We start from the raw sequence: 113,054 nt of genomic DNA, 5'->3' as shown, positions 1-113,054 counted from the left end.
GGCACTCGAGCGGCGCCACAACGCGGCGACGAGCTCGCCCGCTGCCGCCTGCAGATCGGCCGGCAAATCCGGATGCTCGATGCGCACCCGGCTCTTTTCCCGCAACTCGGCCCAGAACTCGCCGAGCACCGCCGTCGGCGTGCTCATGCTGCCCTTGCGCACGAGCTGGTAAAGGCGGTTCGCGGTGGGCGTGACGCCGAAACGGAAGAACATCAACGCGCAGACCTCGCGATAGAGCTCGCGGGTCTTCGGGAAATCGGCTCTCAGGCGGTCGATTTCGGCGATCAGGCGGGATTCGTCGGCAACGAGGTCGGACATGACGGTTTGAGTCGGTAGTTTCGTTAATAATATAACGTAAACCGTTAAATATCCAATTTTCACGCCCCTGTTGTTTGACATTATTTCTATAATGTTGAAATGAGCGAGGCGTGTGGCGTGTGGAATCGAAGCAGATCGTTTGCACGATTTGGTAATCGCCGGACCAAAGAGCCGCCAATTACCGTTAGTGGGGAGAGATACAAAACCCTGCGACCAAACGGCTAGTACGGTGCTCGCCCGGTGGCGTCACGCGCGCTGCTTCATCAGCCCTGCCAGAAGGGTCAGTGCTTCTGTCAGATCGTCGAACGACGGGCCGCCGAGGCAAAGTCGAATTCCGCTCGCCCGATCCTCCGGGTTCACCATCATGGATTCCGGAGGGGTCACCTTGATACGCATCGCTGCTGCGACGGATGCGACACGATTGGCAGCGTCACGCTCCATCGGCAGCCACGCGTTGTAGGCGCCGGGATGCGAGACCACTTCGCTCGCGCCGAGCAGAGAGATGGCCAGATTGGATCGACGCCGCGCCTCGTGGTGGAGGTCCCGCTGGATCGAGGAGATGACGTCGGTGGCCAGCCACTCCTCAACCACTGCGCAAGAGAGCGCCGACGGCGCCATTGGCAGGTCCCGCAGCGCGTCTTCCGCTGCGTCGTTGAGTCCGGCCGGCAGCGCGAGCACGCCGATCTGCAAACCGGGGCCGAGCGATTTGGACAGCCCGTTCACATGCAAGGTGATCTCGGGCGCCAACGCCGCAAGCGGTGGCGAAGCCGGCTCTGCCGACGCATAGACGCCGTCCTCGATGATCCACGCGCCCGCCCGGCGGCAAATATCCACGATGGCCTGCCTTCGTTCCGTGCCCATCGTTGCGGTGGTCGGGTTGTGCAGCGTCGGCGTGAGATAGACCGCCTTGCTGCCGGTCGACGCGATGCCGTCGAGTGCGTCCGCCAGTGCCCCCGGCGCCATCCCCTGCGCGTCGGTCTCGACGCCCTGCATCCGATATCCGCTACGCCGAGCCAGCGCGATCGCGCCAGGATAGGTGATCCGCTCGGTCAGAAGCAGCCCCTGCGAGCCACAGGCAAGATCGAAGGCCAACGATAGCGCCTGACGGGCGCCGCTCGTTAGCACCAGATGCGTCGGTTCCACCATCAGGCCCAGCGTTTCGAGCCAGCGAGCCAGCACACGTCGGTGCTCCATATGTCCGGCGGGCGGGGCATAGAGATTGAGATGGTCCGCATCGATCTTGCGTGCGATCCCCGTCAACGTTCGCGCCAGCAAGCGCGCGTCGAGCATGGCTGGCGGCACATTGGACGAAAGGTCGATCTGGCGATCGTGATGCGCCTGGCGGATCGCCACGAAAGTTCCTCGGCCCTTGATGCTGCGCGTCAGGCCTCGCCGTTCAAGCGAGGCATAGGCTTTCGTCACCGTGCCAAGGCCAATCCCCAGTTTCAACGCGAGATCGCGATGAGCGGGCAGACGGTCGCCTCCCGTCAGCCGCCCCTCGATGATGTCGTCGGCGAGGGCGAGGACCAACCGCTCGGCGGTATTCGCGTCGATGTCGGCAAGTCGTGGTGACCAAGGGGATTGCAGAAGCATGTTCGCCGCCCAAATATTAGTGTCACGTGACACTATTTATGAAAGCAACAAGCGTAACATGCGCGATGTGATTGGATGAGGTCATGCATTTCTGGAGGCGCCTGATCGCCATGACAGGCGTGTGGAGAGTCGAATGTTGAGCCATGTAACTGTTGGGGCGCGTGATCTTGGGCGGGCAGGCCGTTTCTATGACGCGCTGCTCGCTCCGCTCGGACTGAAGCGTCGCGTCGTCACGTCCGATGGCGGGCCTCCGGCGCTTTGCTGGGTAACCGGTCAATCGCCGCTGCCGCGCTTCTATGTCTACATCCCGTACGACGGTGAGCCGGCGACCATCGGCAACGGCAGCATGGTCGCCTTTCTGGCCCCCTCGCAAGAAGCCGTGAACACGGCCTACGCGAACGGTCTCGCGCACGGCGGGACGGACGACGGCGCACCCGGGTTACGCCCCCACTACGGTGACGGCTACTTCGGCGCGTATCTGCGCGACCCCGACGGGAACAAGGTCCATATCGTTCATCGCGGAGACCTCCAGCCGTAACGCTGGAGACGCCCCGCATCTTTGGAGAAACTCGAATGATCGCCAGTCAGATCGCACTCGCCTACGGCACCTACCTCATCGCCACCGCCAGCCCCGGACCGAGCAACATGGCGATCATGGGAACAGCGATGCGCGACGGCCGTCTGCCGGCCCTCGTTCTGGCTGCCGGCGTCATCACGGGCTCACTCTTCTGGGCGATCCTGGCGGCGACCGGCGTTTCCGCCGTGCTGGCCGCCTATGCCGAGGCGCTTTTCGTCATCAAGATGGTTGGGGGTGTCTATCTGCTCTACCTGGCGTTCCGCACGGGCAGATCGGCGCTGAAACTGGGCTCCGGCTTCGCGAAGATGGAACCAGGACGCTCGACACCTCGCTATCGGCGGCTCTACCGCCAGGGCATTCTCATGCATATCGGGAACCCGAAGGCGGTTCTGGCCTGGATGGCAATCATGTCCCTTGGGCTTCAGGAGCACGCCCCCGGCGGCACCTTGCCGGCGATCATCGGTGGTTGCGCGTTCCTCGGCGTCATCGTGTTCGGTGGTTATGCGGTCCTCTTCTCGACCGCTCGGATGATCGCCCTGTATACCCGTCTTCGGCGCTGGATCGAAGGCACGCTATCCGCGGTGTTCGCCGTTGCGGGAGTCAATCTGCTTGCCTGGCAACGTTGATATCCCGGCTTGTCGGCGCCATCACGAACTGACCTGAATTGAAAGAGCGATGTCATGACCTTTGCGATCCATATGATCGATGTCTTCGGCGCCGGGCCGCTTTCGGGCAATCCGCTGGCGGTCGTCATCGGTGCCGATGCCCCGGCAACGGATGACATGCAGCGGCTGACGCGGTGGTTCAACCTGTCCGAGACCGCTTTTCTCTTGCCACCCACGCATCCTGAGGCGGACTACCGGGTCAGGATCTTCACGCTGGACAGGGAGATGCCTTTTGCCGGGCACCCGACGCTCGGCAGCTGTCATGCGTGGCTCTCGACGGGCCGCGTGCCGAAGAGCGAAGCGGAAATCGTCCAGGAATGCGGAGCCGGGCTGGTTCCGATCCGACGCAATCACGAGCGGCTTTCCTTCGCCGCCCCGCCGCTGATCCGCTCCGGCGCGCCGACACAGGATGAATTGGACCAGGCCCGGCGACTGCTGGGGATCGAATCCGGCGATGTCCTTGATGCCGCCTGGATCGACAACGGTCCCGGATGGCTGGGCATCAGGCTGGTATCGGCGGAAACGGTGCTCGCCCTCAATCCGCTCCGCGGTTGGCCCGGCCGGATCGATGTCGGCGTTATCGGCCCTCATGCAACAGGCGGCAACGCGGCCTTCGAGGTTCGCGCCTTCTTCAGCGACCATCTGGGCACCGTCGTCGAAGACCCGGTCACTGGAAGCCTCAATGCTTCAATGGCGCAGTGGCTGTTCGCGACAGGTGTGGTTGACGACGACTATGTCGCCGCCCAGGGGACACGCCTCGGCCGCCATGGCCGCATTCATTTGACCCGCGACGAGGCTGGTCAAATCTGGGTCGGCGGCAAGACCCGCACGCATGTCGAAGGCCGGCTCCGCGGCCTTTGAAAGGGCAAACGAGAAAGCGGCAACCGGATGTACGGGCGAGCCTCTTTTGCATGATGCCTCCATCGCCGAGCGTCACGTGCCCCGTCGACCGTTGTCGCTGGCTCGCCAGAGGAATGCGGCCGACTCCGACGGATCGACATCGGCCTCTACTTATCCCAGCGGCACCACGCTCCCGAGCAGGATTCGCACGAGTGTCGCCTGGCGCGTCACGCCCGTCTTCGAGAAGATCGCGCGCAGGTGCGTACGCGCCGTGTTCTTGCTGATCCCCGACTCCTCCGCCGCCTCCTCGAGCGTCAGCCCGTTCGTCAGCAGCAGCGCGAGCGACGTCTCGGCGGGTGTCAGGTCGAACAGCTTGCGGATGATTTCCTGCGCGCCTTGCGGCTTGCGGTCGGGGTCGCGCAGGAACAGCGTGACGGCCGGCCGGCGCTTGTTGTCCTCCGACCAGTCGGACAGCAGCACGGTGCGCACCAGCAGCCCGAGGCGCGGCTTGTCGAAGCCGCGCGTGATCGGCATCGCCTCGACGATCGCCGCGGCCGTGCCGTGATGCCCCATCACCGCGTGGCGGATCAGCCGCTTGAGCGTGCGGTTCTCCTGCGCATCGGTCGCCTCGATCGTGCCGCGCGCAATCGTCAGACCGTTGTTCTGCTTCAGGATCTCGTCGGCGACGCCGTTCATGTCGATGATCGTGCCGTTCTCGTCGAGCGTGATCGTGCCGATCTGCATCCGGTTGATCGCGTTGGCATAGATCGACCGCTCGACCTCGGCCGTGTCGAGCCGCGAATGCAGTTCGACCGCCCGCTTCAGGTGCGGCAGCAGCAGCGCGCAGATCGCCTTGTCGCGCGCGGAGAACTGCTTCGACGCATGATTGCGGCACACGCGGAACCGGCACTCGACGCCCGACGGCGTGCGCAGGTCCGCGCCGAGAATGTAGCGCACGTCCTGCGGCTTCAGGAACTGCTTGTACAGTTCGCTCGACAGCCAGCCCGTATCGCCGAACACGTCGTCGACCGTGACCACGCGATCGGCCGGCAGGCCGACGAACGGGTCGAGCGAATAGTAGTAATTGTTGTACGACGCCTCGCCGTCCCCCGGCACGACCGGGCCGAACTCCGATGCATGCACGGACAGCGGCGCGCGACGGTCGCTCGCGGCCGCGCGCAGGATCAGCGTCACGTAGCTGGCCTGCAGCAGCCGGCGAACCATCTCGAGCGCGCCGGCCCACGGCGGCGTTTCCATCGGCCCCTGGTAGATGCGCGCCATCAGCTCGCTGAAATCAGCGACGCCGATGTCGGCCTCCTCGCTCGTTGACTGGCTCTCTTGCGGGGCCCATCTCGTCTCCATCAGCACGCTCCATCCTCCATGCAACTTGTGTTCGGTGCGATTCATCCGCGCCGCCATGATTAAGACGTGTCTTAATTCCGGCGTCATCGGGACATTCACTGAATGGTGAGCTTTGGCCATCCGGACGCGCGAACCATCGTCCAATCGGATGATGTGGCACCCTGCCCGCTGCGCTGGAATGCCCGTCAGGCCGTGCCGGCAAGCATCCGGCGCGGGCTCAGGGAAAACCGCGATGCGGGTTTACCTGATTCAGACCGCATCCGATTCAGACAGGAGTTCCAATGCCGCTCGACCCTCAGGCGCAGGCGCTGCTCGCCGCGCTCGCCCAAGTGCCCCCGATCGATTTCGATCCACTGACCGTGCCCGCGTACCGTGCGAGCCTCGCCGGAGGCAGCGCGTTCGCGCCCGGCGACGCGATTGCCGCCGAAGAGGACTGGCAGATCCCGGCGCCGGGTCGTCAGTTATCCGCACGACTGTATCGGCCCGATGCCGACGGGCCGTTGCCGCTGACCGTGTTTTTCCACGGCGGCGGCTTCGTCGCGTGCGGGATCGATTCGCACGCGAACCTGTGCCGCAGTCTTGCCAGGCGGGCGCGCACGCTCGTGCTGTCGGTCGATTACCGGCTCGCGCCCGAAGCGCGCTTCCCGGCAGCCGCGCAGGACGCTTGCGACGCGGTGCGCTGGGCCGCCGCCGGTGCGCGTGATCTCGGTGCGCGCGCCGGGGCGATCGCCGTGGCCGGCGACAGCGCGGGCGGCAACCTGGCCGCGGTCGCCGCGCTGCAGTTGCGCGGCTCGGGCATCGCGATCGCGCACCAGTTGCTGCTGTATCCGGTCGTCGATTGCGCGAACGAGCATCCGTCGTACGAATCGCTCGGCGAAGGCTATTTCCTGACGGCGGACGCGATGCGCTGGTTCAAGCGCCAGTATTTCGACGACGGCGCCGACCGCGCATCGCCGCTCGCGAGCCCGCTCGCCGTGGCGGACCTGTCGGGCGCGGCGCCGGCCACCATCGTCAGCGCGGAATTCGATCCGTTGCGCGACGAGGCCGAAGCGTACGCACTGCGCCTCGCGCAGGCCGGCACGCCGGTCTCGCTCGTGCGTTGGCCGGGGCAGCTGCACGGCTTCGCGAGCATGCTCGGCGCAATCGACGCGGCCGATCGCGTGCTGACCTTCGGCGCCGACGCGCTGCGCCGCGCCTTCGACGCGACGGAGGCGCAATGACGCTCGCCGGTACGCGGGAAATCGTCGACGAGCTGCGTGCGGGACGGATGGTCCTGCTCGTCGACGAGGAGGACCGCGAAAACGAAGGCGACCTCGTGATCGCGGCCGATCACGTGACGCCCGACGCGATCAACTTCATGGCGCGCTTCGGGCGCGGGCTGATCTGCCTGACGCTGACCGCGGAGCGCTGCGAGCAACTGCGTCTGCCGCCGATGGCCGATCGCAACGGCACGCCATTCGGTACCGCGTTCACCGTCAGCATCGAGGCGGCCGAAGGCGTGACGACCGGCATTTCGGCAGCCGATCGCGCGCGAACGATCCGCGCGGCGGTGCGCGCGGGCGCGCGTCCCGACGATCTCGTGCGGCCCGGCCACGTGTTTCCGATCGCCGCGCGCCCGGGCGGCGTGCTGGTGCGCGCGGGACACACGGAGGCCGGCTGCGATCTCGCGGCGCTCGCCGGGCTCACGCCCGCGTCGGTAATCTGCGAGGTGATGAACGACGACGGCACGATGGCGCGGCTGCCCGAGCTGCGGACGTTCGCCGCGCATCACGGGCTGAAGATCGGCACGATCGCGGACCTGATCCATTACCGCCGCGAGCACGAGTCGCTCGTCGAACGTGTCGGCGAACGGCCGCTGCATACGCCGTGGGGCCGGTTCCGCGCGATCGAGTATCGCGACACCGTGCACGGTGCGCCACATCTTGCGCTGGTGCGCGGCGAGCCCGATCCGTCGACACCCGTGCTGACGCGCGTGCACGAATGCCATTCGCTGCTCGACCTGCTCGACGCGGAACCGTCCGCGCATTCGTGGCCGCTGCACGCGGCGCTGCAGCGGATCGACGCGGCCGGTTGCGGCGTCGCGGTGCTGCTCGACTGCGACATGCGCGGCGACGCGATGCGAACGCCGGCCGGCCACGCACGCCGTGACGGCCGCGTGACGGGAATCGGCTCGCAGATCCTGCGTGAGCTCGGCGTGCGGCGGCTGAACGTGCTGTCGAGTCCGTTCCGGCTGCCGGCGCTGTCGGGGCACGACCTGGAAATCATGGCGTTCATCCCGCTCGGCGACGACGATCCGGAAAGCGCGGGCGCCGCCGATGCGAGCCCGCTGCGGGCGGCGTGATGATGCCGGGCTGACGGGCTGACGGGCTGACGGGCGACAGGCTGACAGGCGCGTGCCGCGCGTCCTGGCGCCGCCCCACGGGTTTCCGCTTGACGGGCTATCGTTTGTTTTTATGAAATACAGTCTGAGGTTTGTATTTTGACGATACATACCATAGACTGTATTTTTCGATTACAAACGATCGCCTGTCATTGCGCGGAGAGCCCATGGCATTCCCTGTCCAGACCTTGAGCCAGTTGCGCCCGATCCTCGTCGGCTTCCGGAAGTCGGCGGGGTTCACGCAGGCGCAGCTCGCTGCCCGCCTCGGCGTGACGCAACAGTCGTACGCGCAGCTCGAAGCCAATCCGTCCACGGTCAGTATCGAACGTCTTTTCAAGGTGCTGAACGTGCTCGGCGTTCGCCTGGCGCTCGAGCCGGGCACGCCGGACGACGCAGCGGCGCCAGCTGGCACCGCGCCGGCGCCCAAGCGCACGCCGGCCGCGCGCGGTCGCTCGTCCGGTTCGCCCGGTTCGTCCGAGCTGCCGGCTCGCCCGCCGGCCGCTGCGAAGGCCCCATCCGCCGCCACGCGGAAACGGCCCGCCGCCGCCACGCCCGGCAAGCCTCGGGGCACCACGCGGGAGGACTGGTGACGATGGCCCGCCGCCCCCGCCACGACCGCCTCGACCTGTGGATGAACGGCATCCCGGTCGGCTACTGGGAAGTCCGGCGCGGCGTCGAGCGCCTCGTCTACCTGCCGGCGTGGGTCGACGATCCGCAAGGCCGTCCGCTGTCGCTGTCGCTGCCGTTCACGCCGGGCAATCAGCCGCACCAGGGCGCGATCGTCGCCGACTACTTCGACAACCTGCTGCCGGACAGCCAGCCGATCCGCCGCCGCATCGCGCAGCGCTACCGGCTCGGGTCGACGGCGCCGTTCGAACTGCTCGCGTCGATCGGCCGCGATTGCGTCGGGGCGCTGCAGTTGTTGCCCCCGGACGAAGCACCGGTCGACCTCGAATCGATCGACGGCACCGCGCTCGACGATACGGCCGTGGCCGACGTGCTGCGCCACGCGACCGCCGCGCCGCTGCCCGGCCACGCGGAGCCGGACGGCGAGCTGCGCCTGTCGATCGCCGGCGCGCAGGAAAAAACCGCGTTATTGCGCGACGGCGATCGCTGGCTGCTGCCGGCGGGCAGCACGCCGACCACGCATATCTTCAAGCTGCCGCTGGGGCGCGTCGGGAACATGCAGGCCGACATGCGCACGTCGGTCGAGAACGAATGGCTGTGTTCGAAGATCGTCGCCGCGTACGGCCTGCCGGTCGCCGCGTGCGACATCGGCCGGTTCGACGACCAGAAGGCGCTGATCGTCGAGCGTTTCGACCGCCGTCCGTCCCGCGACGGCACCTGGATCCTGCGGCTGCCGCAGGAGGACATGTGCCAGGCGACCGGCACGCCGTCGGGCGCCAAATACGAATCCGACGGCGGCCCCGGCATCGCGACGATCATGGGCATCCTCGCGAATTCCGCCGAGGCCGCGCGGGACCGGACGAACTTCTTCGTCACGCAGCTCGTGTTCTGGGTGCTCGCGGCCATCGACGGCCACGCGAAGAATTTCAGCATCGCGCACCTGCCCGGCAACACGTATCGCAGCACGCCGCTGTACGACGTGCTGTCCGCGCATCCGATCATCGGCACGCGCCGCAACCAACTGCCGCCGCGGCGCGCCCGGCTCGCGATGGCCGTGTGCGGGAAGAATCGCCATTACGTGATCGGCGACATCCAGCCGCGTCACTGGATCGCGCAAGGCGCGCGTGTCGGTCTGACCGAAGACGTCGTACGCGCGGCCATGGCCGATGTGGCGGCACGCACCGAACCGGTAATCGCCGGCGTCGCGTCGCGCATTCCGGCGGATTTCCCGTCAGACGTGGCCGATGCGATCTTCGACGGGATGCGCCGCCAGGCGCGCAAGCTGGGCGCGGCCGACTAGGCGGTGCGGGCGCCCGGGCGGCGGGCGGCGGATCATCCACGTGGACGATGCGATCCGGCGTCGGCTCCGCACAATGGTCGCCATCCCCATTCCGACGCACGCCCGACATGGAACCTGCCGCCCTCGATACTGCATTCAGCCCGCTGCAGATCGGCCCGCTGACGCTGCGCAACCGCTTGATCAAATCCGCGACCAACGAAGGGATGACGCCGAACGGCGTGCCGTCGCGTGCGCTCGTCGGGTTTCATGAACGCATCGCCGCGGGCGGCGCCGCGCTGACGACGGTCGCGTACTGCGCGGTCAGCGACGACGGCCGCACGTTCGTCGACCAGGCGCGGCTCGATGCGCCCACGGTCCGGCAATTCCGCGCGCTGACCGACGCGGTGCATCGCCACGGCGCGGCGGCGTCCGCGCAGATCACCCACGGCGGCTGCTTCACGTTCCTGCCGTCGCTGTCGACGAAACGTCCGTTGAGTGCGTCGGGCGGGTTCAACAAGGTCGGCGTGATGAGCGGCCGCTTCCTGAAGCAGGCGATGACGCGCGATCAGATGACCGTCATCGCCGACGAATTCGCACGCGCGGCGCGCCACGCGCGCGACGCGGGCTTCGACGCGGTCGAGATCCATATGGGTCACGGTTATCTGCTGAGCCAGTTCCTGTCGCCGCTGTACAACCGCCGCCGCGACGCATACGGCGGCGATGCGGCGCGTCGCGCGACGTTCCCCGTCGAGGTGCTGCGCCGCGTGCTCGATGCGGTCGGCCGCGATCTCGCCGTGGTCTGCAAGATCGGCGTGACCGAAGGGGTGCGTGGCGGCGGAACGCCCGACGACGCATCCGAGATCGCACGGCGGCTCGAGGCCGAGGGCGCGCACTTGCTGGTGCTGAGCGGCGGGATGAACGTCGAGTCGGTGTGGCAGCTGTTCGGCAGCCCGCTGCCCGGCGAGGCGCGCGCGAACGCCGACAACGCGATCGTGCGCACCGCGATGGCGCTGCAGAAGCTCACCGAGCCGAAGATGGGCGCGTTTCGGGAGATGTATTTCCTCGAGCATTCGCGGCAGGTGCGAGCGGCCGTCCGGATGCCGCTCGCCTATCTCGGCGGCGTGCGCTCGCGCGAGAACGTCGCGCTGGCGATGCGCGAAGGATTCGACGCGGTGGCGCTCGCCCGCGCGCTCGTGTTCGAGCCGGGTTTCGTGAACGAACTGCGCGACGGCCGCATCGCGCAATCGGGCTGCACGTCATGCAATCGCTGCGTCGTGTCGATGTACACGCCGGGCGGTACCGCATGCGCGCTCAAGGCGCCGAACGATCCGGCGCCGAACCGTGTGCCGGCCGCGGGCGGGTGACGTTACGCGGTCGCTGATTTCTCAGTCGCACTCGCAGCCGTCGCCACTACCGCGACCACGCCCTCTGCCGCTCACCCGGCGTCGCGGGCGCGGGCCAGCGCTGCGAGGTTCCCTTCCCCGAATCCGTGGTGCCCCTGCCGCTGCACGATCTCGAAGAAGATCTCGCCGGGCCGGCGCTTGACGAAGGTCTGGAAGAACAGGCGCGGCACGCCGTCGCTGCCGATTTCGCCGTCGACCAGCACCGCGCGGCGGCGCAGCGCGTCGAGATCGACGCCGTGCCCCGGCAGCCGCGCATCGACTTCGTCGTAATAGCGCGCCGGCGGTTCGATGAATTCGACGCCGTTCGCGCGCAGCGCATCGACGCTCGCCAGGATGTCGTCGGTCGCCAGCGCAACGTGCTGGACGCCTTCGCCCGGATGGTCCGGCAAATACGCGTGCATCAGCTCGGTGCGGCGCGTGCCTTCCTCGTAGACCGGAATCCGCACCGCGCCGCACGGCGACACCATCACGCGCGACTCTTCCGACACATGCCAGTGCGCGTCGATTTCATGGATTTCGCGGAAGTGCAGCAGGTCGTGATAGAAGTCGAGCCACTCGCGCATGCGCCCCGCGCCGACCGTCTGCGTGAAATGGTCGACCTGCTGCAGGCCCGTGCCCGCGCAATCGAGATCGGTATGCGCGGTCGCGATGTCGATCGGCCGGAAATCGATGTCGAAGATCGAGATGTCGCCGACGCCGCCGCGCTGGCCGTCCCGCCCACGCCAGCGATCGACGAAATAAAGGTGCGAATCGCCGATCCCCTGGATCGCCGGAATCTTCAGCTCGCCGACCCCGATCCGCTCGCCCTCGAACGCCCACGCGCCGAGCTCGATCGCACGCTCGAACGCGCGCCGTGCGCTGGCCACCCGCAGCCCGATCGCGCACACGCCCATCCCGTATTCCTCTGCATAGCGCGCAGCGAACGAATCGGGCTCGGCGTTGATCAGGAACTGCATCTGCCCTTGCCGGTACAGCGTGACGTTCTTGCTGACATGGCGCGCGATCGCCTTGAATCCGAGCTGCTCGAAGCGTTGCGCGAGCGCGTCCGGCACCGGCGCCGCGAACTCGACGAATTCGAGTCCGGCCATCCCGAGCGGATTGGCGGCCGGATCGGCAACGGGCGGCGTATCGCTGGACAGGGGGTGGGAATTGCCGGGCATTACAGTCTCCGGGGGTATGCGGTCGATGGGGATGACGCCCGCGCGTGCGGCATCCCCGGCCGATGGGGTGGCCGGGTGTCCGCCCGATTCGGGCAAGGTTTTGATGGTCCCGATTTTAACCAGATCGTTCACGCCGGCACACCCTGGCCGAACGGGATACGAATGCCTCGCCTAGTGCAAACCCGGGATTCGTTCGATAATCGCACATAAAAGAGCGATAATCGCGCATTTTGTCCGATCGGCCAATTGCCGTCGCGCGGCGCGCGCCCTATTCTCCGTCCACCCATCGACTTCAATGCAGCATCGGACGCGGCGCCGCCACGATTCCACGATGCGCCATGCCAGGAGACTTCGCCATGACCCCAACCTTCGACACCCTCGACGCCGCCGCCGGCGCCCGCGCGCGCAGCCAGGCCCGCAAGGCCGCGATCGGCAGCTTCGTCGGTGCCGTCGTCGACTGGTACGACTTCCTGCTGTACGGGATCGTCGCCGCACTCGTCTTCAATTCCGAATTCTTTCCGAAGGTCAGCCCGACCATGGGCACGCTCGCGGCGTTCGCGACCTTCGGCGTCGGCTTCCTGTTCCGGCCGCTCGGCGGCGTCGTGTTCGGCCATTACGGCGACCGGCTCGGCCGCAAGCGGATGCTCGTGCTGACCGTGATGCTGATGGGGCTGTCGACCGTCGCGATCGGCCTGCTGCCGAGCTTCGCGACGATCGGCTGGTGGGCGCCCGTGCTGCTGGTGCTGATGCGTGCGATCCAGGGCTTCGCGGTCGGTGGCGAATGGGGCGGCGCGGCGCTGATGGCCGTCGAGAGCGCACCGAAGCAGAAAAAGGCGTTCTACAGCAGCGGCGTGCAGGTCGGCTACGGCGTCGGGCTCGTGCTGGCCACGGGGATCGTGTCGATCCTGAGCCATACGCTCGGAGAGGCCGCGTTCAAGTCGTGGGGCTGGCGCCTGCCGTTCGTGTTCAGCATCGTGCTGGTGCTGATCGGGCTGTGGGTCCGCAAGAGCATGGACGAGTCGCAGGAATTCGTCGAGAAGGTCGAGCACGGCAATCGCAAGCTGCGCCTGCCGGTGCTGGAGGCGCTGACGCGCCATCCGAAGGCGTTCCTGCTGATCGTCGCGCTGCGGCTCGCCGAACTGTTCACGATGTATATCGTCACCGCGTTCGCGCTCAGCTATTCGACGTCGAACCTCGGCATGTCGCGCGACCTGTTCCTGAACATCGGCCTGCTGGTCGGCGCGGTCAGCTGCGTGACGATCCCGTGTTTCGCGTGGCTGGCGGACCGCTTCGGCCTGCGCCGCATCTACCTGATCGGCGCGCTGATCGGCCTCGCGTCGGCGGTGCCGTTCTTCGTCGCGCTGGAATCGCGCTCGATCGCGTGGATCGTGGTCTTCTCGATCCTGCTGGCCAATGCCGCGCACGACATGATCGTGAGCGTCCAGCAGCCGCTCTTCACCGAGTTGTTCGGTGCGGAATACCGCTACAGCGGCGCGGGCGTCGGTTATCAGTTCGCGAGCGTCGTCGGCGGCGGGTTCACGCCGTTCATCGCGGTGGCGCTGGTCAGCCTGGCCGGCGGTTCATGGCACCTGGTCGCCGGCTATCTCGCGGTGGGTTGCCTGATCTCGCTGGTGGTCGCCGCGCGGATGCGGGCGGCGGAGTGAGGAGATGACCGGAGGGCCGGCCGCAATACGCGCCGGCCATTTTCACACCGGCTACTATCCCCGGCGAGCCGGACGGGCCCGGCCCTCGCCCAACGTCAAACACGGTCAATCCCGCGCGCAGAAGCCCTTTTTGCCCTCTGAACATTCCACGTCACCCGCCGACCAATGGCATCATATGGGCCTACGTCAGTCACAGATACGCCCCCATATCATGTCGAATCTCATCGTCCACGGCGGCACTCCGCTGCGCGGGGACATCAAGCCGTCCGCGAACAAGAACGCCGTCCTGCCGATCCTGTGCGCCACCCTGTTGACCGATCAGCCGCTGCGCCTCGTCGGCGTGCCGGACATCACCGACGTGCGCAAGATCCTCGACATCTTCCGCACGCTCGGCAGCGACGTGTCGGTCGACTTCACGACCGGCATTCTCGAACTCCACCATCGCAACACGACGTTCGACCCGGCCGTTCACCGCCTGCCCGAGGCGATGCGTTCGTCGATCATGCTGATTCCGCCGCTGCTCGCGCGCTTCGGCGTCGCGCGCCTCGAGAACGACGTGAAGGGCTGCACGCTCGGCGTGCGCGAAATCGATCCGCACGTCGAAGTGTTCGAGCGCTTCGGCGCGCACATCGAGCGCACGCCCGATTCGCTGATCGTCCGTGCCGACGGCCCGCTGACGGCCAACGATCACTGGCTCGACTACGCATCGGTGACGACCACCGAAAACTTCGCGCTGTGCGCGACGGCCGCCGGCGGCACCTCCACGCTGATGAATGCGGCGTCCGAGCCCCACGTGCAGGAGTTCTGCCAGTTCCTCGCGATGATCGGCGTCGCGATCGAAGGCATCGGCACGTCGCGCCTGTGCGTGACGGGCGGCGGCAAGCTCGGCGGCGGCGAATTCCGCTTTGCCGAGGATTTCCACGAAATCGCGACGTTCCTCGCGCTGGGCGCGATCACCGGCGGCGACATCACGGTGCGCAACTCGTCGCCGGAGCATTTCCCGCTGATCGACCGCACGTTCGCGAAGTTCGGCGTGACCGTCACGCACCGCGACGGCTGGTCCCGTGCGGAACGCGACGGCCCGCTGCGCGTGCGCCGGCCGTTCACGCAGAACATCCTGACCAAGGTCGAAGCCGCGCCGTGGCCGTACCTGCCGGTCGACCTGCTGCCGATCTTCATCGCGCTCGGCGTGCGTGCGGAAGGCAGCGCGATGTTCTGGAACAAGGTCTACGACGGCGCGCTCGGCTGGTCCGGCGAACTGTCGAAATTCGGCGCGCACGTGCTGCTGTCCGATCCGCACCGGCTGATCACGTTCGGCGGCCTGCAACTGACGCCGGCGCGCGTCGAGAGCCCGTACATCATCCGTGTCGCGATCGCGCTGCTGATGGTGGCCGCGAGCATCGAAGGCCGCTCGGAAATCATGAACGCGCTGCCGATCCGCCGCGCGCACCCGCATTTCGTCGAAAACCTGCGTTCGGTCGGTGCGAACGTCGAGTGGACGAGCAGCGAGTAATGGCAATCGGGATGCGGCGGGCGTAACAGGCGCGCCGCATCCGCCGCTTTTTGCATTCGACCGGCGGCGCCGACGCGCCGCTGCCCCCTCTTCAGCCATCGGCCGCCGTCGGGTGCGTATCGGCCACGCCCCCGCCTCACTTCCCGTCCCGGCATCGACGTCGTTCGCGTCGACGTGGCAGCATCGATCACACCATTACGGTCACGGCCCCTCGGCCGGGATTGCTCGAGCGCATGAGCTGGATGTCGCCGGCGCCAATGCATTGCATCGCTCGCCGAACGCCAGATTCAGACCTGTCCGATTGCCCAAACACCTGTCGAAGCCATAGGCTGCGTTCCTTCCCAAGCGAATAGCCGCACACACGGCAACTCGCACTTCAACCGGAATGCAAGCGACATGGAACCTCGATTCACACTGATGCAGATGCGCGAAGTCTGGATCGATGCGTATCGCCACGCCGACGTCGAGCAACTCGATTTCGTGGCAAGCCCGCACTTCTTTATCCAGCACGAAAATCGCTTTCGTCCGAAAGCGCAGTTTCTCGCTCGAATGCGCGCCCTGTCGGCCGAACGGGCGACGGTCACACGTCGTGTTGCATACCGGGATGACGCGATACAGATCGCCGAGCACGCGCAATGGGCGACGATATCCGGAACTGGATTCGTCTGGCACGACGGAACGATGGATTCTCGCTTCGATTTTCTGGAGCTGTGGTGCGTGAGCGACACCCGATGGCGGATTGCCGCGCTTTGTCACGAACACACGTGAGCCCGAGAACCTCGCGCTGCCTGACCGCCCGTCGCGACCAGAACGCCGGACGAGCGCGTGCCCGAAACCGCCGGCGCTCAGACAAACGGATTCCGCAATACTGGATCACCCTCCACCCGCAAGCCGTCATGCATATCTTCGGTGTACAGGTACTCGCAGCCCTCGATCGAGGCCGTTGCCACGATGCACGGGCTGCAAGGCCGAACGGATAGCGCCGGCTGGCCGCATGTCGCATTGTCCGCCGCGCCGCGCGATAATCGCCCACTCCCGCACGAACACCGCGCACGACGCGCCCCCGACCATGAAAAAGCCCGACCTCGACCGACGCGACTGGATTGCCGGCCTCGAAAAGGGCCTGATGATCCTCGAGGCATTCGACAGCCAGCACGCGCGGATGACGCCGACCCAGGCCGCCGCCCGCACCGGCCTCACGCGCACGGCCGCGCGGCGCTACCTGCTGACGCTCGAATCGCTCGGCTACGTGTACACCGACGGCAAGCTGTACGGCCTCACGCCTCGCGTGCTGCGGGTCGGCTGGTCGTACTTCGATTCGGCGCGCCTGCCGCGCACGGTCCAGCCCTATCTGCAGCAACTGAGCGCGTCGCTGAACGAATCGGCGTACGTGAGCGTGCTCGACGGCTGGGAACTCGTGTTCATCGCCCGCAACGGCGTGTCGCGCGTGATGACGACCGGCTTCGTGCTCGGCGCGCGCGTGCCCGCCCCGCTGACGTCGCCGGGCGTCGTGCTGCTCGCGCATCAACCGGATCGCGAGGCCGTCCGCACGTGGCTCGACGACACCGAACTCGCGCCGTTCACGCCGCACACGATCACCAACAAGGCACGCCTGCTCGAACAGGTCGACCACGCGCGCGACGCGGGCTTCGCGGTGATCGAGCAGCAATTGCAGGTCGGCGTGCGCGGCATCGCGGTGCCGCTGAAGAACCGTCACGGCGAAGTCGTCGCCGCGCTGAGCACGAACATGCCGATCGGCGCGGAGACGACCGACGCGGCCGTGCGGCGCGTGCTGCCGCATCTGCAGGAAACCGCGCTCGCGATGCTCAACGTGCTTTAGGGATTCACGCGAGCCGCGCGCACGACATCCCGCGCACGACATCCGTCACGCCCGTCACCCGATCCGCCACCACCGCGGCAACAGATCGCGCACCTCCCGCCGCCGGTAACGATCGTCGATCAGATGCACGACGCCCTCGTCGTGTTCGGTGCGGATCACGCGCCCGGCCGCCTGCACGACCTTCTGCAGGCCCGGGTACAGATACATGTAGTCGTACCCGTTGCCGAAGCGCGCCTCCATCGCGCGCCGCATCTGTTCGTTGACATCGTTGACCTGCGGCAGCCCGAGCGTCGCGATGAACGCGCCGATCAGCCGCTCGCCGACGAGATCCACGCCTTCCGAGAACGCACCGCCCAGCACCGCGAAGCCGACTCCGCGCCCGCCCGCGTCGAAGCGCGCGAGAAACGCGTCGCGCTCGCTTTCGGCCATGCCGGGCGCCTGGGCCCACACGGGCACGTCCGGATGACGCGTCTGCATCAGCGCGACGACGCGCCCGAGATAGTCGAAGCTGCTGAGGAAACCGAGGTAGTTGCCGGGCCGTGTCGCATACTGCGCGGCGATCAGGTCCACGATCGGTTCGAGCGAACGGTCGCGGTCGCGCCAGCGCGTCGATACGTGGCTCGCGACGCGCACGATCAGTTGCTCGGCGCGGAACGGCCCGTCGACGTCGAGCCAGCCGGTGTCGGCCGGCAACCCGAGCGTGTCGCGATAGAAATGAAACGGGCTCAACGTGCCGGAAAACAGCACGGTCGCGCGCGCGGCGTCGTAACGCGGCGCGAGAAAGCCGGCCGGAATCACGTTGCGCACGCACAGCGTCGACTGGATGCGGCGCCGGCGCCCGGCCGGTGCGACGCCGTCGAGCCCGGCCTGGCGCGGCAGCGGCTCGCCGTGCAGCGTCGCGTCGAAGATCGACGCGCCGTCGAACGCATCGGCGAGCACGCCGAACTGGATCGCCTCGAAATGAAAGCGCAGCAGCGCGTCGCCGTTCGCGCGCGGCGCATCGGTCAGGTGTTCGCCGATCGCCGCGACGAGGTTCTGCACGGCCGACACGATCGGCCCCGGAATCTCGGGGTATGCCGCATAGCGCGCGGCCTGTGCGCGATTGAGCGTGCCCCACGCGCGCGCGAGCCGGTCGAACGCCTTGCGCAGTGCCGCGGGCGCCGCCTCGCGCGCGGCCGCGAATGCGAACGGGTCGAGCGATGCGCTATACATCTTGCGGGCTCGATCGAGCAGGTTGTGCGCCTCGTCGACGAGCACGCCGACGCGCCACTGGTTCTGCTGCGCGAGCGTATGCAGCATCGCGCTGCCGTCGTAGTAGTAGTTGTAGTCGCCGATCACCATGTCCGACCAGCGCGCCAGCTCCTGCGCGAGATAGTACGGACAGACGTCGTGCGCGAGCGCCGCCTCGCGCACGGTATCGCGATCGAGCAGCCCCGCGCCGATCGCCGCGTCGCGCGCCGCCGGCAGGCGGTCGTAGAAGCCTTGCGCAAGCGGGCACGATTCACCGTGACACGCGCGGTCGGGATGCTCGCACGCCTTGTCGCGCGCGACGAACTCCAGCACGCGCAGCGGCAGCGCCGGCGTGCCGGCGCCGAGCGTGGTCGCCGCTTCCAGCGCGAGCGCGCGACCGGGCGTCTTCGCGGTCAGGAAGAACACGTGATCGAGCTCGCCCTCGCCGCACGCCTTCAGCAGCGGAAACACCGTGCCGAGCGTCTTGCCGATGCCGGTCGGCGCCTGCGCCATCAGGCAGCGCTCGTCGCGCGCCGCGCGATAGACGGACACGGCCAGCTCGCGCTGGCCGCTGCGGAATCGGCCGTGCGGAAACGTCAGCGCGCGCAGCGCCGCATCGCGGGCCGAGCGGTGCGCGGTCTCGCGCTCGGCCCAGCCGACGAAGCACGCGCACTGCTCGGCGAAGAACGCGGCGAGCGCGCTTGCGCCGAGCGTCTCGGTCAGCACGGTCTCGCGCTCCGACACGATGTCGAAATACACGAGCGCGACGTCGATTTCCGCGAGTCCGCGTGCGTCGCACATCAGGTGCGCATAGACCTTCGCCTGCGCCCAGTGCAGCGCGCGATGATTGGCCGGCATCGCGTCGAGGCTGCCGCGGTAGGTCTTGATCTCCTCGAGCCGGTTCGCGACCGGGTCGTAGCCGTCCGCGCGCCCGCGCACGGTGAGCGTGCCCCACGTGCCGGTCAACGCGATCTCGGTTTCGTAGCGCGCGCCGCGCTTCGACGTGACGGCGCCATGACCGGCAATGCCTTCGAGCGCGGTCGGCGCGGGCGTGAAGCGCAGGTCGAGATCGCCGCGCCGCGCGGTGAATTCGCACATCGCCCGCACCGCGACGACGTAGCTCATGCGGACAATCCCGCCGCTTCGGCCTGCTCGACACCGGCTCCGGCCCATTCGACATCGACGACACGCACCGGCATGCCGTGCGCGAGGCAGTACGCGAGCCAGCGCGTCTGGTTGTCCTGCAGCCGGTCGCCGGGGCCCTTCACCTCGATCAATTCATAGCGCCGCTCGCCGGGCCAGAAACGGACGAGATCGGGCAGCCCCGAGCGGTTGCCGCGGATATCCGCGAGCAGGCGCGTGAACCACAGCCGCAGGTGCTCGGGCGGCAGGCAGGCCAGCGCCTCGTCGAGCAGTTCGCCGGTCAGCACGCCCCAGAACACGAACGGCGATTGCAGCCCCGTCTTCGTCGCGAAGTGCCGGCGGATCGTGTCGCGGTACGCGCTCGAGTCGAGTTGCGCGAAACAGGCGGCGAACGCGTCCGTGCGGCGCACGGCGAAATCGGGCGCGTGCAGGTCGGCCGGGCCGCGCTGGAACGGGTGAAAGAACGCGCCGGGCACGGCCGCGAACACGGGCTCCCAGCACAGCAGGCCGAACAGCGAATTGATCAGCGTGTTCTCGACGTAGTGAACCGGCGCATCGGGCTGCGCAAGATGGTCGCGCACCGCGTATTCGACGCTGACGAACGCTTCAGGGCGCATCAGCACGAGCGTCTCGCGCGGCACGTCGGGCGTGCTGCCCGCGCGTTCGACCCGCTGCCCGAGACGGCGCTGCAGGCGCGGCAGCATCCGCTCGACGCGCTGGCGCTCCTCGTCGCTTTCGAAGCCGCCGCGCGCATCGAGCGCCAGCGCGAGCGCATCGGTGTCGCGGCCGCAGCGTTCGAGCACGCGAATGCGCCGGTGCCGGCTGCCCGGCCACGCGCTGCGCGCATACGCGTCGAGCGCGGCAGCCCAGTCGGCGCGGCGCTCGCAGGTCTGCCCGAGCGTGAACAGCAGCTTCGCGCGGCGCGTCGCGAGCCACGGCTGCGCGCAGCCGACCGCGTCGATCGCCTGCAGCAGATCGTCGAACGGCTGGTCGTCGGGCCATGCGTCGAGTGCTTCTCGGCAGGTCTGCAGCGCGAGATACGCGTCGACGTCGTCGCGCTGCTGGAACGCGCGCGACGACGGCGCGAACGGCACGCTTTCGTACTGGAACACGCCGAGATCGGCGAGCACGAATTCGCTCCAGTCCTGATGAAGATTGCCGAAGAACATCAGCCGCAGGCGGTCGCACAGCGCGCCGACCGTCACGCGCAGCACGCAATCGTCGGCCTGCGCGCACCATGCGTCGAGCGGTTGCGCCACGTCGTGCGCGGGCCGCAGCCGCTCGAGCCACTCGGGCTTGCGCTCGCCCGCGTGCGCCGCGAGCGACGGGAACATCTTCAGCAGGTCGGCCTTGGTCGACAGCAGGAACAACTCGTCGAGCGTGAGCGCGGGTGCCGGATCGACCCAGCCGAGCTCGACGAGCGGCGCGGCCGCGTCGAGCGTGCTGCCGATTTCGTCGTACGCGAGCTTGCTCGCGCGGAAGTCGGTGCCGCTGCGCATCAGCATCCGCACGAGCAACGCACGCGACGCTTTCGGCAGTTGCGCGAAATGCGCGAGAAACGCATGTTCGCTCGCATCGAGCAGGTCGTCGTAGCGCTCGCCGAGCCAGGCCAGCGCGCGTTCGAAATTGGTCAGGTAGTAAAACGCCGGGGGCGTCGGCGATGCAGGCGTCACGGGGATCGATCACTGTACGTTTGTACAGGTCGGAATCATATCAAATGTGACGAAAAATGCCGCATGCCGCGCACCGCCATGCGGCTGCCCCGCCGGCGCCGACCCGGTCAGAACTGGTAATTCACCGACATGTCGAACACGCCGTTCGTCGACTGCTGCGTGATCGGGCTGCGCCGTGCGCGGCCGACGAGTTGTTCGATCGCGCCGTCCATCGTCACGAACCAGTGCTTGTTGACGAACCACACCATCGTCACGCCCGCGCCGAACGACTTCATCCCCGCGCCCGACGAATAGGCCGGCAGCCCCGAGCGCGCGGACGCCCCCGCGGGCACGCCGAACCAGCTGTTCATGTAGCGCGAATCGGCGAACGACACGGTCGGCCCGGCGAACCAGAAGAAGTGTTCGTTGCTGCCCGGCATCGGCATGTACGCGGAGAAATCGCCGACCCAGCCGTTCGAGCCGCCGATGCTGCGCCGCACATCCGCGCGCAGCACGAGCGGAAAATCCTTCGAGATCACGTAGTCGGCCGCGAGCTTCATCACCGGCGCCGCGTTGATGTTGTCGAGCCCGTTCAGGTGGTCGAGGTCGTCGGCCGAGCGGCGCCCGAGGTCATAGCCGACCGACAGGCTCACGCGCCAGTTGGGCCCGCGCAACACGTTCGCGCCGAGCCCGTCGCCCGTCGACAGGAAGAACAGGTCGCGATAGCGCACGTCGAGATTCGGGCCGCCCATCACGCGATAGCGATCGGAACCCGCGTAGCGCGGCTGCAGCGTCATCGCCGCGCCGACGCTGACCTGCCACGTGGGGACGGTCGGGCTGAACAGTTTCTGCAGCGGGACGCCCGCCGAGTATTGCCATTCGCCGAGCGGCGACGGCGTCTGGGCCGACGCGTCGCGGGCACCGGCCGCCGCGAGCGCGGCGAAGGCCGACAGGCCGGACACGAACCGGCGGGTGCCGGGCGACAACAACGGGCGGGCAACTGTCATCAAGGCGGTCTCCGTCGGTTGCACGAAACGAACCTGAGGGAAAGCGCGTCGCAGCCTGGCCGGCTGCAACGGCGAGCAGCCGACGGCGCGAACGTAGCGTGCGCTGAATTGTGAACATCCTACGCTGGCGCGCGCGAAGCCGCAAAGCGCCCGTTGAACGCGGGCACTTTGCCGTATTCCGGCATGAACCGGCGCAGGGTTGCGGAATCAGAAACGCTCGACGTGATAGTCGCCGGCGAGCGCGGCCGGGCTGCGCTTCGCCATCATGCGCGAGAAGCCGTCCGCGAGACGCCCGAGCGCGAGCTGCTTCTGGCTCGCGTCCCAGTGCGTGTAGGTGTCGTAGGCGGTGTCGTCGAACGACACGGTGACGGCGACCGGGCGCCCGCTCGCGCGAAAGCCGATATGCAGCACGCCGCCCGGCAACTCCTCGATGTGGTAACGCAATGAACGCGACTCGAAATAGCGGCCCAGCACCTGGGCGATCGCGCGCTTGTCGGGCGATTGCACGTGAATGTCCATGATGGTCCTCCTTTTGATCATCGCGCGGCCGGCCGCGGTTCGCTGCCCTCGCCCGGCATCCGCATCGGCGGCGGCTGCGACGGCGGATCGCCTTGCGGCAGGCCCGGGAGCACGGGCGGATCGAACGGATCGTCGTGCTCGGGCAGCGCCGGATCGGGATCGAAGTCGGGCGTCGGCTCCGGACGGTGCAGCATGGATCGTGTACTCATGTCGCTCCTGCGCGGCGGCTCGCGCGTGTCGATGGGTGCGGCGAGCGCGCGCAAGCGGCGTGCCTGCCCGGTGGGCAGCCGCGCACCGGTCATGCATCGTAGGCCGCCATCACCAGCCACAGCGTGCGCCCTTCGGCGGCGAGGCGCGCCGCGAGTGCGAATCGATCGGACGGCGCGCATCGCGCGGCGAGCGCCCGCCGTGCGCTTTCCGGCCCCGCGTAGACGGTAGGGTTCAGCTCGCGAACCTCGTCCTTCCCGTCGAACATGCGCCGCTCGGGCCGGTGGATCTGCGATTCGCGCTTCCATGTGTCGAAACGCTCGCGCACTTGACTGAAATCGCCGCCGCACACGTTCGCGTCGTAACGTATTCTTTCCCTGGGTTCATTCATCACGATGTCCTCTCGTCCACGCCGGCGGCGGGCCGGCCACGTCTCAGCCCGCTCGGCCGGTTCGACGGCTGCAAGCGTCATGCCGCCCGCGCTGCGCGGGTACGGTGCTTGCACCCCTCGTACCCATAAGGAGGTTCGATCATGACCGCATCCGCCCCCGGTAGCCGAGACGCCGTGTCACCGGCTGCCAGCCCGCTCTCCCTAGCCACGTCGCGCAAGCCGTCCGACGACAAGACGGAAGAGCGCATCGACGAAGGGCTCGAGGAGACGTTCCCGGCCAGCGATCCGCCCGCCGTCGGCGGTGCGACCCGCATCGACCCCGCCAGGCCGTCCGGCGAACGCGAACGTCGCGCGCCCGACGCCCCGCCACCGCCCCGCGATCACGGCTGACGGCGGCACCCCGGCCCGCGATGCGCGGCAGCGTAGCGTCGCCCGGCCGGCCCAACCGGAGTGAAGTGATGAAACGCATCGAACGTGCATGGCACGAAGTCAGCGGCGCCGCAGGCGTCGCGGCGCTCGCCGCGATCGAGAGTGCGCTGGTCCTCGCAATCGTCGTGATGACGGGCGTCGGCCACTGAGCGTCGCTCGCGGCCCGGCCGCGGCTGGCGCCGTGGAAGATGTACAAGCCGGCTGGCAAATTTCTCCGTGGCCCGGCCGCGCAGGCCCGGCCTGTGCCGATTGAACGCGGCACGCGTTCTGCTTCCATGTCGTCTCGTTCACGAAGGAGGCGTTCATGTATCGCGTCAATGAAATCATGTCGCGCGACGTGGTCTGCGTCGCGCCGACCGACACGATTCGCCATGCGGCCGAATTGATGCAGCGCTTCGACATCGGCGTGCTGCCGGTCTGCGACGACACCGGGCTCGTCGCGATCGTGACGGACCGCGACCTCGCAGTGCGAGCGCTGTCGCACGGGCATTCGTCCGATACCCCGGTGAAGGTGGTCGCATCCGCGCCGGTGCAGTGGTGCGTGGAAGATGACGGCGTCGGCGACGTCCAGCAGCGGATGGCCGACGTGCAGTTGCACCGGATGCCGGTGCTCGACGCCAATCACCAGATCGTCGGCATCGTGTCGCTGGGCGACATCGCGACACGCGCGGGCGGCCCGGCGCGCGACGAGCTGGCGAACACGCTCGAGGACGTGTCCCTGCCGCGCCGCCGCTGACCGCGGCACCTCACCCGGCCCGCGCGCCGTGTGCGCCGCGCCGCTTCGACCAGGAGAACAGCGATGACAACGGACAGACCGTCGCGCACGCAGGCGCGCATCGTCGGCGACCGCGGCCGTTCGGCCGGCGGGCCGGGGCCGGACGTGATGGCCGCCAGCACGCTGGAAGACGATCGCGTGCTGACGCTGGACGGCGACGACATCGGCAAGATCACGAACATCATGCTCGATATCCGCTCGGGCCGGATCGCGTATGCGGTCGTGTCGTCGGGCGGGTTGCTCGGGATCGGCGACAAGCTGCTCGCGGTGCCGTGGAACGTGCTGACGCTCGACGCCGGGCGCCGCTGCTTCGTGCTGCCCGTTTCGACCGAGCGCGTGCGCGACGCGCCCGGCTTCGAGAAAGACCGCTGGCCGACGATGGCCGATCCCGCCTGGGCCGAGGGGCTGCACGCGTACTACGGCGCATCGCCGTACTGGCTGATCGAGGAAGGCGAAACGGTACTCGATGCGCCGCCCTTCGAGGCGTCGCCGGAGGGCCCGGAAAGCGACACGCGGCCGCACTGACGGACGCGCCGGGGCGCGCGGATCGCCGTGCGGATCAGTGCGCGGCCGCGATCGCACGCTCGAGTGCGCGCGCGGCGCTCAGGTGCGCCTTCAGCGTCGGCAGCGCATTGACCGCGAACGCGCGAAGCTGCGGGTCGTGGCCGTCGCGCGCCTCGGCTGAGTAGAGCCGGATCGCCGCGTCGTGCGCGTTCGTTCCCGCCAGCTCGATGTACCCCTTTTCGAACGCATGGCCACTCTTGCTTCGCAGCGCATTCACCGCCGGATCGACCAGCATCCGCGTCTGCACGGGCAAGCCCTTTTGCGTGCCGAGCCGGCGCAATTCCGCGGTCATGCGAACGTGATCGTCGATCATCCGGCGCGCGAAGGTCTTCACGCGCGGATTCGACGACCGGTCGAGCGCGAGCTTGCTCGCCTGCAGCTCCGTCTTGCCGACGATGCCCGCCTTGTCGATGAATTCGGCGTCGATGCCGCTCGGCCGCCGCGTCATGTCCGCCTCGTCGGCGGTCGCGCCGGGACTGACGACGCCCGGCGCGACCTGAACGGACGATGCCGGCGGCGCCTGCGCATGCGCCGGCGCGAACGCCGGCACGCGCAACACCGCGAGCGCACCCGATCCCACCAGGCACACGATGGCGGCAACCGCGGCGGATCGGCGGAGATTCCTGTCGCTCGTTTTCATCCGGACCTCCGTATCGGTCGACGGATCGGCCCTGCCGAACGCGGCAACCGGCCCGTCATGCGGGACGATGCGCGGACGCGGGAAATCGGTCCACGCGCCTTTGCTCCATGCCCCCTCGACATACTCGATCGACAATGCGGCGGTTACCCGCAGCGTGCGCTCCGCGAACGTCGTGTCATACGTGACTTCCCGCGGATCCGCAGCCTGTCGCACACACCGCGCGAACCGTCGATGTTGGGCACGACCCGAATCGCCGTCGCGCGTCGCCGCTCGTCGGGTACGCCGCCCGTCGACTCGGCCTGCCGCCGGGAGCCGATGCGCCGGGCAAGGTTCGATCCCTTCATCGTGCCGCCTGGCGCGGGATGCGGAGGCCCCGCGCGTCAGCGATGCCGCTCGGCGCTCGACACGTCGACGATGACGCTGGCCAGCGTCGGCATGTCGACCGGCTTGCACAGATACGCGTCGAAGCCGGCGGCCATCACGCGGTTCCGGTCCGCCGCACCCGCATGCGCGGTCACCGCGACGACGGGCAGGCGCCCGCTGCCGTTCGGCAAATGGCGGATGTGGTCGAGCAGCCAGAAGCCGTCGCCGTCCGGCATCGCGAGATCCGACAGCACGACGCTCGGGTGCTGCCGCGCGACCACGTCGAGCGCGTCGCGCCCCGATTGCGCGGTCGACACCTGCGCACCGAGCGTTTCGAGCGCCGCCGCGAGGCTCGCGCGCGACGTCACATCGTCATCGACCACCAGCACGCGCCGGCCGTCGAGCGCGACCGCCGTCGACGCACCGCTCGGCCGTAACGGCTGGCCGTTCGGCATGTCGGCGCCCCAGTCCACCGGCAGCATCACGGTCACGGTCGTGCCGCACCCGGCGCCATCGCTCGCAGCCGTCACCTCGCCGCCGTGGAGCCGTGCGATGTTGCGCACGATCGACAGGCCGAGTCCGAGCCCACGCTTGGGCGAGGCCGACGCGCCTTCCGGCCGGTTGAACGTATCGAACAGATGCGGCAGGCGTTCCGCCGAAATGCCTTGGCCGGTATCGGCGACCGACAGCCGCACGCGCGCGCCGGCCCGGGTCAGGGACACCTTGATGCTGCCGCCCGGCGGCGTGAACTTGATCGCGTTCGACAGCAGGTTCGACAGCATCTGGCGCACCCGCTCGCCGTCCGCGGAGATCACGCAGTTGGACATCTCGCACGCGATCGACAGTTCGAGACCGTTCGCCTCCGCCGTCGCGCCGAGTTCGCGCACCGCCTCCCGCACGACGCGCACGAGATCGACGGGCGCGCGCTCGAGCCGCATCCGCCCCGTTGCGAGCGACGAGGCGTCGAGCAGGTCGCCGACCATCCGCGACAGCGAGCGTGCACTGCGGTCGATCGCATCGATCGCCTGGTGAGCGAAGCTCTGGCCGTCGGCGCTGCGCATCACCTCGACCCAGCCGTAGATCACGTTCAGCGGCGTGCGCAGTTCATGCGATACGGTGGCGAGCAGTTCATCCTTCAGCCGGTTCGACTCGTCGGCCTGCACGCGCGCGTCGCGCGCACCGCGTAACGAACGCAGGTTGCGCCGCTCGCTTCGGCGGCGTTCGCGCGCTTCGCGCAGCGTCATCGACATGCCGGTGCAGTTGCCTTGCGCGTCGACGATCGGCGCCGCCACGAAGGTCGCGCGAAAGCGGCCGCCGTCGTGGCGCAGGCACAGAATGTCGAGCGGGCCTGCAGGCGGGCGCGCGTTCGCGAACGTCGTGGGAACCGGATGCAACCGCAGCCAGCGCGGCGCGATCAGCGTCGTGACGTCGTGGCCGATCACCGCCGCGGCATCGATGCCGAACAGGCGCCGCGCGGCCGGGTTCCAGCTCGTGATCCGCCGGACCGCATCGACGCCGACGATCGCGTCGGGCGACGCATCGACCACGCGGCGCAGCAGGATGTCGTCGAGCGAGCGCGCCGCGGGTGCCGGTTCGCGACGCGGCATGCGTGCGTCGTTTTCCTCCGCATCCTCGGCGCCGTGCAGCCGATCGTTTGCGAGCAGCGGCTTGACGACCATCACGAGCACGCATTCGACGAAACCGATCGCGACGAAGGCGCCGGCCTGCGCGAGCAGCGCGGGCAGCGTCACCTCGCGCCAGCCCAACGCGCCGATCACGACCGCGCTCGCGGCGATCGCGGCCAGGCCGCCGCCGAACGACGTCAGCCAGGCCGCAGCCGCAACACCGGCGTAGAAAGGCAGCTGTGCAAACGGTGCATGTACGCCGACGACGTGCATCGCCCACGCCTGCAGCGCGGACGCCACCCCGACGGCCAGCACGACCCATGCGCCCTGCCGGAACAGTTCACGGGTAAGGATCCTCATCGTGTCCCTGCATCGCCCCGGCGACCGTCGCTCGACGGCTCCCGCCTCGGCGGCCGGCATGTGCCGTCGAGCGTTCGGGGGCGAGCCCAAGGGCCGGCGCAACGCGCGTACCCGCGGCACGGCCGCGCGGCGGCTTCGCGGCGCGGCGCGCTGCGCGTGCCGCCGCGCCGCGTCGCTCGGCCGCCCTGCCGCATTTGCGCGGAACGCGGGCGCTGCCGACTTGCGATTTTTCATCGGTCGGCTGCAAAAAAGCATCGACACGCGGTGTCGGCTGCCGCCTGTCGGCATCGTGCCCCCGTGATCGCGTATTTCTTCGATCCCCGCACCGGACATTGTAAATTTCTAAATCGCGGCACCTTCCGTGCGGTTTCGCTGTCGATGATAGATATTGCAATGAAGGGAACGTGCGGTGCCGATTTTCAAAACGGGCCGCCGACGCTTATGGCTGAATCCGCAAACCGTCCGAAGCAAGGCGCCGACGCGCGCCGGCTGTCCGGCCGCTCCGCGGCGATGCGCACGCTGCTCGGCCGTATCGAGAAAATCGCTCCGACCCGCGCGAGCGTGATGATTGCCGGCGAAAGCGGGGTCGGCAAGGATATCGTCGCGCGCCGGCTGCACGACCTCAGCGGGCGACGCGACGGGCCGTTCGTGCCCGTCAACTGCGGCGCGATTCCGGCGGACATCGCCGAAGCGCAATTGTTCGGTCACGAAAAAGGCAGCTTCACCGGCGCGATCGCGCAACGGGAGGGGTTTTTCGAAGCCGCGTGCGGCGGCACGCTGCTGCTCGACGAGATCGCGGAGATGCCCGCGGCGCTGCAGGTGAAGCTGCTGCGGGCGCTCGAATCGAACACGATCATTCGGGTCGGCGGCACCGATTCGATTCCGCTCGACGTGCGCATCCTGTCGGCGACCCGCCACAATCCGGCCGATGCCGTGCGCGACGGCCGGCTGCGCGAGGACCTGTTCTACCGTCTCGCCGCGTTCGCGCTGTATGTGCCGCCGCTGCGCCAGCGCAGCGGCGACGTCGAGGCGATCGCGCATGAGTTCGTCGATGCGCTCAACGCGCGGCACCGCTCGCACAAGCGGCTGACCGACGCGGCGATCGCCGCGCTGCGCGCCTATTCGTGGCCGGGCAACGTGCGCGAGCTGCACAACACGATCGAGCGCGCGTACATCCTCGCGGACGACGGCATCGACGTCGCGTTGCCGAGGCCGGCAGCGCCGCCCGCCCACACGTCGGACGACGCGATGGCGCTGCCACTCGGCGCGACGCTGCACCATGCGCAGCAACGTTTCATCGCGGCGACGCTTCAGCACTTCGACGGCAACAAGCCGCAAGCCGCGAAAGCGCTCGGCATCAGCCTGAAGACGCTCTACAACCGGCTCGCGCTGATGCGCGACGACGGCCGCGCCTGAGCGCCGCCGCGCGCCGCGGCGCGCCCTGCGTCAACCGGCGCAGGTCATGCGACCTTGAACTGCCCGACCGTCGTCGCGAGCGCGTTCGCCTGCGTCTGCAGCGCGGTCGCGGCCGCGGTCGACTGTTCGACGAGCGCCGCGTTCTGCTGCACCATTTCGTCGAGCTGGGTGACCGCGCGGTTCACTTCCTGGATGCCGCGCGTCTGCTCGTTCGCCGCGTGCGTGATCTCGGAGATGATCGTCGTCACGTTGGCGACGTTCGACACGATCTCGCGCATCGTCTCGCCGGCCTGGCGCACCTGCCCCGACCCGGCCGACACGCTCGCCACCGTCGATTCGACCAGCACCTTCACCTCGCGCGCGGCCTGCGCGCTGCGTTGCGCGAGACTGCGCACTTCCTGCGCGACGACCGCGAAACCGCGGCCCTGCTCGCCGGCACGCGCCGCTTCGACGGCCGCGTTCAGCGCGAGGATGTTGGTCTGGAACGCGATCCCGTCGATCACGCCGATGATGTCGCCGATCCGGCCCGACGCTTCCTCGATCTTCTCCATCGTCGACACGACGTCCGATACGACCACGCCGCCGTGCGACGCGATCCGCGACGCCGCGGCCGCGCGTTCATCGGCCTGGCCGGCAGCGGCCGCCGACTGGCCGACCGTCGCGGTGATTTCTTCCATCGACGCGGCCGTTTCCTCGAGGCTCGCCGCCGCCGATTCGGTGCGCGACGACAGGTCCTGGTTGCCCGCGGCGATTTCGTTCGCGGCCGTGCGCACCGATTCGCTCGCGTCGCGGATCTGTCGCATCACGTCGTTCAGCTTGTCGACGAAGCTGTTGAACGAGCGCGCGATATCGGCCACCTCGTCGCGGCCGTCGGCCGGCAGGCGCTGCGTCAGGTCGCCCGTGCCCGAGCCGATCGACGCCATCGCCTGACGCACCTGAGACAGGCGGCGGAACGCGGTCGTCGTGATCGCGCCGACGATCAGCGACGCGACGCCGACGATCACCACCAGCGTGATCAGCGACGCGGTCAGCAGCGAGCGCATCCCGGCCGTCGCTTCCGATTTGTCGAGCAGGACCAGCGCGTACCAGTCGGTGCCCGGCACGGCTTGCGCGCGCACCAGCTTCGCGTCGCCGCCGACGTGCACTTCGACCGGCGCGCTCGACGCCGCCAGCGTCGCGGCGCCGATGCCGCCGAGGTCGGGCGACACGTCGGCGACCGGCTTCAGCGTGAGCTTCGCGTCAGGATGCGCGACGACGTGGCCGCTGCTGTCGATCAACATCCCGAAACTCGCGGGCGTCGGGTGGATCGACTTCACGTTCGCGATCACGCTGTCCATCGCGACGTCGGCGGCGACGACGCCCTTCAGCGCACCGTCGCGCAGGATCGGCACCGCGAACGTGACGACCAGGTTGCCGGTGCCCGCATCGACGTACGGCGGCGTGACGACCGGCTTGCCGGCCTGGGCGGCCTGCTTGTACCACGGACGGCCGGTCGGGTCGTAGTCGGGCGGGATGCCGGTCGGGTCGGAGAAATGGAACACCTTGTCGGCATAGCCCGCGTAGACGTTCGTGAAGCCGCCCGCCGCGGCCATCTGCTTGAACACCGGCAGCGGATCGGGCGACAGCGCGGCGTCCTGCAACGACGCGATCATCCGGCTTTTCGTCGCGACCCAGTCGCCGATGCCGACCACGTGGCCGCTCGCGACGGAGGTCAGGTTGCGGTCTATCGCGTCGTTGTTGTACGCGCGTGCGATGAAGTAATTGATCAGCGTGGTGGCGACGAGCGCGAACACGACGATGGCGACGCACGCGGCAAGGATGCGGGTGCGGATGGACGAGAACATGGCAACGACTCGGTAAGGGAGCGCGAACGCCCGGTGGACGAATTCACCGGGTAAACGGCATCCGCGCCGCTTACTTGAGGCCGTTGTGTCGATTCGGTCAAATATATGAAGAAAGGCGCGACCGGCAGGCAGGCGCGTTGTCGGTATGCAGGCGTGCAGCGGTGCCGGAGGCGCGCGCGGCGCTCAGGGGCCTTCCGCTGTCATGAGGCACCGCGGCGCCGGTCGCGCCGATCGTCCCTTACAGACGGCGGCCGGTACGCGTATCCGGCTCGTCGCGCGGCGTACTGGCCGGCGTGTCGCGCTCGAGTTCGTCCTGCCTGCGCATCCGTTCGCGCAGGTGGCGGATCGCGAACACGTGGATGTAATCGTGCACGCGGGCATCGGACGACAACGCTCGCACTTCATCGTCGAGCATCGTGCGCAACTGATCGGCGCCGATCGCGCGCTCTGCGGCGACGGCCTTCAAGGCATCAAGCAAATTGTCCTGTGACATCGACGGGCTCCTGACGGTCGAGGAACGAAAGGAAAACATGACGCTATCGGAAGATTAAAGGCTGGACAGCCGCCCGGCGTACGATGCGCCGAAGCGTGGTTGCGCGCGATCAACGGCACCTTGCGTGCCGCCGCGCCGATCCGTCGCCGGACCGGCTCGCGCGCAGGATTCGCGGCGCCCAGGGCCCGCGAACGACTGGAAGGATTGCCACGCCACCCCGAGGCGCGGCACCGCGCGATCGCTCGGACGATGAACCGTCGCGCGATGCCGATGCAGTGTGGGACCTTAGACCCGCGAAAGTCCTGCGTCAAGCGACGCGCGACGGCCGCGATTCGTCTGTTCGAATGCACCGGATCGGGGCGCCGCACATCGGGGGCGCCGCACATCGCGCCTGCCCGCCTGCCCGCCTCGCGCCGCAGCGGCCGCTCGCCGGTCCGACGTGTCAGCGGATTCCGATACCTCGCACGCAACGTCTGACAGCGACTTCAGCACGCACCGATTGGCAGCGCGGTCTCCGCGGCGGATACTGATGTCATGAACGATGCGTTCATACCCGGTCATCGCTCAGCCGGCCCTCGAGCCGGCACGCGGGGTCGGGCGCAGGGAGACCCATCATGATTCATCGCAACTTCCCGGCGCGGGACGGACAGCGGCGCACGCGCATGCTGGCCGCGACCGCCGTGCCGGCAGCAATCCGGCCGCCCGAAGATCTCGACGCGTTGCTCGCACTCGCGCGCGAATCGGGCTTGCTCATCACGCTCGACGGGCAGATCGGCCGCGAAAAGTACCAGAGCGTCGCGGGATCGGTGCTCGCGCTGCAGCGGTTCGCCGCGGCTCTCCGCGCGCGGGCCGGTGCCGGCGCAACGGTCGTCGTGAGGCCGCGCCGCAAGACGCGCCCCGGCTGGCCGCGGCTGCGCGATCGCACGCCGGGCGGACGAGGCCGACTGCATGGCGTGCGTCGCGGTGCACGCGTATGCCGCGACGCGCACCGCCCGCGCGACCTGCGAGCGCCTCGCTCCGCGTAAAGGCCTGGACGCGGGGCCTGAACGCAGCGCCTTTACGCAGCCGACGCCGCACGCGGCCGCGTGAAGGCCGCGGCACCGCGCCGGGCGCGCAGCGCATGCCGCGATCCACACCGAATCCGCGATCGCGCGATCGCGTGGCATCACGCGCCGTTCCACACGGCGACATCGACGAAAACAATACCTGCGAGGAAAAGAGTCAGCACGGGGCCAGGAAAGCGGACGGGGTGCAATGCACCCCGTCCGTTATCCAAGGCAGCCGCCGGCTGCCTACCCTCGTGCCAGAGAGTTCGTGATCGGCCGATGCGCGATGCGCTGCGCGGCACGGCTCCGGAAATCGGCTGAATCGCAACGGCGTCGGACATGCGCCGGTTCGCGCGGTTCCGGACCGACGTGTCGAATCGCGGCGTCGGGTACGGACGACGGACCATCCGCCGCATGCACACGCACCTCGTGCGACTATCTCATGCAAAACGCGCGACGTTTCTGATGCAGGTCAATGAAAGTCCGCTTCGCATTCGTCGCAGCGCAATCCTCACGCGGCCTCGCGCACGAGCAGCACCGGCACCTGCGCGAGATGCGCGACCCGGCGCGCCACGCTGCCGATCAGCCAGGCCGCGATGCCGCGCCGGCCGTGCGTGCCGACCACCAGCAGTTCCGCATGCCAGTGCACCGCGTCGCGCATCAGCGCATGGGCGACGTCGTCGCTGGTCGGACGGGTTTCGACGATGCCGCGCTTGGTCGGGTTCCCCGTTGCATGGAACAGCGGACCGATCCGCGCCAGCGCATCCTCGCCCTCCGCGCGATACGCATCCTCGAGCGCGCGCACCGGCACGAGATCCGTCAGACGCACCGCGCGATCGACGACATAGGCCGCGTACAGCAGCGTCGTCGGCACCGCGAAGCCGAGCCCGACGCGCACCGCGTGCAGCGACGGCTCGCTGCCGTCAACGGCGAACATCAGGCGCTGCAGCGGCCCGTCCGACGGCCGCACATAGTCGGCGGGCACGATCAGCAGCGCGCAGCGCGCGCGCGCGGCCAGCGTGTCGGACACCGCCCCCTCGACGAGCCGCAGCAGCCCATGGTGCGGATTGGCGCCGACCACGAGCACGTCGGCGTGCCATGCCGACGTGTCGTTCGCGAGCGCATCGGCCACCGTGCCGCCCGTGAGCGACGTATCGATGATCATCTGCTCGATCCCCACGCCGCTGCCGGCGAACAGTTCCGCGATGCGTTCGAGCGTCGCCTGAGCTTCACGCGTCATCTCCTCGCGCGCGGAGGTCAGCAGCGCGTCGACGCGCGGGATGTCGGGCAGCACGAGACGCGGATTGTCGATCGCGCAGACGATGCGCACCTGCATGCCGGGACGCAGCAGCGTGCGCGTGTAGCGCGCGGCGGACAGCGACTCCGGCGTCAGATCGACGGCCAGCGAGATCCGCGCGAGCGGCGGGATGGTCGGGGTGGACTGCATGGCGAAAGCCTCCTTGCGGACGCGTCGTCGCGAACGACGACCGGAGCTTCGCGCGGGCAGCGGCGAACGACGAACGGCGGACGGACGGCCGACGCGGTCGCGCGGATCGGCGGACGGCCACGCGAAGCGCGGACAAGCGATTCAGACAGCATATGTCGTCCGGCCCGCACGTGCATGATCGCGATCAATACCCGTGCGGGCCGCGATGCGCCGCGCACGCCTGTGCGGCGCGCGGCGCGGCGACTTTCGGCCGCTTGGCTTACGACTTCGTCGACGCGGGCGCGCTCGCCCGGTTCGCATGGAACACCGCGTATGCGATGCCGAGCAGCACGATCCAGACCGGGCCGATCACGAGCGCGACGCGCGTATCCGGCGAGAACGCCATCAGCACGACGACCAGCGCGAGAAACCCGAGTGCGACGAACGAGCCGAGCGGATAGAACGGCACGCGGATCGGCAGGCGCGCGATCCTGTCGGCCGACAGCGTGCGGCGAAAGCGCATCTGCGCGATCAGGATCACGCACCACGTCCAGATCGCACCGAACGTCGACACCGACGTCAGCCACGTGAACACGTGCTGCGGCGCGAGATAGTTGAGCAGCACGCCGATCAGCAGCAGCGCGACCGACACGGCTACGCCGTACACCGGCACGCCGTTGCGATTCACGCGGCCGAGCATGGCCGGCGCCTGGCCCTGCTGCGCGAGGTTGTAGAGCATCCGCGCCGTGCTGAACAGGCCGCTGTTGCACGACGACAGCGCCGCGGTCAACACGACGAAGTTGATGATGCCGGCGGCGGCCGGGATCCCGAGCCGCGAGAACGTCATCACGAACGGGCTGCCCTGCGTGCCGATCTGGTCCCACGGATAGAGCGACATGATCACGAACAGCGCGCCGATGTAGAAGATCAGCACGCGCCAGAACACCGAGTTCACCGCCTTCGTCAGCGACTTCTCCGGATTGCGCGCCTCGCCGGCCGTGAGGCCGAGCATCTCGACGCCGAGATACGCGAACATCACGATCGGCAGCGCGCCGATCACGCCGTCGATGCCGTTCGGCATGAAGCCGCCGTGGGCCCACAGGTTCGAGATGCCCGTCGCGACGCCGCCGTTACCGATGCCGAACGCGATCATGAGGCCGCCGCCGACGATCATCAGCACGATCGTGACGATCTTGATCAGCGCGAACCAGAACTCGAATTCGCCGTACAGCTTGACCGCGATGAAGTTCACCGCGCCCATCGCCGTGAGCGCCGCGAGCGCCCAGATCCAGTTCGGCACGCCGGGGAACCACATGTGCATGTAGACGCCCACCGCGGTGATTTCCGCCATGCAGGTGACGATCCACACGAACCAGTAGGTCCAGCCGGTCAGGTAGCCCGCGAGCGGGCCGAGGTAGTCGCGCGCATAGCGGCTGAAGGCGCCGGCGACCGGATTGGTGATCGCCATTTCGCCGAGCGCGCGCATGATCAGGAAAATCGCGATGCCGCCCAGCAGGTAGGTCAGCAGGATGGCCGGGCCGGCCGTGCGGATCGCGGCGGCCGAGCCGAGGAACAGGCCGACGCCGATCGTCGCGCCGAGCGCCATCAGGTTGATGTGCCGCTCTTCCAGCCCGCGGTGCAGCTGGTCTTCTGGTTGTTTCAAGTCCGTCTCCTGGCAGCCGCGAACGGGCCGCCGTCATTGTCGATGTCAATGCGCGACCGTTCATGCCGATACCGGCAAACCGAAAACGAAAAATCCCCGCCGCCGTTTTCCGGATGAAAAACGCTGCGGATACTGCGTCACTCCGATTGGAATTACCGTTGATTATCGGTATTTTCCGGAACAATCCGGAAAAACGGATCTGGCCTTTCACGGAATACGCCCGTGCGGCCCGCGCGACAAGGCTGTGCGCGTGGCGGGCGGCAATGGGATCAATCGCTTTCGGCGCGAACGAACGCGCGTCGAATGTGCGCAATCAAGCGCACGCAATATGCAGGCGGGATTATAAGAATAATCGGATGTTTCGCGCCAGCCGATTTTCCCGGAAACGGGAAGCGTGAGATCGGAGGCGAAATCGGCACGTGCGCGGCATCCCGCGCACGATTTACTTCGATAACGGCCGGACTGTCGACCCTGTCGATACCCGTCAGGCTCGATCCGGTCGATGCAGCGAGATTACGATCGCCCCGCATCCGGGTTCGAGCGCCTGCCCCGCCCCGGTCACGATCACGTCCGGGAATGCAGCGACTTCATCTCGCACCACGCCGAACACCGGTTTCGCGTCGCCAGCGCCGTATTCCTTGCGGTACCGCCGCGTCAGTCCGAAACGCGCGCAGTCGCTCGCGGCCGGCCGGCGCCAACGGCAATGACCACGCCACCCAGTATCGCCATGCCGATCGAGGTCAGCGTCACGACGAGCGCAACGCGCCCGTGACCGGAAAAGAGCCCCACAAGCAGCCCGGCAAGCGGCTGCGTCGCGTTATTCAGCAGGACGATGACGCCCGTCGTCTTGCCATAGTCCCGAGGGGGAATGATGGCCTGCCGGGCGCTGCGTATGTACACGTTGAACATCTTGTCGAAACCGATGACCAAAAGGAAACCGGCGACGTACATCGCAATCGAACCGGCCATGCCCATCGCGAGGCCGCCAGCCGCGATCGCGACGAATGCGACGATGCCGAGCCGCTCGCGCGCCACCTCGATACGCGCGACGAACAGCAGGACCGCGACTGTCGCGACGGCACCCGTGACCTGCAGTCCGGCATAGAAACCGCCGGACTGCCGAAACGCACCGGTGACCATCGCAGCCGACGTCGCAAGTGTCGTCCCGATCACGAGGTTTTCCGCCGCTGCGAGCAGGATCAGCCGCAACAGCCCCGGCAGCGTGACGACATGCTTCAGCGCCACACCGAACGGTGCATACCACGGCCCCACCGGGTGTTCCGGAGGCGCAACGCGTGCCGTGCTGGTCCGTTGCCAGACGAATGCCAGCAAATCCGCCGAGACAAACAGCAGCGCCGCGGAAGCGACAGCCCACTCCCAGTCGCGATACCCAAGCAGCGCCGCCGCGACGATCGGTCCAAGCACGACGCCCAACTGATCGGCGAGCTGCGTATAGGACAACACTTTTTCGAAGCGCTGCTGCGGAAAGATCTGCGGCAGCAACACCTCACGAGCGACGAGACCTTGGCTCGTGAGTGCGCCGCATACGGCGGACAATGCGATCAGCCATCCGATTCCGCTCCAGGCGACATAGCCGGCGATGCCGATCACGCAAGCGACGGCCCGGCTGGTCTGGCTCGCTCGCAGCACGCGGATCGGTGACACACGGTCGCTCAGTGCGCCACAGACCGGAAAGGCGATGAATCGCGGGAACGCCTCGACGAAAAAGGCGAGCCCGGACCACGTCGCTTTCCGAGTGACCTGAAAGACGACGAGCGGCACCAGAAAGAGCAGCATCTGGTCTGCGAGCCGCGACAAAAAGAAAGAACCCAGAAAGGCCGGCTGATCGACGCGCATCCCGCGTATGCCCCTGCAGATTTATTCCACCTTCACGACGTGTTGGCAAAGGGACTGATCCGCTTGGGCTGTTCGGGACCACACACGAATTGGGTGCACGCTTCGGACACTTTCCGTCATGAACGGAATCCCGCGCACGACTCACTTCGACAACGTCGCGCGCACCGTATATTCGCCTGCGAGCGCCGCATGTTCCGGCCGCACGAAATACCTCGATGAATCGAGATCGGCCGGCAGCGGCTCGACCGGATAGCCGTGCTTCTCCCACGCGTCGAGGCCGCCCTTCAGCGCCTTGATGTTGTGCAGCATCTTCTTGCGCTGCATCTTCGCGATCAGGCGCTTCGCGGTCGCCTCGTTCGGGCACACGCAATACACGACGATCGGCCGCTTCAGCAGCTCCGGATCCAGCAGGTCCGGCGAATCGAGATCGACCGGCACCGCACCGGCAATCCGGTACGGCTCGCGTTCGCGAATCGCGCGCGGCCGCGCATCGAAGATCAGCGGCGGCTCGTTCGACGTCATCATCTCGACGAGTTGCGGCGGGGAGATGCGCACTTGCGCGAGGTAGCGGCGGAACTGCACGCGGCGCACCCAGCGGTACAACAGGAACGTGATGAAGATCGCGAGGAACGCGTCGAGGATCGTGCCGCCGCTCGCGCGCACCCACAGCACGAACTGGACGATCTGGTCGTGCACGGCCGCGCCGCCGATGAGCCAGAACGCGGCCCACAGCGACGCGCCGGCCAGATCCCAGAACAGGAACACGCCGACGCCGATCGCGGTCGTGCCGAGCAGCGGCGCCGACACGAGGCCGAGGCCAGGGAGGAATTTGGAGAGGACGAGCAGCGGCGCGCCGTATCTTTCAAATACATTACGCGCGAAGCGCAGCGTCGTGTCGAGCGACAGCGAGAATCGCACGAGCCCGTTCAGCAAGCGCCGGCCGCGCGTGCGGCCCATGAAGAACCACAGCGAATCGGCGAGCATCGCCGCGCCGATCGCCGCCACGAACATGCTCGCCCAGGACGCCTGCCCCATCGCCGCCATCGTACCGCCGAGGATCAGCATCGGCACGGCCGGCACCGGCACGCCGAGCTGCGTGATCAGTACGCTCGCGAACACGGCCCACGGGCCGAGCGACGAGGGAATCGCGATGGGAAAGTGCCACACGGCGGCGCTCCTGGAAGACATGCGGTCCGTGCGACGGGGGCGGCCGTCGATACGGCAAGCAGCGATCGCCGCGGCACCTCCGCGGCCGATCCTGCACCACCGTGCATTCTAAACGGGTTTGGCCGCGGCCGCGCGGAACGGCTGCCGTCGAAGGCGGCTCGGTGCGGCCGGCATGGCCGCCGGCACACTCATGCGTCGGAGCGCTGCGCGAGCCCCGCGACGTATTCCGCATACTCGGGGAATGCGGCGGCCAGCGCCGTCGCGTCCGCGAGTTCGAATTCCGCAAACTCGAACCCCGGCGCAACCGTGCAGCCGACGAGCGCGACGTGCTCCGGCGACGCGCAGCGCGCGCCGAACCAGCGCCCGGCCGGCACGACCGCCTGGAATACGGTGCCCGGGTGCGTGAGCGGGTTGCCGAGCCGGTGGATCGTCAGGCCGTCGCGCTCGTCGAGCACCCACACTTCGAGCGGATCGCCCGCGTAGAAATGCCAGACCTCGTCGGAACGGATCCGGTGCCACGACGAATACGCGCCCTCGCACAACAGGTAATAGATCGCGGTCGACGCCGCACGCGACGCGCCGTCGGCCGGACGCACGACCGTATCGGCCGCGCGGTAGGTTTCTCGGAAATAGCCGCCCTCGGGGTGCGGTTGCAGATCGAACTGTTGAATCACGTCGGCGGCGGAGATCGGCATGGCGGATGACGTCGATGAAGGAGTGAACCGGACACGCAACGCGCGGCCCGTCCGATCGACGATGCGATCGACCGGCGTCGCGTGCCGCTGCGTCGATCGCCGCGGCCATGCACGCGGCGACCGGGTCGCGCGCGGAACGCGGCGCGCGACGATGAAGCGAACGCCGGTCGATGCTGCCAGAAGTGCAGGCCACGATGCAACCGGCGCACCGTCGAACCCACATCACGCCGGCGCCCGCGCGGCAGCCCCTGCCCGCCGCCGCTCACGCGTCGGTGCCGTACCGCCCCGTCACGCGGTCGCCGCCGCGGCCGGCTCGTCGTGCCGCACCAGCAGCACGGGCCGGTCGGCCGCGCGCAGCAGCGATTCCGCGACACTGCCGAGCAGCAGCCGGCGCAGGCCGTGGCGCCCGCTCGTCCCCATCACGATCAGATCCGCGCCGACCTCGGCCGCCGTGCGCATCAGCACTGCGGCAACATCCTCGCCGTACGCGTCGATCGCGCGTACGGTGCCCGCCACTTGCCGCTGCGCGAGCGCCGCTTTCGCGTCGTCGAGCACGGGCGTCGCCGCAGCGGTTGCCGCCGCGTCGCCATCGCGTTCGGCCGCAAATCCCGCATCGACGTCGACGAGCTGCGGCCGGTGCTCGACGACATACGCGCACGTGACCTCGCCGCCGGATGCCGCCGCGATCCGGATTGCCTCGTTCAGCGCGAGACGCGCACTCGGGCTGCCATCGAGCCCGACGAAAATCCGCTTGTACATGGTCCACCCTCCGACCGGGCACCCGTCGCGCATCGCGCATACGGCGTCCCCGTCACCGCAAGCCGGCCCGATGCCGGCTCGCCTGCCGAACAGTCTGCCCCACGTGCCGACGCGCCCGTTGACGCGCGTCAAATGCGGCCGGGACGCCCGCTACACCGCCCGGCTATCTCATTTTTAGCTGACCCTATTACAAAAAACGCGTAAAACGCGCACAATTTCATCTTGAAAATAGACGTCGCACGCGGCCGGTGCGAGTTTTTCCCGGTTTTTCCCGGTTTTGCCGCGCTGCCCGCGTGCCACGGGCGGCCCCGACACCAGAATGGCCATCGAATGACCACCGCCAGTGGAACCCCGTCGCGTGACGCCCGAGGGCCCGCGCGTTTCCAGATCATGTTACGCCAGCCGCTCGCGGCTGGCGTCGTTACGCTGTTCGCCGGCGCGGCGCTGTCGCTCGGCGTCGCGCTGCTCGTGCGCGAGCAGTGGCAAGGCGCCGTCCATACGCGCTTCGAACGCCGCACGACGCACGTGACGGCGATGCTGCGCCACGAGCTGCAAGGCAGCGTCGCCGTGCTCGAAAGCGCGCGCGGCGCATTCGCGCTTGCGCCGCAGATCACCGCCGAGCAATGGCGCCGGTATGCCGACACGCTCGATCTCGACAGCGGGCGCTCGCCGATCCGGCAGCTCGGCTATGCGCCGCTGTCGACCGCGGCGCGCAGCGCCCTCGCCGGCCACGCGCCGATACCAGCCGGCCCGCTCGCGGTGGCCACGCTCGTTGCGCCGGCATCGAGCTCGGCCGGCGTGCGCTTCGGCGCGCCGGACCAGGCTCCGCTGGCGCACGCGCTGCGGACCGGCGATATCGCGCTCGGCATCCATCCGGCCGACAACGATACGTCCCGCGATGCGCGCACCCTCACGCTGTTCGTCCCCGCGACGGCTTCGTCGCGCACGGCCGTCGCCCATGACGCCGGCGCGGACGGCGTGCTGTTCGCGGAAGTGAGCCCGAATCGCCTGGTCGAGCGCGCGCTCGACGCGGAACGCGGGCTCGACCTTCGGATGAGCGCGGGCGACGATCCGCACCCGATCGCGAGCGCCGAGACGACGACCGACGAAGCCTCCGCGTCACCCGACCTGATGCGGCGCACCGACCAGCTGAATTTCGGCGGAACCGTGCTGAAGCTCGCCTATTCCGCGGACGGCCGCCCGAGCGCGACCGGCGCGCAGCGCGCGGCCGGCACGGTGCTCGCCGCGGGGCTGATTGCGTCGTTCGCGTTCGCGGCGCTCGTCCATGCGCTGCTGCGCGGCCGCGCCGGCCACGCCGATACGGGCGCCAGCAGCCGCGGCATCCTGAACGAGGCGCGGATGATGGGCATCATCCGTTCGTCGATGGAAGCGATCATCACGATCGACGAGAAGCAGACGGTGGTGATCTTCAACCCGATGGCCGAACAGGTCTTCGGCGTGTCGGCGATGGAAGCGATCGGCGCGCCGCTGTCGCGCTTCATCCCCGAGCGGTTTCGTGCCGCGCATGCGAAGCACGTCGACCAGTTCGGCGTGACGGGCGTGTCCGAGCGGCAGATGGGCCGCCAGCGCGTGCTGTTCGGGCTGCGCGGCAACGGCGAGGAGTTCCCGATCGAGGCGTCGATCTCGCAGATCCGCGATGCGTCGGGCAAGCTCTATACGGTGATGCTGCGCGACATCACCGAGCGGCAGCGCGCCGAGAATGCGCTGAAGCAGTCGCGCCAGGAACTGCGCGAACTCTCGGCGAACCTGCAGAACGTGCGCGAGGAGGAAAAAACCCGCATCGCGCGCGAACTGCACGACGACCTCGGCCAGCAACTCACCGCGCTGAAGATGGACCTGTCGGTCATCGAGCAGCAACTGCGCACGCCAGAGCATGCGCAACCCGAAGTCGGCGTGCTGTCGCACCTGCAGGGCATGCGCCGGCTGATCGACGCGACCGTCGCGTCGGTGCGGCGCATCGCGGCCGACCTGCGCCCCGTGATGCTCGACGATCTCGGCCTCGTGCCGGCGATCGAGTGGCTCGCGAACGACTTCACGAACCGCTACGGCATCGACGTCGAGCGCCACATCGAAACGGGCGGCCTCACGTTCACCAGCGCGGGGGCGACCACGCTGTTCCGGATCGTCCAGGAAGCGCTGACGAATGTCGCGCGCCATGCGGACGCGACGCGCGTCGCGCTGCGCCTCGACATCGAGGAAGGCTTCTGCGTGCTGCGCGTCGCGGACAACGGCCGCGGCGCGGCACCGGTCGGCACCGCCCATGAGGACAAATCTTTCGGCCTGATCGGCATTCGCGAACGCGCACACATGCTGGGCGGCAGCGTGACGATCGACACCGCGCTCGCGCGCGGCTTCTCGATTACCGTCGCATTCCCGCTCGGTTCCGTACAACAGGAAACCACCCTCACATGATCAAGGTGCTCATCGCCGACGACCATACGCTCGTGCGCGACGGTCTGCGGCACATCCTCCAGAACGCCACCGGATTCGAAGTGGCCGGCGAAGCATGCGACGGAGCGTCGACGATCGCGCTCATCCGGTCGACGCCTGCGCAGGTGCTGGTGCTCGACCTGTCGATGCCGGGCCGCAACGGCGTCGAACTGATCAAGCAGATCAAGGACGAGAAGCCCGCGCTGCGCGTGCTCGTGCTGACCATGCACGCGGAACAGCAATACGCGGTGCGTGCGTTCCGCGCCGGTGCGTCGGGTTATCTGACCAAGGAAAGCGCGAGCGCCGAACTGGTCGGCGCGGTGACCAAGGTGGCGTCGGGCGGCGTCTACGTGAGCCTCGCGATGGCCGAACAGTTCGCGCAGAGCCTGAACGAGCCGGCCGAGACGCTGCCGCACCAGCGGCTGTCCGATCGCGAGTTCGACGTGTTCCGCCGCATCGCCGCCGGGCAGACGCTGACCGAGATCGCGCAGGCGCTGTGCGTCAGCGCGAAGACGGTCAGCACCTACAAGACCCGGATCCTGGAAAAGATGCAGATGCCGCACGAAGCGGCGCTGGTCCGCTACGCGCTGCGGCACAAGCTGCTCGACGAAACGGACGACGTCTAGGCGAACGGGCCGGCGAACCATGACGGCCGAGTGATGTGCGCTAGAAGCTGGCCGGACGTCGCGCAGCCGTTACTTCGCCGGCACCGGGCACGCGAGATCGCCTTCCTCGCAGGACAGATAGCCCTTCAGCGTCTCGGTGCGGGTCTTGGTCAGATCGTCGAGGCACGTCGACACGACCATCGGATAGGCGCTGCCGCCTTCGGCATTCGCGCTGGAGAAGTTGCATTCGGCATCGCGGTAGGCGATCCACGCGCGCTGCGCGTTCACGAGTTTCTCTGCGAGCGGCTTCGCATCGCGCAGGCGCGCGGTGACAGCCTGGTAGGTGCGGTTCAGCTCCGCGTCGGATTTCTTGTACGCGCGATCGGCACATGCCGTCATCGCCGCCTGATCCGTCGCGTCCGCGCAATTCGCCTGTGCGTGGGCAAGGTTCGCCGTCAGCGCCAGCGCGCACAGCAGACCGGTCAAGACACGCATGGATGCTCCTGTTTGTTTTCGTTGAAGTCGTGGAACGTGATGCCGGGTTGGTCGCGCATCGGCCGCTGCGCCACGGCGACACCGATCGCGATGCTAGCGCACGCGCAAACGGTTGTCAGCGGGTGTCGGACTGAAGCGTGGGATTCGTTTGACGGAACGACGGTGCACGCACCGAAATCAATGGTTCAAGCGCCGTTCGGCGGTGCGGACAAAAGCGGTCAGTAACGGTACGCGTAGCCGGTTCCGATGCGTTCCGCCTTCAACGCGCTCACACTACCCGACAGGCCGAGCAGTTTGAGGATCTTTCTGGTGCGACGCCCGCTAATCAATTCGTCCCGGTAGGCCAGCAACACCAGCAGAGCCACAACCAGCGCCGACATTATCAGCACGAACGGCATCAACTCGAAAAACTCGCCCCAAGCGGGCAGTGCGAATGCATAAAGTACGGCTTGTCCAAAAAATAAAAACAAAGTCACCCCGAGGCAAACGTAAAGCATGGACTTGTTGAAAACGGGTTTCAGGCCTTCAGGGCAAGGCGGCCTGAATACGACCAGTCTCGCCTGCGGATTATTGACCGCCATCAGCAATCCGCTTTTATCGAAAACAGCGTCCACATGCCCGCCATTCTCGAACGAGAGAGTGTCGAACCAGCCTTTGAGCGCTCGCCCGCCGACCTCCATCTCGATCCAGTAGCCTTCGGCCGGTTCGGGGCAATTTCGGTCGGAATCGTGCACCGTTGCACTGGCTAGTGCCATACCGCCTTCGCCAATGGACGCAAGCAACACAGGAGCGAGCTCCGTTGCCCTTTCCTCGAACTTGCGCAACTTCGATGGCGAATACTTCTCGATCGAGTAGCGCAAATTTGATACCGTTCCGCTGACCGAATACAAGCGCATCGCTTTCCCGTTGATTGAAGCCGTCTCGTCCATTCCGCAGGAATCTTACTCTACCGATGCAACGTGAAAAGATCCCTGTCAGGCATCGCATTCGACAGGGTTTGGCACGGGACCGACTCCCGCGTCCTCCTGATGATCGAGAGGGGAACGCCGTCGTGCCCCAATGAAAAAAACCCGCCCTCGAGCCGAGTGCGGGTTTTTTTATTGCGGCTTCGCTGGCGGTCGCAAAGGCCGCCGCGGCGCGACAAGCTCAGTGACCGAAGTACACCGACGAACGATCAGCTGCGGCCGGCACGGTCACGCGCTGGCCCGACTGCGACGTCGCCGCCGGGTTCGCGCCGTAGCCCGTTGCATCAGCCTGCGCACCGGTGTTCTGGGCTGCCGCGATCTTCGCCTGTGCGGCCTGGATGTTTTCCGGATAGTTGATCCAGTCGTTCGGGTTGTAGCCGGCCTTTTCCAGCTGGGCCAGTTCGGCACGCACTTGCGCGCGCGTCAGCGGCTGCTGGTTCGATTGAGCGAACGAGACGACCGGTGCGGCCACCAGAGCGGCCAGTGCAACTGCCTTGATCAGCGATTTCATGATGCGTTACCTCCAGATTTGTCTTGTCAGGCGCTTCGGACTGGGTAGTCGTTGCGCATGAGTGAAAGTCTAGGCGGCACGGCTATCAGGGTAAATACTTAAATCGCAAATTCACTGTTGACCGAAACCGTACAATTGCCGCGCATTCGATCGAATCATCAGATGATTATGGCCGCATCCGCAGCCAATAGGCTCTGCGCGCTCTCGCCCGGCTCGCGCGGTGCGGATCGATTCACCGGGCCGTGGACGACCGCCCAGAGGTTGCCACGTTTGCCCCGCTTCTCCGTTCGACACCTCAGCGGACCTGCTCCGCCTCCACCGCCCCCGACGACAGGTCGAACAGCAGCGCCTTGAGGCGCATCCGGTCGGCGGCAGCGACTTCGTCGAACGCCGCGTGGTGAAGCGTCCAGCCCGACCCGGCCGGATCGGCATGCACCGCACGCACCGTCCCGTCGAGCGTCAGCAGCGCGACACGGTCCTCGTCCGCATACGGCAACTGCACGCGCAACGGCTCGCCGGCCGCCGCGAGCGGCCGGTCGAGCGCGATCGACAGTCCGTTCAGGCTGAGATCGCGCACGATCCCGATGCCGTCGGCCTGCGCCGGCCCGCCGGTGCAGCGGGCCGCGATCCGTACCGGCACGCGCGGCTCCGCGCGCGTGCGCAACCGGTCGACGAAGCCCGGCGGCGACAGCACCATGAACGGCGCGGCGCCCGTCGCCTGCACCGCTTCGACCGTCGCACCGAAGCGCGACACGGCCGACCGGCCGATCGCGACCGCCTCGACGTCGTCGCCGCGGGCAAACTCGAGCACGACCGCCGGCTGCGGCTCGACGAACAGCGCGCCCGATGCGCCGACCCCGATCAACCGGCAGCGCTGCAGCACGCGGGTCGCGCCGACCCGCCGCCGGATGCCGATCGCGGCGCCGGCCGACAGCCCCATGCGCGTGGCCGCCGGCACGGTGTCGTGCGCCGGCGCGGCAGGCTCGGCGTCATCGCGCCGGCGCACGGGCCGGAAGTGATCGAACAGGAAGTCATGCTGCGCGGGATCGCGCAGCGTCGTGCCGGCGGGCAGCAGCGCGGCGCCGCCGGCATCGTAGAGATCGAAGCGGAGCGGGACGCCGGCGGAGATGTCATCGCGCGCGAGCGCGACGTGATCGGTGATGAGCCGCATCGGAAAGGCGCGGAGCGACCGCGCGAGCTGTCGTGACAACGTTATTACGGCAGCCTCGCGCGAAATCTGAACGGCTCGTTACTCCGAACCGCTGGTCGCGTCGGGTGAAGCCGGTGTCGGCGCCGGCGTTGCGGAAGGCGCGACGGCCGGGGCGGAGCCGAGGCCGCCACCGGCGTTGCCCGGGCTCGTCGCATTGCCGCCCGCCGCCGCCGGCTGCGCGACCGGCGGTTGCGACGCCGACAACGCAGCGGCCGACGCCGCCACCTCGGACGCGGGCACCCATTCCTCGACGATGCCGCCGGATGCCGCCTCGGGCGCCGACGCGCCGGATGCGGCCGACGCCGCGGCTGCATCCGCCTCCGGCTCGCGCTCGATACGCTGCGTCCTGACGGGCGCCGCCGCCTGCTTCGGCTCGGGCCCGAACCAGCCGTCGACCAGGTCCGTCACCCGTTCACGCACCGAAGCGAACCAGCCGGGCGACGGTTCGGTGTCGAATTTCAGCTTCGTGTCGACGATCCGGGCGCGTTGCGCGCGCTGGAAGAAGTCGCCGACGATCGGCAGCGCGCTGTGCGCGCCTTGCCCCCAGTAGTCGCTGCGCAGCGTCACGCGGCCGTCGTCGAAACCGACCCACGCGCCGGCCACCAGCCCGGGCTGCATCAGGATGAACCAGCCGTCCGCGTTGTCCTGCGTGGTGCCGGTCTTGCCGGCCACGTCGCCGCGAATGCCGAAGCGCGTACGGATGCTGCTGCCGGTGCCGCGCGTCACGACGCCGCGCATCACGTCGAGCAGCGTCTTGTCGGTTTCGGCGTCGAGCGCGCGCTCGGGCGGCGCCGGCGCGTATTCGGCGAGCACCTCGCCCCGGCGGTTCTCGATGCGCGTCACCATTTGCGGCTCGACGTACAGCCCGCCGTTCGCGATCGTCGCGTACGACGCGACCATCTCCTTCAGCGTCACGGGGCTCGTGCCGAGCGCAAGCGACGGCACGCGCTCGAGCGGGCTTTCGCGCACGCCCATGTCGCGCGCGAACCGCGCCACGGCCGCCGGACCGACCTTCTCCATCACCTGCGCGGTGATCCGGTTGCGCGACAGCGCGACCGCGTCGCGCAGCGTCATCGGCTTGCCCGTCGGCGGCGCGTCGTCGCTCGGCCGCCAGATCTCGCCGCCCTTCAGCGGAATCTCGACCGCCTGGTCGATGAAGGTGTCGTCCGGCTTCATCCCGTTCGCGAACGCGACGCCATAGACGAACGGCTTGAAGGTCGAGCCCGGCTGACGCCGCGCCTGCGCGACGTGATCGAACGGCTCGTTCGTGAAGTCGCGGCTGCCGACCCACGCGCGAATCTGCCCGTCGCGCGGATCGATCGCGACGAAGCCGGCCTGCACGTCGGTCTTCGCCTTGCACAGCGCGCGCATGAAGCCGCGGTCGGCGGCGAGCTGCTTCATCGCGGCCGCATCGTTCTTGCCGGCGTCCTGCGCGGCCTTGTATTCGGGCGACTCGCGCATGAAGGTGCGGAACACCTCGTTGTCGGTGCCGCAGCCGTCGCGGCCGCTCCACGCATTGTTCGCGATGCCCTGCAGCTGATTCGCCTGCAGCGTCAGCGCCTGGGTCGCCATCTGCTGCAGACGCGAATCGATCGTGGTGCGCACGATCAGCCCGTCCGAATAGATGTTGTAGTCGTTGCGGTCGGCCCAGCCGATCAGCCATTTGCGCAGTTGCTGCGCGAAGTGCGGCGCGGGCCCCGGCGGCTCCTTCTGGCGCTCGAAGTCGATGCGCAGCGGCCGGCGCTGCAACTGCGCGAACTGCGCCGGCGACAGCTTGCCGTACTTCACCATCTGGCCGAGCACCGTGTTGCGCCGCTGCAGCGCGCGCTCGGGATTCAGCACCGGGTTGTAGTAGCTGTTGCCCTTCAGCATCCCGACGAGCGTCGCGCTGTCGAGCACGTCGAGCTCGTCGGCCGACTTGTCGAAATAGGTGCGCGCGGCCATCTCGACGCCGTACGCGTTGTACAGGAACGGCACCGTGTTCAGGTAGGTCTCGAGGATCTGGTCCTTGCTGTAGACGGCCTCGATCTTCAGCGCGGTGATCGCCTCCTTCATCTTGCGCGTGAGCGTCGGCGCGCGGCCGATCTCGTCCGGATACAGGTTGCGCGCGAGCTGTTGCGTGATCGTCGAGCCGCCCTGGCGGCTGCCCGAGAACGTATGGAGCGCGGCCGACGCCGTGCGCTTCCAGTCGAGACCGTGATGCTCGTAGAAACGATGGTCCTCGGTGGCGATCAGCGCGTCGACCATGTGCGGCGAGATCTGCTTGAGCGACACCCATTCGCGGTTCGACGGCTTGAATTCCGCCAGCACCTTGCCGTCGGCGGACAGCACCTGCGCCGGCTGGTCGACGCGCGCCTTGCGGATGTCGCCGATGCCCGGCGTGAACGGAATCAGCACCAGCACGTACAGCAGGAACAGCGCGGGCACGGCGGCAGCCGCGCGCAGCACGCCGCGGCGCGTCGGATGACGGAGATGGTGCCAGGCGCTGGCCAGGACACGCTTGACGAGCACGGCGGCAGCGGCCGCGACGGGTTGGGCGCGCGCGACCCATTTGGCACTGAGGTCACGCACTGACGACACGTTTCGGCGATTCACGCGGGTGGGGGATCTGCTGGAAAGGCTGCATCGTACCAAAACTCGCGCGGCCCACCGGCCGGCGGCCGTCCCGGGCCTGCGCGAACGGCGTCCGGGCGTGCGTTTTTACAACAAAAAAAGGCGCGCGCCCCGCAACGGGGCCGCGCGCCAAGCCTGGTACAACGGTGCCGTGCGCCGCTGCTCAGCGCACGAGAAAACCGTAGGTCAGCGGATCGCGCTCGTCGACGATCCAGTTCGCGAATCCGCAGATGTGCGCGCTGCCCTCCACTTCCGGGATCACGGCCGGGATGTCGCCGACCGTCGTCTCGCGCAGCACGCGCCCCTTGAACACGGTGCCGACGATCGACTCGTTGACGAGCGTGTCGCCGGCCGCGAGCCGGCCGCGCAGGTACAACTGCGCGACGCGGCCGCCGGTGCCGGAGCCGGTCGGCGAGCGGTCGACCTCGCGATCCGCGAACACGCAGCAATTTGCCTGCGTCGAGCCCGGATGGCGCGGCGCGTTCGCGATGATCGTGCCGTAGATATGGTTGATCTCCGGAATCTCCGGATGCACGACCGGATATTTCGCGTTCGCGGCGGCTTTCACTTCGGCGCCGAAGCGGATCAGCTTCTCCACGGCCGCCTCGCGCACCGGCAGGTCGAACGGCGCGCCGTCGACGTAGAAATAGAACGCGCCGCCATACGCGATGTCGCCGGTCACGGTGCCGAACGACGGCGTGTCGACCGACACGTCGCGCTGCCAGATGAACGACGGCACGTTGACGAAGCGCACCGGCCCCGCGTGCTCGCCGTCCCATTTCACGAACGCCTCGATGAAGCCGCAGGGCGCGTCGATGCCGACGCGCGTCTCCGGCACCGTGCGCTGCACCCAGCCGAGCTCGACCGCGGCGGTCGACAGCGCGATCACGCCGTGCCCGCAATGGTCGCTGTAGCCTTCGTTGTGCACGAAGATCACGCCGAAATCCGCGTTCGGCGACACCGGCTCGGTCAGGTAGCCGCCGTACATGTCGGCGTGGCCGCGCGGCTCGAACATCAGCGCGCGGCGGATCTCGTCCGCGTTCTCCTTGAGCCATGCGCGGCGCTGGACGATCGTGTCGCCGGGCAGGCGCGGCAACCCGCTCGTGACGATGCGGAACGCTTCGCCGCCGGTATGGACTTCGACGGTGGAAAGGGATCGGGAAATTTTCATGAAGATCGAATGCGTGAAGACGAACGACGGCGCACCGGCGCCGTCGTTCCGGTAACGGTTTTACTTCGCGTACGGTTCGGGCAGCCCGTTGCGGATCACGTAGACGCTGGTCGGCGCGCCCTTCAGGTCGCCGTGTTCGTCGAACGAATAGGTGCCCGCGACGCCCGCATAGTTCGACTTCGCCAGCTGCGCGATCAGCTTCGCCTTGTCGGTGGTCGTGCCGGCCTTGACCATCGCGTCGGCGAGCAGCTTCATGCCGTCGTAGTAGTTGACGCCGTAGACCTGCGTATCCGTGTGATAGGTGTCGTGGTACTTCTTCAGGAATTCGCGGCCGGCTGGCGTCTTCTCGAGCGCGACGCCGCCCTGCGCGCAATAGACGATCGACGCGGCCTCGCCCGCGACCTTGCCCATGTCGGCCGAGCAGATGCCGTCGCCGCCGAGCAGCTTCGCGCGCAAGCCGCGCTGCTTCATCTGCTTCGCCATCGGCGCGCCCTGCGCCGCATAGCCGCCGAGGAAGATCACGTCGGGATTGCTGGCCTTGATCTTGGTGAGAATGCCGAGGAAATCGGTGGCCGACGAGTTCGTGTACTCCTGGTCGACGATCTTGATCCCGTTCGCCTTCGCGACGTTCATGAACTGCTCGGCGACGCCCTGCCCGTACGCGGTGCGATCGTCGATGACCGCGGCGGTTTTCGCGTTCAGCGTCTTCGCGGCGAAGGTCGCCATCGTGCCGCCGAGCTGTTCGTCGCTCGCGCCGATCCGGAAGATGTTCTTGAAGCCCTGCCGCGTGAGTGCCGGGTTCGACGCGACCGGCAGCATCGGGACGCCTGCGTTGCTGTACACACGCGATGCCGGGATGGCGACGCCCGAGTTGTACGGCCCGAGCACCGCGACCACGCCCTTGTCGACCAGGTTCTGCGCGACCTGCACGCCCGCTTTCGGGTCGGCCTGGTCGTCGTCCGACACCAGCTTGAACGTGACCGTCTTGCCGGCCACCTTCACGCCCGCCTTGTTGAGCTCGTCGACGGCGAGGCGCGCGCCGTTTTCATTGTCCTTGCCGTTCGCGGCCTGCGGGCCGGTGAGCGGCGCGGAATGGCCGATCATCACGACTTCCTGCGCGTGCGCGGCGCTCAGCGCGCCGGCGGCAACGGCCACCGAGAGCGCGGTAACGAAGTGTCGCATGGTGTCTCCTGATTGGTTTTGTGTGAAACCAATGTAGGACACATGTGGTCACCATGCAAGCAATTTCAAAAAGTTTTTTGCGATTCTGGTCATTTTTTAGACCAGAATAAGGCGGCGCGCATTACTTCGGCGTGATGTCGCGACGCACGCGAAGAATGTGCTGCTCGACATAGAACGCGGCCGCATCGGCGTCGCCGGACACGATCGCCTCGTAGATCAGCCGGTGCTCGGACACGTAGAGCCGGATGCGGCCCGCGTCGTAGATGCCGTCGTCCTTCAGCCGCTTCCACAGCGGCTGGTCCATCGTCTTCGCGACTTCGTCCGCGATCTTCACGATCAGCGCGTCGCCGGTCATCAGCGCGAGCTGCCGGTGGAACAGCCGGTCGCTCTCGTTCCACAGCGCGCGCTGCTGCGGATCGTCGATGTCGGAGACGGTTTCCATCTGTGCGAGATAGCCTTCGGCGACGGGATCGGCGCGACCGTGCGCGGCCGCGAGGCGCGCGATCGCGGGCTCGAGGATGAGCCGCACGTCGAGCGTCGACGTCGGGCTGAAGTCGGCATCGGGCGCGCCTTCCGGGTCGCCGCGCTGCGCGAGTACGTCGAGCGGCGCCGGCACGACGTAGGTGCCCGAATTGCGCTTCGTGAACACGAGCCCTTCGTTCTGCAACGCGCCCAGCGCCTCGCGCACGGCCGGCCGGCCAACCTGGAACAGCGCCGCGAGTTCGCGCTCCGACGGCAGCCTGGAATCGGCCGCGTAGCGCCCCGCGCGAATCTCGTCGCGAATCCTTTCGGCGACCTGTTCGTAGATCTGCAGCGGCCGGAAACCGGCTTCGAGCGATTCGGGACGTGCGGACATCATCTGGGGCTCCTGCCCGGTCGGGTGGGGGATCGGGAATGCGTCGCACTATACCGGAGCGGTACCGGCGCCGGTGCGCGCGACGCCCATCTGGACGGATATTAGAACCAAAATCGGCCGTCCGCTGGCTTTTCCGGCTTGCCCGGTGGCCGGAAACTGGTATAGATTTGATCCAGACCGCCTGCCACCGCGACAGCCGGCCGCCTCCGTGGCGAGCGCGCGATGCGCCCGTCTCCCACGCCCACCGCCCCAACCGACCGACACGATGACCGCCCTCTCCCGGATTCCCTCTTTCGACGCCGCCGAAACGGCCGCGCTGCTCGACTACCCCGCGCTGCTCGCGACGCTCAGGCACACCGTCGACGAATACGCGGCGGGCGAGATCGTCAGTCCCGAACGCCTGGTCGTGCCGCTGCAGGCCGGCGGCGTGATGCTGTCGATGCCGTCGAGCGCGCGCGACCTCGCGAGCCACAAGCTCGTGAACGTGTGCCCCGGCAACGGCGCGCGCGGGCTGCCGACGATCCTCGGGCAGGTGAGCGCATACGATGCGACGACCGGCGAGCTGCGCTTCGTGCTCGACGGCCCGACGGTCACCGGGCGCCGCACGGCGGCCGTTACCGCGCTGGGCATCCAGGCGCTGCACGGCGCCGCGCCGCGTGACATCCTGCTGATCGGCACCGGCAAGCAGGCGGCCAATCACGCGGAAGCGCTCGCGGCGATCTTTCCGGACGCGCGCCTGCACGTGCGCGGCTCGCGCGCCGACAGCGCGGCCGCGTTCTGCGCCGCGCACCGCGCTCAGGCGCCGCAGCTCGCGCCGCTCGACGGTGATGCGATTCCCGATGCGATCGATGTCGTCGTCACGCTGACGACGAGCCGCACGCCCGTCTATCGCGAAGCGGCACGCGAAGGCCGCCTCGTGGTCGGGGTCGGCGCGTTCACCGCGGATGCCGCCGAGATCGACGCCGATACCGTGCGCCACAGCCGGCTCGTCGTCGACGATCCGGCCGGCGCGCGCCACGAGGCCGGCGACCTGATCGTCGCGCAGGTCGACTGGCAGCAGGTCGCGTCGCTCGCCGACGTGCTGCGCGGCGCCTTCGCGCGCGGCGGCCCGCTGCTGTTCAAGACCGTCGGCTGCGCCGCATGGGATCTGGCCGCGTGCCGCACGGCACGCGACGCGCTGGCCGCGCGCCGGCACGGCTGATTCGACGGCGGCGGCGACCGGCAACCTGCCGGTTGCACCACGCACGCCAGCCAGCGCGGCTCGGGCGTCGCCGCCGCCTTCCCGTACGCGTTGTAGGAATCGCCCTACAACACGTCGAAGCGGCCTACACAAACTTCCAGTTCAGCCGATTTCATTTTTGGCGGCGCAACACGATACTGCCGGCATGAATGCCAGCCTGTCACCCGCCGTCGCGCTCAGGGTGTTTCTCGTCGATCACGCCATCGCCGTCCGGCAACGGATCGCGCTGCTCGTCGGCGCGATCCGCGGCGTCGCGGTCGTCGGCGAAGCGGAAGACGGCCAGGACGCGTGGATGCACATCCGCAGCAGCCACGCGGACGTCGTGATCGTCGACCTGCGGCTCGCGGACGGCAGCGGTCTCGACCTGATCGGGATGCTGTCGAAGGCCACGCCGCGCGTCGTGACGATCGTGCTGACGAACCACTCGGCGGCGGCATTCAGAGAGGCATGCGCGGCGGCCGGCGCCGATTATTTCTTCGACAAGACCGCCGAATTCGACGCCGCATGCCGCGTCATCGAATCCCTGGTGCACGCTCGCGCGCACCACCCCTGATCGAGCCGGAGTGACTCATGTCTACCGCCACTGCCTGCGCCACCGCCCCGCCCGTCGCGCCTCGGCCAACGACTCCGCTTCGTGCGGTCGCGCGCACCGACGCCGTCAAAACCCCGGCCGCGCGCTGCTCGGGCTGCGCGATGCGCTCGATGTGCCTGCCGCCCGACCTGACTGCGGACGAGTACGGCCGCCTCGACGCGATCATCTGCTCGACCCGGCAGGTTCGCCAGGGCGACGCGCTGTTCCGCATCGACGACCCGTTCCACAGCATCTATGCAGTCCGTGCGGGCTCGTTCAAGACGGTGATGATGCATCGCGACGGCCGCGAGCACGTGACCGGCTTCCAGATCGCCGGTGAAACGCTCGGCATGGACGGCATCGGCAGCGGCCAGCACTGCTGCGACGCGATCGCGCTCGAGGACAGCGTCGTGTGCATCATCCCGTTCGGCGCGCTCGAGGCGGCGTGCCGCGAGATGAAGCCGATGCAGCATTTCCTCTACCAGATGCTGAGCAGCGAGATCGTCCGTGAATCGAGCCAGATGCTGCTGCTCGGCACGATGTCGGCCGAGCAGCGCGTCGCGCAGTTCCTGCTGAACCTGTCGGCGCGCTTCGAGGCGCGCGGTTATTCGGCATCGGAATTCAACCTGCGGATGACGCGCGAGGAAATCGGCTGCTATCTCGGCATGAAGCTCGAGACCGTCAGCCGGATGTTCTCGCGGTTCCATCGGGATTCGCTCGTCGAAACGCGCGGCAAGCGCGTGCGGATCCTCGACGCGCAGGCGCTCGCGCAGGTCTGACGCCCGACGCGCGGCCGGCGTCATTGCGCGGCCGCGCCCGTCGTGGCCGCATGCAGCGCGACCGCCTCGGGTTCGCCGGCCTGCCAGGCGGACAGCGCCTGTTCGGCTTGCGCGAACACGCGCTGTATCGTCTCGTTCACGTCGTCGCCGCTGCTGCCCGGCAGCACCGTCGGCGCGCGATCATGCATGAGCAGTTCGAGGCGTACGTCGTAGGTCCGACCGCCGTCGCCGGTCGTGCGCGACTCGATCGCCAGCAGGCATTCGTCGAACCGCGCGCGGAATCGTTCGAGCCGCACCAGCTGCGCCCCCGCCTCGCCTTCGAGCGCGGCGGAACCCGCGAATCCGACGCAGACGATCTGCATGCCCACGCCCATGTCGTTCCTCCTGACGCGGTCGCCGCTCGTCGACCGGATTGCCTGCCCCATGTTTCCCTGCCCTGCCCGCCGCGGAATCCGCCCGCACGCATGTCGCGCGGCGCGACGACGGATGCGGCGATCACTGCCGTGGCAGCATTGCCTCCGCGCGCCGTCGGCGCGAGGCGGTTCACATGCTGAACGTCTGCGACGCCTTCATTTCGATCCACGTCATCCCGGCCCGCAACCCTTCGATCGCGGCCTCGTGCTCCGTGGGATACGCATGACTGTGCTCGAACGTGTGGTGAAAGCGCGCCGGCCCGGTGCCGTGCTCGACCGACACACGGCAGCGGAACTCGCCGGATTCGCACTGTCGCGTCTCGATCTCGACCGACCAGTCGCGTTCATGAATCGTGCCTTGCAGTGTCATGCGTCCTCCTGCGGAATCAGCCGTCCATCCGGAAGTGACCGCTGTGCAGCAACACCGGCCGGCCGCCGATTTCGTCGAGCATTTGTCGTGCCTTCGCCTCGATCGCCGACCGGTGCGCATCGAACGCGTGCAGCAAATCCCGCTCCAGCAGCGACGGCGCACCGAAATGGTCTTCCAGTGCTTCGGCCGTGATCGCGCACTGCACGCAGCGGCCGTCGACCAGCGCCGAAAACGCGACGACCAGATCGCGCGCGCAATATTCGGGCGGTTCGGGTGGAAAGGCAATCTGCATCTGTCCGCCTGTCATCGTCGGGGCAATTCATGCCATGAGCATAGCGGCCCGCGGCACCGCACGCTTGACCCACGTCAACCGGTTCGCTGCGCCGCACGAAGCAACGCCCGACGGGCGCTCAGCCCGCTTCCGCGTCGATCGCCGCGCCGCGCTCCGCCAGCAGTTCGCGCAGCACGCTGCGATGGCAGCGGCGCTCGTCCTCGCAGTAGCAGCCGATCGAGAACGCGCTCGTCGCCGACAGCGCGGCGAGCAGGTCCAGCACCTTCGGTGCGTCGCCGTGCGCCATTTCCGCGCGGAAGTGGCGCGTGAACGCACGCCATTCGGCATCGGTTTCGGCAGCCTGCGCCTGCGCGACCAGCTCGGGGCTCGGCGACAGCGTCGGCAGCCACACATCATAGTAGTTGCGCGATGCGAATTCCGTCTTGGGTACCCCGCGCGGCGGCCGCCGCACCGTGCCGATCCTCAGGCCCTCGCCGGCCGCGCGTGGCGTGCCGAGCCGTACGATTCGAATTGCCATGCCGCTCCTTCGTCTTGCGTTCGATCCGCCATCGTACCGCCGCGCCGCCGCCGCGCAAGAAAAAACCGGCTGCCTCCGCGAGGGAGACAGCCGGTTCATGCGATGCGATCGGGCGCCCGGGGGCGCACCGGTCAGACGCCGCTCTTCAGCACCTTGCCGATCGCATCCGCGACGATGCCGACGTTCGAATCGTTCAGCCCAGCGACGCACATGCGGCCCGAACGCAGGATGTACACGCCGTGCACTTCGCGCAGCGCATCGACCTGCGATTCGGTCAGGCCCGTGTACGTGAACATCCCGCGCTGCTTCACGTAGCGCGTGAGGGCTTCGCCGCTGACGTAGTCGCGCAGGCCGTCGTGGATCGACTGGCGCATCCGCGCGATCCGGCGGCACATCGCGGCGAGTTCCTCTTCCCACTGCTTGCGCAGCGCGGGCGTGTTCAGCACGGTCGCGACGACCTTCGCGCCGTAGGTTTGCGGGTTGCTGTAGTTCGAGCGCACCGCGCCGGCCAGTTGGCCCAGCACGCGCTCGGCCGCGGCTGCATCGTCGCAGACGACGCTCAGGCCGCCCACGCGCTCGCCGTACAGCGAGAAGTTCTTCGAGAACGAGTTCGCGACGAGTGCCGGCACGCCGCGGCGGGCCAGTTCGCGCACGGCGAACGCGTCCGCGTCGAGGCCCGCGCCGAAGCCCTGGTACGCCATGTCGACGAACGGCAGCAGCCCGCGCGCCTCGACCACGTCGATCAGCTTCTCCCACTGGCCTTCGTCGAGATCGACGCCGGTCGGATTATGGCAGCACGCGTGCAGCAATACGATGCTGCGCGCCGGCAGCGCGTCGATCGCCGCGAGCATCGCGTCGAACTTCAGGCCGCCCGTCGCTTCGTCGTAGTACGGGTACGTGTTCACCGTGAAGCCCGCGCGCTCGAAGATGAAGCGGTGGTTTTCCCAGCTCGGGTCGCTGAGCCACACCTGCGCGTCCGGGAAGTAGCGCTTCAGGAAATCGGCGCCCACTTTCAGCGCGCCCGAGCCGCCCAGCGTCTGCACGGTCGCGATGCGCCCGGCCGCACGCGCCGGATGATCGGCGCCGAACACCAGCGCCTGCACGGCGTCGCGATACGCGGCGAGGCCGACCATCGGCAGGTAAGGCTTCGGGCCGAGGTCGCGCTGCAGCGCGGTTTCGGCTTCGCGCACGGCCCCCATCACGGGAATCCGGCCTTCGGCATCGAAATAGATGCCGATGCTCAGGTTGACCTTCTGATCGCGCGGATCTTTCTGGAAGTTCTCGTTGAGCGTCAGGATCGGATCGCCCGGGTACGCGTCGATGTGTTCGAACATGGCTATGTCGGTCTCGTTTGGAAGAATGGTCGGGATGCCCGTGTCAGCGCGCGGACGCGCCGTCGCGCATCACATAGTCCGCATTCTTCTGACGGAAGCGATACCCGACCGCGAGCACCGCGAGCCATACGGGAATCAGGTACACCGACAGGCGGAGATCCGGCGTCAGGTACATCACGACGAGAATGCCGGCCATGAACGCCAGGCACAGGTAATTCGTGAAAGGATAGCCCAGACTGCGGAACGAAGTCTGCTCTCCGGCGATGCGCTTGGCTTGGCGGAACTTCAGGTGGATCAGCGTGATCATCGCCCAGTTGATGATCAGCGCCGACACGACGAGGCCCATCAGCACCTCGAACGCCTTGCCCGGCATGAAGTAGTTGACCAGCACGCACGCGCCGGTGGCGAGCGCCGACGCGCCGAGCGCGGCGAGCGGAATGCCGCGCTTGTTCACCGAGCACAGCACCTTCGGCGCGTTGCCCTGCTTCGCGAGGCCGAACAGCATCCGGCTGTTGCTGTACACGCCGCTGTTGTAGACCGACAGCGCGGCCGTCAGCACGACCACGTTCAGCACGTTCGCGACCAGGTTGCTGCTCAGCGCGTGGAAGATCAGCACGAACGGGCTGCCGCCGGTGACGACCTTCTCCCACGGATACAGCGACAGCAGCACGGCGAGCGCGCCGATGTAGAAAATCAGGATCCGGTAGATCACCTGATTGGTCGCGCGCGGAATGCTGTGCTTCGGATCGTCGGCCTCGGCCGCGGTGATGCCGATCAGCTCCAGCCCGCCGAACGAGAACATGATCGCCGCCATCGACATCACGAGCCCCGACACGCCGTTCGGGAAGAAGCCGCCGTGCTGCCACAGGTTCGCGACGCTCGCTTCCGGCCCAGCATGGCCGCTCGCGAGCAGCCATCCGCCGAAGCCGATCATCCCGACGATCGCGGCGACCTTGATGATCGAGAACCAGAATTCCGTCTCGCCGTACGACTTCACGCTCGCCAGGTTCAGCAGGTTGATCGCGACGAAGAACACCAGCGCCGACACCCAGGTCGGCACGCCGGGCCACCAGTACTGCACGTAGATCCCGACGGCCGACAGCTCGGCCATGCTGACGAGGATGTACAGCACCCAGTAGTTCCAGCCGGACAGGAAGCCGGTGAAGTGGCCGACGTACTTGTCGGCGAAGTAGCTGAACGAGCCGGCGACCGGCTCGTCGACCACCATCTCGCCGAGCTGGCGCATGATGAAGAACGCGACGACGCCGGCCACCGCGTAGCCGAGCAGCACGGACGGGCCGGCCATCTTGATCGTCTGCGCGATGCCGAGGAACAACCCCGTGCCGAGCGCGCCACCGAGCGCGATCAGCTGGATGTGCCGGTTCTTCAGCCCCCGCTTCAGGCCGTCCTTCTCGTTTCCAGAAACCATGTCTTCTCCATTTTGCCCGCCTCCGCCGGAAGCGGTGCGGCGCGCCTCGGTGTGCCGGGCGCTGTTTTGCTGTGCCGGCGGCCGTTCGTGGAGCCGCCGGGTTGGGGACTGCAATCTTCGCGTGGCGACCCCCGATTCCTGTCGGCAGGCCCACCAGACCGGCCACCGACCGTCGCTCTCGCCGCCTTGCTGCAGGCGCACACGAAAATCCGGCGTCAGTTTAGCGTCGCGACAGCGAAATCGGGTTGCGTAACCGGCTCATGCAAACCCTACATTATGAGATAAGATTGCGCCCGGGAGACAGATGAGGAAACAAAAATGCCTGAACCGGTTCTCGATCGCATCGATCGCCATTTGCTATCGGTGCTGCAGGAGAACGGCCGTGCGTCGAACCTCGACCTGGCGAAGGCCGTCGGCCTGTCGCCCGCGCAGACGCTGCGACGCCACCGCCGGCTGGAGGAGATCGGCGCGATCCGCCGTTACGAAACCCGTCTGTGCCCCGACACGCTCGGGTTCGGCGTCACCGCGTTCGTGCACGTGACGATGGAGCGCGGGCATATCCGCGACCTGTCGAAGTTCCAGAAACTCGTGTCGGATCTCGCGCAGATCCAGGAATGTTTCTCGGTGACGGGCGATATCGACTACGTGCTGAAGGTCGTCGCGCGCGACCTGAAGGGGCTGTCCACCTTCCTGCTCGAAACGCTGATGCGGATTCCCGGCGTGAGCGGCGTGCATTCGAGCGTGTGCCTCGACGAGATCAAGTGCACGAGTGCGATGCCGGTGGAAGGCTGATGCGGCGCCACGCGACCGGCGGGGCGATGCCCGGTTCGGCAGCCGCGCTCAGCGCACCGCCTCGAACGCGCTGATCAGCAACGCCCCGCACGCAATCACCAGACACCCGCCGGCGCGACGCGGCGTCAGCCGCTCGCCGAGATACACGCGCGCGATCAGCGCCGCGAACACCACGCTCGTTTCGCGCGGCGCCGATACCGGCCCCATCGGCGCACGATCCATCGCCCAGATCACGATCCCGTATGCGAGCGCCGCGCACACGCCGCCGCATGCGGCCTTCGCCGTTTCACCGACATCCTGCGCGAGCCGCAGCGGCCCCGCCCGCAGCCGGTAGTACGCGGCCATCAGCAAGCCGGTCAGCACGAACATCCACGCCGTATAGCCGACCGTGCTGCCGCTTTCCCGCACGCCGATCCCGTCGACCACGCTGTACGCGGCGATCGATACGCCGGTGGCGAACGCAGTCGGCAGCACCTGCGTCATCCGGTGCCGCGCGCCGCGTCCGCGCTCCAGCCCGATCGCCATGATGCCGGCGCAGATCAGCACGAGCCCGCCTTGCGCACCCGCGTTCAGGCGCTCGCCCGCGAACGCCGCCGCGCCCAGCGTGACGAGCAGCGGCGCGGTGCCGCGTGCGACCGGATAGGCGACGCTCAGGTCGCCGTGCTCGTAAGCGCGCACCAGCAGCAGCGTATAGACGACGTGGAGCACCGCCGATGCGACGACGCAGGCCCAGCTCGCGGGCGTGATCGGCGCGGCGGCCGGCAGGAACAGCAGCGCGAACAGCCCGATCGCGATCTGCAGCACCGTGGCCGAGCGCAACCGGTCGCCGCTGCTGCGCACGAGCGCATTCCACGACGCATGCAGGAAGGCGGCGCACAGGACGGCAAACAGAACGGGAATCGGCACGTTGAGTACTCGCTGACGGCCGGCAACGCGAAATCGTCGCCGCGGGCCAACCATCGTATGAATGCGTCACACGATTGTCAAAAAAGCAACCCGGCCCGGCACCTCGCGAATCGGCCCGCCACGGGCTGTCGCCCGCCCCGCGCGGCATGCGCGGCCGTAACCGTGCGCGCCGCCGAATGTGTCGCCCAGGTTGCATCCGCGTGCCCCCTTTCCGCTTTCTTTCGCGCCGCGTCGCGCCGTAATGGAATCGATACCGCGGCGCAACCGTCGCGAAACCGGTCCGCCCCCATATCTTCATACCGAACTGCTTCAATGCCGGGGCTTTATAGCGTTCCGCGCCGGACCGACACGGCGACGGGGCCGATCTTCACCGTCGAAAGCTACCTGGAGTTTCCCGATGTTCCGTCAAGCCTTGCTCGTCACCGCCTGCGCAGCCGCGGCGCTTGCGCTGTTCGCCTGCGGCGGCAGCGACGATCCCACGTCGACGCCCGCCGTGTCGTCGCAGGACGCGCTGCAGACCGCCACGCCGATCAAGCACGTCGTCGTGATCTACGGCGAAAACGTGTCGTTCGACCACTACTTCGGTACCTACCCGAACGCGTCGAACCCGTCCGGCGAACCGGCCTTCAACGCGAAGCCCGGCACGCCGGCGATCAACGGGCTGACGGGCACGCTGCTCACCGCGAACCCGAACTTCACGAACACGGCCAACGGCACCGACGCCGCAAACCCGTTCCGCCTCGACCGCACGCAGGCCGCGACCGCCGACCAGAACCACGCGTACACGGCCGAGCAGCAGGCCGAGGACAACGGCCTCGCCGACCTGTTCCCGAAATACACCGGCAAGGGTTCGTCCGGCGGCGCCGGCGCGTTCGGCACGAAGGGCCAGGTGATGGGCTACTTCGACGGCAACACCGTGACCGCGCTGTGGAACTACGCGCAGCGCTTCGCGATGAGCGACAACGCGTACACGACGGTCTACGGCCCGTCGACGCCGGGCGCGCTGAACGTCGTGTCGGGCCAGACCAACGGGATGCAGATCGTCAAGACGTCGAAGCAGCCGTCGACGCTCGCCGCCACCTCGTACTACATCAACGACGGCCAGGGCGGCTTCACGATGATCAACGACGTCGACCCGGGCTTCGACGTGTGCTCGAGCACGACCGACCAGGCGATGATGAGCGGCAAGAACATCGGCGACCTGCTGAACAGCGCGAAGATCACGTGGGGCGGCTTCATGGGCGGCTTCAACCTGTCGACGACCAACAGCAACGGCACGACCGGCTGCAGCCGCAGCACGGTCGCCACCGCCGTGAACGCCGCGACGACCGACTACATCCCGCACCACAACTGGTTCCAGTACTACGCGTCGACCGCGAACCCGCAGCACACGCGCCCGAGCGCGGTCGCGGCGATCGGCTCGAGCTTCGAAGCCGACGGCAAGACGGCCGAACCGGCGAACCACCAGTACGACACCGACGACTTCTTCGCGGCCGTGAAGGCCGGCAACTTCCCGTCGGTCAGCTTCCTGAAGGCGCCGGCCGCGCAGGATGCGCACGCCGGCTACTCGGATCCGCTCGACGAGCAGGCGTTCGTGACGAAGGTCGTCAACTTCCTGCAGCAGCAGCCGGACTGGCAGAACACGGCCGTGATCGTCACCTATGACGACTCGGACGGCTGGTACGACCACGCGTACATGGCACCGACCCGTGCGTCGTCCGACGCGGTCGACCAGGTGAACGGCAACGGCAAGTGCGGCTCGGGCGGCACCACCGGCGTGAACGGCGGCACGGTGAACGGCCGCTGCGGCCCGGGCGTGCGCATCCCGCTGGTCGTGATCTCGCCGTACGCGAAGCAGAACTACGTCGACCACACGTTGATCGACCAGGCGTCCGTCGTGCGCTTCATCGAGGACAACTGGCTCGGCGGCCAGCGCATCGGCGGCGGTTCGTTCGATGCGACGGCCGGCGACCTGCGCGGGCTGTTCGACTTCTCGTCGAAGCCGAACACGGCGCCGCTTTATGTCGATCCGGCGCAAGGCACCGTGCTGAGCGCGGCGCCGTCGATCTGACCGGCATCGCGTAACCGGTCGCAGCAGGCAACAGCAGGCCGGCGCATCGTGCGCCGGCCGTTTCCGTTTAACGCGCCGCTTTCACACGGTGCCCGATTTTCGACCGACAGCATGACAGCTCGTCCCGCGTTCCCGTCTCCCGACGCATCCGGCGCCGCCGCGTCGCGTTCCCCTGCCCGCGTGCCGCGCCGCGCGGCGTTCGCGCTCGGCGCGGCCGTGCTCGGTTACGGCGCGTTCGCGATCGCGTTTCCGGCCCGTACGCCGGCGGCGATTGGCGACGTCGTCGCCGGCTGGACGGGTGCGAATCCGCATCCGGTCGTGCTGCAGCGCCCGGCCGCGCAGCCGCTGTCGGCGGTCGCGCAGCTCGGGCGCGCGCTGTTCGCCGATCCGTCGCTGTCGGCATCCGGCAAGCAGTCGTGCGCGTCGTGCCATAGCCCCGATCATGCGTACGGCCCGCCGAACGGGCTCGACGTGCAGCCGGGCGGCCTCGCGATGACGCAGCAGGGCTACCGCCCGCCGCCGTCGCTGATGTACCTGTATCGCCAGCCCAACTTCAGCATCGGCCCCGATGCCGGCGAAAACGACGCCGCGCCGAGCGTCGCACAGCAGGCGGCATCCGCGGCTGGCGTCGTCAAGGCGCAGAAGGTGGCCGGCACGTCGGCCGCGCCGCAACTCGTGCCGCAAGGCGGGATGTTCTGGGACGGCCGCGCCGATACGTTGCAGCAGCAAGCGTTCGGGCCGCTGCTGAATCCGGTCGAGATGGCCAATGCGAGCATCGACGACGTCGCGCGCAAGCTCGCGCAGTCGCCGCATCGCGCGCAGTTCGAGCAGTTGTTCGGGCCGCGTGTGTTCTCCACGCCGCAGCTCGCGGTGTCGGAGGCGATGTTCGCGATCGCGCGCTATCAGGTCGAGGATCCGTCGTTCCATCCGTACAGCAGCAAGTACGATCGCTGGCTCGAAGGCCGCGCGCGCCTCACGCAGGCCGAGTTGCGCGGGCTGAAGCTCTTCAACGATCCGGACAAGGCGAATTGCGCCGGCTGCCACCTGTCGAAGCCCGGCAAGGACGGCTTGCCGCCGATGTTTACCGACTACCAGTACGAGGCGCTCGGCGCGCCGCGCAACAAGGCGCTCGCGCAGAACCGCAACCCGGCGTTCTACGATCTCGGCGTGTGCGGGCCGTTCCGCGCGGACCTGAAGGACCAGACGCAGTACTGCGCGATGTTCCTCACGCCGACGCTGCGCAACGCGGCGACGCGCCACGTGTTCTTCCACAACGGCGTGTTCCATACGCTCGACCAGGTGATGGCGTTCTACAACGAGCGCAGCATCTCGCCGCAGAAGTTCTATCCGCGCGGCGCGGACGGCAAGCTCGACGTGTACGACGACATCCCGGCGAGGTACCGCGCGAACGTCGACGTGACGGATGCGCCGTTCGACCGCAAGCCCGGCGACAAGCCCGCGATGACCGAACAGGACATCAAGGATGTCGAAGCGTTTCTCGGCACGCTGACCGACGAGCCGGCACGCTGACGGCTGGCCCGCCGCCGCTTTTGGTCAGCGCTGCGCGCGGATGCAGAGGAACGCCGGCGCCAGCGACAGCTCCGCATGGAGCCGCTCCGACACGGCCTTCATCTCGGCCAGCGGCGTCGGTTCGACGAACCTGTCGAGCCGCCAGCCGGCGTCGGCGAGCGCGTTCAGGATGTCGGCAAGCGGCCGGCGCCACGCTTCGACATAGGGCTTCGGTTCGCCGAAACCCGACCAGTGGAAGCCGAAACGGCTCGTATCGAAGTACGTGGCGTCCCCGCGTGTGCGCTCGTCCATCCAGTCGCGCATCGGGTGCGCCATCGAGAACACGAGCGTCCCGCCGAGCCGTGCGACGCGTCTGAATTCACGCAGCGTCGGGGCGAGGTCACGCACGTAGTCGAGCGCGAGCGAGCACAGCACCTTGTCGACCGACGCGTCGGGCAGCCACGCGAGCGGCGCCTCCAGGTCGCCCTCCACGACGTCGACCGTGAGGCCTGCGCAGCGCGTTTGCGCGAGCGCGACCATCTCGGGCGTGATGTCGAATGCGTGGACGGTCGCGCCGTGACGCGCGAGGTGCGCGCTGCAGATGCCGGGCCCGCAGCCGGCGTCGAGCACCGTCAGGTCGTCGACGTCGCCGAGCAGTGCCATCGTTGTCGGACGCTCGTAGAGTGCGTTGTGCGCCTTGGTCGGCGCGATGTCCGCGTAGCGTTGCGCGAAGCTCGCATAGGCGCTGCGGGCGGACGGTTCGTTCGAATCGGGCATGCGGCATCCTTGGGCTAGGATTGGAAGATCGATTCTGCACGATCGGGGCGCGCATGGCGATGGTCGGGGCGCCGCCGCTGCGGCGCTTCAGAACTATCGCGGGTTCTCGGCCCGGTATGTGCTGTTGGGCCGCAGGACGAGCCGCTTCGCCGCCGCGTCGAGCTCCTTGCCGTGATACAGGTCCATGCATTTCAGGAAGTCGAATTTGACGTCCTTGATTTCCGACTCAACGACCGGATTCCGGTAATCGCGCGCCAGATACTTCGCGACCAGCGCTCGAACGACGTCCGGCGCGCGCTCCAGGTCGTAGTAAGTCCAGTCGCGCAGCGCGTTCGTGCTGCTGCCGATGTCCTTGCTTACGGCGGACTCCTGCCGATACGCAGTGGCCAGACACTGTGCGAGCGCCATGTCCTTGAAGTTCTGGATGTACGTACGTGAACCGGCCTCCGGCGAGGTTTGAGCCGCTTCCTTCGCTGACACCGCTGCAGGATGAAGTGCCGCACACGTCAGCGCGATCGCGATCCAGGCTTCCCTCATGACAGGCTCCAGAAATTCGCACGATCCGTACGATACCGTGCGCTCGGCTCATTGAAGTAGCAGCGGTCGTAACATGTATTTCCATTGAACAACGTTGCGTGACCCTGCGCGTCGCTCCAGCCGGAGACCTCGAACAGGATGACGCCTTGTCGCCCCGACAAGGGTCCACCGTTCGACGGCGGAAACCTGACTACCTCCGCCTTCCCCCACCGCTGCTCGAGAAAGCGATTCAAGTCACGAACGCGAAAAAAGTATTGCCGATTGTCTCCGCCCGATACCGTTTGCCCGGAAATTCGGGGAATCACCATGCCGGCCTCGCCGAGGATGTAGCTCATTCTCACCGCGCAGGTATTGCTCCACTGTTCCGAAGGGCTCGGATTGTTCACGTTCTTCTCGACGTATCCACCGATCATTTTCGCGACCCGTTCGCCGGAATTGGCCGGATCATAAATTCGCTGGGATGCCGCCCACGCAACGGCAAATGACGGTCGTTTCACTTTGGCTCCTTGTCATTGGAATGAAGTCGAATCGGCTGGCGTGCGTCGGAAAAATCACGGCCCCGCGTGGTTTCCTGACAGCCTTGGGGGCATTCGCCGCATGCATCATGATGCATTGATCGAAAGGTTTTTGTAATACCAATGCCGTGACGGTGGCAGGGGTACATCCGGCAGATTGCCGTGCTTCCCCCCTCGTTTTCCCCAACCCGAATCGCCTTGACTCCGCCCGCCCAATCGTCAAAACTTCACACATCTCAAGTGTGATCACAGATCGCAGATCAAACCCAGGAGAACCCGCCTTGGCGCCCCGTATCGTCCCGCCCGCACTGAAAGCCATCGAATCTGAAACGATGGCCGACAAGGTCTACCAGCAACTGCGCGAAGCGCTGATGAGCGGCCGATTCGCGCCTGGCCAGGCGCTGAGCCTGCGCAGCGTCGCCGAGGCCGTCGGCTCGTCGACGATGCCGGTGCGCGCCGCGCTCACGCGGCTGCGCGCCGAACGCGCGCTGGTCGACGGCCCTAACCGCGCGCTCGTCGTGCCGCCGATGACGCTCGACATGCTCGACGAACTGCGCGACGTGCGGATCGCGCTCGAAGGTTGCATCGCCGAGCGCGCATGCGCACGGATGACCGACGCGCAGATCGCCGCCGTGCGCAAGACTTGCGAGACGATGCAGGCGCACGTCGAGGCCGGCCGCTCGCGCGCCTACCTGCAAAGCAATTTTGCGTTCCACAGCGCGATCTACGCGCATGGCGCCAGCGAAAACACGCTCGCGATCGTCGAGAACCTGTGGATGCGCGTCGGTCCGTTCCTCAACATGGTCGCGCTCGATATCCCGCATATGCGGCGCTCGATGGACGCACACCGCGCGATCGTCGATGCCCTCGAGCGGCGCGACGGCGCGGGCGTGCGGGCCGGCATCGCGCTCGACATCGGCGGCGCCGCACACGACCTCGCCGAGACGCTGCGGGCCGAACAGACACCGCGGACCGTGAACGCGAAACCGTAGCGCCCGCTCGACGCGACCGGACGAATCGCGAGCGGCCCCAATCCGACTACATCAACGATGGAGACAACCCGGCATGACAGCTTCCGACCTGCTGAAACCCTATGACGGCCTGCGCGTCCTCGTGACGGGCGGCGCATCGGGCATCGGCCTCGAAATCGCCGGCGCGTTCGCCGAATGCGGCGCGCGCGTGCACGTGTGCGACGCGTCGCAAGCCGCGATCGCGGCGCTGGCGGACCGGCCGCCGCGCGCCGCAACCGGCGCGATCAGCGCAACGCTGGCCGACGTCTCCGACCCGGCGGCCGTCGAGCGCGTGTTCGCCGACGTATCGGCTACGCTCGGCGGCCTCGACGTGCTGGTCAACAACGCGGGCATCGCCGGCCCGACCGGCGGCATCGACGAAATCGACCCCGTGCAGTGGGAGCAGACCGTCGCGATCAATCTGAACGCGCAATTCCAGTTCGCTCGCCGCGCAGTGCCGCTGCTGCGCGACTCGAAACACGGCGGCGCGATCATCGCGCTGTCATCGGTCGCCGGCCGGCTCGGTTACGCGTTTCGTACGCCCTACGCGGCCACGAAATGGGCGGTGGTCGGTCTCGTGAAGAGCCTCGCGATCGAACTCGGGCCGCTCGGCATTCGCGTGAACGCGATCCAGCCCGGCATCGTGCGCGGCCCGCGGATGCGCCGCGTGATCGAGGCGCGCGCGCAGCAGCTCGGCATCGGCTACGACGAGATGGAGAAGCGCTATCTCGAGAAGATTTCGCTGCGACGCATGACCGATCCGGCCGAGATTGCCGCGACCGCGCTGTTCCTGTGCTCCCCGGGCGGGCATGGCATTACCGGGCAGGCGATCTCCGTCTGCGGCAACGTCGAAGTGCTCTGACGCCTCCCGCATCGTTCATCGAAAGGAATCCATCCGTGGCAAACGCTCGCAAAGTCATCATCACCTGTGCGCCGACCGGCGCGATCCATACGCCGTCGATGTCGCCGTACCTGCCCGTGACGCCGCACGAAATCGAAGCGGCGGCGGTCGCGGCCGCGCAGGCCGGCGCGGCGATCCTGCACCTGCACGCACGCAACCCGTCCGACGGCAAGCCGACGCAGGATCCAGCCGTGTTCGCCGAATTCCTGCCGCGCATCAAAGCGCAGACCGACGCGGTGATCAACCTCACGTCGGGCGGCAGCCCGCACATGACGGTCGACGAACGGTTGCAACCCGCGCTGCATTTCCAGCCCGAGGTCGCCTCGTTGAACATGGGCTCGATGAATTTCGGACTCTATCCGATGCTCGAGCGCTTTCGCGAACTGAAGCATCCGTGGGAGCGCGAACATCTCGAGAAAAGCCGCGATCTCGTATTCAAGAACACGTTCGCCGACATCGAGACGATCCTCACGCGCTGCGGCGCGAACGGCACGCGATTCGAATTCGAGTGCTACGACATCTCGCACCTGTACAACCTCGCGCACTTCGTCGACCGCGGGCTCGCGAAGCCGCCGTTCTTCGTGCAGAGCGTGTTCGGCTTGCTCGGCGGGATCGGCGCGCACCCGGAGGACCTGATGCACATGCGCCGCACGGCCGACCGTCTGTTCGGCGACGATTACGTGTGGTCGATACTCGGCGCGGGTCGCAACCAGATTCCGCTCGCGACGATCGGTGCCGCGCAAGGCGCGAATGTGCGCGTCGGGCTCGAGGATTCGCTGTGGATCGGGCCCGGCAAGCTCGCCGAATCGAGCGCCGCGCAGGTACTGAAGATGCGGCAGGTGCTCGAAGGCCTGTCGCTGGAGATCGCGACGCCGGCCGACGCGCGCGCGATGCTCAAGCTCAAGGGCGGCGACGCGGTCAAGTTCTAATCGCCGGGTTGCGCCCGACACCACGCAACACCAGGACCCGCAAGCGCAGAGACAAGGCGCCGGCCCGAGCCGGCCGGTGCCAGGATGCCTTCCATCGCCCCGCTCCCGTCGAGCGCCGCCGGCGCGGCTCCGTCGTCTGCCCCTCCGCTGCGCGCGACGCAGCGGCCTCAGCCGAACGCGGCACGCCGTGCTTGCCGTGTGCGCCCGTTCGCCATTACCGGAGTCGTCCGCATGTCCACTCATCACGCCCAGGCCCTGCCTTCCGCCGTCGGCGACGCAAGTGCGTCGCTGAACCGGCTGCTGTTTCGCAAACTGATGCCGCTGCTGATCGCCGCCTACGTAATCAGCTTCCTTGACCGCACCAACATTGCATTCGCAAAACACTCGATGGGTGTCGATCTCGGCATTTCATCGGCCGCCTACGGACTCGGCGCGGGCCTGTTCTTTCTCACCTACGCGCTATTCGAAATCCCGAGCAACCTGATCATGCACCGGGTGGGCGCGCGCTTCTGGATCACGCGAATCATGATCACGTGGGGTGCGTTGTCGATCGCGATGGCGTTCGTTGCCGGCCCGACGTCGTTTTACGTGATGCGCCTGCTGCTCGGCGCCGCCGAAGCCGGGCTGTTTCCGGGCGTGATGCTGTACCTCACGTACTGGTTCGGTCGCGAGGAACGTGCGCGGGCGACCGGCTATTTCCTCCTCGGCGTGTGCATCGCGAACATCGTCGGTGGTCCGCTGGCCGGCGCGCTGATCGAACTCGATGGAAGGCTCGGCTTCCACGGCTGGCAATGGCTGTTCGTCGTCGAGGGAATTCCGGCCGTCCTGCTCGCCTTCGTCGTGTGGACACGGCTGCCGGACCGCCCGAGCAGCGCGCCGTGGCTGTCCCCCGAAACCGGCCGCGCGCTCGAACGCACGCTGGCGGCGGAACAGGATGCAGGCGTTGCAACCCACGGCGGCCACGCGTTCGGTGCCGCGCTGCGCGATCCGCAGATCTGGCTCGCGATCTTCGTGTACTTCTGCCACCAGTTGACCATCTATACGGTGATCTTCTTCCTGCCCGGCATCATTGGCGCATCCGGACGCTTTTCGCCGTTCGCGGTGGGATTGCTGACCGCGTTGCCTTGGCTCGCTGCCGCCCTTGGCGCCGCCACACTGCCGCGCTTTGCGCGCGAGTCGCATCATTCGCGCCGGATACTGTGCGCCGGGCTCATCGTAATGGCCGCGGGAATGGTAGGTGCCGCGCATGCGTCGCCCGTGGCCGGTCTCGCTTGCGTGTGCGTCGCCGCGTCGATGTTCTTCGTCGTGCAGTCGATCGTGTTCACGTTTCCCGCGTCGCGACTCGCCGGCAGCGCACTGGCCGGCGGTCTCGGCCTCGTGAATACGTGCGGGCTGCTCGGCGGCTTCGTCGGGCCGACCGTCGTCGGCGCGATCGAACAGACGACCGGCAATGCGAAGAACGGGCTGACGCTGCTGGCAGCGGCGCTCGTCGTCGCAGCGTTCGCGAGCCTCGCGTTGCGTCACGGACACGAACGCGCCGACGCACGGTCGCGCGATTGAGGACCGGCGAAATCCTGCACAGAACCGGCAGACGCGCTTCGGCGTGATCCGTCGGGATACGGGCTGGAAACCGGCAAGGAAACGGGAAAAAGCGATGACAGGCAGCCCGCGCGCCGTAGCCTGTGCCGAGGAGGGCTACCGGGTCGCCGTCACCGGCGTGGCGACGGCCGCGGCCGCCCCCAGCCGCCCCTCCACCAGCCACTGCGCGAACCGGTACGCAACCAGCGAGCCCGCCACGGCCAGCAGCATCGGCACCAGGCTGTCGTGATTCGCGCGCGTGAATTCGAGCAGCAGCACGACGGCCGTGATCGGCATCTGCATCGACGCGGCGAGGAACGCGGTCGCGCCGACCAGCGCGCATCCGCCGATCGACGCGCCCGGCCACACGAGGCTCCACAGCCCGCCGAGCACGACGCCGAGCAGGGCGCCGTTCGCGAGACCGGGCGTCAGCAGCCCGCCCTCCGCCCCCGCGCGCAGGCTGCCCGCCTCGATCGCCACCTTCAGCACGAGCAGCGTCGCCGCGAGCCCGATCGTCAGCGTGCCGTCGAAGCCCATCGAAGCCGGCCCCTTGCCGTTGCCGAGCAGTTGCGGAAAGCGCATCGCCAGCACACCGATCACCGCGAAGTTGACCAGCGCGAGCACCGGCAGCAGCCGGCCCTTCGGCGCGTCGGCCCGTGCGCGGCTCGTGAGCCGCACGAAGCCGTACGCGGCGAAACCGAACAGCGGCCCGCAGACGATCGACCACGCGACGAGCGGCGTACTCAGCATGAACGCAGGCACCGTGTACTGATGTTCGTTGCCGAGGCCGATCCATGCGACGGCCGCCGCGATCGCCGAGGTGACGACGGCCACCACCAGCGCGCGCAGTTCGAACGTGCCGAGCAGCACTTCGAGCACGAACACCGCACCGCCGAGCGGCACGTTGTAGACGGCCGCGAGCCCGGCACCCGCGCCGCACGCGACCATCAGCCGGCAGTCGGCGGGCGTCAACCCCGCGCGGTGCGCGAACTGCCCGGCCAGCAGCGAGCCGATCTCGCGCGGCGCGACTTCGCGGCCGAGCGGCGAACCGAGCGCAACGGTGACGATCTGCAGCAGCGCGTGCACCGTCGTGCTGACGAACGGCATCCGCGGATCGGCGGCACGCACGGCACGGCGGATGCTGACGAGCGGCCGGCCGTAGCGGTACAGCGCCCACCAGCCGCCGCCCGCGACCAGCCCGCAGACGACGAGCACCGCGAGCCGGCGCAGCGGGTCGGCCTGGCTCACGCCGGTAAGGAAGCTTTCGGTGCCGACCACGTGCGCGAGGCTGTAGTCGTACGCGACGTGCTGGATCGCGTGCAGCAGCAGCGCGAGCAGCATCCCACCGACACCCGCGCCGACGCCGGTCAGGATCGTGACGGCAGCCATCCGCGCGAACGGACTGGCGGACGGCGAGGAAGACACGGGAGCAGACGGAAGATCGAGGCGCATGAGGTCGGCGGACGATGATTGACAAGACGGCGCGCACCATGCACGCCGCCGTCAGGACCGCATCGTAGGCGTCGATCTCTCATGAGACAAACGTATTTTTCTGATCAACTCATGCATTCAGCGCATACAAGAAAGACGGCAGTTCCCGACGGGGCGTGCCGCCGTCCACCGCCGTCGCCGCATCCGCGTCACTCCGGATACGTGACGCGCTCCGGCTCGCGCCGCATGATCACCTTCCCGTGGCGCACCGACAGCGTGGCCTTCACCTGCCGGCGCACGGCTTCATAGTCGCAGTCGGCATCGAGCACGACCAGGTTCGCCGGCCGCCCGACCGCGATCCCGTAGCCGTCGCCGAGATGCATCGTCGTCGCGCTGTGATCGGTCACGAAGTCGAGGCAGCGCTGCAGGTCCTGGTAGCCCATCATGTGGCAGATGTGCAGGCCGGCGTCGAGCACGCGCAGGATGTTGCCGTTGCCGAGCGGATACCACGGATCCTTGATCGAATCCTGTCCGAAGCACACGTTCAGGCCCGCGCGATCGAGTTCCGCGACACGCGTGAGCCCGCGCCGCTTCGGAAACGTGTCGAAGCGCCCCTGCAGATGAATGCTCTCGGTCGGGCACGACACGAAGTTCAGGCCCGCGCGCTTCAGCAGCCGGAACAGCTTCGAGCAATACGCGTTGTCGTACGAGCCCATCGCGGTCGTGTGGCTCGCGGTCACGCGCGCGCCCATGCCGCGCACGCGCGCCTCTTCCGCGAGGACTTCCAGAAAGCGCGAATGCGGATCGTCGGTCTCGTCGCAGTGCACGTCGACGAGGCAGCCGGTGCGCTCGGCCAGCTCCATCAGGAAGCGGATCGAGCTGACGCCCTGCTCGCGCGTGTTCTCGAAATGCGGGATCCCGCCGACGACGTCCGCGCCGAGTTCGATCGCCTGCGCCATCAGCGCGCGGCCGCCGTCGAACGACTCGATGCCTTCCTGCGGAAACGCGACGATCTGCAGGTCGATCAGCCCGCGCGCCTCGTCCTTCACTTCGAGCATCGCCTTCAGCGCGGCCAGCGTCGGATCGGTGACGTCGACATGGGTGCGCACGTGCTGGATGCCGTGATCGCGCAACATGCCGATCGCCGCATGCGCGCGCGTCTTCGTGTCCTCGTGCGTGATCGTCGCCTTGCGCTCGGACCAGCGCTCGATGCCCTCGAACAGCGTGCCGCTCATGTTCCAGGCCGGCTCGCCGGCCGTGAGCACCGCATCGAGATGGATATGCGGTTCGACGAGCGGCGGAATTGCGAGACGGCCGCCCGCATCGACATCGCCGGCGCCGACCGATGTGACCGGCGCGGCCTGCGCGTCGATCCGCGCGATCCGGTCGCCGTCGATGCCGATCGTGAACAGCCCGTCGCGGCCGCGCAGGCGTGCATTGAAGAGGTTCATGGTGGGTCCAAGCGTCATGCGGCGTCAGCGCGCCGCGTGGTGGGGAAAAACCGGCTCCTGCGATGCGTGCCGCGCTTATTTGAAATCCTCGATCGTCAGGCCGGTCGCCGCGCTCATCTCGTCGTTCGCCACGTCGCGCACGTGCTTGCCGAACGTCCACACATGCCGGCCGGGATCGCGCGCGCGATACATGCGATCGCCGTAGAACTGGTCGGCCGGCGCCTGCAGGATCTCCGCGCCGGCCGCACGCGCGCGTTCGCAGTGCGCGTCGATGTCGGCGTCGTCGGGAAGATGCACGTGGACGTGCTGCGTGTTCCGGTCGCCCGTGTCGTGCGGCGACGCGATGAAGTCGGCCCACGCGCCGCCGATCATGACGAGGCCGTCGCCGAATCTCATTTCGGCGTGCGCGATGTCGCCTTCCGGCGTGGTGACGACCAGCGCGCGCTCGAAGCCGAATGCGCGTTCGAGCCACGCGAGCGCGGCTTTCGGGTCGCGGTAGCACAGCGCGGCACTCAAGGAAGGACGGCGCGGCGTGGTCATCGGGGGCTCCGGATCTCGGCAATGGTCTGCCCATTCTCCACGCGCGCGGCGCGGCGATCAACTCCCGCGCCGGCGACGCGCGTGTTGTCAATGCGCGACACGGCATGCGCGACCGACCGACCGCTCGCGTCGCGCCGTCGGCGAAAACGCACGCCGTCCGGCCTCCGGACCGATTTGTGAACGCCGTGTGACGCACTCTTGCGCAACTCGCAACGGTGTACTCGCGCGCCTGCGGCCGGAATCGCGCGACCCCGCCCCTACACTTGCGCCGAACTTTGGTCACCCGTCCCACACGCAGGAGCTGTTACATGCACAAAACGAACAAAACCCTGATTGCCGCCGCATCCGCCGCCGCACTCTTCGCCCCGCTCGCGCACGCCCAGAGCTCGGTCACGCTGTACGGCCTGATCGACGCCGGCATCGCGTACACCAACAACGCCGGCGGCGCATCGCTGTGGCGCATGACCTCCGGCACGGTCAACGGCAGCCGCTTCGGCCTGCGCGGCACGGAAGATCTCGGCGGCGGCCTGAAGGCGCTGTTCGTCCTGGAGAACGGCTTCAACGTGAACAACGGCGCGCTCGGGCAGGACGGCAAGCTGTTCGGCCGCCACGCGTATGTCGGCCTGACCAGCAGCGGCTACGGCACGCTGACGCTCGGCCGCCAGTACGACACGATGGTCGACTTCGTCGCGCCGCTGTCCGCGACGGCCGGCGACTTCGGCGATACCGGCTTCGCGCATCCGTTCGACAACGACAACCTGAACCACTCGGTGCGCATCAACAACGCGGTGAAGTACACGAGCGACACGATCGCGGGCTTCAAGGTCGGCGCGCTGTACGGCTTCTCGAACTCGACGAACTTCGCCGGCAACCGCGCGTACAGCGTCGCGGCAAGCTACACGAACGGCCCGCTGAAGCTGGCCGGCGCGTACCTGCAGATGAACGGCACGAAGGGCTCGACGAGCGCAAGCCCGGGCGCGACCGACGTGGCCGAAGCGAAGAGCGTGAGCCAGGGCGGCTGGTCGGTGGGCGCGGACCGCATGCGCTCGTACGGCGGCGGTGTCAGCTACGTGTTCGGTCCGGCGACGGTCGGCTTCGTCTATACGCGCTCGCAGTACGACAACTCGGGCTCGTTCGGTTCCACCGGCCAGGTCGCGTTCAACAACTACGACGTGAACGTGCGCTATGCGGTGACGCCGGCCGTCAGTCTCGGCGCGGCCTACGTGTACACGGACGCCAGCGTGTCGAACCCGGACAGCAAGCACGGCACCGATCCGAAGTGGCATCAGGTCGACCTGCAGGCCGTGTACAAGCTGTCGCGCCGCACCGACCTGTACGCGGAAGCGATGTACCAGCACGCGTCGGGCCGCGGCTACCAGGCCTTCATCAACACGTCGGGCGGCGCCTCGAGCACCGCGAACCAGATCGTCGGCACGATCGGCATGCGCACGCGATTCTGAGTTCCGCGCCGCGTGAGCGCCCGTCGCCCGTCCGCCAGGACCCTGTCCTGGCGGACGGGTTCGCGCGCTGTGGGCGACGTGCACCAATGTTGTTCCATCTGGAAAGCTGCCTGCCCGGAATCGGGGTTTTTGTGCGCGCGTGTGCTGCATAGACTGGCATCGACGGTTCGGATCGCGCGTCGATCACCGGACCGGCCTCATACCCCGTCTACTGGAGAACATCGTGAAATCGCTCGTCGTTACCGCCGCCGCTGCCGTCCTGCTTGCCGCACCGGCCCTGTCGTTCGCTCAGTCCGCCAAGGCGCCCGTCACGCGCGCACAGGTGCTGCAGGAGCTCTATGACCTCGAATCGGTCGGCTACAACCCGTCGCTCGGCGACGCCGGCAACTATCCGGACGACATCATGGCCGCGCAGGAACGCCTGGCAGCAAAACGGCTCGCCGAGCACAAGGCCGCGCAACGCGCATATGGCCCGGCCGGTGCGGGCGCAACGGAATCGGGCGTGGCGGCAAAGCCCGCGCTGTGAAGACACGCAGCAACGCCGCACCCGCGTGACATGCGTCCCGCGGGCGCGGCGGAAATCGCGCGAAACGGTTCGTCACGATGGATGCGGCCGGACAGCGTGCCGTCCGGCACGCGGCCATCTCGTCCTGGATTCGCTCTCGGGCTGCCTGATCAGGCAGCCTGCGGCTCGCGGTCGATCGCGTTCAGCATCTCGACGTCGCGAGCAATCATCCCCGGCACCTGCGCACGCAGCATCTCGACCCAGGTGCGCACCTTCGCGTCGATGAAGCGGCGCGACGGATACAGCGCATACACGTTCATCTTCTGCAGGATGTGCCCGGGCAGCACGCGCACGAGCGTACCGTCCTGCAGCGCGTCGATCGCCGCATACAGCGGCAGCATGCCGATCCCGATACCGTCGCGGATCGCGAGCGCGAGCGACTCGGCCGTATTGGTCTGCACCGGCCCGGTGACATGGATCTGCTCGATGCCGTCGGCGCCTTCAAGCACCCATTCGTGGGTCGGGAACGCCGGCGTGCAAAGTGTCAGGCACGCGTGCGCGCCGAGATCCTGCGGGCGGGCCGGCGCGCCGTGGCGCTTCACGTACTCGGGCGACGCGCACAGGATGCTGAAGGTCGAGCCGAGCAGGTGCGACACGAGCTCCGAGTCGGGCAGCGACGATGCGGTCACGACCGCCATGTCGCTCGTGCCGTCGAACAGGTCGGGCATGCGCTGCGACAGCGACAGCTCGATCGACACGTCCGGATATTGCGTGTGGTAGCGCGTGAGCGCGGGCATCACGTAGTGATGGCCGACACTCGCGAAGCTGTGCATGCGCAGCACGCCGGCCGGCCGTTCGTGCGCGCAACTCGCCTCCTCCTCGGCGCGATCGACGTCGGCAAGAATCTGGCGGCAGCGCCGCAGATAGCTTTCGCCGGCCGACGTCAGCGCGAGGCGGCGCGTCGAGCGATTCATCAGACGGGTGCGCAGGCGCGCCTCGAGCTCCGACACCGCGCGCGACATCGCGCCCGTCGTCGAATTCAGCGATTGCGCGGCCGCGGTGAAACTGCCCGTCTCGACGACGCGCGTAAACACCCGCATGTTTTGTAGGGTATCCATTCCTGTGAGCCACCTGTAGCGGAGCCGCTATTTTCCTCCAGCGGATGCGACAGATTGTTACGCGGCCTGCAACTATCGTTTCCCCGTAGCTGCGTTAATGCCCGCGCGCCGCACTCCTACAATCGGCGCCTCACCAGTCGAACGGACCCGTCCGGACGCGCCGCGGCACCGCACGCGCCCCGCTTTTTTTCATGAAGCCACAACCTGCGATCGAGCGACCTTCCATCGAACCGGCCCGATGGAGAACCTGGCTCGATCCGCTCGGCGGCGCCGCGCGCGACTGGGCCGCGACCGACGGGCTGATCTGGCTGCATCTCGCCAAGACCGTGCTCGCCGCGCTGCTCGCGATGGGGATCGCGATGCGGCTCGAGATGTCGCAGCCGCGCACGGCGATGACGACCGTGTTCGTGCTGATGCAGCCGCTGTCGGGGATGGTGTTCGCGAAGAGCTTCTACCGCATGCTCGGCACGGCGGCCGGCCTCGTCGCCGCGCTCGCGCTCGGCGGGCTGTTCGCGCAGCAGCCGGAGCTCTACATGGCCGGCATCACGCTGTGGGTCGGCGGCTGCATCGCGCTCGCGGTGCGCAACCGCCATTTCCGCTGGTACGGGTTCGTGCTCGCCGGCTACACCGCCGCACTGATCGGCCTGCCCGCGGTGATGACGCCGCAGACGCTGTTCCAGTCCGCGCTCACGCGCGCCGCGGAAGTCGCGCTCGGCATCGCATGCTCCGGCGCGGTCAGCGCGCTGATCCTGCCGCTCAGTTCCGCGAAAGCGCTGATGCGCTCGCTGAGCGCGCGTCATGTGAAGTTCGCGGCATTCGCGGCCGGCGCGCTGTCGGGCGACCTCGCGCGCGGCGACTTCGAGCGGCGCTTCGCCGATTTCGTCGACGAGATCGTCGGGTTCGAGGCCAACCGCGCGTTCGCGTCGTTCGAGGATCCGCACATTCGCGCGCGCAGCCGCCGGCTCGCGCGGCTCAACAGCGAGTTCATGAATGCGTGCACGCGCCTGCATGCGCTGCACCAGCTCGTCAAACGCCTGCGCGCGAACCGGTCGGACGCGGTGCTCGACGCACTCGCGCCGCACATCGATGCGCTCGCGCAGCGGATCACCGCATTGCGCGACGAGCGGCAGCGCGGCATCACGTCGACCACCGGCGCACTGCTCGAACTGCGCCGCTTTCACGCCGCGTTGCCGAAGGCCGCGCGCGCCTCGCGTCGCGCGATCGAGGATCACGCGGCCGGCGGCCTGCTCGACTTCGACACCGCGATCGAGCTGATGTATCGCTTCATCGGCGAGTATCTCGGCTACGCCGACACCAACGCATCGCTCGATCGCGACGATCACGCGTTCGAACGCTCGGTCACGCACTACGCGGTGAAGACCAATTCGTTCTTCGTCGGCTTCGCGTTCCTGCGCACGCTCGTCGCCGTCGGCGCGATGAGCGCGTTCTGGCTCGCGTCCGAATGGCCGAGCGGCTCGCTCGCCGTGATCGCGACCGCGATCGCGTGCGCGCTCAGCTCGACGTCGCCGCGCGCACCGAAGTTCGTCGCGCAGATGGGCGTCGGCGCGGCGTTCGCGACCGCCGTCGGCTACGTGTTCCTCTGCTACGTCTATCCGAACATCGACGGTTTTCCGCTGCTGTGCGCGGCACTCGCGCCGGTGCTCGGCATCGGCGCGTTCCTCGCGATGCGCCCGGGCCTGTCAGGTTACGGCATCGGCTTCGCGGTGTTCTTCTGCCTGCTCGCGGGCCCCGACAACGCGATCGCGTATACGCCCGAGGTGCTGATCAACAACGGCTTCGCCGTCGTCGTCGCGATGCTCGCTTGCTCGATCGTGTTCGCCGTGGTGTTTCCGACCCACATGCCGTGGCTCACGTCGCGGATCGCGCACGACCTGCGCCGCCAGGTCACGTTCGCGTGCGAAGGCGCGCGCGACGGGCTCGCCGCGCGCTTCCAGTCGAGCACGCACGACCTGATGGCGCAGCTGCGCACGCTGCTCGTCAAGCGCACGCGACAACATCGCGACGCACTGCGCTGGATGCTCTCGACGCTCGAAGTCGGCCACGCGGTGATCGACCTGCGCGACGAGCTGCACGGGTTCTGCGAATCGAAACCGCCGCAGACGCTGCGCTGGACCGCCTCGGTCGACGCGGTGCTGCACGAGCTGCCGCGCTTCTTCGACGATCCGACGCCGGGCCATCATGCGCGCACGCTCAAATCGGTGAACCTGTCGATTCGCGCCGCGCAGCACACGCTGCACGCATGGTACGCGGTGCCCGATGAACGCCACCGCATGCAGCGCATCGTCGGCTGCCTGCACTTCATTCGCAGCGCGCTGCTGGACAAGGATGCGCCGTTCAACCGCCATCGTCATTGAGCGCCGACGAGGGTCGGCGGGAGATCGATGCGTACGCAACGTCACCCTTGTTCCGATTGGAAATAAGCTCTGCACCCGCGGTGATTAATTTCCAGGCAGGGCGAGCCTATAGTTTCCTCACTGCCAGCGAGACTGGCACTGACCCAGGAGAAACCGAAATGAAGCCGCTGCACCTCGCCCTCGTTGCCCTGTCGCTCACCGCCGCCGTCGCGCACGCGCAGAGCGCGCCGGCCGACGTCGCGCAACAACCGGCGAACCGCGCCGAAGCCGTCCAGGCCTCGGGCCGCGTCGATCGTGCGCAATCGAAGCAGGAAGACCCGAACGCATGCGTGGGCCCCGTCAGCTTCTGCAACGTCTACTTCGGCAGCTGAGCATGACGCCGCGTCGTCACGGCCGGGCTCGCCGCGCGCACATCGCACGTATCGCACGTATCGCACGTATCGCCTGCGCGCGTGCACGACGAGCCGGCCGATCGCCGCAACGACACTGCCCGCCACGCCGCTTCGATTGAAGCGGCGCATGCCGTTTCAGGCGCCGCGCACCGGCCGCCACCCCACTTCGCGCAACGCATCCAGCAAGCGCGCCTGCCCCAGCCCTTCGACCCGCGCGCCGCGCGACTCGACGTCGCTCCCCGCGACCAGCGCATTCACGATCGCTTCCTCCACCGCTTCCGCCGCGGCGACGAACAGTGCGGAGATGTGGTCGTTGTTCACCATCTTCACGGCCGTCGTCGGCGCGCCCTTGCTGCCGTAGTTCGCGGCGGGCAAGCCGTCGTTCCCTGTTGCGAACGCAAGGAAGATGTCGCCGCTCGAATCCTCGGTGCCGCCGCCGACGCGTGCCAGCCCGACGCTCGCACGCTGCGCGAGGCGCGTGCATTGATGCGGCAGCAGCGGCGCGTCGGTCGCGATCGTGACGACGATCGAACCCATCCCGGCCTCGCCCTGCCCGTCGGGCGCGCGAAACGGCGAAGGCACGTGCCGCAGCACGTCGCCGACCGGATAACCGGCCACGCGCAGCATCTCGCGCACGCCGTAGTTCGCCTGCACGAGCGCGCCGACGGTCCAGCCGCCCGCGTCGGCCGTCACCACCCGCGACGCGGTGCCGATGCCGCCCTTGAACTCGTGGCAGATCATGCCGGTGCCGCCGCCGACGCCGCCTTCGGCGACCGGCCCCGACTGTGCGGCGGCCAGCGCGCGCAGCACGTGCTCGGCGCGCACGTGCTGCCCCCAGATGTCGTTGAGCAGGCCGTCGTAGGTTTCCATCACGACCGGCATGCACCAGTACACGCGGCCGGCCGCCGCCTCGCGTTCGTTCGCGACCAGCGCATCGCGCACCGCGCCGACGCTGTGCGTGTTCGTATAGGCGATCGGCGTCGTCAGCAGGCCGGCTTCGCGGATCCATTCGAGCCCGGTCGCGTCGCCGTTGCCGTTCAGCACATGGACGCCCGCGAAGCACGGCGAATCGTGCGCGGCACCCGCGCGCGGCTCGATCACGGTCACGCCGGTGCGGATCGATGCATCGCCGTTCTCGACGTTCAGCGTGCAATGTCCAACCCGCACGCCCGGTACGTCCGTGATCGCGTTGAAGCGGCCCGGCGTGCCGAGTCCGATGCGGATGCCGAGATCCCTCGTGCGCATGATGCAATTCCTCCAGTCTTTCAATGGTTGAGTGTGTCGGGTGGTTCAGAGCGAGCGGAACGCATCGCTGTGGCGGGCCCAGACCGCATACATCGCGAGCGCGGCCACCAGCAGAGCGCCGATGATGATCAGGTCGGTCGGCTTGGTCGCCGTCGCCAGCGTCGTGTAGAGCGTGTATGCGGCACCCGCGACCGCGACGAGCGGCGTCACGGGCCACAGCGGCATCCGGTAATGATGCTCGACGTCGCGGCGCACGAGCCGGCTCGCGAGCGCGGCCAGCCCGACGACCAGGTAGATCAGCAGCAGCAGGTCGACCGTGAACGCGGTCAGCTCGTCGAGACTCGACACGAACACCAGCCCCGACGACGGCACGGCGAGCGCGAGCGTCGCGAGCCACGGCGATTCGAAGCGCGGATGGATCGTCGAGAACGCGCGGTTGCAGGTGCGCGACCAGAGCGCATGGCGGCCGCTGCTGTACAGCAGGCGCCCCATCGTGATCACGATCGCGATGATCGCGTTGAATACCGACAGGAAGATCCCGCCGCTGACCGCGCGCGACACCGCCGGGTTGCTCAGCGAGCGCACGACATAGCCGATCGGGTCGGCGCTCTTCGTCAGTTCCGTCAGCGACGGCGCGCCGAGCACGATCGCGGTGAGCGGAATCAGTTCGACGACGAGGATCACCAGCAGCGAATAGATCACCGCTTTCGCGACGTTGCGGTTGCCGCCGCGCAGGTCTTCCGCGAGATAGGCGGCGGAGCCGAAGCCGTTGTAGCAGAAGATCGCCGTGCCGATCGCGGGCACGATCGCCGCGAGCGTGGCCGGCACCAGCGCATTGCCGCTCGCGACGACCGGCGCGACCAGTGCGTCCGCGCCGCGATGCGGCGAGCCGAAGCCGAGCCCCGCAATCAGCATCAGCACGCCGATCTCGACGACGAGAAACGCGCCGGTGATCCATGCGTTCGTCTTGATGTTCAGCATGCCGAGCACGTAGCTGAGCAACACGATCGTCAACGCGACCGACTGGTTGCTGAAGTGCGTGCCGAGCGCGTTGTTCAGGTAGGGCGCGGCACCGCTTGCGAGCACCGCGGGAATGAACACGCTGACGGACAGCACCGTGATGAAGGTCAGATAGCCGGGCAGCGTGCCGAACACGCGTTTGGCCATCACGTATTCGCCGCCCGCGCTGCGGTGCGCGGCGCTGAGCTCCGCGTAGCAGAGCGCGAACGCGAGCGCGAGCACGCCGCCGAGCAGGAACGACAGCACCGCGCCGCTGCCGGCCTGCTGGATCGCGAACGGCGCGATCACGAAGATCGAGCTGGCGGGCGTCACGCCCGACACGGTGATCATCACCGCGTCGCGCACGCTGAGCGTCTGCGACAACGCGCGCGGCGCGCCTTCCGTGGCAGGCGTCGCTTGCAGCGTGCCCGTCGATTCCGACATCATCGCCATTTCGTTCTCCTGTTGCTTCTGTCCTGCGCTTTTTTGAACACCCATACTCGGGCCCGATTGATTGCGTGGCAGTCTAGGAAGCCAATTTCAGGACCGCTATTCCCCCTTCGTGTTACACCCTTCGGTGGTGATATGGATCGACTCTTCTCCGAAATCGCGATGCACCAGGCGCTCGGCCGCGCGATCGATCATCTCGGCCAGCCGCGCTTCTGGCGTTTCCTGGTGCTGCTGCTCAACGAAATGGTGCCGTTCGACAACGCGCTCGCGACCGCGATCGGCCGCGACGGCGTGCCGCTCGTCCTCGACGAATACGACACGGGCGGCACCGACAGCGCGTCGCCGGTGCCGCTTTACCTCAACGGGTTGTATCTGCTCGATCCGTTCCTGCAGGCCGCGCACGACGGGCTCGCCGACGGCTGCTACCGGCTCGAGGAGGTCGCGCCCGACCTGTTCCGGCAGAGCGAGTATTTCCTGAACTACTTCCGCCACGCGGTCGGCGACGATGAAATCCAGATCCTGCTGCGGCCGAACCCCGACCTGCTGCTGTCGTTGTCGCTCGGCGCGGCCGCGCGCTTCGACGTCGAACCGCTCGGCAAGCTGACGGCCGCGATGCCGTGGGTGCTCGCGACGATCCGGCAGCACTGGCGGCTGGTGGGCGATGCCGCGCGCGTGACACCCGACGACGATCTCGGCGCGCGCGTCGAGCAGGCGCTCGCGCGCTTCGGCGCGGGCGTGCTGACCGATCGCGAGATGTCGATCGCGCGAATGGTGCTGCGCGGCAATTCGTCGAAGGCGATCGCCGAGCGGCTGGCGATTTCACCGGAAACGGTGAAGGTGCATCGGCGGCATCTTTACGCGAAACTCGGGATCTCGTCGCAGCCGGAGCTGTTTTCGCGGTTCATCCAGGCGCTTGGGGAGGATGCGGCGGGGTAAACGCGACACGCCGCCGCGTTACGACAACGCGACGTCCGCCGCCAGCCCGGTCGGCGCGATCGCCACGTGCAGGGCGCGCTCGGGCCGCAACGTCACGTTCAGCGCCGCGCGCGGCGCCGCCATGCCGGGCGGCACGGACAATTCATGGCGCTGCAGGATCATCGCCGCCACCACCGTCATCTCCGTCATCGCCAGATGCTGCCCGAGGCACACGCGCGGCCCCGTGCCGAACGGCAGGTATGCGCCGCGCGGAATCGCCGGCGCGTCGTCGGCGAAGCGCTCGGGCCGGAAGGCCCGCGGCTCCGGAAACCATCGTGCATCGTGATGCATCAGCTGAATCGGCAGCATGAACAGCGTCCGCGCCGGAAACTGCCATGCGCCCAGCGCGACCGGCCGCAATGCGCGACGGCTGATCAGGATCGGTGCCGCCGGATACAGGCGCATCGTTTCCTCGAGCGTCTGCGTCAGGTATCGCAATGCGGGGCGCGTGTCGGCGGTCGGCGCACGGCCGCCCAGCACGCGCACGACCTCGTCGCGCGCGGCGGCCTGCGCGGCCGGATTCGCGGCCATGTTCCATACCCACCAGGTCAGCGTGGCCGCGGCCGTCTCGTGGCCGGCCAGGAATGCCGTCATGCACTCGTCGTGCACGGCCCGCAGCGGCCATGCGTACCCGTCGGCACGGTGCAGCCGCAACAGGCGCGACAGCAGGTCGTCCGGCCAGCCGTGCTCCGGCATGTCGAGACGCGCATGCAGTTGCCGGTCGATCAGTCCGTTCAGCACCGCCAGCGCCCGCGCCTTGCCGCGCTTCCACGGCATCCAGTCCGGCGCGCTGGCCGGCTGGTAGAACTCCGCGTTCGCCGCCGCGCCCACCGTGCGCACGGCCTCTTCGGCAACGCGCGCGTGTGCGCCGATCGAATCCGAGAACATCGTGCGCATGATCACGTCCATCGCCAGCGACGTCAGCGCGCTCTCGACCGGCCAGTGTGCGTCGCACGCGGGCCACTGCGCGAGCGCACGACCGGCTGTCGCGGCGATCGACGGCACGAACGCCTGCACCGGTTTCGGCGCGAAGTTCGCCTGCAGCGCGTGCCGCTTGTCGCGCCATGCGTCGCCCTCGGCGACCAGCACGCTGCGCCCGTGAACCCGCGAGAACACGCGAATGCCGCGCTCCCAGCGCACGAACGCATCGTGATGCGTGACCAGCAGCTCGCGCACGAGCGCGGGATCGGTCACGACCACCGCATGTTCGGGCCACATGCGCAGGTGCACGACGTCGCCATGCGCACGCTGCCAGCCTGCGAGCGCGCCGGTCAGGTCGCGCGACATCGCGCGCAGCAGCGGCCACCCCGTCAGGCCGGCTCGCGGCCCCGGCGGCCATACGCCGGGCGGGTGAAGCACGGGAGACGCATCAGCGGCGTCCGCATGAAACGGGCATCGGGAAGAGGATCGTGGGTTCATGCTCCGGATTGTCCGGATCGACACGCTGCCGGTCTTGAACGCAAACGACATCGACACGTGCGGCGCCGGTCCCTATACTCCGGCGTCATGCCCTCCGGTCCGTCTCCGAATCCGTCACCGTGTCCCGATCCGCACGCGCGTGCGCCGCGCGTGCGGTGCGACGGCCGGTCGCCGCCCACGCGGCTGTATCCGCCGCCGGCCGCGCTGCGAGGCGCGGTCGCCGCGATCGTCTGCCGCGACACGCGCGGCTTCGCGTTGAGCGACGCGCAGCGGCTCACGCATTTCCCCGCGTCGCCGATCGTCTGCCTGTCGTGGTATCGCGGCTTCGACGTCGGGCTCGTCCGGTGCACGGACGACGGCCCCGTATGGCGGCCGTTCGGCGCATCGGCGACGCTGTCGGGCAGCCAGTCGATGCCGGTCGCGAGCTGGGCGCCGACGGGCGGACAAGGCGGCATCGTCTGCCTGCATGCCGATGCTGCGCGCGCGCTGTTCGGCGTCGCGCTGCCGGCGATCCACGACACCTTCGTCGACGCACATGCATGCCTCGACGACAGCTGGCGGCCGCTGCTGGATGCGCTCGCCGATGCCGAGCACGACGACGACGCGCTGGCCGCGCTCGACCGACACCTCGCGCCGCGCTGGCATGCGCTGCGCGGCAGCGTGTCGCCGCTGTCGTCGCTGCGCGATGCCGGGCGCAGCTGGGTCGGGCGGCTCGCGTCGATCGCGCGCGAATGGCGGCACACCCACAGCCCGCGCCAGGTGGAACGGCGCATCAAGGCGTACAGCGGGCGCTCGTTGCGCGACTGGCAAATGCTGGTGCGCACCGAAGGCGTGTTCTTCGCCGCGCGCGACCGGCAGGACGCCGGACAACCGGTCGACTGGGCCGCGCTCGCGCTGGACGAAGGGTTCGCCGACCAGGCGCACCTGAGCCGCGCGACGCGGCGCATCACGGGCTTCTCGCCAACCGAGTTCGTGCGGCGCTTCGCCGAGGACGAATCGTTCTGGATGTACCGGCTCTGGGTGTGACCTGCCGCTGCACGTCGCGCGTCAACCGCCCGATTCGATGAACCCGCCATCGGGCGCCTGATGCGGCACGTACCAGCCGAAATACACCTCGGCCTCGACGATCCGGCCGTCGCGGACCCGCAACCGCTCCGCATTCCGGAACCGCCTGCCGGCGGTCGTCGCGGCTTCGTATACGACGAACACGTATTCGCCGTGCACGGTGACGTCGACGAACTCGAAACCGGCGAGCATCGCGCTGTTCGGCCAGCAGCGCGCGAGATACGCGTCGCGATCGAGCCGGTTGTCGAGCGGGCTCGTGAAATGGAAGTCCGGCGCGATCAGCGCTTCGATCGCATCGCGGTCCTTGTCGACATACGCGCGATAGCTGGCGCGCGCAACCTCACCGGGGTCCTCTGGCATCGTCATTACCTCCGCAAAGAGCCGGGGCGACGCGACGGCACGCGTCGCCCCGAGGTATCGATGAAACGCAGGCGGGCGGCACGCGCGAGCGCGGCCCATCCTGCGTTCACGGATGAGCGCGCCCGCCCGGCTCGATGCCATTCACGAAAACCCGCACCGGCCGGTCCGCATGCGACGCACCGCGCGTTCTGCCGCATTCTGCCGCGGGCAGCCGATGCCGCCGCTGCCGCGGTTGCCCGTTTCCGCACGCGCGGGCATGATGTCCGGCAGCGTGCCGGCCGCACCCATCCGCTTCGGCGGCCGTCGGCGGCGTCGGCGGCGCAATCGGCACGTCGCCCCTGCACCGCCTCCGGCATCATCGAGCAATCCGCGTGCCGGTCCCGGCCGCCCCTCTCATCGAGCCCATGTCACTACGCGCATTCAGAACCCTGGTCGCGATCGCCCGATACCGCACCTTCGCGCGCGCCGGCGAAGCGATCGGGCTCACGCAGTCCGCCGTGAGCCTGCAGGTCAAGACGCTCGAAAGCGAATACGACGTCCGGCTGTTCGACCGTTCGCGCCGCCAGCCGGTACTCACCGAAGCCGGCAAGATCCTCGTCGCGCAGGCCGAGCAGGTGCTCGCGATGGTCGACCGGATTCCCGATGCGCTCAGCGACGAGAAGAAGCTCGTCGGCCGTCTGCGAATCGGCGCAATCCATACCGCGCTGTCCGGCCCGCTGCCCGATGCGCTGCTCGCGCTGCGCGATGCGCACCCGTCGTTGCGCGTGCACGTATCGGCCGGCATGTCGGCCGAACTGGCGAACCGCGTCGCGGCCGGCGAACTCGACGCGGCGATCACGACGCGCCCGGTGCGCCCGCATCCGGCGGAACTGACGTGGACCACGCTGTACGAAGACCGCTTCTGGCTGCTCGCGCCGCCGCACTACGCGGAGCGCGACGCGGGCACGCTGCTCGAGGCGCTGCCGTTCATCCGCTTCGACGCGCAGGCGTGGGCCGGCCGGATGATCGCCGCCGAGCTGCGCCGCATCGGCGTGCGCGTGCGCGAGGAGATGGTGCTCGACAGCGCGGAGACGATCGCGCGGATGGTGGCGCGCGGGCTCGGCGCGGCGATCGTCGCGCTCCCCGACGCGACGCTCGCGCGGCTGCCGCCCGTCACGCGCTTGCCGTTCGGCCAGCCGCAGATGGGCCGCGCGGTCGTGCTGCTCGAACACCAGTCGCGTCCGGCCGAGCGTTTCGCACGTGCGCTGGCCGCCGAAGTCAGCGCATCATCGATGAGAATTTCTCATTGAACACCCGATAATTCACCATTATTCCTGCTGCTTGCGCGTGTTAACTTGGCGGCATCGTCACTCTTTCGATTGCGTGCCGCCATGTTGCCCGCCGGATGGATTCCCGCTTCGTTCCGCCGCGCCGCCCGCCGGCCGTTCGGCCCGCGTCGCCTGAAGGCGCGTCGATGATCGGCCCGATCGTGCTCGCGCTCGCGCCGGTCGCGCTGCTGGTCGCGCTCGGCCACGGCCTGCGGCGCACGGGCTTCATCGCCGATGCGTTCTGGCCGCACGCCGAGCGGCTTTGCTATTACGTGCTGCTGCCCGCGCTGTTCGCGCACGGTCTCGCGACTGCGCGGCTGCAAGCGCTGCCCGTCTTGCCGCTCGCGGCGGCGCTGGTCGGCTCGACCGTGCTCGTCGCGGCGCTGCTTCTGCTGGTCCGCCGGTTCGTGCAGGTCGACGGCGCCGGGTTCACGTCGGTGTTCCAGGGCGCGGTGCGCTTCAACAACTATGTCGGCACCGCCCTCGCCGCCGGACTGTTCGGCGCGCACGGCATCGCGCTCGCGGCCGTATGCGTCGCGGCGATCGTGCCGACCGTGAACCTGATGTGCGTGCTGGTGTTCGCGCGCTACGGCGACACGCGGCTCGGCGCGTGGGCGCTCGTGCGCCAGATCCTGTCGAATCCGCTCGTCGTCGGGTGCGCGCTGGGGATCGCGATGCAGGCCGCCGGCCTCGCGTTTCCGGCCTCCGTCGAACCGGCCGTGCGCGCGCTCGGCGCCGCATCGATGCCGCTCGGCCTGCTGTGCGTGGGCGCGGCACTGAAGTTCGACGCGGCGCGCGGATGGATGCAGCCGATGTGCATCGCGTCGGCGTTCAAGTTCATGGCGATGCCGCTCGCCACGCTCGCCGCCGGCCGCCTGTTCGGGCTCGGCGATGCCGCGCTGACCATCGCGCTGCTGTTCCAGGCGCTGCCGACTTCGTCCTCGTCGTACATCATGGCGCGCCAGCTCGGCGGCGACGCGCCGCTGATGGCCGGCATCACCGCGTTCCAGACGATCGCCGCCGCGCTCGCGATGCCGGCCGTGCTGACGGCGCTCGCGTCGGCGCCGGTGTTTCGCTGACGGCGTGGCACCGTTGCCGAACGCAACGAGGCAGCACATGCGGTGCCTCGTTGCGCTGCTGCGGGGACGGATAGCAAATACCGCTGCGCGCGCACGACCGCCGCGACGTTGCGCGACGCCTACGCGCCGCCGATGCGCCCCCGGTTCTTCTCGCAGCCCCGCGAAAAACCGCCTATGGTGAATGAAGCGGGTCCGTTCGGCCGTCATTCGACTTCGCGTCGCTCGCACCGGCGGCCACGGCGCCGCGTTCCGGCACCATTCCCCGCGCTCGCGCGCACGCCCGGCCGTGCGCGCGAGCGCGCCGCCCACCGGACTACAAGGAGGTAATCATGAAAGCCGTGCTGCTCGTCAGCTCCGCCCTGCTCGCCATGGCGTCCGTTTCGGCCTCGGCTCAAGGCTCGATCACCAAGGTCGAAAACGGCGCGCTCGTCGCCGCGAACGGAATGACCGTCTACACCTTCGACCAGGACAAGCCCAACGCCGGCACCAGCGCATGCAAGGGCCAATGCGAGTCCTTCTGGCCGCCGTACAAGGCCAGCGCGACCGACGTTCCGGTCGGCCCCTATACGATCGTCAAGCGCGACGACGGCAGCCCGCAATGGGCCTACAAGGGCAAGCCGCTGTACTTCTTCGCGAAGGACATGAAACAGGGCGACCGCAACGGCGACAACTTCAAGAACATGTGGCACGTGGTCGCGCCGTAAGCATTCTTTCCCCGTCTTCAGCGTCGGCACGACCGCCGTACATGTAAAAAGGCCCGCCCCGATCGTCGACCGGGGCGGGCTCGTGCGTCCTTGCGCGGGCCGCGTGGCGACACACGCCGAGCGGCGCGCGTCGCGTTGCGGCCGGATCGTGCGTCAGCGCGTCAGCGGTTCGACGGGAAGCTGAACACCGTCCCTTCGCGCACGCCGGCCGACGGCCAGCGCTGCGTGATCGTCTTGCGCTTCGTATAGAACCGCACCGCATCCGGGCCGTACGCGTGGAGATCACCGAACAGCGAGCGCTTCCAGCCGCCGAACGAGTGGTACGCGACCGGCACCGGCAGCGGCACGTTGATGCCGACCATGCCGATCTGGATGTTGTCGCTGAAGTAGCGCGCCGCTTCGCCGTCACGCGTGAACAGGCACGTGCCGTTGCCGTATTCGTGCGCGTCGATCAGCGCCATCGCCTCGTCGAGCGACTTCAGGCGGATCACGCCGAGCACCGGCCCGAAGATCTCGTGCTGATAGATCGGCATGCCGGGCTTCACGTTGTCGAACAGGCACGGGCCCAGGTAGTAGCCGCCGTCGTGGCCGTCGACCTTCACGCTGCGGCCGTCGACGACGAGCGTCGCGCCGGCCGCCACGCCCGCCTCGACGAAGCCCGTCACCTTCTCGAAATGCTGCTGCGTGACGAGCGGCCCCATGTCGACGCCGGCCCCGTTGCCCGGGCCGACCTTCATCTTCGCGATCTCGGCCCGCAGGCCTTCGACCACCTTGTCACCCGTTTCCTCGCCGATCGCGACCACCAGCGGAATCGCCATGCAGCGCTCGCCGCACGAGCCGTACGCGGCGCCCATCAGCGCGTTCACCGCGTTGCCGATGTCGGCGTCGGGCATCACGACCGCGAAGTTCTTCGCGCCGCCGAGCGCCTGCACGCGCTTGCCGTGCGCGCAGCCGGTCGAGTAGATGTATTCGGCGATCGGCGTCGAGCCGACGAAGCTCACCGCCTTCACGCGCGGGTCGGTCAGGAGCGTGTCGACGGCTTCCTTGTCGCCGTTCACGACGTTCAGCACGCCCGGCGGCAGGCCGGCCTCGAGCGCGAGCTCGGCCATGCGCAGCGTCGACGACGGCGTGCGCTCGGACGGCTTCAGCACGAACGTGTTGCCGCACGCGACGGCCATCGGCCACATCCACAGCGGCACCATCACCGGGAAGTTGAACGGCGTGATGCCGGCGGCCACGCCGAGCGCCTGGAATTCGCTCCACGAATCGATCGCGGGGCCGACGTTCTTGCTGTGCTCGCCCTTCAGCAGCTCGGGCACGTAGGACGCGTATTCGACGTTCTCGATCCCGCGCTGCAGTTCGCCCATCGCGTCGGCGAGCACCTTGCCGTGCTCGGCGGTAATCAGCGCGCACAGTTCGTCCGCATGCTCCTCGAGCAGCGTCTTGAAGCGGCTCATCACGCGGGCGCGCTTCAGCGGCGGCGTATTGCGCCATGCCGGGAACGCGGCCTGCGCGGACGCGATCGCGGCTTCGACGGTCAGCTTGTCGGCGAGCGCGACGCTCTTGTGCGATTCGCCGGTGGCCGGGTCGAACACCGGCTGGACGCGGCTGCCGCCGTCGACGCGCTTGCCGTCGATCAGGTGGCCGAGGGTGGAGGTCACATTGCTGTCGTGTTTCATCGTTCAGGCTCTTTCGTGAATTCGGTTGTCGCGGGAAAAGGGCCGCGGCTCAGTCCACTTCGTTCAGCGCGTCGGACAGCGCGTTCACGAGGTTGTCGATCTCGCGCTTCTCGGCGATGAACGGCGGCGCGAGCTGGATCGTGTCGCCGCCGTAACGCACGTAGAAGCCCTTCGCCCAGCAGCGCATCGCGATCTCGTACGGGCGCCGTGCCGGCTCGCCCGGCAGCGCCGCGATCGTCAGGCCGGCCGCCAGCCCGTAGTTGCGGATGTCGGTGATATGGCGCTGGCCCTTCAGCCCGTGCACGGCCGCCTCGAAATGCGGCGCGAGATCGCGCACGCGGGCCACCGCGTCTTCCTTCACGAGCAGGTCGAGCGCCGCGACGCCGGCCGCGCACGCGACCGGGTGCGCCGAATACGTGTAGCCGTGCGGGAACTCGAGCATGTACTCGGGGCCGCCCGCGGCCATGAACGTGTCGTAGATTTCCTTCGTCGCGATCACGCCGCCGAGCGGCTGCACGCCGTTCGTCACCTGTTTCGCGAAATTCATGATGTCCGGCACCACGCCGAACGCGTCGGCGCCCGTCATCGCGCCGGCACGGCCGAAGCCCGTGATGACTTCGTCGAAGATCAGCAGGATGTCGTGCGCGGTACAGATGTCGCGCAGGCGCTTCAGATAGCCCTTCGGCGGGATCACCACGCCCGCCGAGCCGGAGAACGGCTCGACGATCACGGCCGCGATGTTCGACGCGTCGTGCAGCGTGATCAGGTCGAGCAGGCGGTCGGCCAGGTCGGCGCCGTTATCCGGCATCCCGCGCGAGAACCGGTTTTCCGCGAGCTGCGTGTGCGGCAGGAAATCGGCGTCGATGCCCTGGCCGAACAGCTTGCGGTTCGCGCCGATCCCGCCGACCGAGATGCCGCCGAAGTTCACGCCGTGATAGCCCTTCTCGCGGCCGATCAGGCGCGTCTTCGTGCCCTTGCCCTTGGCGCGCCAGTACGCGCGGGCCATTTTCAGCGACGTGTCGGCCGCTTCCGAGCCCGAGCCGGTGAAGAACACGTAGTCGAGGCCGGCCGGCGTCAGGTCCTTGATCTTGTTCGCGAGCTCGAACGACTTCGGATGACCGAACTGGAACGCCGGCGCGTAGTCAAGCTGCGCGACCTGGCGGCTCACGGCTTCCGTGATTTCCGTGCGGCCGTGACCGAGGCCCGTGCACCACAGGCCCGACAGGCCGTCGAAGATCTTGCGGCCTTCGCCATCCGTGTAATACGCGTCCTTCGCCGACACGATCATGCGCGGATCGGACTTGAACTGGCGGTTCGCCGTGAACGGCATCCAGTGGGCGTCGAGCCACGCGGCGTCGGTGCGGAGGTTCGTCTCTTCCTGCTGCTTGGCGATGGTCGTATCGGTCATGTCGGTCGGCGCGGCGCGCCCCTCCTTCTTGTGTTGATGTTGCGCATTGTCGGGACGACAATTAGTCTCTTCAATATCGCAATATCAATGTTCACTTGCTCGTCTATGCAAGCAAAGAAACCGAAGAGCCGCGCGCTGCTCGGGCAGCTCAGCGACATGGATCTGCGGCTGCTGCGGGTCTTCAAGGGCGTCGTGCAGTGCGGCGGGATGGCGGCGGCCGAACTCGAGCTGAATATCGGCATCTCGACGATCAGCCGGCACGTGAAGGATCTGGAAACGCGCCTCGGCCTCGTGCTGTGCCGACGCGGCCGCGCCGGCTTCACGCTAACCGCCGAGGGGCAGACGGTGTACGAGGAAACCCTGCGCCTGCTCGCGTCGATGGAGGCATTTCGCAGCAGGATCGACGGCATTCACGACAAGATGGGCGGAGAACTGCACGTCGCCGTGTTCGATAAGACCGCCACCAACCCGCAGGCGCGGCTCGGCGACGCGATCCGCCAGTTCGCGGACGAGGCGCCCGACGTCGCGCTGAACCTGCACGTCGCGTCGATCAACGAGGTCGAGCGCGGGATCATCGACGGCAGTTATCAGGTCGGCATCATCCCCGCGCACCGCAGCTCGGGCAGCCTCGTGTATTCGGAACTGTTCGACGAGCGGATGCTGCTGTACTGCGGCCGCCAGCACCCGCTGTTCGACGCGCCGCACGGCAAGCTCACGTGGACGACGATCCGCAATCATGCGTTCGCCGGGCTCGGCTTCCATTCGCCGAACATGGAACTGAGCCATCGCGCGAAGCTCACGCGCAGCGCGACGGCGTCGGACCAGGAATCGATCGCGACGCTGATCCTGTCCGGCCGCTATCTCGGCTTCCTGCCCGACCATTACGCGGAGAGCTTCGAAAACAAGGGGCTGATGCAGCCGATCGCGCCGCACCGCTTCAACTACCGGTGCCGGTTCGTGAGCCTGCTGCGGCGCTCGCCGCGGCCGTCGCGGGCGGCGCTGCTGTTCCAGTCGTGCCTGGAAGCCGCGCATGCGGCGCCGCAGCCGGGCGACGACAGCGCCGCCGCGTAGCCCGGTTCAGGCTTCGCCCGCGCTGGCGTCGGGCCGCGGCCGTGGCTGCCGCCCGCTCGCGCTCTGCGATAATGCCCACTTCCCCGTTTCCGCTCTCCCTCCGCCATGACGCAGCCGTCCGCCCCGCTCTCCACCGACCTGCCGCCGATTTCGTGCCTGCCCGGCGACGCGCTGCCGTGGCTGCCGATGAGCGCCGACCTGCCGGGGCTCGCAATCAAGTATCTGCATATCAATGCGGCGGAAGACACGCTGACCGCGCTGCTGAAGATGCCGGCCGGCGGCACGCTGCCGCGCCATCGCCACGACGGCGAGGTGTTCGTCCATACGCTGCAGGGTGCGTGGCGCTACCGCGAGTACGAATGGGTCGCGCAGGCCGGCTCGACGGTGCTCGAACCGGCCGGGTCGGTGCACACGCCGGAAACGCTCGGCGCGCCCGGCGACGACGTGATCACGCTCAACGTGATGCGCGGCGACCTGGTGCTGCTCGACGACGACGGCCGCGAGACCGCGCGCGAGAATTGCCGCGTCGCGCTGCTGCGCCAGCGCAAGCATGCGCGTACCGCGCCGCACGATGCTACGCCGTTTGTAACACGATAGGTCATGCGATAAGACGGGCGGGATCGTCGCGTCACGATCCGCACGGTGCCGGCGCTCGCCAGCGCGCGAATGGCCGCCGGCGCACTTCGCCAGCGATGCCGCCTCCCGGCGCCTTACCGAAAACGCCGGAAAAATCGGCGAATATCGCCGGCCAGCAGGTCCGGTTCTTCCATCGCGGCAAAATGCCCGCCGCTCGGCATGTCGGCCCACTGCACGACGTCGAACACCCGTTCGAGCCAGCTGCGCGGCGGGCGGCTGATCTCCTTCGGAAAGCGCGCGAACGCGACGGGCACCGCCACGCGTTCCCCGGCCGCGAAGCGCATCGGCTGCAGCCGGTTTTCCCAATACATCTGCATTGCCGAGCCGATGCTGCCGGTAAACCAGTAGAGCGAGATGCCGGTCAGCAGCGTGTCGTGCGAAAACCGCCGCGCGACGTCGCCGCCGCAATCGCTCCACGCGCGGAATTTCTCGGCGATCCACGCGGCCAGCCCGGCCGGCGAGTCGTTGAGCGCGACGGCCAGCGTCTGCGGCTTCGTCATGTGCACATGCGCGTATCCGCCCTCCAGCGCGGCCCACTCTCCGCGCTGCGTCACGAAGGCCCGTTCGTCCTCGGTGAGCGGCGAAGCCGCGTCGGCCGGAGGCTCGTAGCTGCCGGGCAGGTAGTTCAGATGAATGCCGTCCACCACGCCGGGATGTCGCGCGCCGAGCGCAATCGACACGCCTGCGCCGAGATCGCCGCCTTGCGCGCCGAAGCGGCGATATCCGAGCCCGGACATCAACGCCGCCCAACTGTCGGCGACCTGAAATGCCGACATGCCGGGCGCCGCGGGCGCGGGCGAGAACGCGAAGCCCGGAAGCGACGGCGCGACGACGTCGAACGCGTCGTGCGGATCGCCGCCGAACGCGGCCGGATCGCACAGGCGATCGATCAGCGCGTCGAACTCGAATACGGAGCCCGGCCAGCCGTGCGTGATGACGAGCGGATACGGCTTCGGCCCCGCCCCGCGCCGATGGATGAAATGCACGCGTTGCCCGTCTGCGTCCGCGACGAACTGCGGCAGCCTGTTCAGCGCGCGCTCCGCCGCACGCCAGTCGAAGCGCTCGGCCCAGTACGCAACCAGTTCGCGCAGCCACGCGCCATCCACACCCTGCTGCCACGGGTCGGCGGGCGTCAGCAGCGGTGCGCGCATGTCGCGCAGGCGCCGACGCAGGTCATCGAGCGCGCGATCGGGAATCGCAATGTTGAACGGGGCGGCGTGCATGGTGTCTCCTCGCGAGGAATGCGGGAGATTCTGCGCGATTTCCCGGACACGCGCTGGCGGCTCGCGCCCGCGAACGTCAGGCCGTTTCGCGCTCGTCTGCCCGCGCGTCGCGCCGCACCGCCTGCGGCGGCACGCCGAAACCGCGCACGAACGCGTCGCGCAGGTGGCGCCGGTCGCGAAAACCGTTCTCCTTCGCGATCACGTCGAGCGAGTGCCGGCTCTGCTCGATCATCAGCCGCGCGGCCTCGAGACGCAGCCGCTCGATCGCCTTCGCCGGCGACTGCCCGGTTTCCAGCGTGAACACGCGGCTGAACTGGCGCGGACTCAGGTGGACGGCGTCAGCCAGCTCCTCGACGGTCAGCGCGCGGCCGAGGTTCTGCCGCGCGTAGTTCAGCGCGTTCTGGATCCGGTCCGATTTCGGCGCGAGCTCCAGCATTTCGGAATGCTGCGACTGCCCGCCCGAGCGGCGCTGGTGCATCACGAGCTTGCGCGCGACCGAGCGCGCGGCGTCCGCGCCGAGATCCTTCTCCACCATCGCGAGCGTCAGGTCGAGGCCGGCCGTCATCCCGGCCGACGTCCAGATCGGGCCGTCGACGATGTAGATCCGGTCCTCCTCGACACGAATGTCCGGAAAGTGCTTCTGCATCTCGCGGCCGTACGCCCAGTGCGTCGTCGCGCGGCGCTGCGCGAGCAGCCCGGCCTCGGCGAGCACGAACGCGCCCGTGCAGATGCCGGCGACCCGCCGCGCGCGCGCGGTCGCGCGCCGCAGGAACGCGACGACGCCGGCCGGCGCCGGCGATGCGAGCGGATCGTTGACGCCCGCGACGATCCACGTATCGACGTCGACCCGGCCGCTGAGCGCGCGCGTCGCGACCGACAACCCGAGCGACGAGCGCACGTCGCCACCCTCGACGGAATAGTTGTCCATCACGTAGAACGGTTCGCCCGCGGCCAGGTTCGCGTACTCGAACACCGACTGCGTGGCGAGCGCCATGATCTGGAAGCCGTCGCTGATCAGAAAGCCGATGCGGTGCATGCGTGTCTCCGGTGGCGGGCGGCACGATCGGCACCCGATGTCCTGAATCATACCCATCTACGTCATTTGTGTCGCGGCGATTCGAGGCCAGAATGCCTTCACGCACTCACCCTTTCCTCGACACGGAGCGACATCATGACTGAAGCACATCGCGGTACCGCCGTCATCACCGGCGCATCGTCCGGCATCGGCGCGATCTATGCGGACCGCCTCGCGCGCCGCGGCTACGACCTGATCCTCGTCGCGCGCAACCGCGACCGGCTGGCCGCGCTCGCCGAGCGCATCACGAACGAAACGCAGCGCAGCGTCGAGATCGTCGGCGCCGACCTCAACGACCGCGCGGCGCTCGCCGCCGTCGAAGCGAAGCTGAAGCAGGACGCGAGCATCACGCTGCTCGTCAACAACGCGGGCGTCGGCACGCACACGCCGCTGCTCGACAGCGACGTCGACGCGATGACGCGGCTGCTCGACCTGAACGTGACCGCGCTCACGCGCCTGACCTATGCAGCCGTGCCCGGCTTCGTCGCGCGCGGCCGCGGTGCCGTGATCAACATCTCGTCGATCGTCGCGCTGTCGCCGGAAACGCTCAATGGCGTCTATGGCGGCAGCAAGGCATTCGTGCTCGCGTTCAGCCAGTCGCTGCATCACGAACTCGCGGACCACGGCGTGCAGGTGCAGGCCGTGCTGCCCGGCGCGACGGCCACCGACTTCTGGCAGACCGGCGGCCTGCCGATCGAACACCTGCCGAAGGAGATCGTGATGTCGGCGTCCGACCTGGTCGACGCGGCGCTGGTCGGCTTCGACCGCCGCGAGCTCGTGACGATTCCGTCGCTGCACGCGGCCGACGAATGGGATGCGTTCGAGGCCGCGCGCCGCACGATGGCGCCGCATCTGTCGACCGATTCGCCGGCGCCGCGCTATGCGGCCGCCCGCTGAGGCGCATCGTCATGAAACTCGACGGCAACACCATCCTCATCACCGGCGGCACGTCCGGGATCGGCCGTGCGCTGGCGATCGCGCTCGACGAGCTGGGCAACAAGGTCGTCGTCGCCGGCCGGCGCACGAAGCTGCTCGACGAGATCGCGCGGCAGTATCCGAACATCGACACGATCGAGCTCGACGTCGGCGATGCCGCGCAGATCCGCGCGGTCGCGGCGCGGTTGATCGACCGCTACCCGGCGCTGAACGTCGTGATCAACAACGCGGGCATCATGCCGTTCGACGATGCGGCCGGGCCGCTCGACGACGAACAGGCCGTGCGCCTCGTCGAGACGAACCTGCTCGGCCCCGTGCGCGTCAGCGCGGCGTTCGTCGAACACCTGAAGCGGCAGCCGGACGCGACGATCATCAACAACAGCTCGGTGCTCGCGTACGTGCCGCTCGCGTCGGCCGCGCTGTATTCGGCGACGAAGGCCGCGATCCATTCGTACACGCTGTCGCAGCGTTTCATGCTGCGCGACACGAGCGTGCGCGTGCTGGAAATCGCGCCACCGTGGGTCGACACCGATCTCGTGCACAAGAGCGGCGATCCGCGCGCGATGCCGGTCGATGCGTTCGTCGCCGAGACGCTGGCGCTCCTCGAGACCGCCACCACCGAAGTCGTCGTCGAAGCGGCGAAGCCGTTGCGCGACAATGCCGGGCCGAACGAGCACGCGTTCGTCGACGAGTTCAACCGCTTCGTTGTCGACAACCCGATTCCCGTCGCGTGACGTCGCGCAGCGCAATCCTGCGCACGCATTGATCTGCCGAAAGGCGCCGGCTTCCGCACGATCGGACTGCGAAGCCGGCGCTTGCCGGTTTGCCCGCGCATTCATTCAGGACCTGAAGCGGCCCTTCTCTGCGCTGCTTCTCTGCGCTGCTTCTCTGCGCTGCTTCTCTGCGCTGCTTCTCTACGCTGCTTCTCTACGCTGCTTCTCTACGCTGCTTCTCTACGCTGCTTCTCTGCGACCCGAACTCGCCGCCCACCCACCCGGTTTCGCCCTTGCTTGCCACGCATTCCTCGCGACGATAAGCTCTACGATCTCAGCCTCCGAAGCAGCGCCCTCCGGCATTCGTCCGATCATCGGCGCAATCGACCGTCGCGGATTTCGACCATGCGGTTCCGTATGTTCACCACCGGGACCGGCGACACGCCCGGCTCCTGTCGCGCTCCCGCCGACGATCGACCGGCGCTTGCGCCGTTGCCCGAACTCGACACCGTGTGCCGTCTCGCCCGCGCGCATTTCGGCACGGCGGGTGCGTTCATCGCGTCCGCCGAAGCCGGCGTGCAGCGCGTGGCGGCGTCCGACGGCACGCTGCCCGCCACGCTTCCTGCCATGCGTTTCCCGTCGCGTGCCGAGCCCGCTCCGGCGGCCGGCCGACGCTTCATCACGCCCGCCGGGGGCGACCTCCCGAATGACGCGCCGCACGTCGTCGCGGCCTGCGAGCTGGTCGCGCCCGACGGCAGCGCGCTGGGCGCACTATGCGTCGCCGGCAGCACCGGCCTGACGCTCGACGCCGCGCAGCGCGCTTTCCTGCACGACCTGGCGACACTGGCGGAACGCGCGATCGGCCGCGCGAACGCGCAAGCCGCGCTGCGCGAACGGCTCGGCGTCGTCGAGGAACACAGCGCGCTGACCACGCTGGCGCTGAACGAAAGCGGCACCGGCGTGTGGGATCGCAACGTCGAAACCGGCGAGATCCATTACTCGGCAGCCTGGAAGGCGCTGCTCGGATATGCGCCCGATGAACTGACGAGCCGGATCGAGGATGCATACGAACGGCTGCACCCGGACGACGTCGCCGGCGTGAAAGCCGCGATGCTCGCGCACTTCGAAAGCCGGACCGACAGCTATGCGGTCGAACACCGCATCCGCTGCAAGAACGGCACGTACAAATGGATCTGCAGCCGCGGCAAGGTCATCGCCCGCGACAACCACGGGCGCGCGCTGCGCATGGTCGGCACGACCACGGACATCACCGCGCTGCGCGAACTCGCCGGCCGGTTGAGCGACTCCGTCACGCTCGTGACGAGCCTGACCGACCAGGTGCCGGGCCTCGTGTTCCAGCTGCGGCAGACCGCCGACGGCCGCCGGTTCTTTTCGTACGCGAGCGCGGGCGCACGCGACATCTACGAACTGACGCCCGAGCAGATCGCCCGCGACGCGGATGCGGTCGAAACCCGGATTCATCCTGCCGACCTGGTTGCCTACCGTCAGTCGCTGCGAGTGTCGGCGGAGCGCCTGGCGCCGTGGCGGCTCGAATACCGCGTGCTGCTGCCGGACCAGGGAATGCGCTGGCGCGAAGGCGACGCGCGCCCGCAACGCACGCCGGACGGCGGCACGGTCTGGCATGGCTTCATCACGGATGCGACCGAGCGCAAGCACATCGAGACCGAACTGCACCGGATGGCGACGACCGATCACCTGACCCAGCTGTCCAACCGCCACGCGTTCATGCGGCATAGCGAAGCCGCGTTGCGCGGCGTGCGCGCGACCGGCCAGGACGCCGCGGTGCTGATGCTCGACCTCGATCACTTCAAGGCGCTGAACGACCGCTGGGGCCATCCGCTCGGCGATCGCGCGCTCCGGCATTTCGCGCGGCTGCTGCTCGCGGAGATCGGGACGGACGGCATCGTCGGGCGCATCGGCGGCGAGGAATTCGCGATCGTGCTGCCGCACACCGGGATCGACGCGGCGTGCGCGCTCGCACTGCGCGTGCAGCAGCGCGTGGCCGATTCGCGGCTCGTGCACGAGGATCAGCCGCTCGTGCTGACCGTCAGCATCGGCATCGACGCGATGCGGACGTCCGACTTCGGCGCGTACCAGGCGCTGTCGCGGGCCGACAAGGCGCTGTATGTCGCGAAGGAGCGCGGCCGCAACCGGATCGAGGTGTATCGGGCCTAGCGCGCGTTCCCGCCGACGACGGGCTTGCGCCCGTCCTGGCCGCCCACCCCGTCGTACGCGCGCCGCGCCGACACATCACGCGATCAACGCGACACGGGCGCCGCGTCGCGCGAGGTCGCGCGCACACCGAGCAGCATCGCGACCGCGCACGCGGCCAGCAATCCCGCGATCATCAGCATCGCCGCATCCATGCTGCCGGTACGGGTGCGGATCACCCCGACGATCCACGGCGTGATCATCCCGCTCGATACGCCGATGCTGCTGATCAGCGCGATCCCGCCCGCCGCGCCGGCGCCCGAGAAATACGCGGACGGCACGGCCCAGAACACCGGGTGCGCGGCGAAGATCAGCATCGCCGCGATCGACAGCAGCGCCATCATCGCGACGATGCTCGGCAAGTGCAGCGTCAGCAACGCGAGCGCCACCGCGCCGCCGAATGCGCACGCGGCGAAGTGCCGGCGACGCTCGCGCTTGCGGTCGGAGCGCCGTGCGATCGCGATCAGGCCGGCCGCGCCGATCGCGTTCGGCACGATCGACAGCAGGCTGATGTGCACGACGTCGTGAATGCCGAATTCGCGAATCATCAGCGGCATCCAGAACAGCAGCATCAACAGCGCCGTCGTCAGCGAAAAATAGATGAATGCGAACAGCCAGGTGCGCGGCGCGGCGAGCACCTGCCGCAGCGACGACGCCGCATGCGCGGGCGCCTCCGCCCGGTCGGCGGCCAGGTCGGCCGCGAGCCGCTGGCGGTCGTCGTCGGACAGCCAGCGCGCCTGTTCGGGGCGGTCGCACAGCCAGAACCACGCGATCACGCCGAGCAGGATCGCGGGCGCGCCCTCGATCGCGAACATCCACTGCCAGCCGTGCAGCCCGAGCACGCCCGACATCGCGCGCATCAGCCAGCCCGACAGCAGCCCGCCGACCATCCCGGCCACCGCGACGCCCGCATAGAAGATCGACAGCACCGACGCGCGCCGGCGCGCCGGATACCAGTAGGTCAGGTAGAACACGACGCCCGGGAAGAAGCCGGCCTCGAACAGCCCGAGCAGGAAGCGCAGCACGTAGAAGTGCTTCGCGCTGTCGACCGTGATCATCGCAACCGACACCGCGCCCCACAGGACCATGATCCGCGCGAACGTGCGGCGCGCGCCGAAGCGGCGCAGCAGCGCGTTGCTCGGCACCTCGAACAGCACGTAGCCGACGAAGAACAGCACCGCGCCGAGGCTGTACATCGCATCGGTCAGGCCGAGATCCTGCCGCATCTGCAGCTGCGCGAAGCCGATGTTGCTGCGGTCGAGGATCGACACGATGTAGCAGATGAACAGGAACGGCACGATCCGCGCGCCGATACGGCGGTACAGCGCGTCGTGGTCCGACGCCGGCGCACGGGAACCGGACGCAACCGCCGGCCCGGCGTCCGCTTGAAGGGGGGCTGACATCGATCGTCTCCTCGATGGATGCGGATACGGTGCGGACAGGAAATGCAGCGCCGGTCGCCGCCGCTCGCCGGCAGCGACCGGCCGCGATTCAGGCGCGGCGTGCGGGTTCGCCCTTCACGCCGAGCATCAGCGCGGCGCCGCTCAGCGCGAGCAGCGCGGCCAGCAGGTACACGGCGAGATCCATGCTGCCGGTGCGCGTGCGGATCAGCCCGATCACCCACGGGCTGACGATGCCGCTCGTGATCCCGATGCTGCTGATCAGCGCGATCCCGGCCGCGGCCGCGTTGCCGGACAGGTAGCGGGTCGGCACGGCCCAGAAGATCGGCAGCGCGGCGAAGATCAGCGTCGCCGCGATCGACAGGCACGCGAGCATCGCCGCGAAGCTGTGCAGGTGCAGCGTCAGCGCCGCGAGTGCCAGGCCGCCGCCGATCGTGCAGCACGCGAAGTGCTTGCGGCGCTCGCCGGTGCGGTCGGAATGGCGGGCGATCAGGATCAGCCCGACCGCGCCGACCGCGTTCGGCACGACCGTGTAGAGGCTCACCGACACGACGTCGGTCACGCCGAAATCGCGGATCATCAGCGGCATCCAGAAGTTGAGCGTCAGCGATGCGCAGGTCAGCGAGAAGTAGATGAACGCGAACAGGTAGACGCGCGGGTTCGCGAGCGCGGCGACCAGGCTGCGTTTGTCGTGCGCACTGTGCGCACCATGCGCACCGCCATCGCTGCACAGCGCGGCGACGCGCGCCTTTTCGTCGGACGTGAGCCACGCTGCGTCCTGCGGCCGGTCGACCAGGTACGTGAACGCGAAGCATGCGAGCACGATCGCCGGCGCGCCTTCGATCGCGAACATCCATTGCCAGCCGTGCAGCCCGAGCACGCCGCTCATGTCGCGCATGATCCAGCCCGACATCAGGCCGCCGAGCACCCCCGCCACCGCGACACCCGCGAAGAACACCGAGATCGCCGCCGCGCGGCGGTTCGCCGGGAACCAGTAGGTCAGGTACAGCACGATGCCGGGAAAGAAGCCGGCCTCGAACACGCCGAGCAGGAAGCGCAGCACGTAGAAATGCGACGGCTGCGACACGAACATCATCGCGGTCGACGCGATGCCCCACAGCAGCATGATCCGCGTGAACGTGCGGCGCGCGCCGAAGCGCGCGAGCAGCAGGTTGCTCGGCACCTCGCAGAACACGTAGCCGACGTAGAACACCGCGGCGCCGAGGCCGTACATCGCATCGCTGAAGCCGAGGTCGTGCTTCATCTGCAACTGCGCGAAGCCGATGTTGATGCGGTCGAGGAACGACACGACGTAGCAGAGGAACAGGAACGGCACGATCCGCCACGCGATCTTGCGGAACAGCAGCGCGTCGCCGGCAGCGGACGCCGGCGCGGATTCACAGGCGGAAGCCGACGCCGCGGCACTCGCGTGCGCGATCGTCGCTTCGGCGGGAAGCGATTGGGGCATGTCTCTCTCCAAACGGGCCGCGCGATTCGGGCGCGCAGCAGTCTCCGCGAGCGTACATGCGCCCGGCTTTCTTGTGAGAACGGAAGTCGGCTCCCTGAACCGCCGCGCGATGCGGCCGCCGCTCAGGCGCCGTCAGGAACGCGGCGCGGCGCCCGCCCGGACGCCCCGCCGCGGTGACCCGCTCAGTCCTGCAGCGCGTCCCACATTTCCTTGTCGCGCTGCGCGGTCCAGATGCGCGGATGCGTGATGCCGCTCGCCTCGTCGTACGCGCGCGACACGTCGAACGGCAGACAGTGCTCGTAGATGAACACGTGGCCGAACTTCGGATCCATCGCTTCGCGCGTGAGCGCCATCGACGCCTTCAGGTCGAGCTTGCGCTCGACGGCCTTGCGGCCCTGCGCGAGCAGCGTCGTCACGAAGTCCTTCGTGTAGTCGAGGCCCTTGTTCACTTCGGCCGGATTCAGCAGCGCGGGGCCGCGGCCCGGCACGAGCTTTTCCGCGCCGAGCGCGCGCAGCGCCTCGAGCGTGGCCGGCCACTGTTCGAGCTGGGCGTCGCCGCAATAGCAGGCCGCGTCGTACTCGACCAGGTCGCCCGAGAACAGCACCTTCTGCGACGGCAGCCAGACGATCGTGTCGCCCTTCGTGTGGCCCGAGCCGACGTGCATGATCTTCACCTCGAGCTTGCCGAGGAACAGCGTGATCTCGCGCTCGAACACGAGCGTCGGCCAGGTCAGGCCCGGCACCGTCTCGACGCCCGCGAACAGCCGCGGGAAGCGCTCGATCTCCGACTTCATGTCGGCCTCGCCGCGCTCGACGATCATTTCGTAGGTGCCGCGGCTCGCGATCACGTGCTGCGCGCCTTCGTCGAAATACGCGGACGCGCCGAGCACGCGCACCGCGTGGTAATGCGACAGCACGACGTGCTTGATCGGCTTGTCGGTCACGCTGCGGATCTTCGCGATCAGGTCCTGCGCCATCGCGGGCGTCGCGGTCGTGTCGACGATCAGCACGCTGTCGTCGCCGATGATCACGCCCGAGTTCGGGTCGCCTTCGGCGGTATAGGCGTACGCGTTCTCGGACAGCTGCGTCCAGGTGACTTTCTTCTCTTCCAGATCGGCTTGGGAGGCGAATGCTTTGGCCATGTTGCGTTCCGTGGCTGCGAGCCATGTGTTGAGGGGAATGAGCGGATCATCTTCCCGCGCCGATTATTTGTCAATGACAAAGTCGCTTGCTATTGTTTAATACGGGTAAACCTGCGGGCTGGCGCGTCAAATGGCGTCGGATACCATGCGGGGTTTCGTCAATGGAAGAATCATCGCGTGCAGAACCACGAAGTCAGCGCAGACGACGCGCCACCCAAGGCGCAGCGCGGGATCCAGAGCGTCGAGGTCGGCGGCCGGCTGCTCGACGCGCTCGCGCGCCGGCGCAAGCCGCTCGGGCTGTCGGAGCTGGCGGCCGCGGCCGACCTGTCGACCGCGCAGGCGCACACCTATCTCGTCAGCCTGACGCGGCTCGCGCTCGTGAAGCGCGACGCGCTCACCGGCAACTACGAGCCGGGGCCGCTGTCGCTGCGGCTCGGGCTGATGTCGATCGAGCGCCAGCCGGCCTATCGCGCGGCGCTGCCGCACGCGGCGCGGCTCGCGGAAGCGGTCGGCCTGAGCGTCGCGCTGTCGGTGCCGGGCGCGCTCGGGCCCACGATCGTGCGCATCGAGCACGGCGGCTATCCGCTGCACGTGAACCTGCACGTCGGATCCGTCATGTCGCTCGACACGACGGCGACCGGCCGGGTGTTCCGCGCGTTCGGCGACCCCGCCCAGCTCGACGCGATGGCGGCCAGCCAGGCCGGCGCCGGCGCCACGCTCGCCGGCGCGGAAGGCGACCAGCCCCCGTCCGACGCCCGCGCGTGGCAGGCCGAACTCGACGCGATCCGTGCGCGCGGGATCGAGCGCGGCGTGGATCGGCCGAGCCCCGGCGTCAGCGCGATGTGCGTGCCAGTGCTGGACGCGGACGGCCGCCTGCAACTCGCGTTGACGGTGATCGGTTCGAGCGGCTCCATCGATGTCGGCTGGGACGGCCCGATCGCGACGGCGCTGCGCGATGCGGCGCGGCAAGCCACCGCGGCGCTCGACGCGGGACGCGACGCACCGCCGGTCGCGCCGGGCATGCCGCCGGCCACGCAGCGCATGCCGCCCGCGCTCGCCGACGACACGAAGGCGCAGCGCGGCATCAACGCGCTCGACAGCACGGGCGAGTTGCTGCTCGCGCTCGTCTCGGCGGGCCGTGCGCTGCCGTTGCGCGATCTCGCGGCAGCCGCCGGCATGCCGGCCGCGAAGGCGTTTCCGCACCTCGTGAGCCTGCAGAAGATCGGCCTGCTGAGCCGCGACGACGCGGGCTGCTTCGGCGGCGGGCCGCTCGCGCAGGCGCTCGGCCTGATCGCGATGCAGCGCGTGTCGCCGACGCGCGATGCGGAAGCCGAAATCGTCGCGCTGGCGGCCGCGACCGACCTGAGCGTGGCCGCGGCGACGCTCGGGCCGCTCGGGCCGACCGTGATCCGTCTCGAGGAATCGGCGCGGCCGCAGCACGTGAGCCTTCAGGTCGGCACGGTGATGTCGCTCGTGAATACGGCGATCGGGCGGATTTTCGCGGCCGGCATGTCCGACGACGTGCTGGCCGGCCTGCTGGCCGACGAGCCGGTGCGCCTCGCAGGCCGCGCGACGCAGGTCGACGACGCGTTCCGCGCGCGGCTCGCGACGATCCGCGCGGACGAACTCGATTTCGCATTCGATGCGCCGGTGCCGGGCATCGGGACGATCGCCGCGCCCGTGTTCGATCACACCGGCAGCATCCGGCTCGTGATTGCGATCATCGGCTCGTCGCGCGGCTTCCCGCGCGGGCCGCACAGCGAACTCGCGCATACGCTGCTCGCCGCGGCGCGCCGCCTGTCGTGGCGCTTCGGGTGGATCGGCGGGTAATCGCCGCCCCGCTGCCGCGCCCGTTCTCGTCGCCCCGCTTTCCGTTTTCGCCCGTCAATGCGAGGCCGCGCTCGCCGCGGTCTCGTCACGCCTGCCCGCCACGCAGAAGGTGGCGCAGCTCATGTTGCGCGGCAGCAACATAAATTGTCAGTAATTCTCATATAACGAAATCGCATTTCACAAGACGGTGACGTTTCTTTATGATTAGGGTTATCCCTAACTCGCCACCTACATGGGGCTTCGTCATGCAAACGTCTAATGTCTCCGATCGTTCCACCCAATCCGCTGGCTGGCTCGCACGTGTCGGCGAGCTGCTTGCAGAAGCATGGGCACTGCACCTCGAGAACTGCGCAGTCATCGCTGAAGCGCACGCACGCCTGCCGCGCTGAGCGCGGCGCCCGGCCGCCAGCCGGCCACGCGCTATCTCCATCCGTCTGATGCGCCTTGCGGGGACGCGCGCCGAAAGGCCGCCGCGTCCGGCACGAGGCGCCGGACGGAAGTCGCAAAAAAAGGGCGCATACCCTCGATGGCATGGTGCTCACGCGCTGTGAGCACGGTCGCAGCGATGTCGATACGCGGATGCCGGTCCCGACGAACTTGTCGGCACGGTGTTGATCGCAGCTTCCCGGAATGTCCGGCCGCTGCGTAGCCGATGCATGCCCGCTGCGCGCCACGCGCCGGGCCTGGCCGTCACGGAAGATTCATCCGTTTTCCCGCCGCGCGGGCACGGCCTGCCGGTATCCGGCTCCGGGCCGCGCGCAACGGGCGCGACAGCCCGCTTCCCACCCTTCTCCAGCACCGCCGCGAACCGCGTCGTCACGACGCCGCGCGGCGCGTCGCCCCCGTCTTCACACCTGAATCGACGGCACGTCTTTCATGCACCGCAGCGCGAACATCGAGCGGCTGTGGCGAATGCTCGAAATCCTGTACAGCTTCTCGCGCAGGAAGCGTTCGTAGCCGGCCGTGCCGTCCACCGCGACCTTGATCCAGTAGTCGTATTCGCCCGATACGAGGTAGGCCTCGAGCACTTCGGGCAGTGCCGCGAGTTCGGCGCCGAAACGCGCGAGCGCATCGTCCTCGTGGCGATCGAGGGTGACTTCGAGGATCACGATGTCCGCGTAGCCGAGCATGCGCTGGTTGACCAGCGCGACGTAGCCGTCGATGTAACCGTCGAGTTCGAGCTGCCGCGTGCGGTTCCAGCAGGCGGTGGTCGACATGCCGATCTGTTCGGCCAGTTCGGCGTTCGACAGGCGCGCATTTTTTTGCAGTGCACCGAGGATCTTGCGGTCCTGGTTGTCGAGGGTTTTCGGCGTGCGTTCGCGGATAGCCATGACAGGAAGAATCTTCTACAGAAAATCCGCATTCTATCCGAACAGGCTTCCGGTTTCGGGTGCGTTTTACTGGAAAACAGGAAGCCTTTTAACCGGCCGGCTTGATACATTTTCTCCATGCCTGGTGTCCGGCACGCTCCCTGCGACAACCCCTTCGCACCGGGACGCCTGGCCGCAATCACGAGTTGCGGCGCAGGACACGCAGGCATGCAACGTCCCGCCCCCCGCGCGCCTACCCGGTCGCACGGGCCGGCGCCTGATCCTCCGTTTCCGCACTCCCGTCATGTCGTTCAGGCTTTATCTGTCGTTCCTCGCTGCGTCCGCCGTCCTCATCTACGCCCCCGGCCCCGTCAACCTCCTCACGATGAACCAGGCATTGCGCGCCGGCTGGCGCCGCGCGCTGCCGTGCGTCTGGGGCGGCACGCTCGCCGTGCTGCTGCAGCTCGCGCTTACAGCGCTGTGCCTGAATTCGCTGGTTCACCTCGACGAGCACGCGCTGACCGTGCTGCGCTGGGCCGGCGCCGCCTACCTCGTATGGCTCGGCTGCAAGCAATGGCTCGGCCGGGCGCCGGTCACCGCGCCCGCCGCGTCGACGGACGCCGGCAACACGGCACCCGACGACACCGCCACCGGACGCGCGCTGTTCTGGCGCGGCGTCGCCACCTCCGGCCTGAACCCGAAGACGCTGCTGTTCTTTCCGTCGTTCTTTCCGCAGTTCATCGTCCCGGATCCCGACTGGAGCCTGAACGCGCAATTCCTGCTGCTCGCGGCGAGCTTCGCGCTGCTGTTCGCCGGCGGCGTCGCGTCGATGGCGCTGTTCTCGCACCGGCTGAGCCGTGCGCTGCAGCGGCCGGCGCGGATGCGCGCGATGAATCGCGTGACGGGCGGGCTGCTGGTCGGGATGGGCGCGATCATGGTCGGATGGAACTGAGCGGCCGCCTGAGCGCGTGACGTCGCGCGCTGCGGCGCGCGCCACCCCACGCCGGCCGACGCGCGGCCGGTACGACCAGTACAATCGCGCGATGTCCGAACTGCTCACTTACGGCGGCCTGTTCGCCGTGTCGATGGTCGCCGCGACCCTGTTGCCGCTCCAGTCCGAAGCCGTGCTTGCGGGCCTGCTGCTCGCCGGGCGCGAACCGGTGTGGGCGCTGGTGCTGGTGGCGAGCGTCGGCAACGTCGCGGGCGCGGCGATCAACTGGACACTCGGCCGCGGCATCGAGCACTTCCGCGACCGCCGCTGGTTTCCGGTGAAACCGGCCGCGCTCGCGCGCGCCGAGGGCTGGTATCGGCGCTATGGCCGCTGGTCGCTGCTGCTGAGCTGGGCGCCGGTGATCGGCGACCCGCTGACGATGATCGCCGGCGTGCTGCGCGAGCCGCTGCCGACCTTCGTCGCGATCGTGACGATCGCGAAGGTCGGGCGGTATCTGGCGATCGCGTGGCTCGTCGTGCCTTGACGCCTTGACGCCTTGACGCCTTGACGCCTTGACGCCTTGACGCCTTGACGCCTTGACGCCTTGACGCCTTGACGCATTCACGTATCAAGGCGTCCGCCCGCACGACGCCCCGTCGACGTTACTTCTTGTCTCCCGCCAGGTCGATCGCCTTGTCCGATCCGACCGCGTTGCGCAGCTGGAATTTCTGGATCTTGCCGGTCGACGTCTTCGGCAGCTCGCCGAAGCGCACGACCTTCGGCACCTTGAAACCCGCGAGCAACTGCCGGCAGTGGGCGACGATCTCCGCCTCGGTCGCGCTCGCGCCTTCGCGCAGCTCGACGAACGCGCACGGCACCTCGCCCCACTTCGGGTCGGGCATTGCGACCACCGCCGCGACCGCGACGGCCGGATGCCGGTACAGCGCATCCTCGACCTCGATGCTCGAGATGTTCTCGCCGCCCGAAATGATGATGTCCTTGCGGCGATCCTTGATGCGGATGTAGCCGTCCGGCGTCAGCACGCCGAGATCGCCCGTATGGAACCAGCCGCCGTGGAACGCTTCCTCCGTCGCGTGCGGGTTCTTCAGGTAGCCCTTCATGCAGATGTTGCCGCGGAACATGATCTCGCCGAGCGTCTCGCCGTCGGCCGGCACCGGCGTCATCGTGTCCGGATCGAGCACCGTCGCGCCCGCTTCCAGGTGATAGCGCACGCCCTGCCGCGCATTGAGCCGCGCGCGCTCGTCGTCGGGCAGCTCGTCCCAGTGCGCCTGCTTCGCGCAGACGGTCGCCGGGCCATAGACCTCGGTCAATCCGTACACGTGCAGCAGGTCGAAGCCGATCTCCTTCATCTTCGCGATCACGGCCGGCGCGGGCGCGGCACCGGCGACCATCGCGTGCACCGTGTGATCGATGCCGGCGCGCAACTCGGCCGGCGCATTCGCGATCGCGCTCTGTACGATCGGCGCGCCGCAGTAATGCGTGATGCGCTCGCGGCGGATCAGGTCGAACACCGTCTTCGCGTCGAACTTGCGCAGGCACACGTTCACGCCCGCGCGCGCCGCGACGGCCCACGGGAAGCACCAGCCGTTGCAGTGGAACATCGGCAGCGTCCACAGATACACCGCGTGCTTCGGCATGTCCCATTCGAGGATGTTGCTGATCGCCGCGAGATACGCGCCGCGATGGTGATACACGACGCCCTTCGGGTCGCCCGTCGTGCCGGACGTGTAGTTCAGCGCGATCGCCTCCCACTCGTCGGCGGGCGGCGTCCATGCGTAGTCGGGGTCGCCGCCCGCGACGAACGCCTCGTAGTCGGTCGCGCCCGCGAAGCGCGCGGGGTCGGCCGGCATCGCATCGGCAACGCTGACGATCTTCAGGCCCGGCACTTCGAGCGCCGCGCGATGCGCGAGCTCCGCGTATTCGGTGTCGACGATCAGCACCTTCGCCTCGCCGTGACGCAGCATGAACAGCACCGATGAAATGTCGAGCCGCGTGTTGATCGTGTTGAGCACGGCGCCGGCCATCGGCACGCCGAAGTGCGCCTCGACCATCGCCGGGATGTTCGGCAGCAGCGCGGCCACCGTCTCGCCGCGCGCGACGCCGGCCCGCGCGAGCGCGCTCGCGAGCTGCTTCGCCCGCGTGTAGGTCTCGCCCCACGTGCGCCGCACGTCGCCGTGCACGATCGCGAGGCGCGCGCCGTAGACTTCGGCCGCACGGACCAGAAAGTCGATCGGCGTGAGCGGCACGTAGTTGGCATCGCGGCGGCCGAGTCCGGCCTCGAACATCTGCGTCATGATCCTGTCTCCCGTTTTCTGTCGACCGGCGCGTGCGTCGGCCTCGTATCCGGCAAGTGTGCATGCACCCCGACCGGTCTTGATGTGGTTCAATTGCCGACAGCCTAACGGGCGCTATTGTGAGCCGTCTGTCATCGAAACGACAGAGTGCCTCATGAGCGCTGCGCGTTATCCCTATCCTCGCAAACCCGCATCCATGCACGACCACCTCGTTGCGCCGCCCGACGCGGCCGCCGCCGCTGTCAGCCCGCCGGCCAGCCCGCCGGCCGACACGCCGCTCGAACCGGGCCCGTTGCCCGCCCTGTCCGTGCTGTTCGGCCAGTGCGCGTGGTTCCGCGCGCTGGCGCCGGAACACCAGGCGCTCGTGCTCGCGCAGTCGCGCGCCGAGCAGCACGAGGCCGGCGACGTGATCGCGCAGCGGCTCGCACCGTCCGAATACTGGATCGGCGTGCATCGCGGGTTGCTGAAGCTCGCGATCTTCAACGCGTCGGGGCGCGGCTGCACGTTTTCCGGCGTGCCGTCGGGCGGCTGGTTCGGCGAAGGCAGCGTGATCAAGCGCGAGCTGCGCAAGTACGAAGTCGTCGCCGTCCAGCGCTCGATCGTGCTGTTCGTCCCGGTCGACACGTTCCATGCGCTGCTCGACACGAGCCTGCCGTTCACGCGCTTCGTGATCCACCAGTTGAACAACCGGATGGGCGAGTTCATCGCGTCGATCCAGAACAGCCGGCTGCTCGATGTCGACGCGCGCGTCGCACAGGCGCTCGCGCAGCTGTTCAACCCCGCGCTGTACCCGGACACCGGCCCGTCGCTCGCGATCTCGCAGGAGGAACTGGGAATGCTCGTCGGCGTGTCGCGGCAGCGGATCAACCAGGCGTTGCAGCAACTCGAGAAACTCGGCGTGCTGCGGCTCGCGTACAACCAGATCGAAGTCGTCGACCTGGCCGCGCTCGCGCAGGTCGGGATGGAACAGATCTGAGCGACGCCCGATGAACGGAAGCGTCGCTGCTGCGGCATGCGCGTGCGGTGCGGCGGCCTTTTTCGGGCATCGGCGTCCGCGCGCGTTTTCATCCGATCAATCGGCCTGAAGTCGCCTCGGTCGCCGCGCGCCGAACCTGACAAATCCGCCAGTTTCGTGTCAGTGACTCGTTCAGCCCCGACGCCTATCATTCGGGTTCCCCTCACCGCCGCCTGATCACCGCCTGTCCCGCCGCCTCCATGTGGATCGTCAATCTCGCGCTCAGGCGCCCCTACACGTTCATCGTGATGGCCATCATGATCGTGCTGGCCACCCCGCTCGCGCTGATGCGCACGCCTGTCGACGTCCTGCCGGCGGTCAACATTCCCGTCATCAGCGTGATCTGGAATTACACCGGCTTCTCCGCGAAGGAGATGACCAACCGCATCACGGCCGTCCATGAACGGATCCTCACGACGACCGTCAACAACATCCAGCACATCGAGTCGACGTCGCTGCCGGGCATCGCGGTCGTGAAGGTGTTCCTGCAACCCGGCGCGAACGTGCAGACCGCGATCGCGCAGACGGTCTCGTCCGCGCAGGCGATCGTGCGGCAGATGCCGCAGGGCGCGACGCCGCCGCTCGTGATCACCTATTCGGCGTCGAGCATCCCGGTGATCCAGCTCGGGCTGTCGAGCAAGACGCTCAGCGAACAGTCGCTCGCCGACATCGCGCTCAACTTCCTGCGGCCGCAACTGATCACGATCCCGGGCGCGCAGATCCCGTTTCCGTACGGCGGCCGCACGCGCGTGGTCGCGATCGACCTCGATCCGC

At 68.3% G+C, this 113,054-nt stretch carries 103 protein-coding genes (2 of these 103 cut by a window edge); 48 read left to right on the top strand and 55 right to left on the bottom strand.

What is annotated here, in order from left to right; genetic code table 11:
• Positions 1-318 carry the 5' portion of a DNA-binding protein gene (locus DIE04_RS01525; RefSeq protein ID WP_124519697.1) on the bottom strand. It extends 693 nt beyond the left edge of the window, so only the first 318 of its 1,011 coding nucleotides appear in the window; the start codon lies at positions 316-318; its stop codon lies beyond the left edge, outside the window.
• A gap of 246 nt (positions 319-564) precedes the next feature.
• Entirely contained in the window at positions 565-1,911 is a 1,347-nt protein-coding gene (locus tag DIE04_RS01520) for a PLP-dependent aminotransferase family protein (RefSeq protein WP_124484830.1), read from the bottom strand.
• Between the two features lie 133 nt (positions 1,912-2,044).
• Between DIE04_RS01520 and DIE04_RS01515 the strand changes: the two genes are divergently transcribed.
• The 3 genes from DIE04_RS01515 to DIE04_RS01505 are packed head-to-tail and all read left to right on the top strand — an operon-like array spanning position 2,045 to position 4,014.
• The gene (locus DIE04_RS01515) at positions 2,045-2,449 is read left to right on the top strand and encodes a VOC family protein (RefSeq protein WP_124519463.1); all 405 of its coding nucleotides are present in this window, start codon (positions 2,045-2,047) and stop codon (positions 2,447-2,449) included.
• A gap of 35 nt (positions 2,450-2,484) precedes the next feature.
• On the top strand, positions 2,485-3,114 hold the full coding sequence (locus DIE04_RS01510; protein ID WP_124519464.1) for a LysE family translocator: 630 nt from the start codon (positions 2,485-2,487) through the stop codon (positions 3,112-3,114).
• Positions 3,115-3,168: 54 nt separating this feature from the next.
• On the top strand, positions 3,169-4,014 hold the full coding sequence (locus tag DIE04_RS01505) for a PhzF family phenazine biosynthesis protein (protein WP_124519465.1): 846 nt from the start codon (positions 3,169-3,171) through the stop codon (positions 4,012-4,014).
• Positions 4,015-4,164: 150 nt separating this feature from the next.
• On the opposite strand, the gene DIE04_RS01500 is transcribed toward DIE04_RS01505, so the two are convergent.
• A complete protein-coding gene (locus DIE04_RS01500) occupies positions 4,165-5,355 on the bottom strand; it encodes a helix-turn-helix transcriptional regulator (RefSeq protein WP_044843154.1) in 1,191 nt (396 codons plus the stop codon).
• Positions 5,356-5,636: 281 nt separating this feature from the next.
• On the opposite strand from DIE04_RS01500, the gene DIE04_RS01495 reads away from it, so the two are divergent.
• From DIE04_RS01495 to DIE04_RS01475, 5 genes are all read left to right on the top strand, one after another.
• A complete protein-coding gene (locus DIE04_RS01495) occupies positions 5,637-6,575 on the top strand; it encodes an alpha/beta hydrolase (protein WP_124519466.1) in 939 nt (312 codons plus the stop codon).
• Complete coding sequence (gene ribBA / locus DIE04_RS01490; RefSeq protein WP_124519467.1) at positions 6,572-7,696, top strand: bifunctional 3,4-dihydroxy-2-butanone-4-phosphate synthase/GTP cyclohydrolase II; 1,125 nt, start codon at positions 6,572-6,574, stop codon at positions 7,694-7,696. Before DIE04_RS01495 ends, ribBA begins: the two co-directional genes overlap by 4 nt.
• A gap of 206 nt (positions 7,697-7,902) precedes the next feature.
• On the top strand, positions 7,903-8,325 hold the full coding sequence (locus DIE04_RS01485) for a helix-turn-helix transcriptional regulator (RefSeq protein WP_124519468.1): 423 nt from the start codon (positions 7,903-7,905) through the stop codon (positions 8,323-8,325).
• Between the two features lie 2 nt (positions 8,326-8,327).
• Positions 8,328-9,662, top strand: a complete 1,335-nt coding sequence (locus DIE04_RS01480; RefSeq protein ID WP_124484837.1) for a type II toxin-antitoxin system HipA family toxin — start codon at positions 8,328-8,330, stop codon at positions 9,660-9,662.
• A 107-nt stretch (positions 9,663-9,769) separates the two neighbouring features.
• On the top strand, positions 9,770-11,005 hold the full coding sequence (locus DIE04_RS01475) for an NADH:flavin oxidoreductase (protein ID WP_124519470.1): 1,236 nt from the start codon (positions 9,770-9,772) through the stop codon (positions 11,003-11,005).
• 71 nt (positions 11,006-11,076) lie between these two features.
• On the opposite strand, the gene DIE04_RS01470 is transcribed toward DIE04_RS01475, so the two are convergent.
• On the bottom strand, positions 11,077-12,204 hold the full coding sequence (locus tag DIE04_RS01470; RefSeq protein ID WP_044843109.1) for a 4-hydroxyphenylpyruvate dioxygenase family protein: 1,128 nt from the start codon (positions 12,202-12,204) through the stop codon (positions 11,077-11,079).
• Between the two features lie 356 nt (positions 12,205-12,560).
• Here DIE04_RS01470 and shiA point away from each other — a divergent pair, with 356 nt between their 5' ends.
• The 4 genes from shiA (at position 12,561) to DIE04_RS01440 (ending at position 17,221) form a co-directional block, all read left to right on the top strand.
• The gene (gene shiA, locus DIE04_RS01460; protein WP_124484839.1) at positions 12,561-13,868 is read left to right on the top strand and encodes a shikimate transporter; all 1,308 of its coding nucleotides are present in this window, start codon (positions 12,561-12,563) and stop codon (positions 13,866-13,868) included.
• Positions 13,869-14,079: 211 nt separating this feature from the next.
• On the top strand, positions 14,080-15,381 hold the full coding sequence (locus DIE04_RS01455) for a UDP-N-acetylglucosamine 1-carboxyvinyltransferase (RefSeq protein WP_124519561.1): 1,302 nt from the start codon (positions 14,080-14,082) through the stop codon (positions 15,379-15,381).
• Between the two features lie 396 nt (positions 15,382-15,777).
• Positions 15,778-16,149 carry a DUF4440 domain-containing protein gene (locus tag DIE04_RS01450; protein WP_124519472.1) on the top strand — a complete coding sequence of 124 codons (372 nt, stop codon included), beginning with the start codon at positions 15,778-15,780 and terminating at the stop codon, positions 16,147-16,149.
• 301 nt (positions 16,150-16,450) lie between these two features.
• Positions 16,451-17,221, top strand: coding sequence for an IclR family transcriptional regulator C-terminal domain-containing protein (locus DIE04_RS01440; protein WP_124484841.1), 771 nt, complete (start codon positions 16,451-16,453; stop codon positions 17,219-17,221).
• Between the two features lie 54 nt (positions 17,222-17,275).
• On the opposite strand, the gene DIE04_RS01435 is transcribed toward DIE04_RS01440, so the two are convergent.
• The 6 genes from DIE04_RS01435 to DIE04_RS01410 form a co-directional block, all read right to left on the bottom strand.
• Positions 17,276-19,576 (bottom strand): ATP-dependent DNA helicase, encoded by a 2,301-nt coding sequence (locus DIE04_RS01435; protein ID WP_124519564.1) that lies wholly within the window; start codon positions 19,574-19,576, stop codon positions 17,276-17,278.
• Positions 19,573-21,267 carry a VRR-NUC domain-containing protein gene (locus DIE04_RS01430; protein ID WP_124519474.1) on the bottom strand — a complete coding sequence of 565 codons (1,695 nt, stop codon included), beginning with the start codon at positions 21,265-21,267 and terminating at the stop codon, positions 19,573-19,575. Before DIE04_RS01430 ends, DIE04_RS01435 begins: the two co-directional genes overlap by 4 nt.
• A 107-nt stretch (positions 21,268-21,374) precedes the next feature.
• Positions 21,375-22,253 (bottom strand): MipA/OmpV family protein, encoded by an 879-nt coding sequence (locus DIE04_RS01425; RefSeq protein ID WP_044843101.1) that lies wholly within the window; start codon positions 22,251-22,253, stop codon positions 21,375-21,377.
• A 207-nt stretch (positions 22,254-22,460) separates the two neighbouring features.
• Positions 22,461-22,772, bottom strand: coding sequence for a hypothetical protein (locus DIE04_RS01420; protein WP_044843100.1), 312 nt, complete (start codon positions 22,770-22,772; stop codon positions 22,461-22,463).
• Between the two features lie 17 nt (positions 22,773-22,789).
• Positions 22,790-22,981: a hypothetical protein gene (locus DIE04_RS01415; protein ID WP_124519566.1), complete on the bottom strand. Its 192-nt coding sequence runs from the start codon at positions 22,979-22,981 to the stop codon at positions 22,790-22,792.
• 89 nt (positions 22,982-23,070) lie between these two features.
• Complete coding sequence (locus tag DIE04_RS01410) at positions 23,071-23,370, bottom strand: hypothetical protein (protein WP_124519568.1); 300 nt, start codon at positions 23,368-23,370, stop codon at positions 23,071-23,073.
• Between the two features lie 141 nt (positions 23,371-23,511).
• Between DIE04_RS01410 and DIE04_RS01405 the strand changes: the two genes are divergently transcribed.
• From DIE04_RS01405 to DIE04_RS01395, 3 genes are all read left to right on the top strand, one after another.
• Positions 23,512-23,760: a hypothetical protein gene (locus DIE04_RS01405; protein ID WP_124519570.1), complete on the top strand. Its 249-nt coding sequence runs from the start codon at positions 23,512-23,514 to the stop codon at positions 23,758-23,760.
• 343 nt (positions 23,761-24,103) lie between these two features.
• Positions 24,104-24,535 carry a CBS domain-containing protein gene (locus tag DIE04_RS01400; protein ID WP_044843097.1) on the top strand — a complete coding sequence of 144 codons (432 nt, stop codon included), beginning with the start codon at positions 24,104-24,106 and terminating at the stop codon, positions 24,533-24,535.
• A 63-nt stretch (positions 24,536-24,598) separates the two neighbouring features.
• A complete protein-coding gene (locus DIE04_RS01395; RefSeq protein WP_124484847.1) occupies positions 24,599-25,099 on the top strand; it encodes a PRC-barrel domain-containing protein in 501 nt (166 codons plus the stop codon).
• A 34-nt stretch (positions 25,100-25,133) separates the two neighbouring features.
• On the opposite strand, the gene DIE04_RS01390 is transcribed toward DIE04_RS01395, so the two are convergent.
• A complete protein-coding gene (locus tag DIE04_RS01390; RefSeq protein ID WP_124519901.1) occupies positions 25,134-25,778 on the bottom strand; it encodes a DUF4142 domain-containing protein in 645 nt (214 codons plus the stop codon).
• A gap of 380 nt (positions 25,779-26,158) precedes the next feature.
• A complete protein-coding gene (locus tag DIE04_RS01385; protein ID WP_124519572.1) occupies positions 26,159-28,126 on the bottom strand; it encodes an ATP-binding protein in 1,968 nt (655 codons plus the stop codon).
• Between the two features lie 378 nt (positions 28,127-28,504).
• On the opposite strand from DIE04_RS01385, the gene DIE04_RS01380 reads away from it, so the two are divergent.
• Complete coding sequence (locus DIE04_RS01380) at positions 28,505-29,542, top strand: sigma-54-dependent Fis family transcriptional regulator (RefSeq protein ID WP_124519903.1); 1,038 nt, start codon at positions 28,505-28,507, stop codon at positions 29,540-29,542.
• A gap of 44 nt (positions 29,543-29,586) precedes the next feature.
• Here DIE04_RS01380 and DIE04_RS01375 read toward each other — a convergent pair whose 3' ends face one another.
• Together DIE04_RS01375 and DIE04_RS01370 are read right to left on the bottom strand one after the other, a co-directional pair.
• On the bottom strand, positions 29,587-31,386 hold the full coding sequence (locus tag DIE04_RS01375) for a methyl-accepting chemotaxis protein (RefSeq protein ID WP_124484850.1): 1,800 nt from the start codon (positions 31,384-31,386) through the stop codon (positions 29,587-29,589).
• A 238-nt stretch (positions 31,387-31,624) separates the two neighbouring features.
• Positions 31,625-31,879 (bottom strand): DUF3562 domain-containing protein, encoded by a 255-nt coding sequence (locus tag DIE04_RS01370; protein WP_124484851.1) that lies wholly within the window; start codon positions 31,877-31,879, stop codon positions 31,625-31,627.
• 614 nt (positions 31,880-32,493) lie between these two features.
• On the opposite strand from DIE04_RS01370, the gene DIE04_RS29625 reads away from it, so the two are divergent.
• On the top strand, positions 32,494-32,904 hold the full coding sequence (locus DIE04_RS29625; RefSeq protein WP_185500291.1) for a hypothetical protein: 411 nt from the start codon (positions 32,494-32,496) through the stop codon (positions 32,902-32,904).
• Between the two features lie 532 nt (positions 32,905-33,436).
• Here the strand turns inward: DIE04_RS29625 and DIE04_RS01365 are convergent.
• From DIE04_RS01365 to DIE04_RS01335, 6 genes are all read right to left on the bottom strand, one after another.
• Positions 33,437-34,372, bottom strand: coding sequence for a universal stress protein (locus tag DIE04_RS01365; RefSeq protein WP_124519574.1), 936 nt, complete (start codon positions 34,370-34,372; stop codon positions 33,437-33,439).
• Positions 34,373-34,631: 259 nt separating this feature from the next.
• Complete coding sequence (locus tag DIE04_RS01360; protein WP_124519477.1) at positions 34,632-36,014, bottom strand: amino acid permease; 1,383 nt, start codon at positions 36,012-36,014, stop codon at positions 34,632-34,634.
• A gap of 654 nt (positions 36,015-36,668) precedes the next feature.
• Entirely contained in the window at positions 36,669-37,871 is a 1,203-nt protein-coding gene (locus DIE04_RS01350) for an MFS transporter (RefSeq protein WP_124519576.1), read from the bottom strand.
• Positions 37,872-38,012: 141 nt separating this feature from the next.
• A complete protein-coding gene (locus DIE04_RS01345) occupies positions 38,013-39,038 on the bottom strand; it encodes a DedA family protein/thiosulfate sulfurtransferase GlpE (RefSeq protein ID WP_124519578.1) in 1,026 nt (341 codons plus the stop codon).
• Between the two features lie 188 nt (positions 39,039-39,226).
• Positions 39,227-39,733, bottom strand: coding sequence for a cupin domain-containing protein (locus DIE04_RS01340; protein WP_124519580.1), 507 nt, complete (start codon positions 39,731-39,733; stop codon positions 39,227-39,229).
• Positions 39,734-40,021: 288 nt separating this feature from the next.
• Entirely contained in the window at positions 40,022-40,492 is a 471-nt protein-coding gene (locus DIE04_RS01335) for a universal stress protein (protein ID WP_124484858.1), read from the bottom strand.
• A gap of 390 nt (positions 40,493-40,882) precedes the next feature.
• Between DIE04_RS01335 and DIE04_RS01330 the strand changes: the two genes are divergently transcribed.
• Complete coding sequence (locus DIE04_RS01330) at positions 40,883-42,925, top strand: PAS domain S-box protein (RefSeq protein ID WP_124519582.1); 2,043 nt, start codon at positions 40,883-40,885, stop codon at positions 42,923-42,925.
• Positions 42,922-43,569, top strand: a complete 648-nt coding sequence (locus tag DIE04_RS01325; protein ID WP_124484860.1) for a response regulator transcription factor — start codon at positions 42,922-42,924, stop codon at positions 43,567-43,569. The genes DIE04_RS01330 and DIE04_RS01325 overlap by 4 nt, the downstream gene beginning before the upstream one ends.
• Positions 43,570-43,638: 69 nt before the next feature.
• On the opposite strand, the gene DIE04_RS01320 is transcribed toward DIE04_RS01325, so the two are convergent.
• The 8 genes from DIE04_RS01320 to DIE04_RS01285 form a co-directional block, all read right to left on the bottom strand.
• On the bottom strand, positions 43,639-44,043 hold the full coding sequence (locus tag DIE04_RS01320; RefSeq protein WP_124484861.1) for a lysozyme inhibitor LprI family protein: 405 nt from the start codon (positions 44,041-44,043) through the stop codon (positions 43,639-43,641).
• Positions 44,044-44,261: 218 nt separating this feature from the next.
• Positions 44,262-44,972 carry a hypothetical protein gene (locus DIE04_RS01315; RefSeq protein WP_124519584.1) on the bottom strand — a complete coding sequence of 237 codons (711 nt, stop codon included), beginning with the start codon at positions 44,970-44,972 and terminating at the stop codon, positions 44,262-44,264.
• A 217-nt stretch (positions 44,973-45,189) separates the two neighbouring features.
• Positions 45,190-45,519, bottom strand: a complete 330-nt coding sequence (locus DIE04_RS01310) for a DUF4148 domain-containing protein (RefSeq protein ID WP_124484862.1) — start codon at positions 45,517-45,519, stop codon at positions 45,190-45,192.
• Positions 45,520-45,814: 295 nt separating this feature from the next.
• Positions 45,815-46,690 carry a PilZ domain-containing protein gene (locus tag DIE04_RS01305; protein WP_124519585.1) on the bottom strand — a complete coding sequence of 292 codons (876 nt, stop codon included), beginning with the start codon at positions 46,688-46,690 and terminating at the stop codon, positions 45,815-45,817.
• Positions 46,691-46,768: 78 nt separating this feature from the next.
• Complete coding sequence (locus tag DIE04_RS01300) at positions 46,769-49,309, bottom strand: penicillin-binding protein 1A (RefSeq protein WP_185500284.1); 2,541 nt, start codon at positions 49,307-49,309, stop codon at positions 46,769-46,771.
• A gap of 196 nt (positions 49,310-49,505) precedes the next feature.
• The gene (gene lhpH, locus DIE04_RS01295; RefSeq protein ID WP_124484865.1) at positions 49,506-50,513 is read right to left on the bottom strand and encodes a trans-3-hydroxy-L-proline dehydratase; all 1,008 of its coding nucleotides are present in this window, start codon (positions 50,511-50,513) and stop codon (positions 49,506-49,508) included.
• 60 nt (positions 50,514-50,573) lie between these two features.
• Positions 50,574-51,695 (bottom strand): branched-chain amino acid ABC transporter substrate-binding protein, encoded by a 1,122-nt coding sequence (locus tag DIE04_RS01290; RefSeq protein WP_124519484.1) that lies wholly within the window; start codon positions 51,693-51,695, stop codon positions 50,574-50,576.
• A 121-nt stretch (positions 51,696-51,816) separates the two neighbouring features.
• Positions 51,817-52,554 (bottom strand): FadR/GntR family transcriptional regulator, encoded by a 738-nt coding sequence (locus DIE04_RS01285; protein WP_124484867.1) that lies wholly within the window; start codon positions 52,552-52,554, stop codon positions 51,817-51,819.
• Between the two features lie 262 nt (positions 52,555-52,816).
• On the opposite strand from DIE04_RS01285, the gene lhpI reads away from it, so the two are divergent.
• The 3 genes from lhpI to DIE04_RS01270 all read left to right on the top strand — a co-directional run bounded on the left by lhpI (position 52,817) and on the right by DIE04_RS01270 (position 55,141).
• Positions 52,817-53,752 (top strand): bifunctional Delta(1)-pyrroline-2-carboxylate/Delta(1)-piperideine-2-carboxylate reductase, encoded by a 936-nt coding sequence (gene lhpI / locus DIE04_RS01280; protein ID WP_124519589.1) that lies wholly within the window; start codon positions 52,817-52,819, stop codon positions 53,750-53,752.
• A gap of 184 nt (positions 53,753-53,936) precedes the next feature.
• Positions 53,937-54,344 (top strand): response regulator transcription factor, encoded by a 408-nt coding sequence (locus DIE04_RS01275; protein WP_124484869.1) that lies wholly within the window; start codon positions 53,937-53,939, stop codon positions 54,342-54,344.
• A 17-nt stretch (positions 54,345-54,361) separates the two neighbouring features.
• The gene (locus DIE04_RS01270) at positions 54,362-55,141 is read left to right on the top strand and encodes a helix-turn-helix domain-containing protein (RefSeq protein WP_044843072.1); all 780 of its coding nucleotides are present in this window, start codon (positions 54,362-54,364) and stop codon (positions 55,139-55,141) included.
• Positions 55,142-55,161: 20 nt separating this feature from the next.
• Here the strand turns inward: DIE04_RS01270 and DIE04_RS01265 are convergent, their stop codons facing one another.
• The 6 genes from DIE04_RS01265 to DIE04_RS01240 form a co-directional block, all read right to left on the bottom strand.
• Positions 55,162-55,515: a metal ABC transporter ATPase gene (locus DIE04_RS01265; protein ID WP_124485073.1), complete on the bottom strand. Its 354-nt coding sequence runs from the start codon at positions 55,513-55,515 to the stop codon at positions 55,162-55,164.
• 169 nt (positions 55,516-55,684) lie between these two features.
• On the bottom strand, positions 55,685-55,924 hold the full coding sequence (locus DIE04_RS01260; RefSeq protein ID WP_124519488.1) for a UDP-glucose 4-epimerase: 240 nt from the start codon (positions 55,922-55,924) through the stop codon (positions 55,685-55,687).
• A 16-nt stretch (positions 55,925-55,940) separates the two neighbouring features.
• Positions 55,941-56,231 carry a DUF1488 domain-containing protein gene (locus tag DIE04_RS01255; protein WP_124519591.1) on the bottom strand — a complete coding sequence of 97 codons (291 nt, stop codon included), beginning with the start codon at positions 56,229-56,231 and terminating at the stop codon, positions 55,941-55,943.
• Between the two features lie 103 nt (positions 56,232-56,334).
• Positions 56,335-56,733 carry a DUF488 domain-containing protein gene (locus DIE04_RS01250; protein WP_124519593.1) on the bottom strand — a complete coding sequence of 133 codons (399 nt, stop codon included), beginning with the start codon at positions 56,731-56,733 and terminating at the stop codon, positions 56,335-56,337.
• A 131-nt stretch (positions 56,734-56,864) separates the two neighbouring features.
• On the bottom strand, positions 56,865-58,067 hold the full coding sequence (locus DIE04_RS01245; protein ID WP_124519595.1) for an amino acid aminotransferase: 1,203 nt from the start codon (positions 58,065-58,067) through the stop codon (positions 56,865-56,867).
• Between the two features lie 43 nt (positions 58,068-58,110).
• A complete protein-coding gene (locus DIE04_RS01240; RefSeq protein WP_124484873.1) occupies positions 58,111-59,496 on the bottom strand; it encodes an amino acid permease in 1,386 nt (461 codons plus the stop codon).
• Positions 59,497-59,814: 318 nt separating this feature from the next.
• Here DIE04_RS01240 and DIE04_RS01235 point away from each other — a divergent pair, with 318 nt between their 5' ends.
• Entirely contained in the window at positions 59,815-60,288 is a 474-nt protein-coding gene (locus DIE04_RS01235; RefSeq protein WP_044843065.1) for an Lrp/AsnC family transcriptional regulator, read from the top strand.
• A gap of 48 nt (positions 60,289-60,336) precedes the next feature.
• On the opposite strand, the gene DIE04_RS01230 is transcribed toward DIE04_RS01235, so the two are convergent.
• A complete protein-coding gene (locus DIE04_RS01230) occupies positions 60,337-61,248 on the bottom strand; it encodes an EamA family transporter (RefSeq protein WP_124519597.1) in 912 nt (303 codons plus the stop codon).
• 343 nt (positions 61,249-61,591) lie between these two features.
• On the opposite strand from DIE04_RS01230, the gene DIE04_RS01220 reads away from it, so the two are divergent.
• The gene (locus DIE04_RS01220) at positions 61,592-63,265 is read left to right on the top strand and encodes a phospholipase C (RefSeq protein WP_124519599.1); all 1,674 of its coding nucleotides are present in this window, start codon (positions 61,592-61,594) and stop codon (positions 63,263-63,265) included.
• Positions 63,266-63,376: 111 nt separating this feature from the next.
• Positions 63,377-64,795, top strand: coding sequence for a cytochrome-c peroxidase (locus DIE04_RS01215; RefSeq protein WP_124519601.1), 1,419 nt, complete (start codon positions 63,377-63,379; stop codon positions 64,793-64,795).
• 24 nt (positions 64,796-64,819) lie between these two features.
• Here DIE04_RS01215 and DIE04_RS01210 read toward each other — a convergent pair whose 3' ends face one another.
• The 3 genes from DIE04_RS01210 to DIE04_RS01200 form a co-directional block, all read right to left on the bottom strand.
• Positions 64,820-65,551 (bottom strand): class I SAM-dependent methyltransferase, encoded by a 732-nt coding sequence (locus DIE04_RS01210; protein WP_124519603.1) that lies wholly within the window; start codon positions 65,549-65,551, stop codon positions 64,820-64,822.
• Between the two features lie 93 nt (positions 65,552-65,644).
• Positions 65,645-66,088, bottom strand: a complete 444-nt coding sequence (locus DIE04_RS01205) for a type VI secretion system amidase immunity protein Tai4 (protein WP_124519494.1) — start codon at positions 66,086-66,088, stop codon at positions 65,645-65,647.
• A complete protein-coding gene (locus tag DIE04_RS01200; RefSeq protein ID WP_082088418.1) occupies positions 66,085-66,585 on the bottom strand; it encodes a type VI secretion system amidase effector protein Tae4 in 501 nt (166 codons plus the stop codon). Before DIE04_RS01200 ends, DIE04_RS01205 begins: the two co-directional genes overlap by 4 nt.
• A gap of 299 nt (positions 66,586-66,884) precedes the next feature.
• Between DIE04_RS01200 and DIE04_RS01195 the strand changes: the two genes are divergently transcribed.
• The 4 genes from DIE04_RS01195 (at position 66,885) to DIE04_RS01180 (ending at position 71,003) form a co-directional block, all read left to right on the top strand.
• Positions 66,885-67,595, top strand: coding sequence for a GntR family transcriptional regulator (locus DIE04_RS01195; RefSeq protein WP_124519495.1), 711 nt, complete (start codon positions 66,885-66,887; stop codon positions 67,593-67,595).
• A 73-nt stretch (positions 67,596-67,668) separates the two neighbouring features.
• The gene (locus DIE04_RS01190; protein WP_124519496.1) at positions 67,669-68,475 is read left to right on the top strand and encodes an SDR family oxidoreductase; all 807 of its coding nucleotides are present in this window, start codon (positions 67,669-67,671) and stop codon (positions 68,473-68,475) included.
• Positions 68,476-68,510: 35 nt separating this feature from the next.
• The gene (locus DIE04_RS01185) at positions 68,511-69,443 is read left to right on the top strand and encodes a 3-keto-5-aminohexanoate cleavage protein (RefSeq protein WP_044843057.1); all 933 of its coding nucleotides are present in this window, start codon (positions 68,511-68,513) and stop codon (positions 69,441-69,443) included.
• Between the two features lie 231 nt (positions 69,444-69,674).
• A complete protein-coding gene (locus DIE04_RS01180; protein ID WP_124519497.1) occupies positions 69,675-71,003 on the top strand; it encodes an MFS transporter in 1,329 nt (442 codons plus the stop codon).
• Between the two features lie 135 nt (positions 71,004-71,138).
• On the opposite strand, the gene DIE04_RS01175 is transcribed toward DIE04_RS01180, so the two are convergent.
• The 3 genes from DIE04_RS01175 to DIE04_RS01165 all read right to left on the bottom strand — a co-directional run bounded on the left by DIE04_RS01175 (position 71,139) and on the right by DIE04_RS01165 (position 74,443).
• A complete protein-coding gene (locus DIE04_RS01175; protein WP_124519606.1) occupies positions 71,139-72,473 on the bottom strand; it encodes a chloride channel protein in 1,335 nt (444 codons plus the stop codon).
• A 188-nt stretch (positions 72,474-72,661) separates the two neighbouring features.
• Positions 72,662-73,903, bottom strand: a complete 1,242-nt coding sequence (gene codA, locus DIE04_RS01170) for a cytosine deaminase (protein WP_124519608.1) — start codon at positions 73,901-73,903, stop codon at positions 72,662-72,664.
• A gap of 75 nt (positions 73,904-73,978) precedes the next feature.
• Entirely contained in the window at positions 73,979-74,443 is a 465-nt protein-coding gene (locus DIE04_RS01165) for a VOC family protein (RefSeq protein ID WP_124519610.1), read from the bottom strand.
• 308 nt (positions 74,444-74,751) lie between these two features.
• Here DIE04_RS01165 and DIE04_RS01160 point away from each other — a divergent pair, with 308 nt between their 5' ends.
• Both DIE04_RS01160 and DIE04_RS01155 read left to right on the top strand, forming a co-directional pair.
• A complete protein-coding gene (locus DIE04_RS01160) occupies positions 74,752-75,903 on the top strand; it encodes a porin (protein WP_044843051.1) in 1,152 nt (383 codons plus the stop codon).
• Between the two features lie 223 nt (positions 75,904-76,126).
• Positions 76,127-76,429, top strand: a complete 303-nt coding sequence (locus tag DIE04_RS01155) for a DUF4148 domain-containing protein (protein WP_124484885.1) — start codon at positions 76,127-76,129, stop codon at positions 76,427-76,429.
• 149 nt (positions 76,430-76,578) lie between these two features.
• On the opposite strand, the gene DIE04_RS01150 is transcribed toward DIE04_RS01155, so the two are convergent.
• A complete protein-coding gene (locus DIE04_RS01150) occupies positions 76,579-77,526 on the bottom strand; it encodes a LysR family transcriptional regulator (protein WP_124484886.1) in 948 nt (315 codons plus the stop codon).
• A 191-nt stretch (positions 77,527-77,717) separates the two neighbouring features.
• On the opposite strand from DIE04_RS01150, the gene DIE04_RS01145 reads away from it, so the two are divergent.
• Positions 77,718-79,901 (top strand): FUSC family protein, encoded by a 2,184-nt coding sequence (locus DIE04_RS01145; protein WP_124519611.1) that lies wholly within the window; start codon positions 77,718-77,720, stop codon positions 79,899-79,901.
• Between the two features lie 158 nt (positions 79,902-80,059).
• Positions 80,060-80,272 (top strand): hypothetical protein, encoded by a 213-nt coding sequence (locus tag DIE04_RS01140; RefSeq protein WP_044843047.1) that lies wholly within the window; start codon positions 80,060-80,062, stop codon positions 80,270-80,272.
• Between the two features lie 156 nt (positions 80,273-80,428).
• Here the strand turns inward: DIE04_RS01140 and DIE04_RS01135 are convergent, their stop codons facing one another.
• Positions 80,429-81,538 (bottom strand): P1 family peptidase, encoded by a 1,110-nt coding sequence (locus tag DIE04_RS01135; protein WP_124484888.1) that lies wholly within the window; start codon positions 81,536-81,538, stop codon positions 80,429-80,431.
• Between the two features lie 45 nt (positions 81,539-81,583).
• Positions 81,584-82,990, bottom strand: coding sequence for an APC family permease (locus DIE04_RS01130; protein ID WP_044843045.1), 1,407 nt, complete (start codon positions 82,988-82,990; stop codon positions 81,584-81,586).
• A gap of 132 nt (positions 82,991-83,122) precedes the next feature.
• Here DIE04_RS01130 and DIE04_RS01125 point away from each other — a divergent pair, with 132 nt between their 5' ends.
• Positions 83,123-83,923 carry a helix-turn-helix transcriptional regulator gene (locus DIE04_RS01125; protein ID WP_044843044.1) on the top strand — a complete coding sequence of 267 codons (801 nt, stop codon included), beginning with the start codon at positions 83,123-83,125 and terminating at the stop codon, positions 83,921-83,923.
• Between the two features lie 18 nt (positions 83,924-83,941).
• Here DIE04_RS01125 and DIE04_RS01120 read toward each other — a convergent pair whose 3' ends face one another.
• Positions 83,942-85,249: a cytochrome P450 gene (locus DIE04_RS01120; protein ID WP_409333435.1), complete on the bottom strand. Its 1,308-nt coding sequence runs from the start codon at positions 85,247-85,249 to the stop codon at positions 83,942-83,944.
• A 219-nt stretch (positions 85,250-85,468) separates the two neighbouring features.
• On the opposite strand from DIE04_RS01120, the gene DIE04_RS01115 reads away from it, so the two are divergent.
• Positions 85,469-86,407, top strand: a complete 939-nt coding sequence (locus DIE04_RS01115) for an AraC family transcriptional regulator (RefSeq protein ID WP_124484891.1) — start codon at positions 85,469-85,471, stop codon at positions 86,405-86,407.
• Positions 86,408-86,428: 21 nt separating this feature from the next.
• Here DIE04_RS01115 and DIE04_RS01110 read toward each other — a convergent pair whose 3' ends face one another.
• Positions 86,429-86,806, bottom strand: coding sequence for a nuclear transport factor 2 family protein (locus tag DIE04_RS01110; protein WP_124519506.1), 378 nt, complete (start codon positions 86,804-86,806; stop codon positions 86,429-86,431).
• 404 nt (positions 86,807-87,210) lie between these two features.
• On the opposite strand from DIE04_RS01110, the gene DIE04_RS01105 reads away from it, so the two are divergent.
• From DIE04_RS01105 to DIE04_RS01095, 3 genes are all read left to right on the top strand, one after another.
• Complete coding sequence (locus DIE04_RS01105) at positions 87,211-88,095, top strand: LysR substrate-binding domain-containing protein (protein ID WP_124484892.1); 885 nt, start codon at positions 87,211-87,213, stop codon at positions 88,093-88,095.
• Between the two features lie 164 nt (positions 88,096-88,259).
• Positions 88,260-89,192, top strand: coding sequence for an AEC family transporter (locus tag DIE04_RS01100; RefSeq protein ID WP_124519615.1), 933 nt, complete (start codon positions 88,260-88,262; stop codon positions 89,190-89,192).
• A gap of 329 nt (positions 89,193-89,521) precedes the next feature.
• Positions 89,522-89,896 (top strand): hypothetical protein, encoded by a 375-nt coding sequence (locus DIE04_RS01095; RefSeq protein ID WP_044843040.1) that lies wholly within the window; start codon positions 89,522-89,524, stop codon positions 89,894-89,896.
• 161 nt (positions 89,897-90,057) lie between these two features.
• Here DIE04_RS01095 and DIE04_RS01090 read toward each other — a convergent pair whose 3' ends face one another.
• Positions 90,058-91,575 carry a CoA-acylating methylmalonate-semialdehyde dehydrogenase gene (locus DIE04_RS01090; RefSeq protein WP_044843039.1) on the bottom strand — a complete coding sequence of 506 codons (1,518 nt, stop codon included), beginning with the start codon at positions 91,573-91,575 and terminating at the stop codon, positions 90,058-90,060.
• Between the two features lie 49 nt (positions 91,576-91,624).
• The gene (locus tag DIE04_RS01085) at positions 91,625-92,983 is read right to left on the bottom strand and encodes an aspartate aminotransferase family protein (protein WP_124519508.1); all 1,359 of its coding nucleotides are present in this window, start codon (positions 92,981-92,983) and stop codon (positions 91,625-91,627) included.
• Between the two features lie 105 nt (positions 92,984-93,088).
• Here DIE04_RS01085 and DIE04_RS01080 point away from each other — a divergent pair, with 105 nt between their 5' ends.
• Positions 93,089-94,054, top strand: a complete 966-nt coding sequence (locus tag DIE04_RS01080) for a LysR family transcriptional regulator (protein WP_260426169.1) — start codon at positions 93,089-93,091, stop codon at positions 94,052-94,054.
• Positions 94,055-94,159: 105 nt separating this feature from the next.
• Entirely contained in the window at positions 94,160-94,651 is a 492-nt protein-coding gene (locus DIE04_RS01075; RefSeq protein ID WP_124519617.1) for a 2,4'-dihydroxyacetophenone dioxygenase family protein, read from the top strand.
• A 113-nt stretch (positions 94,652-94,764) separates the two neighbouring features.
• On the opposite strand, the gene DIE04_RS01070 is transcribed toward DIE04_RS01075, so the two are convergent.
• The gene (locus DIE04_RS01070) at positions 94,765-95,913 is read right to left on the bottom strand and encodes an epoxide hydrolase family protein (RefSeq protein ID WP_124519619.1); all 1,149 of its coding nucleotides are present in this window, start codon (positions 95,911-95,913) and stop codon (positions 94,765-94,767) included.
• Between the two features lie 76 nt (positions 95,914-95,989).
• On the bottom strand, positions 95,990-96,949 hold the full coding sequence (locus DIE04_RS01065) for a GlxA family transcriptional regulator (RefSeq protein ID WP_124519621.1): 960 nt from the start codon (positions 96,947-96,949) through the stop codon (positions 95,990-95,992).
• Positions 96,950-97,084: 135 nt separating this feature from the next.
• On the opposite strand from DIE04_RS01065, the gene DIE04_RS01060 reads away from it, so the two are divergent.
• The 3 genes from DIE04_RS01060 (at position 97,085) to DIE04_RS01050 (ending at position 100,833) form a co-directional block, all read left to right on the top strand.
• Positions 97,085-97,885: an SDR family oxidoreductase gene (locus DIE04_RS01060; RefSeq protein ID WP_124519623.1), complete on the top strand. Its 801-nt coding sequence runs from the start codon at positions 97,085-97,087 to the stop codon at positions 97,883-97,885.
• Positions 97,886-97,896: 11 nt separating this feature from the next.
• A complete protein-coding gene (locus tag DIE04_RS01055; RefSeq protein ID WP_124519625.1) occupies positions 97,897-98,658 on the top strand; it encodes an SDR family oxidoreductase in 762 nt (253 codons plus the stop codon).
• A 384-nt stretch (positions 98,659-99,042) separates the two neighbouring features.
• A complete protein-coding gene (locus DIE04_RS01050) occupies positions 99,043-100,833 on the top strand; it encodes a sensor domain-containing diguanylate cyclase (protein ID WP_124519627.1) in 1,791 nt (596 codons plus the stop codon).
• Between the two features lie 83 nt (positions 100,834-100,916).
• Here DIE04_RS01050 and DIE04_RS01045 read toward each other — a convergent pair whose 3' ends face one another.
• From DIE04_RS01045 to DIE04_RS01035, 3 genes are all read right to left on the bottom strand, one after another.
• Positions 100,917-102,272 (bottom strand): MFS transporter, encoded by a 1,356-nt coding sequence (locus DIE04_RS01045; protein ID WP_124519629.1) that lies wholly within the window; start codon positions 102,270-102,272, stop codon positions 100,917-100,919.
• Between the two features lie 88 nt (positions 102,273-102,360).
• Complete coding sequence (locus tag DIE04_RS01040; protein WP_124519631.1) at positions 102,361-103,737, bottom strand: MFS transporter; 1,377 nt, start codon at positions 103,735-103,737, stop codon at positions 102,361-102,363.
• Positions 103,738-103,919: 182 nt separating this feature from the next.
• Complete coding sequence (locus DIE04_RS01035; RefSeq protein ID WP_044843030.1) at positions 103,920-104,879, bottom strand: MBL fold metallo-hydrolase; 960 nt, start codon at positions 104,877-104,879, stop codon at positions 103,920-103,922.
• A gap of 177 nt (positions 104,880-105,056) precedes the next feature.
• Between DIE04_RS01035 and DIE04_RS01030 the strand changes: the two genes are divergently transcribed.
• Positions 105,057-106,709: an IclR family transcriptional regulator gene (locus DIE04_RS01030; RefSeq protein ID WP_124519516.1), complete on the top strand. Its 1,653-nt coding sequence runs from the start codon at positions 105,057-105,059 to the stop codon at positions 106,707-106,709.
• A gap of 848 nt (positions 106,710-107,557) precedes the next feature.
• Here DIE04_RS01030 and DIE04_RS01020 read toward each other — a convergent pair.
• Complete coding sequence (locus DIE04_RS01020) at positions 107,558-108,040, bottom strand: Lrp/AsnC family transcriptional regulator (RefSeq protein ID WP_124519633.1); 483 nt, start codon at positions 108,038-108,040, stop codon at positions 107,558-107,560.
• 283 nt (positions 108,041-108,323) lie between these two features.
• Between DIE04_RS01020 and DIE04_RS01015 the strand changes: the two genes are divergently transcribed.
• Entirely contained in the window at positions 108,324-108,971 is a 648-nt protein-coding gene (locus DIE04_RS01015; protein ID WP_124484905.1) for a LysE family translocator, read from the top strand.
• A gap of 91 nt (positions 108,972-109,062) precedes the next feature.
• On the top strand, positions 109,063-109,494 hold the full coding sequence (locus DIE04_RS01010) for a YqaA family protein (RefSeq protein ID WP_124519518.1): 432 nt from the start codon (positions 109,063-109,065) through the stop codon (positions 109,492-109,494).
• 118 nt (positions 109,495-109,612) lie between these two features.
• Here the strand turns inward: DIE04_RS01010 and DIE04_RS01005 are convergent, their stop codons facing one another.
• Complete coding sequence (locus tag DIE04_RS01005) at positions 109,613-111,265, bottom strand: acyl-CoA synthetase (RefSeq protein WP_124484907.1); 1,653 nt, start codon at positions 111,263-111,265, stop codon at positions 109,613-109,615.
• A gap of 196 nt (positions 111,266-111,461) precedes the next feature.
• Between DIE04_RS01005 and DIE04_RS01000 the strand changes: the two genes are divergently transcribed.
• Together DIE04_RS01000 and DIE04_RS00995 are read left to right on the top strand one after the other, a co-directional pair.
• A complete protein-coding gene (locus DIE04_RS01000; RefSeq protein ID WP_124519635.1) occupies positions 111,462-112,241 on the top strand; it encodes a Crp/Fnr family transcriptional regulator in 780 nt (259 codons plus the stop codon).
• 239 nt (positions 112,242-112,480) lie between these two features.
• On the top strand, positions 112,481-113,054 hold the beginning of the coding sequence (locus tag DIE04_RS00995) for an efflux RND transporter permease subunit (protein WP_124519637.1). It continues 2,594 nt past the right edge of the window; 574 of the gene's 3,168 nt are visible here — the first part of the coding sequence; its start codon is at positions 112,481-112,483; its stop codon lies beyond the right edge, outside the window.

Source organism: Burkholderia sp. Bp8994 (genome assembly GCF_003853805.1).
Lineage (GTDB): Bacteria > Pseudomonadota > Gammaproteobacteria > Burkholderiales > Burkholderiaceae > Burkholderia.
The sequence above is the reverse complement of the archived record's forward strand: the minus strand, read 5'-3'. Positions and strand labels throughout refer to the sequence as shown.

Excerpts from the sequence above, each read along its gene's own strand:
- DIE04_RS01520 (WP_124484830.1), bottom strand. The coding sequence starts at position 1,911 with ATGCTTCTGCAATCCCCTTGGTCACCACGACTTGCCGACATCGACGCG.
- DIE04_RS01515 (WP_124519463.1), top strand. The coding sequence starts at position 2,045 with ATGTTGAGCCATGTAACTGTTGGGGCGCGTGATCTTGGGCGGGCAGGC.
- DIE04_RS01510 (WP_124519464.1), top strand. The coding sequence starts at position 2,485 with ATGATCGCCAGTCAGATCGCACTCGCCTACGGCACCTACCTCATCGCC.
- DIE04_RS01505 (WP_124519465.1), top strand. The coding sequence starts at position 3,169 with ATGACCTTTGCGATCCATATGATCGATGTCTTCGGCGCCGGGCCGCTT.
- DIE04_RS01500 (WP_044843154.1), bottom strand. The coding sequence starts at position 5,355 with ATGGAGACGAGATGGGCCCCGCAAGAGAGCCAGTCAACGAGCGAGGAG.
- DIE04_RS01495 (WP_124519466.1), top strand. The coding sequence starts at position 5,637 with ATGCCGCTCGACCCTCAGGCGCAGGCGCTGCTCGCCGCGCTCGCCCAA.
- ribBA (WP_124519467.1), top strand. The coding sequence starts at position 6,572 with ATGACGCTCGCCGGTACGCGGGAAATCGTCGACGAGCTGCGTGCGGGA.
- DIE04_RS01485 (WP_124519468.1), top strand. The coding sequence starts at position 7,903 with ATGGCATTCCCTGTCCAGACCTTGAGCCAGTTGCGCCCGATCCTCGTC.
- DIE04_RS01480 (WP_124484837.1), top strand. The coding sequence starts at position 8,328 with ATGGCCCGCCGCCCCCGCCACGACCGCCTCGACCTGTGGATGAACGGC.
- DIE04_RS01475 (WP_124519470.1), top strand. The coding sequence starts at position 9,770 with ATGGAACCTGCCGCCCTCGATACTGCATTCAGCCCGCTGCAGATCGGC.
- DIE04_RS01470 (WP_044843109.1), bottom strand. The coding sequence starts at position 12,204 with ATGCCCGGCAATTCCCACCCCCTGTCCAGCGATACGCCGCCCGTTGCC.
- shiA (WP_124484839.1), top strand. The coding sequence starts at position 12,561 with ATGACCCCAACCTTCGACACCCTCGACGCCGCCGCCGGCGCCCGCGCG.
- DIE04_RS01455 (WP_124519561.1), top strand. The coding sequence starts at position 14,080 with ATGTCGAATCTCATCGTCCACGGCGGCACTCCGCTGCGCGGGGACATC.
- DIE04_RS01450 (WP_124519472.1), top strand. The coding sequence starts at position 15,778 with ATGGAACCTCGATTCACACTGATGCAGATGCGCGAAGTCTGGATCGAT.
- DIE04_RS01440 (WP_124484841.1), top strand. The coding sequence starts at position 16,451 with ATGAAAAAGCCCGACCTCGACCGACGCGACTGGATTGCCGGCCTCGAA.
- DIE04_RS01435 (WP_124519564.1), bottom strand. The coding sequence starts at position 19,576 with ATGAGCTACGTCGTCGCGGTGCGGGCGATGTGCGAATTCACCGCGCGG.
- DIE04_RS01425 (WP_044843101.1), bottom strand. The coding sequence starts at position 22,253 with ATGACAGTTGCCCGCCCGTTGTTGTCGCCCGGCACCCGCCGGTTCGTG.
- DIE04_RS01420 (WP_044843100.1), bottom strand. The coding sequence starts at position 22,772 with ATGGACATTCACGTGCAATCGCCCGACAAGCGCGCGATCGCCCAGGTG.
- DIE04_RS01415 (WP_124519566.1), bottom strand. The coding sequence starts at position 22,981 with ATGAGTACACGATCCATGCTGCACCGTCCGGAGCCGACGCCCGACTTC.
- DIE04_RS01410 (WP_124519568.1), bottom strand. The coding sequence starts at position 23,370 with ATGAATGAACCCAGGGAAAGAATACGTTACGACGCGAACGTGTGCGGC.
- DIE04_RS01405 (WP_124519570.1), top strand. The coding sequence starts at position 23,512 with ATGACCGCATCCGCCCCCGGTAGCCGAGACGCCGTGTCACCGGCTGCC.
- DIE04_RS01400 (WP_044843097.1), top strand. The coding sequence starts at position 24,104 with ATGTATCGCGTCAATGAAATCATGTCGCGCGACGTGGTCTGCGTCGCG.
- DIE04_RS01395 (WP_124484847.1), top strand. The coding sequence starts at position 24,599 with ATGACAACGGACAGACCGTCGCGCACGCAGGCGCGCATCGTCGGCGAC.
- DIE04_RS01390 (WP_124519901.1), bottom strand. The coding sequence starts at position 25,778 with ATGAAAACGAGCGACAGGAATCTCCGCCGATCCGCCGCGGTTGCCGCC.
- DIE04_RS01385 (WP_124519572.1), bottom strand. The coding sequence starts at position 28,126 with ATGAGGATCCTTACCCGTGAACTGTTCCGGCAGGGCGCATGGGTCGTG.
- DIE04_RS01380 (WP_124519903.1), top strand. The coding sequence starts at position 28,505 with ATGATAGATATTGCAATGAAGGGAACGTGCGGTGCCGATTTTCAAAAC.
- DIE04_RS01375 (WP_124484850.1), bottom strand. The coding sequence starts at position 31,386 with ATGTTCTCGTCCATCCGCACCCGCATCCTTGCCGCGTGCGTCGCCATC.
- DIE04_RS01370 (WP_124484851.1), bottom strand. The coding sequence starts at position 31,879 with ATGTCACAGGACAATTTGCTTGATGCCTTGAAGGCCGTCGCCGCAGAG.
- DIE04_RS29625 (WP_185500291.1), top strand. The coding sequence starts at position 32,494 with ATGATTCATCGCAACTTCCCGGCGCGGGACGGACAGCGGCGCACGCGC.
- DIE04_RS01365 (WP_124519574.1), bottom strand. The coding sequence starts at position 34,372 with ATGCAGTCCACCCCGACCATCCCGCCGCTCGCGCGGATCTCGCTGGCC.
- DIE04_RS01350 (WP_124519576.1), bottom strand. The coding sequence starts at position 37,871 with ATGCGCGTCGATCAGCCGGCCTTTCTGGGTTCTTTCTTTTTGTCGCGG.
- DIE04_RS01340 (WP_124519580.1), bottom strand. The coding sequence starts at position 39,733 with ATGCCGATCTCCGCCGCCGACGTGATTCAACAGTTCGATCTGCAACCG.
- DIE04_RS01335 (WP_124484858.1), bottom strand. The coding sequence starts at position 40,492 with ATGTACAAGCGGATTTTCGTCGGGCTCGATGGCAGCCCGAGTGCGCGT.
- DIE04_RS01330 (WP_124519582.1), top strand. The coding sequence starts at position 40,883 with ATGTTACGCCAGCCGCTCGCGGCTGGCGTCGTTACGCTGTTCGCCGGC.
- DIE04_RS01325 (WP_124484860.1), top strand. The coding sequence starts at position 42,922 with ATGATCAAGGTGCTCATCGCCGACGACCATACGCTCGTGCGCGACGGT.
- DIE04_RS01320 (WP_124484861.1), bottom strand. The coding sequence starts at position 44,043 with ATGCGTGTCTTGACCGGTCTGCTGTGCGCGCTGGCGCTGACGGCGAAC.
- DIE04_RS01315 (WP_124519584.1), bottom strand. The coding sequence starts at position 44,972 with ATGGACGAGACGGCTTCAATCAACGGGAAAGCGATGCGCTTGTATTCG.
- DIE04_RS01310 (WP_124484862.1), bottom strand. The coding sequence starts at position 45,519 with ATGAAATCGCTGATCAAGGCAGTTGCACTGGCCGCTCTGGTGGCCGCA.
- DIE04_RS01305 (WP_124519585.1), bottom strand. The coding sequence starts at position 46,690 with ATGCGGCTCATCACCGATCACGTCGCGCTCGCGCGCGATGACATCTCC.
- lhpH (WP_124484865.1), bottom strand. The coding sequence starts at position 50,513 with ATGAAAATTTCCCGATCCCTTTCCACCGTCGAAGTCCATACCGGCGGC.
- DIE04_RS01290 (WP_124519484.1), bottom strand. The coding sequence starts at position 51,695 with ATGCGACACTTCGTTACCGCGCTCTCGGTGGCCGTTGCCGCCGGCGCG.
- DIE04_RS01285 (WP_124484867.1), bottom strand. The coding sequence starts at position 52,554 with ATGATGTCCGCACGTCCCGAATCGCTCGAAGCCGGTTTCCGGCCGCTG.
- lhpI (WP_124519589.1), top strand. The coding sequence starts at position 52,817 with ATGACCGCCCTCTCCCGGATTCCCTCTTTCGACGCCGCCGAAACGGCC.
- DIE04_RS01275 (WP_124484869.1), top strand. The coding sequence starts at position 53,937 with ATGAATGCCAGCCTGTCACCCGCCGTCGCGCTCAGGGTGTTTCTCGTC.
- DIE04_RS01270 (WP_044843072.1), top strand. The coding sequence starts at position 54,362 with ATGTCTACCGCCACTGCCTGCGCCACCGCCCCGCCCGTCGCGCCTCGG.
- DIE04_RS01265 (WP_124485073.1), bottom strand. The coding sequence starts at position 55,515 with ATGGGCGTGGGCATGCAGATCGTCTGCGTCGGATTCGCGGGTTCCGCC.
- DIE04_RS01260 (WP_124519488.1), bottom strand. The coding sequence starts at position 55,924 with ATGACACTGCAAGGCACGATTCATGAACGCGACTGGTCGGTCGAGATC.
- DIE04_RS01255 (WP_124519591.1), bottom strand. The coding sequence starts at position 56,231 with ATGACAGGCGGACAGATGCAGATTGCCTTTCCACCCGAACCGCCCGAA.
- DIE04_RS01250 (WP_124519593.1), bottom strand. The coding sequence starts at position 56,733 with ATGGCAATTCGAATCGTACGGCTCGGCACGCCACGCGCGGCCGGCGAG.
- DIE04_RS01245 (WP_124519595.1), bottom strand. The coding sequence starts at position 58,067 with ATGTTCGAACACATCGACGCGTACCCGGGCGATCCGATCCTGACGCTC.
- DIE04_RS01240 (WP_124484873.1), bottom strand. The coding sequence starts at position 59,496 with ATGGTTTCTGGAAACGAGAAGGACGGCCTGAAGCGGGGGCTGAAGAAC.
- DIE04_RS01235 (WP_044843065.1), top strand. The coding sequence starts at position 59,815 with ATGCCTGAACCGGTTCTCGATCGCATCGATCGCCATTTGCTATCGGTG.
- DIE04_RS01230 (WP_124519597.1), bottom strand. The coding sequence starts at position 61,248 with ATGGTTGGCCCGCGGCGACGATTTCGCGTTGCCGGCCGTCAGCGAGTA.
- DIE04_RS01220 (WP_124519599.1), top strand. The coding sequence starts at position 61,592 with ATGTTCCGTCAAGCCTTGCTCGTCACCGCCTGCGCAGCCGCGGCGCTT.
- DIE04_RS01215 (WP_124519601.1), top strand. The coding sequence starts at position 63,377 with ATGACAGCTCGTCCCGCGTTCCCGTCTCCCGACGCATCCGGCGCCGCC.
- DIE04_RS01210 (WP_124519603.1), bottom strand. The coding sequence starts at position 65,551 with ATGCCCGATTCGAACGAACCGTCCGCCCGCAGCGCCTATGCGAGCTTC.
- DIE04_RS01205 (WP_124519494.1), bottom strand. The coding sequence starts at position 66,088 with ATGAGGGAAGCCTGGATCGCGATCGCGCTGACGTGTGCGGCACTTCAT.
- DIE04_RS01190 (WP_124519496.1), top strand. The coding sequence starts at position 67,669 with ATGACAGCTTCCGACCTGCTGAAACCCTATGACGGCCTGCGCGTCCTC.
- DIE04_RS01180 (WP_124519497.1), top strand. The coding sequence starts at position 69,675 with ATGTCCACTCATCACGCCCAGGCCCTGCCTTCCGCCGTCGGCGACGCA.
- DIE04_RS01175 (WP_124519606.1), bottom strand. The coding sequence starts at position 72,473 with ATGCGCCTCGATCTTCCGTCTGCTCCCGTGTCTTCCTCGCCGTCCGCC.
- codA (WP_124519608.1), bottom strand. The coding sequence starts at position 73,903 with ATGAACCTCTTCAATGCACGCCTGCGCGGCCGCGACGGGCTGTTCACG.
- DIE04_RS01165 (WP_124519610.1), bottom strand. The coding sequence starts at position 74,443 with ATGACCACGCCGCGCCGTCCTTCCTTGAGTGCCGCGCTGTGCTACCGC.
- DIE04_RS01160 (WP_044843051.1), top strand. The coding sequence starts at position 74,752 with ATGCACAAAACGAACAAAACCCTGATTGCCGCCGCATCCGCCGCCGCA.
- DIE04_RS01150 (WP_124484886.1), bottom strand. The coding sequence starts at position 77,526 with ATGGATACCCTACAAAACATGCGGGTGTTTACGCGCGTCGTCGAGACG.
- DIE04_RS01145 (WP_124519611.1), top strand. The coding sequence starts at position 77,718 with ATGAAGCCACAACCTGCGATCGAGCGACCTTCCATCGAACCGGCCCGA.
- DIE04_RS01140 (WP_044843047.1), top strand. The coding sequence starts at position 80,060 with ATGAAGCCGCTGCACCTCGCCCTCGTTGCCCTGTCGCTCACCGCCGCC.
- DIE04_RS01135 (WP_124484888.1), bottom strand. The coding sequence starts at position 81,538 with ATGCGCACGAGGGATCTCGGCATCCGCATCGGACTCGGCACGCCGGGC.
- DIE04_RS01130 (WP_044843045.1), bottom strand. The coding sequence starts at position 82,990 with ATGGCGATGATGTCGGAATCGACGGGCACGCTGCAAGCGACGCCTGCC.
- DIE04_RS01125 (WP_044843044.1), top strand. The coding sequence starts at position 83,123 with ATGGATCGACTCTTCTCCGAAATCGCGATGCACCAGGCGCTCGGCCGC.
- DIE04_RS01120 (WP_409333435.1), bottom strand. The coding sequence starts at position 85,249 with ATGTCGCGCGACCTGACCGGCGCGCTCGCAGGCTGGCAGCGTGCGCAT.
- DIE04_RS01115 (WP_124484891.1), top strand. The coding sequence starts at position 85,469 with ATGCCCTCCGGTCCGTCTCCGAATCCGTCACCGTGTCCCGATCCGCAC.
- DIE04_RS01110 (WP_124519506.1), bottom strand. The coding sequence starts at position 86,806 with ATGCCAGAGGACCCCGGTGAGGTTGCGCGCGCCAGCTATCGCGCGTAT.
- DIE04_RS01105 (WP_124484892.1), top strand. The coding sequence starts at position 87,211 with ATGTCACTACGCGCATTCAGAACCCTGGTCGCGATCGCCCGATACCGC.
- DIE04_RS01100 (WP_124519615.1), top strand. The coding sequence starts at position 88,260 with ATGATCGGCCCGATCGTGCTCGCGCTCGCGCCGGTCGCGCTGCTGGTC.
- DIE04_RS01095 (WP_044843040.1), top strand. The coding sequence starts at position 89,522 with ATGAAAGCCGTGCTGCTCGTCAGCTCCGCCCTGCTCGCCATGGCGTCC.
- DIE04_RS01090 (WP_044843039.1), bottom strand. The coding sequence starts at position 91,575 with ATGAAACACGACAGCAATGTGACCTCCACCCTCGGCCACCTGATCGAC.
- DIE04_RS01085 (WP_124519508.1), bottom strand. The coding sequence starts at position 92,983 with ATGACCGATACGACCATCGCCAAGCAGCAGGAAGAGACGAACCTCCGC.
- DIE04_RS01080 (WP_260426169.1), top strand. The coding sequence starts at position 93,089 with ATGCAAGCAAAGAAACCGAAGAGCCGCGCGCTGCTCGGGCAGCTCAGC.
- DIE04_RS01075 (WP_124519617.1), top strand. The coding sequence starts at position 94,160 with ATGACGCAGCCGTCCGCCCCGCTCTCCACCGACCTGCCGCCGATTTCG.
- DIE04_RS01070 (WP_124519619.1), bottom strand. The coding sequence starts at position 95,913 with ATGCACGCCGCCCCGTTCAACATTGCGATTCCCGATCGCGCGCTCGAT.
- DIE04_RS01065 (WP_124519621.1), bottom strand. The coding sequence starts at position 96,949 with ATGCACCGCATCGGCTTTCTGATCAGCGACGGCTTCCAGATCATGGCG.
- DIE04_RS01060 (WP_124519623.1), top strand. The coding sequence starts at position 97,085 with ATGACTGAAGCACATCGCGGTACCGCCGTCATCACCGGCGCATCGTCC.
- DIE04_RS01055 (WP_124519625.1), top strand. The coding sequence starts at position 97,897 with ATGAAACTCGACGGCAACACCATCCTCATCACCGGCGGCACGTCCGGG.
- DIE04_RS01050 (WP_124519627.1), top strand. The coding sequence starts at position 99,043 with ATGCGGTTCCGTATGTTCACCACCGGGACCGGCGACACGCCCGGCTCC.
- DIE04_RS01045 (WP_124519629.1), bottom strand. The coding sequence starts at position 102,272 with ATGTCAGCCCCCCTTCAAGCGGACGCCGGGCCGGCGGTTGCGTCCGGT.
- DIE04_RS01040 (WP_124519631.1), bottom strand. The coding sequence starts at position 103,737 with ATGCCCCAATCGCTTCCCGCCGAAGCGACGATCGCGCACGCGAGTGCC.
- DIE04_RS01035 (WP_044843030.1), bottom strand. The coding sequence starts at position 104,879 with ATGGCCAAAGCATTCGCCTCCCAAGCCGATCTGGAAGAGAAGAAAGTC.
- DIE04_RS01020 (WP_124519633.1), bottom strand. The coding sequence starts at position 108,040 with ATGGCTATCCGCGAACGCACGCCGAAAACCCTCGACAACCAGGACCGC.
- DIE04_RS01015 (WP_124484905.1), top strand. The coding sequence starts at position 108,324 with ATGTCGTTCAGGCTTTATCTGTCGTTCCTCGCTGCGTCCGCCGTCCTC.
- DIE04_RS01010 (WP_124519518.1), top strand. The coding sequence starts at position 109,063 with ATGTCCGAACTGCTCACTTACGGCGGCCTGTTCGCCGTGTCGATGGTC.
- DIE04_RS01005 (WP_124484907.1), bottom strand. The coding sequence starts at position 111,265 with ATGACGCAGATGTTCGAGGCCGGACTCGGCCGCCGCGATGCCAACTAC.
- DIE04_RS01000 (WP_124519635.1), top strand. The coding sequence starts at position 111,462 with ATGCACGACCACCTCGTTGCGCCGCCCGACGCGGCCGCCGCCGCTGTC.